This is a genomic window from Mycolicibacterium xanthum (genome assembly GCF_019710635.1).
GTDB lineage: Bacteria > Actinomycetota > Actinomycetes > Mycobacteriales > Mycobacteriaceae > Mycobacterium > Mycobacterium xanthum.
In genome coordinates, this window is record NZ_JAIFZS010000011.1 from 57,672 (window position 1) to 171,171 (window position 113,500).

The 113,500-nt window shown below is 68.6% G+C and carries 106 protein-coding genes and 2 pseudogenes (2 of these 108 only partly in view); 46 read left to right on the plus strand and 62 right to left on the minus strand.

The features are described 5' to 3' along the window. Both JDV09_RS06435 and JDV09_RS06440 read right to left on the minus strand, forming a co-directional pair. Positions 1 to 119 carry the 5' end (the start) of an aldehyde dehydrogenase gene (locus tag JDV09_RS06435; RefSeq protein ID WP_221368292.1) on the minus strand. The gene continues 1,354 nt to the left of window position 1, outside the view, so only the first 119 of its 1,473 coding nucleotides appear in the window; it begins with the start codon at positions 117 to 119; its stop codon lies off the left edge, out of view. Positions 120 to 229: 110 nt separating this feature from the next. Continuing rightward, a complete protein-coding gene (locus tag JDV09_RS06440) occupies positions 230 to 997 on the minus strand; it encodes a class I SAM-dependent methyltransferase (protein ID WP_221368293.1) in 768 nt (255 codons plus the stop codon). A gap of 139 nt (positions 998 to 1,136) precedes the next feature. Between JDV09_RS06440 and JDV09_RS06445 the strand changes: the two genes are divergently transcribed. From JDV09_RS06445 to JDV09_RS06460, 4 genes are all read left to right on the plus strand, one after another. After that, positions 1,137 to 2,300: a glycosyltransferase family 4 protein gene (locus JDV09_RS06445; RefSeq protein WP_221368294.1), complete on the plus strand. Its 1,164-nt coding sequence runs from the start codon at positions 1,137 to 1,139 to the stop codon at positions 2,298 to 2,300. Positions 2,301 to 2,401: 101 nt separating this feature from the next. After that, the gene (locus tag JDV09_RS06450; protein ID WP_221368295.1) at positions 2,402 to 2,626 is read left to right on the plus strand and encodes a hypothetical protein; all 225 of its coding nucleotides are present in this window, start codon (positions 2,402 to 2,404) and stop codon (positions 2,624 to 2,626) included. After that, entirely contained in the window at positions 2,623 to 3,480 is an 858-nt protein-coding gene (locus tag JDV09_RS06455; RefSeq protein WP_221368296.1) for an oxygenase MpaB family protein, read from the plus strand. The genes JDV09_RS06450 and JDV09_RS06455 overlap by 4 nt, the downstream gene beginning before the upstream one ends. A 9-nt stretch (positions 3,481 to 3,489) precedes the next feature. Continuing rightward, positions 3,490 to 3,750 (plus strand): hypothetical protein, encoded by a 261-nt coding sequence (locus JDV09_RS06460; protein WP_221368297.1) that lies wholly within the window; start codon positions 3,490 to 3,492, stop codon positions 3,748 to 3,750. Here the strand turns inward: JDV09_RS06460 and JDV09_RS06465 are convergent. Both JDV09_RS06465 and pgfA read right to left on the minus strand, forming a co-directional pair. Beyond that, entirely contained in the window at positions 3,717 to 5,453 is a 1,737-nt protein-coding gene (locus JDV09_RS06465) for an MmpA family trehalose lipid delivery protein (RefSeq protein WP_221368490.1), read from the minus strand. The genes JDV09_RS06460 and JDV09_RS06465 overlap by 34 nt on opposite strands. Positions 5,454 to 5,464: 11 nt before the next feature. Then, positions 5,465 to 6,673: a cell envelope lipid trafficking protein PgfA gene (pgfA, locus tag JDV09_RS06470; protein WP_221368298.1), complete on the minus strand. Its 1,209-nt coding sequence runs from the start codon at positions 6,671 to 6,673 to the stop codon at positions 5,465 to 5,467. A gap of 207 nt (positions 6,674 to 6,880) precedes the next feature. On the opposite strand from pgfA, the gene JDV09_RS06475 reads away from it, so the two are divergent. After that, positions 6,881 to 8,065: an acyltransferase family protein gene (locus JDV09_RS06475; RefSeq protein ID WP_308124031.1), complete on the plus strand. Its 1,185-nt coding sequence runs from the start codon at positions 6,881 to 6,883 to the stop codon at positions 8,063 to 8,065. 61 nt (positions 8,066 to 8,126) lie between these two features. Here the strand turns inward: JDV09_RS06475 and JDV09_RS06480 are convergent, their stop codons facing one another. Genes JDV09_RS06480 through JDV09_RS06490 form a run of 3 tightly spaced genes read right to left on the minus strand, consistent with a single transcriptional unit; the run spans position 8,127 to position 14,053 of the window. Continuing rightward, on the minus strand, positions 8,127 to 9,596 hold the full coding sequence (locus tag JDV09_RS06480; RefSeq protein WP_221368299.1) for an AMP-binding protein: 1,470 nt from the start codon (positions 9,594 to 9,596) through the stop codon (positions 8,127 to 8,129). Then, positions 9,535 to 13,863 (minus strand): alpha-(1->3)-arabinofuranosyltransferase, encoded by a 4,329-nt coding sequence (locus JDV09_RS06485; RefSeq protein WP_221368300.1) that lies wholly within the window; start codon positions 13,861 to 13,863, stop codon positions 9,535 to 9,537. The genes JDV09_RS06480 and JDV09_RS06485 overlap by 62 nt, the downstream gene beginning before the upstream one ends. A gap of 16 nt (positions 13,864 to 13,879) precedes the next feature. Further along, positions 13,880 to 14,053 (minus strand): DUF2613 domain-containing protein, encoded by a 174-nt coding sequence (locus tag JDV09_RS06490; protein ID WP_014813542.1) that lies wholly within the window; start codon positions 14,051 to 14,053, stop codon positions 13,880 to 13,882. Between the two features lie 81 nt (positions 14,054 to 14,134). Here JDV09_RS06490 and JDV09_RS06495 point away from each other — a divergent pair, with 81 nt between their 5' ends. Continuing rightward, entirely contained in the window at positions 14,135 to 15,328 is a 1,194-nt protein-coding gene (locus tag JDV09_RS06495; protein WP_221368301.1) for a glycoside hydrolase family 3 N-terminal domain-containing protein, read from the plus strand. Between the two features lie 64 nt (positions 15,329 to 15,392). Further along, entirely contained in the window at positions 15,393 to 16,037 is a 645-nt protein-coding gene (locus JDV09_RS06500) for a TetR/AcrR family transcriptional regulator (RefSeq protein WP_221368302.1), read from the plus strand. Between the two features lie 8 nt (positions 16,038 to 16,045). On the opposite strand, the gene JDV09_RS06505 is transcribed toward JDV09_RS06500, so the two are convergent. Both JDV09_RS06505 and JDV09_RS06510 read right to left on the minus strand, forming a co-directional pair. Then, positions 16,046 to 16,897 (minus strand): MaoC/PaaZ C-terminal domain-containing protein, encoded by an 852-nt coding sequence (locus JDV09_RS06505; protein ID WP_372452857.1) that lies wholly within the window; start codon positions 16,895 to 16,897, stop codon positions 16,046 to 16,048. 32 nt (positions 16,898 to 16,929) lie between these two features. Beyond that, the gene (locus JDV09_RS06510) at positions 16,930 to 18,291 is read right to left on the minus strand and encodes a 3-oxoacyl-ACP reductase (RefSeq protein WP_308124032.1); all 1,362 of its coding nucleotides are present in this window, start codon (positions 18,289 to 18,291) and stop codon (positions 16,930 to 16,932) included. Positions 18,292 to 18,405: 114 nt separating this feature from the next. On the opposite strand from JDV09_RS06510, the gene JDV09_RS06515 reads away from it, so the two are divergent. Beyond that, positions 18,406 to 19,773 carry an acetyl-CoA C-acetyltransferase gene (locus tag JDV09_RS06515; RefSeq protein ID WP_255604928.1) on the plus strand — a complete coding sequence of 456 codons (1,368 nt, stop codon included), beginning with the start codon at positions 18,406 to 18,408 and terminating at the stop codon, positions 19,771 to 19,773. Between the two features lie 204 nt (positions 19,774 to 19,977). Continuing rightward, positions 19,978 to 20,910 (plus strand): TIGR03564 family F420-dependent LLM class oxidoreductase, encoded by a 933-nt coding sequence (locus JDV09_RS06520; RefSeq protein ID WP_221368306.1) that lies wholly within the window; start codon positions 19,978 to 19,980, stop codon positions 20,908 to 20,910. 300 nt (positions 20,911 to 21,210) lie between these two features. Here JDV09_RS06520 and JDV09_RS06525 read toward each other — a convergent pair whose 3' ends face one another. Beyond that, positions 21,211 to 23,058, minus strand: coding sequence for an acyl-CoA dehydrogenase (locus JDV09_RS06525; RefSeq protein ID WP_221368307.1), 1,848 nt, complete (start codon positions 23,056 to 23,058; stop codon positions 21,211 to 21,213). Between the two features lie 330 nt (positions 23,059 to 23,388). Between JDV09_RS06525 and JDV09_RS06530 the strand changes: the two genes are divergently transcribed. Further along, a complete protein-coding gene (locus JDV09_RS06530; RefSeq protein ID WP_221368308.1) occupies positions 23,389 to 23,880 on the plus strand; it encodes a flavin reductase family protein in 492 nt (163 codons plus the stop codon). A 21-nt stretch (positions 23,881 to 23,901) separates the two neighbouring features. On the opposite strand, the gene JDV09_RS06535 is transcribed toward JDV09_RS06530, so the two are convergent. From JDV09_RS06535 to JDV09_RS06545, 3 genes are all read right to left on the minus strand, one after another. After that, positions 23,902 to 24,039, minus strand: coding sequence for a hypothetical protein (locus JDV09_RS06535; protein WP_221368516.1), 138 nt, complete (start codon positions 24,037 to 24,039; stop codon positions 23,902 to 23,904). A 91-nt stretch (positions 24,040 to 24,130) separates the two neighbouring features. After that, entirely contained in the window at positions 24,131 to 24,433 is a 303-nt protein-coding gene (locus tag JDV09_RS06540) for a rhodanese-like domain-containing protein (RefSeq protein WP_372452862.1), read from the minus strand. Positions 24,434 to 24,566: 133 nt separating this feature from the next. Further along, on the minus strand, positions 24,567 to 26,318 hold the full coding sequence (locus tag JDV09_RS06545) for an acyl-CoA dehydrogenase family protein (RefSeq protein ID WP_221368309.1): 1,752 nt from the start codon (positions 26,316 to 26,318) through the stop codon (positions 24,567 to 24,569). A gap of 62 nt (positions 26,319 to 26,380) precedes the next feature. Here JDV09_RS06545 and JDV09_RS06550 point away from each other — a divergent pair, with 62 nt between their 5' ends. Then, positions 26,381 to 26,665 (plus strand): Lrp/AsnC family transcriptional regulator, encoded by a 285-nt coding sequence (locus tag JDV09_RS06550; protein ID WP_308124034.1) that lies wholly within the window; start codon positions 26,381 to 26,383, stop codon positions 26,663 to 26,665. 78 nt (positions 26,666 to 26,743) lie between these two features. Here JDV09_RS06550 and JDV09_RS06555 read toward each other — a convergent pair whose 3' ends face one another. The 5 genes from JDV09_RS06555 to JDV09_RS06575 form a co-directional block, all read right to left on the minus strand. Beyond that, positions 26,744 to 27,193, minus strand: a complete 450-nt coding sequence (locus JDV09_RS06555; protein WP_221368310.1) for a hypothetical protein — start codon at positions 27,191 to 27,193, stop codon at positions 26,744 to 26,746. After that, on the minus strand, positions 27,190 to 27,942 hold the full coding sequence (locus tag JDV09_RS06560; protein WP_221368311.1) for a succinate dehydrogenase/fumarate reductase iron-sulfur subunit: 753 nt from the start codon (positions 27,940 to 27,942) through the stop codon (positions 27,190 to 27,192). Before JDV09_RS06560 ends, JDV09_RS06555 begins: the two co-directional genes overlap by 4 nt. Before the next feature lies 1 nt (position 27,943). Further along, positions 27,944 to 29,881 (minus strand): fumarate reductase/succinate dehydrogenase flavoprotein subunit, encoded by a 1,938-nt coding sequence (locus JDV09_RS06565; RefSeq protein WP_221368312.1) that lies wholly within the window; start codon positions 29,879 to 29,881, stop codon positions 27,944 to 27,946. A gap of 30 nt (positions 29,882 to 29,911) precedes the next feature. After that, positions 29,912 to 30,730, minus strand: a complete 819-nt coding sequence (sdhC, locus tag JDV09_RS06570; RefSeq protein ID WP_221368313.1) for a succinate dehydrogenase subunit SdhC — start codon at positions 30,728 to 30,730, stop codon at positions 29,912 to 29,914. 71 nt (positions 30,731 to 30,801) lie between these two features. Continuing rightward, entirely contained in the window at positions 30,802 to 31,098 is a 297-nt protein-coding gene (locus JDV09_RS06575) for an Rv0250c family protein (RefSeq protein ID WP_221368314.1), read from the minus strand. A 124-nt stretch (positions 31,099 to 31,222) separates the two neighbouring features. On the opposite strand from JDV09_RS06575, the pseudogene JDV09_RS26585 reads away from it, so the two are divergent. Continuing rightward, a pseudogene (locus JDV09_RS26585) lies at positions 31,223 to 31,412 on the plus strand (isocitrate lyase/phosphoenolpyruvate mutase family protein); the annotation flags it as partial. 180 nt (positions 31,413 to 31,592) lie between these two features. Here the strand turns inward: JDV09_RS26585 and JDV09_RS06585 are convergent. Next, positions 31,593 to 32,033: an Hsp20/alpha crystallin family protein gene (locus JDV09_RS06585; protein WP_221368315.1), complete on the minus strand. Its 441-nt coding sequence runs from the start codon at positions 32,031 to 32,033 to the stop codon at positions 31,593 to 31,595. Between the two features lie 198 nt (positions 32,034 to 32,231). Here JDV09_RS06585 and nirB point away from each other — a divergent pair, with 198 nt between their 5' ends. Continuing rightward, the gene (nirB, locus tag JDV09_RS06590) at positions 32,232 to 34,796 is read left to right on the plus strand and encodes a nitrite reductase large subunit NirB (RefSeq protein WP_221368316.1); all 2,565 of its coding nucleotides are present in this window, start codon (positions 32,232 to 32,234) and stop codon (positions 34,794 to 34,796) included. Next, positions 34,793 to 35,140: a nitrite reductase small subunit NirD gene (gene nirD, locus JDV09_RS06595; RefSeq protein ID WP_221368317.1), complete on the plus strand. Its 348-nt coding sequence runs from the start codon at positions 34,793 to 34,795 to the stop codon at positions 35,138 to 35,140. The genes nirB and nirD overlap by 4 nt, the downstream gene beginning before the upstream one ends. A gap of 78 nt (positions 35,141 to 35,218) precedes the next feature. Here the strand turns inward: nirD and JDV09_RS06600 are convergent, their stop codons facing one another. Further along, positions 35,219 to 35,869 (minus strand): TetR/AcrR family transcriptional regulator, encoded by a 651-nt coding sequence (locus tag JDV09_RS06600; RefSeq protein ID WP_308124035.1) that lies wholly within the window; start codon positions 35,867 to 35,869, stop codon positions 35,219 to 35,221. A 65-nt stretch (positions 35,870 to 35,934) separates the two neighbouring features. Between JDV09_RS06600 and JDV09_RS06605 the strand changes: the two genes are divergently transcribed. Continuing rightward, positions 35,935 to 37,212 (plus strand): sulfotransferase family protein, encoded by a 1,278-nt coding sequence (locus JDV09_RS06605; RefSeq protein WP_308124036.1) that lies wholly within the window; start codon positions 35,935 to 35,937, stop codon positions 37,210 to 37,212. Beyond that, a complete protein-coding gene (locus JDV09_RS06610) occupies positions 37,193 to 38,353 on the plus strand; it encodes a DUF1214 domain-containing protein (protein ID WP_221368318.1) in 1,161 nt (386 codons plus the stop codon). Before JDV09_RS06605 ends, JDV09_RS06610 begins: the two co-directional genes overlap by 20 nt. Before the next feature lie 31 nt (positions 38,354 to 38,384). On the opposite strand, the gene JDV09_RS06615 is transcribed toward JDV09_RS06610, so the two are convergent. Beyond that, positions 38,385 to 39,203 carry an oxygenase MpaB family protein gene (locus tag JDV09_RS06615; protein WP_255604929.1) on the minus strand — a complete coding sequence of 273 codons (819 nt, stop codon included), beginning with the start codon at positions 39,201 to 39,203 and terminating at the stop codon, positions 38,385 to 38,387. A gap of 177 nt (positions 39,204 to 39,380) precedes the next feature. On the opposite strand from JDV09_RS06615, the gene fdxA reads away from it, so the two are divergent. Further along, positions 39,381 to 39,734 carry a ferredoxin gene (fdxA, locus tag JDV09_RS06620; RefSeq protein WP_221368319.1) on the plus strand — a complete coding sequence of 118 codons (354 nt, stop codon included), beginning with the start codon at positions 39,381 to 39,383 and terminating at the stop codon, positions 39,732 to 39,734. On the opposite strand, the gene JDV09_RS06625 is transcribed toward fdxA, so the two are convergent. The 7 genes from JDV09_RS06625 to JDV09_RS06655 all read right to left on the minus strand — a co-directional run bounded on the left by JDV09_RS06625 (position 39,714) and on the right by JDV09_RS06655 (position 45,577). After that, positions 39,714 to 40,424, minus strand: a complete 711-nt coding sequence (locus JDV09_RS06625; RefSeq protein WP_221368320.1) for a sirohydrochlorin chelatase — start codon at positions 40,422 to 40,424, stop codon at positions 39,714 to 39,716. The genes fdxA and JDV09_RS06625 overlap by 21 nt on opposite strands. Continuing rightward, positions 40,421 to 41,563, minus strand: coding sequence for a uroporphyrinogen-III synthase (locus JDV09_RS06630; RefSeq protein ID WP_221368321.1), 1,143 nt, complete (start codon positions 41,561 to 41,563; stop codon positions 40,421 to 40,423). Before JDV09_RS06630 ends, JDV09_RS06625 begins: the two co-directional genes overlap by 4 nt. Positions 41,564 to 41,684: 121 nt before the next feature. Continuing rightward, positions 41,685 to 42,227, minus strand: coding sequence for a GNAT family N-acetyltransferase (locus tag JDV09_RS06635; protein WP_221368322.1), 543 nt, complete (start codon positions 42,225 to 42,227; stop codon positions 41,685 to 41,687). A gap of 125 nt (positions 42,228 to 42,352) precedes the next feature. Then, positions 42,353 to 43,255 (minus strand): 5-oxoprolinase/urea amidolyase family protein, encoded by a 903-nt coding sequence (locus JDV09_RS06640; RefSeq protein WP_221368323.1) that lies wholly within the window; start codon positions 43,253 to 43,255, stop codon positions 42,353 to 42,355. Continuing rightward, a complete protein-coding gene (locus JDV09_RS06645; protein WP_221368324.1) occupies positions 43,252 to 43,932 on the minus strand; it encodes a 5-oxoprolinase subunit B family protein in 681 nt (226 codons plus the stop codon). Before JDV09_RS06645 ends, JDV09_RS06640 begins: the two co-directional genes overlap by 4 nt. A gap of 85 nt (positions 43,933 to 44,017) precedes the next feature. After that, the gene (locus JDV09_RS06650) at positions 44,018 to 44,710 is read right to left on the minus strand and encodes a queuosine precursor transporter (protein ID WP_221368325.1); all 693 of its coding nucleotides are present in this window, start codon (positions 44,708 to 44,710) and stop codon (positions 44,018 to 44,020) included. Between the two features lie 12 nt (positions 44,711 to 44,722). Further along, positions 44,723 to 45,577 carry an ABC transporter substrate-binding protein gene (locus JDV09_RS06655; protein WP_308124037.1) on the minus strand — a complete coding sequence of 285 codons (855 nt, stop codon included), beginning with the start codon at positions 45,575 to 45,577 and terminating at the stop codon, positions 44,723 to 44,725. 19 nt (positions 45,578 to 45,596) lie between these two features. Here JDV09_RS06655 and JDV09_RS26590 point away from each other — a divergent pair, with 19 nt between their 5' ends. Further along, positions 45,597 to 45,722: a hypothetical protein gene (locus JDV09_RS26590; RefSeq protein ID WP_255605012.1), complete on the plus strand. Its 126-nt coding sequence runs from the start codon at positions 45,597 to 45,599 to the stop codon at positions 45,720 to 45,722. 19 nt (positions 45,723 to 45,741) lie between these two features. Here the strand turns inward: JDV09_RS26590 and JDV09_RS06660 are convergent, their stop codons facing one another. Both JDV09_RS06660 and lysE read right to left on the minus strand, forming a co-directional pair. Continuing rightward, a complete protein-coding gene (locus JDV09_RS06660) occupies positions 45,742 to 46,368 on the minus strand; it encodes a TetR family transcriptional regulator (RefSeq protein WP_255604930.1) in 627 nt (208 codons plus the stop codon). Positions 46,369 to 46,412: 44 nt separating this feature from the next. Next, the gene (lysE, locus tag JDV09_RS06665; RefSeq protein WP_255604969.1) at positions 46,413 to 46,976 is read right to left on the minus strand and encodes an L-lysine exporter; all 564 of its coding nucleotides are present in this window, start codon (positions 46,974 to 46,976) and stop codon (positions 46,413 to 46,415) included. A 555-nt stretch (positions 46,977 to 47,531) separates the two neighbouring features. Here lysE and JDV09_RS06670 point away from each other — a divergent pair. The 8 genes from JDV09_RS06670 to JDV09_RS06705 all read left to right on the plus strand — a co-directional run bounded on the left by JDV09_RS06670 (position 47,532) and on the right by JDV09_RS06705 (position 54,890). Continuing rightward, positions 47,532 to 48,362: a hypothetical protein gene (locus JDV09_RS06670; protein ID WP_221368327.1), complete on the plus strand. Its 831-nt coding sequence runs from the start codon at positions 47,532 to 47,534 to the stop codon at positions 48,360 to 48,362. A gap of 156 nt (positions 48,363 to 48,518) precedes the next feature. Next, positions 48,519 to 49,319: a DUF5718 family protein gene (locus JDV09_RS06675; protein WP_221368328.1), complete on the plus strand. Its 801-nt coding sequence runs from the start codon at positions 48,519 to 48,521 to the stop codon at positions 49,317 to 49,319. Positions 49,320 to 49,370: 51 nt separating this feature from the next. After that, entirely contained in the window at positions 49,371 to 50,381 is a 1,011-nt protein-coding gene (locus tag JDV09_RS06680; RefSeq protein ID WP_221368329.1) for an NAD-dependent epimerase/dehydratase family protein, read from the plus strand. A gap of 102 nt (positions 50,382 to 50,483) precedes the next feature. Beyond that, positions 50,484 to 51,353 carry a LysR family transcriptional regulator ArgP gene (locus JDV09_RS06685; protein ID WP_221368330.1) on the plus strand — a complete coding sequence of 290 codons (870 nt, stop codon included), beginning with the start codon at positions 50,484 to 50,486 and terminating at the stop codon, positions 51,351 to 51,353. Between the two features lie 24 nt (positions 51,354 to 51,377). Beyond that, the gene (gene cobF, locus JDV09_RS06690) at positions 51,378 to 52,142 is read left to right on the plus strand and encodes a precorrin-6A synthase (deacetylating) (protein ID WP_221368331.1); all 765 of its coding nucleotides are present in this window, start codon (positions 51,378 to 51,380) and stop codon (positions 52,140 to 52,142) included. After that, complete coding sequence (locus JDV09_RS06695) at positions 52,142 to 53,617, plus strand: cobyric acid synthase (protein ID WP_221368332.1); 1,476 nt, start codon at positions 52,142 to 52,144, stop codon at positions 53,615 to 53,617. The genes cobF and JDV09_RS06695 overlap by 1 nt, the downstream gene beginning before the upstream one ends. Then, a complete protein-coding gene (locus tag JDV09_RS06700) occupies positions 53,614 to 54,369 on the plus strand; it encodes a cobalt-precorrin-6A reductase (protein WP_221368333.1) in 756 nt (251 codons plus the stop codon). Before JDV09_RS06695 ends, JDV09_RS06700 begins: the two co-directional genes overlap by 4 nt. Continuing rightward, positions 54,366 to 54,890 (plus strand): bifunctional adenosylcobinamide kinase/adenosylcobinamide-phosphate guanylyltransferase, encoded by a 525-nt coding sequence (locus tag JDV09_RS06705; RefSeq protein WP_221368334.1) that lies wholly within the window; start codon positions 54,366 to 54,368, stop codon positions 54,888 to 54,890. The genes JDV09_RS06700 and JDV09_RS06705 overlap by 4 nt, the downstream gene beginning before the upstream one ends. A gap of 161 nt (positions 54,891 to 55,051) precedes the next feature. Here JDV09_RS06705 and cobM read toward each other — a convergent pair whose 3' ends face one another. The 3 genes from cobM to JDV09_RS06720 all read right to left on the minus strand — a co-directional run bounded on the left by cobM (position 55,052) and on the right by JDV09_RS06720 (position 57,264). Beyond that, positions 55,052 to 55,843 carry a precorrin-4 C(11)-methyltransferase gene (cobM, locus tag JDV09_RS06710; RefSeq protein WP_221368335.1) on the minus strand — a complete coding sequence of 264 codons (792 nt, stop codon included), beginning with the start codon at positions 55,841 to 55,843 and terminating at the stop codon, positions 55,052 to 55,054. Positions 55,844 to 55,873: 30 nt separating this feature from the next. Then, complete coding sequence (locus tag JDV09_RS06715; protein WP_221368336.1) at positions 55,874 to 56,026, minus strand: hypothetical protein; 153 nt, start codon at positions 56,024 to 56,026, stop codon at positions 55,874 to 55,876. Between the two features lie 245 nt (positions 56,027 to 56,271). After that, on the minus strand, positions 56,272 to 57,264 hold the full coding sequence (locus tag JDV09_RS06720) for a LacI family DNA-binding transcriptional regulator (protein WP_221368337.1): 993 nt from the start codon (positions 57,262 to 57,264) through the stop codon (positions 56,272 to 56,274). 156 nt (positions 57,265 to 57,420) lie between these two features. Between JDV09_RS06720 and JDV09_RS06725 the strand changes: the two genes are divergently transcribed. From JDV09_RS06725 to JDV09_RS06745, 5 genes are all read left to right on the plus strand, one after another. Next, the gene (locus JDV09_RS06725; protein ID WP_221368338.1) at positions 57,421 to 58,830 is read left to right on the plus strand and encodes a sugar porter family MFS transporter; all 1,410 of its coding nucleotides are present in this window, start codon (positions 57,421 to 57,423) and stop codon (positions 58,828 to 58,830) included. Next, positions 58,827 to 59,741, plus strand: coding sequence for a sugar phosphate isomerase/epimerase family protein (locus JDV09_RS06730; protein ID WP_221368339.1), 915 nt, complete (start codon positions 58,827 to 58,829; stop codon positions 59,739 to 59,741). Before JDV09_RS06725 ends, JDV09_RS06730 begins: the two co-directional genes overlap by 4 nt. Before the next feature lie 22 nt (positions 59,742 to 59,763). Then, positions 59,764 to 60,810: a Gfo/Idh/MocA family protein gene (locus JDV09_RS06735; RefSeq protein WP_221368340.1), complete on the plus strand. Its 1,047-nt coding sequence runs from the start codon at positions 59,764 to 59,766 to the stop codon at positions 60,808 to 60,810. Between the two features lie 3 nt (positions 60,811 to 60,813). Then, the gene (locus JDV09_RS06740; protein WP_221368341.1) at positions 60,814 to 61,686 is read left to right on the plus strand and encodes a sugar phosphate isomerase/epimerase family protein; all 873 of its coding nucleotides are present in this window, start codon (positions 60,814 to 60,816) and stop codon (positions 61,684 to 61,686) included. 96 nt (positions 61,687 to 61,782) lie between these two features. Beyond that, positions 61,783 to 62,808, plus strand: coding sequence for a sugar phosphate isomerase/epimerase family protein (locus JDV09_RS06745; protein ID WP_221368342.1), 1,026 nt, complete (start codon positions 61,783 to 61,785; stop codon positions 62,806 to 62,808). On the opposite strand, the gene JDV09_RS06750 is transcribed toward JDV09_RS06745, so the two are convergent. From JDV09_RS06750 to ligD, 5 genes are all read right to left on the minus strand, one after another. Continuing rightward, entirely contained in the window at positions 62,769 to 64,178 is a 1,410-nt protein-coding gene (locus tag JDV09_RS06750; RefSeq protein WP_221368343.1) for an NCS2 family permease, read from the minus strand. The two genes, JDV09_RS06745 and JDV09_RS06750, sit on opposite strands and share 40 nt — an antisense overlap. A gap of 118 nt (positions 64,179 to 64,296) precedes the next feature. Further along, a complete protein-coding gene (locus JDV09_RS06755) occupies positions 64,297 to 65,586 on the minus strand; it encodes an acyl-CoA dehydrogenase family protein (RefSeq protein WP_221368344.1) in 1,290 nt (429 codons plus the stop codon). Beyond that, complete coding sequence (locus JDV09_RS06760; protein WP_221368345.1) at positions 65,579 to 66,775, minus strand: acyl-CoA dehydrogenase family protein; 1,197 nt, start codon at positions 66,773 to 66,775, stop codon at positions 65,579 to 65,581. The genes JDV09_RS06755 and JDV09_RS06760 overlap by 8 nt, the downstream gene beginning before the upstream one ends. Positions 66,776 to 66,900: 125 nt before the next feature. Continuing rightward, entirely contained in the window at positions 66,901 to 67,308 is a 408-nt protein-coding gene (locus JDV09_RS06765; RefSeq protein WP_221368346.1) for an STAS domain-containing protein, read from the minus strand. Positions 67,309 to 67,480: 172 nt separating this feature from the next. Then, positions 67,481 to 68,728, minus strand: a complete 1,248-nt coding sequence (gene ligD / locus JDV09_RS06770) for a non-homologous end-joining DNA ligase (RefSeq protein ID WP_221368347.1) — start codon at positions 68,726 to 68,728, stop codon at positions 67,481 to 67,483. 55 nt (positions 68,729 to 68,783) lie between these two features. Here ligD and fadD2 point away from each other — a divergent pair, with 55 nt between their 5' ends. Beyond that, complete coding sequence (gene fadD2, locus JDV09_RS06775) at positions 68,784 to 70,514, plus strand: long-chain-fatty-acid--CoA ligase FadD2 (RefSeq protein ID WP_221368348.1); 1,731 nt, start codon at positions 68,784 to 68,786, stop codon at positions 70,512 to 70,514. A gap of 17 nt (positions 70,515 to 70,531) precedes the next feature. On the opposite strand, the gene JDV09_RS06780 is transcribed toward fadD2, so the two are convergent. From JDV09_RS06780 to JDV09_RS06795, 4 genes are read right to left on the minus strand one after another with little or no spacing between them, the layout of a single operon-like run. Continuing rightward, positions 70,532 to 70,852, minus strand: coding sequence for a hypothetical protein (locus JDV09_RS06780; protein WP_221368349.1), 321 nt, complete (start codon positions 70,850 to 70,852; stop codon positions 70,532 to 70,534). A 40-nt stretch (positions 70,853 to 70,892) separates the two neighbouring features. After that, on the minus strand, positions 70,893 to 73,085 hold the full coding sequence (locus JDV09_RS06785; RefSeq protein WP_221368350.1) for an acyl-CoA dehydrogenase family protein: 2,193 nt from the start codon (positions 73,083 to 73,085) through the stop codon (positions 70,893 to 70,895). Between the two features lie 48 nt (positions 73,086 to 73,133). Continuing rightward, positions 73,134 to 74,090 (minus strand): 2-hydroxyacid dehydrogenase, encoded by a 957-nt coding sequence (locus tag JDV09_RS06790; RefSeq protein ID WP_221368498.1) that lies wholly within the window; start codon positions 74,088 to 74,090, stop codon positions 73,134 to 73,136. Beyond that, positions 74,087 to 75,220 carry an alpha/beta hydrolase gene (locus tag JDV09_RS06795; protein WP_221368351.1) on the minus strand — a complete coding sequence of 378 codons (1,134 nt, stop codon included), beginning with the start codon at positions 75,218 to 75,220 and terminating at the stop codon, positions 74,087 to 74,089. Before JDV09_RS06795 ends, JDV09_RS06790 begins: the two co-directional genes overlap by 4 nt. A 219-nt stretch (positions 75,221 to 75,439) precedes the next feature. On the opposite strand from JDV09_RS06795, the pseudogene JDV09_RS06800 reads away from it, so the two are divergent. Beyond that, positions 75,440 to 76,020, plus strand: a pseudogene (locus tag JDV09_RS06800) (VOC family protein). Between the two features lie 3 nt (positions 76,021 to 76,023). Here the strand turns inward: JDV09_RS06800 and JDV09_RS06805 are convergent. Continuing rightward, entirely contained in the window at positions 76,024 to 76,644 is a 621-nt protein-coding gene (locus JDV09_RS06805) for a TetR/AcrR family transcriptional regulator (protein ID WP_221368352.1), read from the minus strand. 110 nt (positions 76,645 to 76,754) lie between these two features. Between JDV09_RS06805 and JDV09_RS06810 the strand changes: the two genes are divergently transcribed. Continuing rightward, positions 76,755 to 77,645: an oxygenase MpaB family protein gene (locus tag JDV09_RS06810; protein WP_372452859.1), complete on the plus strand. Its 891-nt coding sequence runs from the start codon at positions 76,755 to 76,757 to the stop codon at positions 77,643 to 77,645. Between the two features lie 43 nt (positions 77,646 to 77,688). Here JDV09_RS06810 and JDV09_RS06815 read toward each other — a convergent pair whose 3' ends face one another. Continuing rightward, entirely contained in the window at positions 77,689 to 78,882 is a 1,194-nt protein-coding gene (locus JDV09_RS06815) for an alpha/beta hydrolase family protein (RefSeq protein ID WP_308124038.1), read from the minus strand. A 54-nt stretch (positions 78,883 to 78,936) separates the two neighbouring features. Here JDV09_RS06815 and JDV09_RS06820 point away from each other — a divergent pair, with 54 nt between their 5' ends. The 3 genes from JDV09_RS06820 to JDV09_RS06830 all read left to right on the plus strand — a co-directional run bounded on the left by JDV09_RS06820 (position 78,937) and on the right by JDV09_RS06830 (position 80,829). Continuing rightward, positions 78,937 to 79,701 carry a trans-aconitate 2-methyltransferase gene (locus JDV09_RS06820; protein ID WP_221368353.1) on the plus strand — a complete coding sequence of 255 codons (765 nt, stop codon included), beginning with the start codon at positions 78,937 to 78,939 and terminating at the stop codon, positions 79,699 to 79,701. A gap of 150 nt (positions 79,702 to 79,851) precedes the next feature. Next, positions 79,852 to 80,163 (plus strand): DUF3303 domain-containing protein, encoded by a 312-nt coding sequence (locus JDV09_RS06825; RefSeq protein ID WP_221368354.1) that lies wholly within the window; start codon positions 79,852 to 79,854, stop codon positions 80,161 to 80,163. Between the two features lie 402 nt (positions 80,164 to 80,565). Next, a complete protein-coding gene (locus JDV09_RS06830) occupies positions 80,566 to 80,829 on the plus strand; it encodes a 2TM domain-containing protein (RefSeq protein WP_221368355.1) in 264 nt (87 codons plus the stop codon). Between the two features lie 307 nt (positions 80,830 to 81,136). Here JDV09_RS06830 and JDV09_RS06835 read toward each other — a convergent pair whose 3' ends face one another. Then, on the minus strand, positions 81,137 to 81,619 hold the full coding sequence (locus JDV09_RS06835) for a hypothetical protein (protein WP_221368356.1): 483 nt from the start codon (positions 81,617 to 81,619) through the stop codon (positions 81,137 to 81,139). Positions 81,620 to 81,654: 35 nt separating this feature from the next. Here JDV09_RS06835 and JDV09_RS06840 point away from each other — a divergent pair, with 35 nt between their 5' ends. Next, complete coding sequence (locus JDV09_RS06840; protein WP_308124039.1) at positions 81,655 to 82,326, plus strand: phosphatase PAP2 family protein; 672 nt, start codon at positions 81,655 to 81,657, stop codon at positions 82,324 to 82,326. On the opposite strand, the gene JDV09_RS06845 is transcribed toward JDV09_RS06840, so the two are convergent. Beyond that, positions 82,280 to 83,773: a bifunctional phosphatase PAP2/diacylglycerol kinase family protein gene (locus JDV09_RS06845; protein ID WP_221368357.1), complete on the minus strand. Its 1,494-nt coding sequence runs from the start codon at positions 83,771 to 83,773 to the stop codon at positions 82,280 to 82,282. The two genes, JDV09_RS06840 and JDV09_RS06845, sit on opposite strands and share 47 nt — an antisense overlap. A 96-nt stretch (positions 83,774 to 83,869) precedes the next feature. On the opposite strand from JDV09_RS06845, the gene JDV09_RS06850 reads away from it, so the two are divergent. Further along, entirely contained in the window at positions 83,870 to 84,538 is a 669-nt protein-coding gene (locus JDV09_RS06850) for a L,D-transpeptidase family protein (protein WP_221368358.1), read from the plus strand. Positions 84,539 to 84,540: 2 nt separating this feature from the next. On the opposite strand, the gene JDV09_RS06855 is transcribed toward JDV09_RS06850, so the two are convergent. After that, positions 84,541 to 84,999 (minus strand): nuclear transport factor 2 family protein, encoded by a 459-nt coding sequence (locus JDV09_RS06855; protein ID WP_221368359.1) that lies wholly within the window; start codon positions 84,997 to 84,999, stop codon positions 84,541 to 84,543. Between the two features lie 121 nt (positions 85,000 to 85,120). Here JDV09_RS06855 and JDV09_RS06860 point away from each other — a divergent pair, with 121 nt between their 5' ends. Continuing rightward, positions 85,121 to 86,857: an Hsp70 family protein gene (locus JDV09_RS06860; protein ID WP_221368360.1), complete on the plus strand. Its 1,737-nt coding sequence runs from the start codon at positions 85,121 to 85,123 to the stop codon at positions 86,855 to 86,857. 128 nt (positions 86,858 to 86,985) lie between these two features. Here JDV09_RS06860 and JDV09_RS06865 read toward each other — a convergent pair whose 3' ends face one another. From JDV09_RS06865 to JDV09_RS06895, 7 genes are all read right to left on the minus strand, one after another. Further along, positions 86,986 to 87,993: an ABC transporter ATP-binding protein gene (locus JDV09_RS06865; RefSeq protein WP_221368361.1), complete on the minus strand. Its 1,008-nt coding sequence runs from the start codon at positions 87,991 to 87,993 to the stop codon at positions 86,986 to 86,988. Then, positions 87,990 to 88,973, minus strand: coding sequence for an ABC transporter ATP-binding protein (locus JDV09_RS06870; RefSeq protein WP_221368362.1), 984 nt, complete (start codon positions 88,971 to 88,973; stop codon positions 87,990 to 87,992). Before JDV09_RS06870 ends, JDV09_RS06865 begins: the two co-directional genes overlap by 4 nt. Continuing rightward, on the minus strand, positions 88,970 to 89,932 hold the full coding sequence (locus JDV09_RS06875; RefSeq protein WP_221368363.1) for an ABC transporter permease: 963 nt from the start codon (positions 89,930 to 89,932) through the stop codon (positions 88,970 to 88,972). Before JDV09_RS06875 ends, JDV09_RS06870 begins: the two co-directional genes overlap by 4 nt. Next, positions 89,932 to 90,981: an ABC transporter permease gene (locus JDV09_RS06880; protein WP_221368364.1), complete on the minus strand. Its 1,050-nt coding sequence runs from the start codon at positions 90,979 to 90,981 to the stop codon at positions 89,932 to 89,934. The genes JDV09_RS06875 and JDV09_RS06880 overlap by 1 nt, the downstream gene beginning before the upstream one ends. A 26-nt stretch (positions 90,982 to 91,007) precedes the next feature. Continuing rightward, positions 91,008 to 92,660, minus strand: coding sequence for an ABC transporter substrate-binding protein (locus tag JDV09_RS06885; RefSeq protein WP_221368365.1), 1,653 nt, complete (start codon positions 92,658 to 92,660; stop codon positions 91,008 to 91,010). 263 nt (positions 92,661 to 92,923) lie between these two features. Next, entirely contained in the window at positions 92,924 to 93,709 is a 786-nt protein-coding gene (locus JDV09_RS06890; protein WP_221368366.1) for an SDR family NAD(P)-dependent oxidoreductase, read from the minus strand. A gap of 9 nt (positions 93,710 to 93,718) precedes the next feature. Further along, positions 93,719 to 94,948, minus strand: coding sequence for an FAD-dependent oxidoreductase (locus tag JDV09_RS06895; protein ID WP_221368367.1), 1,230 nt, complete (start codon positions 94,946 to 94,948; stop codon positions 93,719 to 93,721). 716 nt (positions 94,949 to 95,664) lie between these two features. On the opposite strand from JDV09_RS06895, the gene JDV09_RS06900 reads away from it, so the two are divergent. Then, positions 95,665 to 96,249 (plus strand): SpoIIE family protein phosphatase, encoded by a 585-nt coding sequence (locus JDV09_RS06900; protein WP_221368368.1) that lies wholly within the window; start codon positions 95,665 to 95,667, stop codon positions 96,247 to 96,249. On the opposite strand, the gene JDV09_RS06905 is transcribed toward JDV09_RS06900, so the two are convergent. Beyond that, positions 96,158 to 97,591 (minus strand): NAD(P)/FAD-dependent oxidoreductase, encoded by a 1,434-nt coding sequence (locus JDV09_RS06905; protein WP_221368369.1) that lies wholly within the window; start codon positions 97,589 to 97,591, stop codon positions 96,158 to 96,160. The two genes, JDV09_RS06900 and JDV09_RS06905, sit on opposite strands and share 92 nt — an antisense overlap. A gap of 92 nt (positions 97,592 to 97,683) precedes the next feature. Here JDV09_RS06905 and JDV09_RS06910 point away from each other — a divergent pair, with 92 nt between their 5' ends. Continuing rightward, on the plus strand, positions 97,684 to 98,400 hold the full coding sequence (locus tag JDV09_RS06910; RefSeq protein WP_221368370.1) for a TetR/AcrR family transcriptional regulator: 717 nt from the start codon (positions 97,684 to 97,686) through the stop codon (positions 98,398 to 98,400). 97 nt (positions 98,401 to 98,497) lie between these two features. Here JDV09_RS06910 and JDV09_RS06915 read toward each other — a convergent pair whose 3' ends face one another. After that, on the minus strand, positions 98,498 to 99,400 hold the full coding sequence (locus JDV09_RS06915; RefSeq protein ID WP_221368371.1) for a universal stress protein: 903 nt from the start codon (positions 99,398 to 99,400) through the stop codon (positions 98,498 to 98,500). Positions 99,401 to 99,917: 517 nt separating this feature from the next. On the opposite strand from JDV09_RS06915, the gene JDV09_RS06920 reads away from it, so the two are divergent. Both JDV09_RS06920 and JDV09_RS06925 read left to right on the plus strand, forming a co-directional pair. Beyond that, a complete protein-coding gene (locus JDV09_RS06920) occupies positions 99,918 to 100,544 on the plus strand; it encodes an MliC family protein (protein ID WP_255604977.1) in 627 nt (208 codons plus the stop codon). Positions 100,545 to 100,613: 69 nt separating this feature from the next. Next, a complete protein-coding gene (locus JDV09_RS06925; RefSeq protein ID WP_308124040.1) occupies positions 100,614 to 101,195 on the plus strand; it encodes an adenylate/guanylate cyclase domain-containing protein in 582 nt (193 codons plus the stop codon). Positions 101,196 to 101,214: 19 nt separating this feature from the next. On the opposite strand, the gene JDV09_RS06930 is transcribed toward JDV09_RS06925, so the two are convergent. Next, the gene (locus tag JDV09_RS06930; RefSeq protein ID WP_255604933.1) at positions 101,215 to 104,370 is read right to left on the minus strand and encodes an ATP-binding protein; all 3,156 of its coding nucleotides are present in this window, start codon (positions 104,368 to 104,370) and stop codon (positions 101,215 to 101,217) included. A gap of 359 nt (positions 104,371 to 104,729) precedes the next feature. Between JDV09_RS06930 and JDV09_RS06935 the strand changes: the two genes are divergently transcribed. Next, positions 104,730 to 105,596, plus strand: a complete 867-nt coding sequence (locus JDV09_RS06935) for a glycoside hydrolase family 16 protein (protein ID WP_221368502.1) — start codon at positions 104,730 to 104,732, stop codon at positions 105,594 to 105,596. 7 nt (positions 105,597 to 105,603) lie between these two features. Here the strand turns inward: JDV09_RS06935 and JDV09_RS06940 are convergent, their stop codons facing one another. From JDV09_RS06940 to JDV09_RS06960, 5 genes are all read right to left on the minus strand, one after another. Beyond that, a complete protein-coding gene (locus tag JDV09_RS06940) occupies positions 105,604 to 106,380 on the minus strand; it encodes a hypothetical protein (RefSeq protein WP_221368375.1) in 777 nt (258 codons plus the stop codon). A gap of 99 nt (positions 106,381 to 106,479) precedes the next feature. Further along, entirely contained in the window at positions 106,480 to 107,730 is a 1,251-nt protein-coding gene (locus tag JDV09_RS06945) for an MFS transporter (RefSeq protein ID WP_221368376.1), read from the minus strand. An 84-nt stretch (positions 107,731 to 107,814) separates the two neighbouring features. Next, positions 107,815 to 108,915, minus strand: a complete 1,101-nt coding sequence (locus JDV09_RS06950) for a ferritin-like domain-containing protein (protein ID WP_221368377.1) — start codon at positions 108,913 to 108,915, stop codon at positions 107,815 to 107,817. Between the two features lie 91 nt (positions 108,916 to 109,006). Then, positions 109,007 to 111,319 (minus strand): MMPL family transporter, encoded by a 2,313-nt coding sequence (locus tag JDV09_RS06955; RefSeq protein ID WP_372452860.1) that lies wholly within the window; start codon positions 111,317 to 111,319, stop codon positions 109,007 to 109,009. Positions 111,320 to 111,396: 77 nt separating this feature from the next. Next, on the minus strand, positions 111,397 to 112,866 hold the full coding sequence (locus JDV09_RS06960) for a hypothetical protein (RefSeq protein ID WP_443678025.1): 1,470 nt from the start codon (positions 112,864 to 112,866) through the stop codon (positions 111,397 to 111,399). A gap of 610 nt (positions 112,867 to 113,476) precedes the next feature. On the opposite strand from JDV09_RS06960, the gene JDV09_RS06965 reads away from it, so the two are divergent. After that, positions 113,477 to 113,500 carry the 5' portion of a peroxynitrite isomerase gene (locus JDV09_RS06965; RefSeq protein WP_221368379.1) on the plus strand. Its footprint extends 474 nt past the window's final position, so 24 of the gene's 498 nt are visible here — the first part of the coding sequence; the start codon lies at positions 113,477 to 113,479; its stop codon lies beyond the right edge, outside the window.

A 113,500-nucleotide genomic window follows, 5' to 3' on the forward strand; every position in this document is an offset into this window, starting at 1 on the left:
ACCAGTTCACCGGTGGCCGGCGAGTGCACCTCGATGACCTCGGCGGTGGCCGGCCGCACCCACTTGCCGCCGATGAACAACTTGTCCCAGCAGGTCTTGAACGCGGTGCCCTGCGTCATCGATTTGCTCCTCGCGTGCGCCCCATCGTTGTCGCTCCTCGCGTGCGCGGTGTCATGCCCGTCACACTACCCACCGATCGGGAAAACGAGAACCTGTTGCAGTCGGCCCATCAGAGCGGGCTGAGCACCAGCACCAGATTGCTCACCGTGAATTCCCGCAGCACCGGCACGCGCGTCAACCCCCAGGCCCATCGGGGGTGGTAGCGGGGAAATGCGGCCACCAGGGCCCCGGTTTGGTGCGCCCAGCGCAGGCCGTCGCGCGCATGCACAGCGAACAACGACGAACCGTAGTCGTTCTTGGGTCGACGGCCGTGTTTGCGGGCATAGCGATCGGCGGCGCGGCGGCCGCCCAGGTAATGCGTCGGGCCCATCTCGTGGCCTCCGAACGGGCCCAGCCAGACGGTGTAGGACAGCACCACCAGCCCGCCGGGGCGGGTGACGCGCAGCATCTCGTCGCCGAGGCGCCACGGCTCCCGGACGTGCTCGGCGACGTTGGAGGACAGGCAGACATCGACGCTGGCATCGGCGAACGGCAACCTCATGCCGGAGGCGCGGACGAACGCGCCGGCGCGGCGGTGCATGCGGGGCGCGGCGGCGTGCATCTCCCGAGGATCGGGCTCCACCCCGATGTAGCGCAGCCCCGCGTCGGTGAGCGCCGTCGCGAAGTAACCCGGCCCACCCCCGACGTCGAGCAACGTCAGGCCGTCGGGCGGCGCGCCGTTGGTCGCGCGCCACAGTTCGCTCACCAACGCGACGGTGTCGTCGGCCAGCGCCCCGTAGAACCGGTCCGGATCGCTCTGCTCGAACCGGAACGCGCCCAGCAGGCGCAGCGACCGCGACAGCGTGGCCCGCCGGGCGAACAGTTCGGTGGCGGGCACCCGGCCACCATAGGACCCGGCGGCCCCGTCCCGGAGCCCGCGCCCCGCCCATGCGCGGCCACTCCGGACGCGCGGCCACTCCGGACGCGCGGCTAGTCTGAACGACGATGTCCGACGGCCGCCGCTAGTCTGAACGGCGATGGACGACCGTTCCCCCACCCACGTGCGCTCCGTGCTGATCCTGTGCTGGCGCGACACCGGGCACCCGCAGGGCGGTGGCAGCGAGACCTATCTGCAGCGCATCGGCGCCCAGCTCGCCGGTTCCGGCGTCCGGGTCACGTTGCGCACCGCTCGCTACGAGGGCTCTGCCGCGCGGGAGATCGTCGACGGCGTGGCCATCCAGCGCCGCGGTGGCCGCTATTCGGTGTATGTCTGGGCGCTGCTGGCGATGGCCGCCGCCCGGATCGGGCTGGGCCCGCTGCGCCACGTGCGCCCCGATGTCGTCATCGACACCCAGAACGGGCTGCCGTTCATGTCCCGGGTGGTGTACGGCAGGCGGGTGGTCGTCCTTGTGCACCATTGCCACCGCGAGCAGTGGCCGGTGGCAGGGCGGGTGACCGGGAGAATCGGCTGGCTGGTCGAATCGTGGCTGTCGCCCCTCGTGCACCGGCGCAACCAGTACGTCACCGTGTCGCTGCCCAGTGCGCGCGACCTGACCCTGCTCGGCGTAAGCGCCGGGCACGTCGCGATCGTGCGAAACGGTGTCGACCCCGCTCCGCCGGAGACGGCCGACCGGTCATCGACCCCACGGGTCGTCGTGCTGTCCAGGCTGGTGCCGCACAAACGGATCGAGGACGCGCTCGACGCCGTCGCCCGGTTACGTGCGCGGATACCGGAGCTGCAGCTGGATGTGCTCGGCGGCGGCTGGTGGGAGCGGCCCCTTGTCGAGCACGCGCGTCGGCTCGGGATCTCCGATGCGGTCACGTTCCACGGTCACGTCGACGACGCCACCAAACACGCGGTGCTGCAGCGCAGTTGGGTGCACGTGCTGCCGTCGGCGAAGGAGGGCTGGGGCCTGGCCGTCATCGAGGCCGCCCAGCACGGTGTGCCCACGATCGGCTACCGCTGCTCGGGGGGGCTGACCGACTCCGTCGTCGACGGGGTGACCGGGCTGCTCGTCGACGACCTCGACGGGCTGGTCGACGGCCTGGACCGGACGCTGTCCGATGGCGTGCTGCGCGAACAGCTCGGCGCCAAGGCCCAGGTCCGCAGCGGCGAGTTCTCCTGGACGCAGAGCGCCGACGCGATGCGCGCGGTGCTCGAGACGGTCGGGCAGGGTCGTGTCGCCTCCGGAGTGCTCTGAGGACTCGACGTTTACAACGATGTCTCGTCGGGTGCCTGGACATGCGAACTTGATGTGCGGTATTGCGGACATCGCCGGTTATCGACGTTAACATAGTGGCCATGCTCAGCGTCGTGCGCCGGGTACTGGACTACGAGATGACCATCGCCGAATGGTTCGGCGTCGCGGTTCTGCTCGCGACGCCGTACCTGGTGATCGGCCTGATCTGGTCGCTGACCCACACCGATCGCCTCGCCGGTCTCGGCGGGCCGCAGCAGGTGGTGTACTTCCTCGGATCGATCGTCGCGTGGCCCGTGTTGCTGGTCCCCGGTCTGTGCCCGACATGACCGCCAACCGCATCATCATCACCCGCTACACCGCGCGCTGGGACGACGGGCCGGTACGGGCCGCCGATGCGATGGACTTTTGGTCGTTCGCCGCGGGTGCGGCCAACGTCGTGATGCAGCTGTCGCGCCCCGGTGTCGGGCACGGCGTCGTGGAGAGCAAGGTCGAATCGGGCAGCCTGATGAAGCACCCGTGGAAGCGGGCCCGCACCACCTTCCAGTACCTGGCCGTCGCGGTGATCGGATCCGACGACGACCGGGCCGCGTTCGGCCGGGCCGTCGACACGGTGCATCGCCAGGTGCGGTCGGGTCCGTCGAGTCCGGTGCGCTACAACGCCTTCGACCGCGACCTGCAGATGTGGGTGGCGGCGTGCCTGTTCGTCGGGCTGGAGGACACCTACCAGCTGCTACGCGGACGGATGACAGCGGAGCAGGCCGAGCAGTTCTATCTGTCGGCCCGGCCGCTGGGCACCACGTTGCAGGTGACCGACGACCAGTGGCCGCTCACCCGCGCCGAGTTCGACGACTATTGGGACGGTGCGTGCCGGCAGGTCGCGATGGACGACGTGGTGCGCGGCTATCTGATGGACCTGATCAAGCTGCGGATGATCAATCCGCTGCTGGCGCTGCCTTTTAGGCCGCTGCTGAAGTTCCTCACCGCCGGGTTTCTGGCCCCGGTGTTCCGCGATGCGCTCGGCCTGGGCTGGGGGTCGGCCCGGCAATGGTGCTTCGAGCGGTTGTTTCTGTCGGTGGCGTTCGTGAACCGCTTCCTGCCCGGCCTCATCCGGCAGGGCGGCAGTCATCTGCTGCTGGCCGATGTCCGGTTGCGGGTTCGCCGGCAGCGCAGGCTGGTTTGAGGGGTGACGATGACAGGTCTGCGCGCTGCCATCCGCCGAGCGCTGAGCCGGCGGGTCAGTGTGGCCGGCATGCTGGAGTTCGGGCTGTGGCTGCTGGTTCCCTACGTGGTCATCGGGCTGGTGTGGGCGTTCTTCCACGTCGAGCAGGTGGAACAGCTCGAGGAACTGCTGAACAGATATCTGCCGGCGGGTGCGGACATGGGCGCCTATCTCCTGGTCGGTGGGCTGTGGCCGGTCTATCTGGTGTCGCCGCTGCTCTGCGGGCTGTGAACCCGGCGCCGGCGTAGCCCCAGCAGCATCACGGCCAGACCGGCACCGAGCTGACCCAGCCACACCGCGTGCGCGGCGATCAGCAGCGTTCGGTGCGTCGACGGCGGCGTGTCCCCGCCGACCGCGTAGACCGCGATATCGGCGTCGCGGTAGGCCACCGGCAGCTCCGGTGGCCGGTCCTGGGGACCCTCGACGACGACCCAGCCCACGCCCGCTTCGGCGAGGCGGTCGCGGTCGACGCCGGACACCACCATCTGCTGGATCTCCCGGGCGCGGGTGCCCTCGCCGGGGATGAGCCGGCCCGCGATGACGAGATCGCCGGTGCTGAGCACGTCGGCGCTGACCCAGCGGGGCAGCGGGTCCAGCACGGGTGCGTCCCCGGCCCAGCCGAATCGCCGCATGCTGTCCACGGGGAGCACGGCCACCGGCCGCGGGTCGGCGTTGATGGTCGCTGCCGCGGCCTGCCAGCCGGGTGGATAGTGCACCGGCACCAGACGGCCACCCACCCCCCAGGCCAGGTCCGGCAGCGTCGCCACCAGCGCCGCACAGCACACCGCGGCGGTGGCCACCGCGGGCACCCGCGGGCGCAGCGCGATGACGGCCGCCGCGCCCGCCAGCGCGTAGGCCGGCATCGCCAGTGCCACCCACTTCTGCCCGTCCCGGACCACGCCCAGGCCCGGCGCCGCCCGCACCACCGCCTCCACCGCGGCCAGGCCCGGGCCGGTCGCCGCCAGCGCGGGAACCACGACGGCGACGGCCGCGAGCACCAACAGCGGCACCGCGGTGCGGCGCCGGATCAGGGTGGGCACCCCGGCCGCAACCACACCGAGCAGGACAACGGCCGAGGCGATGGCGAAAAGCGTTGTCCGCGAAGCCGGTACCGCCTCTGCGTTCCAGATGCCACCCAGGCTGGCCAGGCTGCCCAGCGTGCCGAGGCCAGGCTCGGCGCGCGCCGCGAACGACGCCGTCCCCAGGTCGCCGTGCTGTTCGGCCCAGCCCGTCGCCACGGCCGAGGCGACCAGCCACGGCAGCGCAGCGCCCAGCGCCGCGGCCAGGCTCAACGCGGCGCAGACCCACCGGGGTCGGCCGTCACCCGGAGCCAGTGCGCAGGCCAGCGCGGTGAGGGCGGCCAGTATCAGCCCGGTCGGTGTCAGCCCGGCCAGCGCCACCCAGAACAGCACCGCCCCGATGCCGCCGAAATGGCATTCCGGCAGGCGCCCTCTCGCACTTTCACTGCTGGAATGCCATTTCGGCGGACGGTGGGGCGTCGCTCCGCGCAACCTCAGCACCGCGGCCGCCACCCACGGCAGGCTGCCGTAGCCCACCAGCAGGCTCCAGTGGCCCTGCAGCAGGCGTTCGGCGACGTACGGATTCCACACCGCCACGGTCGCCGCGACGCATTGCCCCGCCACACCGGCGTCGGGCAGCACCGCGGCGACCAGCCGGGCCGCACCGTAACCGGCCGCCCACAGCCCGGCCACCAGCAGTGTCTTGACCACGACCCCGCCGTCGAGCAACGACGAGGCCAGCGCCACCGCGAAATCCTGCGGCAGCGCCCGCGGCGCGGCCTCGGACAGGCCCAGCGCAGCGTCGGACAGGTAGGACCGCGGCGTCGACACCGCATCCCGCAGCAGCAGGTACCCGGGCGCTCCCAGCGGCCCCGCGACGGCCAGGGTCAGCGCCAGCGCGTAGACCGGCGGAATGAACCGGGCGATCAGACCGGTTTGTCCGGCGGCAGATCCGAGGGCCGCTGCGCGGGCAGTTTCTCGGTCTTGGCCTCGGCGCCGGGTACCGGTTCGCCGTCGTCGTCGCGGTGCCCGAAGAACCGGCCGCCGGTGTCGTCGAGCCCCGGATCGGTCAGCATCGACTCCGTCCGCAGCGCGAAGGCGCCCAGCAGCGCGCCGCCGATCAGCGCGACCAGGCCGAGTGCGGTGAACGTGATCGGCAGGATGCGGCCCCACAGTGCGATCCGGTCGCGTTCGTCCTGGGCGGCCGCGACCTGGGACTCGACGGTCTCCTCGTTGCTGGTCACGGTGTAGTCGGCGAAGGTGATCTCGGGTTCGAGGGCCTCCCGAGCGTAGTAGTGGTACCCGCGGTCGGCCTGCTTGACGATGGTGCCCGACACCGGGTCGACCCAGAAGGTGCGCTGGGCGGCGTAGTAGCGGGTCATCGTGATCGGCTCTTCGGGATCCTCGGCTTCGATTCCCCACAGCCGGGCCGGCGCGGTCGCCTGGCTGTCGGCGTCGTCGTCGTAGAGCGAGGCGTACTTCACCGGGTCGACGAGCTTGCCGTCGGCGTCGAAGCCGACGTTCTGGGTGAACTTGTAGGTGGTCAGCCCGTTGACATCTTCCTCGCCGTCATAGTTGGCGTCGAACGCCTTCTGGGCGATCGGGTCGAAGAACGGGTAGGTCTTCTTCTCGGTGTCGAACGGGAACCGGTAGGTCAGCCCCTCATGCGGCAGCGCGATGTTGGTGGGCGGCTCCTCGTCCTCGATCGCGCGGGGCTTCTGCACCGCGCCACCCGGGTTGCTGTCGCTGGAGACGGCCATCGCGGTCTCGCGGTTGAGCGTCACGGTATCGACCATCGCCAGCAGCAGACCGTTGTCCTGCTGCTGGTCGGTACGCCGCAGCGAGCTGCCGACCTGCAGCGTCACCACGTCGGCATTGGCCGGCGACTCGACGCTGATCTGCTGCTGCTGCACCAGCGGGACGTCCTCGTTGACGACGAACCGGTCGGCGTTGAGCGACGCGGGATCGAACGCGGTGCCGGTGCCGTCGGAGACCAGCGTGGCATCGATGTCCAGGGGGACCTTGGAGATCTTGCCCTTGGTATAGGTGGACAGCAGCAACGCGGCAATGAGCAACGCGGCTCCGAGGCCCATGATTCCGCACGCGGCGATCCTCAGCGCGACTGCGCGGTTCAATACCGTGTCTCCCTTCGCGTACCGCCACGAACCCGGGCCCGGGCGCGTGGCGGCAAAACCCGTTCGACCCTAACAGCCGGAACCTGGGCCGTCGCTCACTACGAGCGCTTCGCGGAACCGCACCTCTCCCACCGGACCAGGCCGGTCGGTACCCGCTTGACTACCCGTTTTCACCGCGGCCGCGCACCGCGGGGCACACTGTTGGGCGTGACCGCACCGGTGACCGTCGCCGATGAGAACTCCGTCGGCGGGACGCGGGGGTTCCTGCCCGCCGTCGAAGGGCTGCGCGCCTGCGCTGCCATCGGGGTGGTGGTCACCCACGTGGCGTTCCAGACGGGCCACACCACCGGCGCCGTCGGTCGGCTGCTGGGCCGCTTCGACCTGGCTGTGGCGGTGTTCTTCGCGCTCTCCGGTTTCCTGCTGTGGCGGGGGCACGCCGCCGCGGCGCGCGGGCTGCGGTCGCGCCCGGCCACCGGGCACTACCTGCGGTCCCGCATCGTGCGCATCATGCCGGGATACCTGGTCGCGGTCGTCGTGATCCTGACGCTGCTGCCCGACGCCCAGGCCGACCTGACCGTCTGGCTGGCCAACCTGACGCTGACGCAGATCTATGTCCCGCTGACGCTGACCGCCGGGCTCACCCAGATGTGGAGCCTGTCGGTCGAGGTGAGCTTCTACCTCGCGTTGCCGCTGCTGGCCCTGCTGGCGCGCCGGCTCCCGGTCCGGGCCCGGACACCGGCGATCCTGGCCACGGCGCTGGCCAGCCTGTTCTGGGTGCACATCCCGTTCGACGGCGCGTCGGGGCACAACCTGTGGAACTGGCCGCCGGCCTTCTTCTCCTGGTTCGCCGCGGGCATGGTGCTCGCCGAGTTGACCGTGACACGGGTGGGCTGGGTGCACCGGCTGGCTCGCCACCGGATCCTGATGGCGCTGATCGCGGTGGCGGCGTTCGTCGTGGCCGCGTCCCCGCTGGCGGGCCGGGAGGGTCTGCACCCCGGTTCGATCGCCCAGGTCACCCTCAAGACGGTGATGGGCGCGGTCGTGGCCGGCGCGCTGCTGGCACCGCTGGTCCTGGACCGGCCCGGCACGTCGCACCGGTTCCTCGGCAGCGATTCGATGGTCACGCTCGGCCGCTGGTCCTACGGCCTGTTCGTGTGGCACCTGGCAGCACTGGCGATGGTGTTCCCGATGATCGGCGAGTTCGCGTTCAACGGGCACTTCACCGTGGTGCTGGTGCTCACGGTGGTGTTCGGCTTCGCGATCGCCGCGGTCAGCTACGCACTGGTCGAGTCGCCCTGCCGCAACGCGCTGCGCCGCTGGGAGAGAAGCAATTCCCCGACCCCATTGGACAGTTCGGTCACCGAGACGATCGAACCCGCCGTCGCGCGCTGACCGCCTCAGCCCGATTGCGCGGCCCGCCGCGCCTCAGCCCGATTGCGCGGCCCGCCGCGCCTCAGCCCGATTGCGCGGCCCGCCGCGCGATCACCTCGTCGCGGACCGCCGACCGGCGCGCCTTGCCCGCGTCATCACGCAACGGCCGGTCGGTGAACTCCACCGTGCGCGGCAGCTTGTGCGGTGCGATCCGGTCGGTCAGGAACGCGACCACCGCGTCGCCGTCGAGGCCCTGGGCCTCGACCGCCTGCACGATCACGTGCGGCACCTGCCCCAGATCGTCGTCGGGAACTCCGACCGCCAGGCTGGAAAGCACCTGCGGGTGCTCGGCCAGCGCCGCCTCGATCTCGGCGGGATAGACGTTGCGCCCGCCCACGGTGAACATGTCGACCCGGCGGTCGTTGAGGTACAGGAAGCCGTCGGAGTCGAAATAGCCCAGGTCGCCGAGCGAATCCCAGCCGTCGCGGGACCGGGCGGTGCTGCCGACATAGCGGTAGGTGGCCCGGCCGCCCTGGGCGGGCCGCATGTAGATCTCGCCCGGTACTCCCGGCGGGCACTCGACGCCGTCGTCGTCGAGCACCTTCATCTCCCCGGCCACCACCACGCCGACCGAGCCCGGGCGGGCCAGCCACTGGGCCCCGGAGATGAACGTCAGCGCCTGCAACTCCGTGCCGCCGTAGAGTTCCCACACCGCGTCGGGTCCGATCAGGTCGATCCAGGCGCGCTTCACCGCCGGCGGACACGGCGCGGCCAGGTGCCAGAACCGGCGGATCGAGGACAGGTCGTAGCGCTGCGGGTCGGCCCGGTACACCGGCAGCAGCCGCTGCATGATCGTCGGGACGGTGGTCAGGAACGTCACCCGGTGCTCGGTGACCAGACGCAGGAACTCGGCCGGCTCGAACCGCGGCATCACCACCAGGTGGTGGCCCTGCAGCAGGCCGATCGCGAACGTGGTGAAGCCGGTGTTGTGGCTCAACGGCACCGAGATGATCGTCACGTCGCCCTCCTGGGCGCCCAGCGGGTACCCGATCGCGGCGGGTACCCGGCTGTCGCCGCCGGCCTCGATCAGCTTCGGCCTGCCGGTGCTGCCGCCGGAGGCCATCGATTTCCACACCGGCGACACCGCCTCCGGCAGCGGGTCGTCGGTGAACTCCGCGCCCGCATCGACCGCCACATCGGGGGTCAGGCCGGTGGGATCGGCCCGGCCGACGAGCAGCGTCGGACGCCGCAGCCCGAGCAGCGCCGCCAGCTCCGCGTCGGGCAGCCGGGCCGACAGCGGCTGGGGGATCGCCCCGAGTTTCCAGCAGGCCAGCACCGCGTACACCCAGTCCAGGGAGTTCGGCAGCACGATCGTCACGTAGTCGCCGACCCCGACCCCGTGTGACGCGAACGCCCGCGCCAGCCGGTTGGTCGCGGCATCCAGTTCCGCCCGGCTGACCGTGACCCCGTCACAGGTGACCGCCGCGGCGTCAGGATCCCGGGCGGCCAGCGCCGATACCTGGGTTCCGATCGGCGGAACGGGATGCGTCATGGGCTCCATCCTGGTCGGCGGGTGCGCGCTGATGGCCGGATTCACCGGTGTGGTCGTCGGGAGCCGGAGCCCGGCCGGCGAAGGAGACGGTGGAGGTGGCCAGCGCCACCACCGAGACCAGCGCGAGCAGCTGCACCCAGGCCGAGTGCCCGACGTATCCGTCCACGGAACGCCACGGGTTCTGGCTGAGCACCGCTCCCGCCAGGATGAGGCCGCCCGCCACGGCGACCAAGGTGACTGTGTCGCAGAGCTTCTGGCGGAAGCGCAACCGATATCGCAGGATCAGCCAGGCACCGGCGAGCAGTGCCCCCGCCCATCCGGAGATCACCGTGGCGGCGCACAGGCTCGCCGCCGCCGGCACCGCCGGGCGGGGCCGCCACGGCCGGGCGGCGGGCGCCGGCGGACGGACCCGGCGGCCCGGAACGGCCGCCAGCAGGGCCAGCAGCGGCAGCAGCGCCATTCCGCCGATCAGGCCCACGCGGTAGCCGGTGTTGGAGTCGAAACTCAGCGTCACGGCACCCGAGGTGCCGGCGGGCAGCACCCAGCCCTGCTGCCAGCCGTTGACGGTGACGGCGCGCAGTTCGGCGCCGTCCGTGCCGCGCGCGGTCCACCCGGGGTTCACGCTCTCGGGAACCACCAGAATCCGTTCGGTCTCCGACGGCGGCACCTCGACGTCGCGTCGGTCGTTGCGCCACCCGCCGGTGGATACCGGCGCCGTGACCGCGGGGGTGATCTCGTGGGCCTGCGGCGCGTCGAGCGTGACGCCGTCGACGATCAGCGCCGGGCCGGGGCTGATCAGGAGTTCCTGCTGACCGGCGGGCAGCGTGATCGGCTCACCGCGGCAGGGTTGTGCCGGGATCGGGCGGTTGTCCAGCAGATCACCGACCGTCGTCGCCACCGACGTCTGGACGAACTGTCCGGCCACCGCGATGATCGGTCCGCGACCGCACGGCAGGGTGATGCTCCGGTCCCGGTTGGTGGCCGCGTCGGCGGCGTCGATCGAGGCCCCGAGTTCGTCGAGCGCGACGATCTCGGCCAGTCCCGGCGGTTTGAGCTGATCGAAACCCAGTGCGGTGCGGTCGATCACGTCGTCCCAATCGAGCAGGGACACGGTGATGGTGTCGGTGCGGCGGGGCTGCAGCTGCAGCGTCTGGGTGCGGTCGGACAGTCGGCGCACCTGCGGGCCGCCGCCGAGGTCCACGGCGATCATCCGTGGATGGGCCGGCAGCGCAGAGGAGCTCGGCGCGACGCGCAGCCCGGCCACCGTGCGCGGCGACGGCAGTTTCAGCACCAGGGTGGGCGGGGTGTGCGGCTGTACCACCCGCTGGGGTGCGGTCCACGAGGTGCCCGGATCGCCGTCGGTGGCGGCGTAGGCGGATCCCAGCACGTCGATCGGGTCGGCATCGCCCGCGGCGCGCACCGTGCCCGGTTCGGCGATCAGATCGGCCAGGTTGGGTCCCTGCCGGGCCCGGACCCAGACGGTGGGGGTCACCGGTGTGGGTTCGGGCACCGTCAGCGTCCGACTCAGGTTCACCGGCTCCTCGGAGGCCAGCGCCATCAGCGCCGCGCACCGGGTACCGGTCGGGCTCTCCGCACAGCCCGGGCGTCCGAGCAGTTCGGAGCCCAGGTCCCATTGTGCGACAGCCGAACCGGGCGGTGGCCCCGGCACCTCGACGGTGTGGCGCAGGTTGATCGGATGGGCGAAGCCGTTGGCGTCGTACTGGGTGACGCTGAAATCGGTGATGCCGAACTGGACGCCGGGTGACCCGTCGTCGGTGGCCACCGCGGTGATGCGGACCCACGGCGTCTCGCCGTAGGGCAAGGCGACGGTCACCGGCTGACCCGCCTCGTCGAACCGCACCGTGCTGGTGCCGTTGACGGTCGCCACCTCCAGCCGGCGCACCTGCGCGCCCACCGCGGTGGCGCTGGGGGTGATCGTGATGGTGGCGTTGGTGACCGGGTGGTCGAAATCCACCTGCAGCCACTGGCCGACCGCCGCCTGCAGCGCATTGGACACCCAGCTGGTCGACGCGTCGCCGTCGATGGCCGCCGCAGGCGACGATGCCGGAGAGACATTGGGCAGCGCCGTGGAATCCGCGGCCGAACTCGACACCGTGATCCGCCCGCCGTCCCACTGCCCGTACACCGTCTCGGCACCGTCGGCGGGATAGTCGGGCACCCGGTTGAAGGTGTGGCGGGCATCGTCGGGGGTGCGGATCGCCGACGTGTGGTCGTCGACCCTGCCGTAGTCGGTCTCCCGGGCCAGTGGCGTGTCGGTGACCGTGACCAGCGGCGCCGGCAGCCCGGCACGCTCGGCGTCCTGGGTCAGCAGCATCGGCCCCAGCGGTGGCTGCCCGGTCAGGCGGCGCCGCTCGTCGATCCGCAGCAGCGACTCCGGTCCGCCGTCCACCCGGGCCATCGAATCGGCGTCGGACAGATAGGGCGCCGCGGCCGCGTGCGCGCCGTCCACCCGGTAGATCTCCACCGCCGGATAGCGGGGGCGCAAGCCGCTGTCGGCGATGAACCCCTCCAGCGTGCCGGGGCCGACCGGGTCGCCGAACTCGGCCACCCTGGTCAGGCCCGGGGAACCGTCGATCGCGCGGTGCACCAGGATCGGACGGGCCGACCGTGCGGTGTCGGGGTCCAGGTCGTTGCGCACGACCACATACGAAATGCCTTGCCGGGCAAGCGTGTCCGCCAGGCCGTCGGACGGCCGGCCGGCCGCGAACAGGCGCTGCACCGAGTCCAGCGCACGGATCGTCTCCGGCGGCGTCAGCGGGATCGAGTCGCGCACCCCCCACGGGCTTTCGCCGAGCACCTGGAGCGGCTCGTCGTGGCTGTTGCCCCACACCTGGGTGGCGAACGGAGCGCCGGGGGCGACCAGCACCCGGCCCGCGGTGGGGGATCCGGTGTTGTGCTCGTCGAGCCACTGCGCGGTCTCGTGCCAGTAGCCGGGGATCGCGTCGAACGCGCCGGGCGGGGTCAGCCGGAAGGTCCAGGCGAGCGCGGTGGCCGCCGCCAGCGCCGAGAGCACCACGACGCCGACCGCGACGCGCTTGTCGTTCTCCGGATGAGCGAACGCGCCGCGCCACACCGCGCGTGGCGCGCTGCCGGGCAGCGGGATCCGGCCCAGCAGGTGGGCCAGTCCGAGCGCGACCGGCAGCCGCAGCAACGGCTCGAGTTTGTGCAGATTGCGCAGCGGGGTTCCGCCCGCGTCCAGGAATGCCTGCACCTGGTGGGCGATCGGCGAGCCCAGTGTGCCGGAGTATCCGGCCGCCAGCAGCACGATGCCGACCAGCAGCATCGTGATCAGCCGGCCCCGGGCCGGCATGCTGCGCAGCGCCAGCCCGGCCAGTCCGGCCGCGGCCACCAGCGTCGTCGCCAGCACCGCCACCGACCCGGTCACCAGCGGCGCACCCGCGGTCGCATTCGGCGCCACGTACGGGGTCCATGCGGCGGTCCCGCGCAGCATCTCGGTCAGCGACATCCACTGCGTCGTCACGCCGGAGGACTCGATGAAGTCCAGGAACGGTGGGCTGATCCGGCCCAGGTGCAGCAGCGCCACCACCCACCAGGTCACCGCCAGCGCGGTGCAGCCCAGCCACCAGGCGGTGAAGCGCCACCAGGTCCGATTGGGGCGATGGCAGAGCAGCCACACCACCGCGCACAGGCACGCCGACAGCGTCGCGACCGCGTTCACGGCGCCCATCAGCGCGATCGCCAGCGCCGAGCGCGCCGCCAGCAGCCGGATCCGGGAGGTTTCCGGGGAGGTGCCGGCCGACCCCCGCAAAGCGAGGATCATCGGCAGCAGCACCCACGGCGCGAGCATCATCGGCCACGTCTCCGACGAGATCGCGCCGAGCGTGGTCAGCACCCGCGGCGACAGCGCGAACGCGACCGCACCCAGCACCCGCGACGTCGGGGTGCCGATCCGCAGCGCCTCGGCGAGCCGAAGCAGGCCCCAGAAACCGACGGTGAGCAGCAGCGCCCACCACAGCCGCTGGGTCGCCCAGCCGGGCAGGCCGAGCAGGTCCCCGGCCAGGAAGAAGGCGCCGTGTGGGAACAGATATCCGTAGGCCTGGTTCTGGGCCTGACCGAACGGCAGGTCGCTGTTCCACAGCGTGAACGCGCGCGACAGGAAGCGCAGCGGGTTGGCGGTGAGGTCGAGCTTGGTGTCGGGGGAGATCTGTCCGGGTGACTGGGCGAACGTCAGGACCAGTGCCGCCGCGGCGGCCACCCACAGCCAGCGCCGCCGCAGCGGCGCCACCGTATCGGCGCTCGCGTCAGCTCCGGTCGCCGTACTCGACCCTGTTGAGCACCGATGACGCCGGATCGCCCGCCTGCAGCGGGGGCTTCGTGTCCTGCTGCACCATCAACGTCACCCCGAACACGGCCGCCGCACCCAACAACAACCCGACCACGATGCTGGCCGCGGCGGGCACGAGAAACCGATCCATGCGCGCCAAACTAGCACGCCAGGGAGTTTGGTCGGCCGTGCCGTGGATCGCGGCCGGCCAGTACCGCTAGGGTCGGGACGCATGGCCATGCGATCGACCGTGCCCGGCGCCCTGATCGGGGTGCTGGCGGCATCCTCGTTGCTGCTGGGCTGCACCTCTGGTGCTGATCAGGCGCCTTCCCCCGGACCCGCTTCCACGGTGTCGATGGCGGCCGGGCCCGTCCCGAACCTGGGCCCGCCGCCTGCTGCGCCGCCGCCTCCCGCGGCCCCGGTATGCGGCGATCCAGCCGCCATGAACACCCGCGACAAGCTGGCCCAGCTGCTGATGGTCGGGGTGACCGGCGCCGCCGACGCGCGGGCGGTGGTCGAGAACCAGCACGTCGGCGGCATCATGATCGGCAGCTGGACCAACCTGTCGATGCTGCCGGGGGGCCTGGCCGACATCGCGGCCACCGCGGGCCCGCTGCGGCTGGCGGTCAGCGTCGACGAGGAGGGCGGCCGGGTGTCCCGGCTGGCCGGCCTGATCGGCAGCCAGCCGTCACCGAGGGCGCTGGCGCAGACCAGCACCCCCGAACAGGTCCGCCAGATCGCCTTCGACCGCGGCAACCAGATGCGGGCCCTGGGGGTGACGATCGACTTCGCCCCGGTCGTCGACGTGACCTCGGACGCGGACGGCGTCATCGGTGACCGGTCGTTCGGCTCGGACCCCACGACCGTCACCGATTTCGCCGGTGCCTACGCCCAGGGGCTGCGTGACGCCGGGGTGCTGCCCGTGCTCAAGCACTTCCCGGGGCACGGCCACGGGTCGGGCGACTCGCATGCCGGCAGCGTCGTCACCCCGCCGCTGGACCAGCTGAAGGCCGACGATCTGGTGCCCTACCGCACGCTGACCCCCCAGGCGCCGGTCGCCGTGATGGTCGGTCACATGCAGGTGCCCGGCCTGACCGGCAGCGAACCGGCCAGCCTCAGCCCGGCCGCGTATGCGCTGCTGCGCTCCGGCGACTACGGCGGCCCGCCGTTCAACGGTCCGATCTTCACCGACGACCTGTCCAGCATGCGGGCGGTCAGCGACCGCTTCGGGGTGGCCGACGCGGTGCTGCGTGCCCTGCAGGCGGGTGCCGACGTGGCCCTGTGGGTGACCACCGCCGAGGTTCCCGCGGTGCTGGACCGGCTCGAACAGGCGGTGGCGGCCGGCGAGCTGTCGATGGCCGGCGTCGACGCGTCGGTCCAGCGGATGGCCGCGATGAAGGGCCCGTCCCCGAGCTGCGGCGGCTGATCGGTTCCCCGGTGCTTACCCTGGGGTAGGGAACAGTTCGCCTCTCGGTCAGGAAGGCTCGCTCATGGCAGGTGGAACCAAGCGGTTGCCGCGTGCCGTTCGCGAGCAGCAGATGCTCGACGCCGCGGTGCAGATCTTCTCGGTGAACGGCTACCACGAGACGTCGATGGACGCGATCGCCGCCGAGGCGCAGATCAGCAAGCCGATGCTGTACCTGTACTACGGCTCCAAGGAGGAGTTGTTCGGTGCCTGCCTGAACCGTGAGCTGGCCCGGTTCGTCGACGAGGTGCGCAACCAGATCGACTTCGACGAGGCGCCCAAGGAGTTGCTGAGAAACGCGGTTCTGGCGTTCCTGAAGTACATCGACGCCCATCGCGCGTCGTGGATGGTGCTCTACACCCAGGCGACCAGCTCGCAGGCCTTTGCCCACACCGTGCGGGAAGGTCGCGAACAGATCATCGAGCTGGTCGGGGGCCTGCTACGTGCCGGCACCCGGCATCCCGAGCCGGACACCGACTTCGACATGATGGCCGTCGCCCTGGTCGGCGCCGGGGAGGCGGTCGCGTCGCGGGTGAGCACCGGTGACGCCGACGTCGACGATGCCGCCAAGCTGATGATCGACCTGTTCTGGCTGGGCCTGAAGGGCCGGCCCGCCGAACAGTCGGGTGGCGCCGCCGAGGTCGACGCATCCGTCGGCGCGCCGACCTGACGCCGGTTTCACAACCCGCTGACCGTGCCGGTCAGGTGCGGGTAGCCCTTGGTCAGGTGGCGCAGCGTCAGCTCCCAGCCGTCGGCGCTCCGGTCGATGTAGAGTCCGGCCCTGGCCGGCAGCACCACCGGCTTGGCGAACCGCACCGAGTAGGCCACCGCGTCGGGTAGTTGTCCCTCGATGTTGGCCAGCACGGCCGCGGCGCTGAACATTCCGTGGGCGATCACCGTCGGGAACCCGAACAGCTTGGCGGCCAGCGCGTTGGTGTGGATCGGGTTGTGGTCCCCGCCGACCGACGCGTAGTGCCGGATCTGGCCGGGCGTGATCCGCAGCACCGCGTTGGGCGGCGGCAGCTTCGGCTGCTTCTGCGGTTCCGGCTTGGGCTCGCCGGACAGGCTGGTGCGCTGCTGATGCAGGAACGTGGTCACCTGATGCCACGCCGTGTCGTTGCCGACGCTGACGTCGGTGACGATGTCGACCAGCAGACCCTTGCGGTGCTCACGCAGGTTCTCGGCGTGCACCGCGACACCGACGGTGTCGGTGACCGCGATCGGCCGGTACCGGGTGATGTGGTTCTCCACGTGCACCGAACCCATTGCGGCGAACGGGAAGTCGAAGCTGGTCACCAGTGACATCACGGTCGGGAAGGTCAGTGCGAACGGGTATGTCAGCGGCAGCGTGTCACCGAAACGCAGACCGGTCACGTTCGCGTAGGCGGCGACGTTGTCGGCGTCGATGGGCAGTTCGCCGACGGTCAGCGTGCGGTCGGGCAGGCTGTCGCCGCGCGGGACGAAGGGCAGCGCGCCCGCAGCGGCCCACAGCAGGTTCTTCAGCCCGGAGGGCTGTTGATCGCTCATCATCTGTTGGTTCGCTCGCAAGCTTCGTTCACGGCCTACGCGCCCAGCATGGCCTGGCCGCACACCCGGATGGTGTTGCCGGTGACGGCGTTGGAACCCGGGCTGGCGAAGTACGCGATGGCCTCGGCGACGTCGACGGGCTGCCCACCCTGGAACAACGAGTTCAGTCGCCGGCCGACCTCGCGGGTGGCCAACGGGATGGCGTCGGTCATCTTGGTCTCGATGAACCCGGGGGCGATCGCGTTGATGGTGATGTTCTGCTCGGCGAACTGCGGGGCCAGCGCATCGGTGAGGCCGATCATCCCGGCCTTGGTGGTGGCGTAGTTGGTCTGGCCGCGGTTGCCGGCGATGCCGGCCATCGAGGACAGCCCGATGATCCGCCCGCCGTCGCCGATCGTGCCGTTGCCGACCAGGCCCTCGGCCAGCGCCAGCGGGGCCAGCAGGTTCACCGCGATCACCGCGTCCCAGCGGGCCTCGTCCATGTTGGCCAGCAGCTTGTCGCGGGTGATGCCGGCGTTGTTGACCAGGATGTCCAGCCGGCCCCCGTGGTGCTCGCGTACGTGGGCGGTGATGCGGTCCACCGCGTCGGGCGCCGTGACGTCCAGCGTCAGCGCGGTGCCACCGACCTTGGAAGCCACTTCGGACAGCGCCTCGGCAGCCCCCGCTCCATTGTCCAAGTCCACTGCCACCACCGCGGCGCCGTCGCGAGCGAACACCTCGGCGATCGTGGCGCCGATACCGCGCGCGGCCCCGGTGACGACGGCGACCCTGCCGTCGAGAGGCTTGTCCCAGTCGGCGGGCGGGGTGGCGTCGGCGGGTCCCACCCGGAACACCTGTCCGTCGACGTAGGCCGACTTCGCCGACAGGACGAACCGCAGCGTCGACTCCAGCCCGGTCGCGGCGGGCTTGGCGTCCGGCGACAGGTAGACCAGTGCGACGGTCGACCCGTGCCGCAGCTCCTTGCCCAGCGAGCGGGTGAACCCCTCGAGCGCGCGTTGGGCGGTGCGCTCGTGGACGCCCGTGGTTTCCTCCGGGGTGCTGCCGATGACGACGACGCGTCCGCAGTGGCCCAGGTTGCGCAGCAGCGGGGTGAAGAACTCGTAGAGGCCCTTCAGGCCCGCCGGTCCGGTGATGCCGGTGGCGTCGAAGACCAGCCCGCCGAACGAGTCGGCCCAGCGCCCGCCCAGGTTGTTGCCGACCACCTCGTAGTCCTCGGCCAGCGCAGCGCGGAGCGGCTCGACCACCCGGCCCGCCCCGCCGATCAGCAGCGAGCCGGCCAGCGGCGGCTGCCCCGGCCGATAGCGGCGCAGCAGCTCGGGCTGCGGCACCCCGAGCTGCCTGGCCAGGAAACCGCCCGGGCCTGAGTTGACGACTTGGGAGAGGAGATCGGAAGCCACGGCGCTGCCTTTCGGAAGATCTGTGTGCATGGGACTGTCGGGGAGGGGTACCCCCACCTCGGGTGTCTGTCGCGTCCATCACGAACTTACTCCAGAGTAAGAACGGTGGGTAGTATGACGTCAGACACTTCGAAGACAACCCCAACCTCGCGACGCCGGGAGGCAGACGTGGCCGACACCAAGACAACCCGCCGAGTGGCGATCCTCGGAGGTAACCGGATCCCGTTCGCACGCGCCGACGGCGCGTACGCGCACGCCTCGAACACCGACATGTTCACCGCCGTGCTGGACGGCCTGGCCGATCGGTTCGGTCTGGTGGGCGACAAGCTCGACGCGGTGATCGGTGGCGCCGTGCTCAAGCACAGCCGGGACTTCAACCTGATGCGCGAGTGCGTGCTGGGCAGCTCGCTGTCGCCGTACACGCCGGCCTTCGATCTGCAGCAGGCCTGCGGCACCGGGCTGCAGTCGGCGATCTCGGCGGCCGACGGCATCGCGATGGGGCGCTACGAAGTCGCTGCCGCCGGCGGCGTGGACACCGCCTCCGACCCGCCGATCGCGTTCGGCGACGGCCTGCGCCGGGTGCTGCTGGGTCTGCGTCGCGCCGACTCGACCATCGACCGGCTCAAGCTGGTCGGCAAGCTGCCCGCCTCGATCGGTGTGGAGATCCCGGTCAACAGCGAGCCGCGCACCGGCATGTCGATGGGCGAGCATGCCGCGGTGACCGCCAAGCAGATGGGCATCAAGCGCGTCGACCAGGACGAGCTGGCCGCGGCCAGCCACCGCAACATGGCCGCCGCCTACGACCGCGGGTTCTTCGACGATCTGGTCAGCCCTTTCCTCGGGCTCTACCGCGACGACAACATGCGCGCCGACTCGTCGACCGAGAAGCTGGCCAAGCTCAAGCCGGTGTTCGGCGTGCGCAACGGTGACGCCACCATGACCGCCGGCAACTCGACACCGCTGACCGACGGCGCCTCGGTGGCGCTGCTGTCGTCCGAGCAGTGGGCGGCCGAGCGCGCGATCCCGGTGCTGGCCTACTTCGTCGACGGCCAGACCGCGGCGGTCGACTACGTCAACGGGCGCGACGGCCTGCTGATGGCGCCGACCTATGCGGTGCCGCGGCTGCTGGCCCGCAACGGGCTGACCCTGCAGGACTTCGACTACTACGAGATCCACGAGGCGTTCGCCTCGGTGGTGCTGGCCACCCTGGCGGCCTGGGAGTCCGAGGAGTACTGCAAGGAGCGGCTGGGCCTGGACAGTGCGCTGGGCTCCATCGACCGCTCCAAGCTCAACGTCAACGGCTCGTCGCTGGCCGCCGGGCATCCGTTCGCCGCCACCGGCGGGCGCATCATCGCCCAGCTGGCCAAGCAGCTGGCCGAGAAGAAGGCCCAAGCTGATGGGGCGACGGGGCGCCCATTGCGCGGCCTCATCTCGGTCTGCGCCGCCGGCGGGCAGGGTGTGACCGCGATCCTGGAGGCCTGACCAGGGGGCCGATGGCAAATGGGCCGCGACCGTGACCTGTGCAATTTCCAGGTCGGGTGGTGAGATCCGAGGCTGACGGCAAATCGGGAAAAAGTTTCGCGGGAGCTGTAACGCCCGCCGGTGGGGCGTCGATACATGGGATAGCTCCGTGTTGCCGTCTGACCCCCCGACCCGACGGCAACACGGGGCTCTTAGATTTCACCTATGCAGATCAGCATGTTCGGACAGCTCAGCGGCGCCGGAAACGGCTCGCCGATCGACGCGACCGTCGCCAACCTCGCGCAGCTGCGCGACGAAGGCTTCCCCCGGGTCTGGATGAGCCAGATGCCCTACGAGCCCGACCTGCTCACGATCCTGGCGATCGCGTTGCGCGAGGTCGACACCATCGAGGCCGCCAGCGGGGTGGTGCCCATCCAGAACCAGCACCCGATGCACATGGCGCAGCAGGCGCTGACCGTCAGCCAGGCGTCCGGAGGCCGGTTCACGTTGGGGCTGGGAATGACCCACGCAGCCGTGACCGAGGGCATGTGGGGCATCCCGTGGGACAAGCCGGTGCGCCGGCTGGGCGAGTACCTCGACGGCCTGCTCCCGCTGCTGGCCGGCGAGCCCGCGAACGCCGTCGGGGAGACGGTGACCACCCGGGGTGCGCTGGTGATCCCCGACGCGCCGCGCCCGGACGTCTACATCGCGGCGCTGGGACCGCAGATGCTGCGCCTGGCGGGCCGGCGCACCGCGGGCACCTGCACCTGGATGACCGGGCCGACAACGCTGCGCGACCACGTCAGCCCTACCCTGCGGCAGGCGGCGGCCGACGCCGGGCGCCCGGACGGCGCCGTACGCGTGGTGGCGGCACTGCCGGTCGCGGTCACCGACGACGTCGACGCGGTTCGGCGGCAGGCCGCCGAGAACTTCGCGGTCTACGGCACGCTGCCGTCCTATCGCGCGATGCTCGACCGGGAGGGCTACGTCGGGCCGGAGGACGCCGCGATCATCGGCGACGAGGACACCGTCGCGGGCCGACTCGATGAGCTGGCCGCCGCCGGGGTCGACGAATTCGTCGGCGCGGCTTTCGACCCCTCCGACGAGGGCCGGGCGCGCACCCGCGCGCTGCTTCGATCGAAGGATTCCGGCGCCTGAAATTTCCCGAGAATTTCCCTGTTGTCCGCGCTCGCCGGGGCGTAGCATCGATCGCACGACGGGTTCGGGAGTGACCGACCAAAGAGCCGTGCAAGGGATGAAAGCCGGCCGCGCACCACGAAAAGAGTCGCGCCCACTGTCCTCCCGAACCCGCCCTATTTTTTTCCGCGAGCAGACGCGAGTAGGCCCCTGAAACCCGACGTTTCGGGGGCTTTCGCGTCTGCTAACGCAGCGTCCGCAATGCAAGACGCCCCCGGGAAGAGTCCGGGGGCGTCTCGGGTCCGAAGCGTTCCAGGGGGACTAGAAGCTTGCTTCGTCCAGTTCCATGACCTCGTTGTCGAGGTTTTCCACGATGGACCGGGTGCTGGTCAGCAGCGGCAGGAAGTTCTTCGCGAAGAACGACGCCACCGCAACCTTGCCCTCGTAGAAGGCGCGGTCCTCGGCCCCCATGTTGTGGCTGGCACCGGCGTCGAGCTTGTCGATCGCCACGGCCGCCTGCTGCGCAAGCAGCCAGCCGAGCACCAGGTCGCCGACGCTCATCAGGAAGCGGACCGAGCCGAGGCCGACCTTGTAGATGCTGGCCGGATCCTCCTGCGCAGCCATCAGGTAGCCGGTCAGCGCGGCTGCCATGCCCTGCACGTCCTGCAGCGCGGTCGCCAGCAGCGCTCGCTCGGCCTTGAGCCGGCCGTTGCCCGACTCGTTCTTGACGAACTGGTCGATCAGGCCGGCCACGTGGGCCAGCGCCACACCCTTGTCGCGGACGATCTTGCGGAAGAAGAAGTCCTGCGCCTGGATGGCGGTCGTGCCCTCGTAGAGCGAGTCGATCTTGGCGTCGCGGATGTACTGCTCGATCGGGTAGTCCTGCAGGAAGCCGGAACCCCCGAAGGTCTGCAGGCTCTCGGTGAGCTTGGCGTACGCCTGCTCGGAGCCCACGCCCTTGACGATCGGCAGCATCAGGTCGTTGACCTTCACCGCGAGGTCGGCGTCGATGCCGTGCACCGCCTTGGCCACCTCGGCGTCCTGGTGGGTCGCGGTGAACAGGTACAGCGCGCGCAGACCCTCGGCGTAGGCCTTCTGGGTAATCAGCGAACGACGCACGTCCGGGTGGTGCGTGACGGTCACGCGCGGCGCGGTCTTGTCGGTCATCTGGGTCAGGTCGGCGCCCTGCACGCGGGACTTGGCGTACTCCAGCGCGTTGAGGTAGCCGGTCGACAGCGTGGCGATCGCCTTGGTGCCGACCATCATGCGGGCCTGCTCGATGACGTCGAACATCTGCGCGATGCCGTCGTGCACCTCGCCGACCAGCCAGCCCTTGGCGGGCACACCGTGCTGGCCGAGCGACAGCTCGCAGGTCGCGGAGACCTTCAGGCCCATCTTGTGCTCGACGTTGGTGACGAACACGCCGTTGCGCTCGCCGGGCTCACCGGTCTCGGTGTCGAAGAGGAACTTCGGCACGAAGAACAGCGACAGCCCCTTGGTGCCCGGACCGGCGCCCTCGGGACGGGCCAGCACCAGGTGCATGATGTTCTCGAAGAGGTCGTCGGAGTCGGCCGAGGTGATGAAGCGCTTCACACCGTCGATGTGCCAGGAGCCGTCCTCCTGCTTGACCGCCTTGGTGCGGCCGGCGCCCACGTCGGAGCCGGCGTCCGGCTCGGTGAGCACCATCGTGGAACCCCAGCCCCGCTCGGCGGCCAGAACCGCCCACTTCTTCTGTTCCTCGGTCGCGAGGTTGTAGAAGATGCTGGAGAACCCGGCGCCCATCGCGTACATGTACACCGCGGGGTTCGCGCCGAGGATGTGCTCCTGCAGCGCCCACGTCAGCGCGCTCGGCATCGGGGTGCCACCCAGCTCCTCTTCGATGCCCAGCTTGTCCCAGCCACCGTCGATGACCGCGCGGACCGACTTCTTGAAGGCCTCGGGCAACGTCACGGTGTGGGTCTTGGGATCGAAGACCGGCGGGTTGCGGTCACCCTCTTCGAAGGACTCGGCGACCGGGCCCTCGGCGAGGCGAGCCATCTCGGCCAGCATCTCGGTCGCGGTCTCCGCATCGAAGTCTGCATAGGCACCCGTACCGAGAGCCTTGTCGACGCCGAACACCTCGAACAGGTTGAATACCTGGTCACGGACATTGCTCTTGTAATGGCTCACGTTTCCTCCTCATTGAGAACGCCACCTGTGGTTGGGTACTCATCGGATAAGTTACCCACCAGTAACTGCCATTAACTATACCGGCTGGTAACTTGGGCGCAAGACCAACATAGGAAATTTCGGCCGACTAACCAACCGAGTGGTTGGCCGAGTGTGGGATTTGGCCTGTTTTCAGCCTCTGATCTGCAGGTTTACCTGGATGTGATTGTGCTCACCCGAACCCTGTGCAGGGTGGCTGGATGCCGTCGAACAGGGTGGTCGCGGTGGGGGACGGGCAATATCGGGCCTGGACGCCGCTGTGGTGCACCGTTACGTGTGAAGATGGTGGCGATGAGCGGAGCGAGTGCACACCCGAGCCCAACGTCCCTGCGGGAGGCGTTCGGTCATTTCCCGACCGGGGTGATCGCGATCGCCGCAGAGGTGGACGGCACCCGGGTCGGCCTGGCGGCCAGCACCTTCGTCCCGGTCTCCCTCGATCCGCCCCTGGTGTCGTTCTGCGTGCAGAACACGTCGACCACGTGGCCCGTGCTGGCGAAGGCGCCGTCGCTGGGCATCAGCGTGCTCGGCGAATCGCACGACGAGGCCGCGCGCACGCTGGCGGCCAAGACCGGCGACCGCTTCGCGGGGCTGGAGACGTCGTCGAGCGAGCGGGGTGCGGTGTTCGTCCACGGCACCAGCGTGTGGTTGGAGAGCGTCGTCGAACAGCTGGTCCCCGCGGGGGATCACACCATCGTCGTGCTACGCGTCAGCGAGATCACGATTCACCAGGACGTCTCGCCGATCGTGTTCCACCGCAGTACGTTCCGTCGGCTCGGCGGCTGACGGAACGGCGGGGTGCCCGGTCTAGGGACGGGCGCCGAGTTCGTCTCGGTAGTTGCTGATCCGCTCGTCCAGCTCGGCGGCGTCGTCGGCCCGGCCCTCCCGGCGAGCCAACTCTGCACGGGCGCTCAGCTCGCGGATCGCGGTGCGGATATCGTTCACGCTCTGGGGCTCTCGAAGCGACATCGTGCTGCCTTTCTGCGTTGATTGGCTGCTGTCTGTGAGGGTACCCCTGCGCGGGGTGTCTACACGGCTACCTGGGCAGCGGATCCGGTGCCACCGCGGTGAGCGCGTCCACCGGATGCCGGGTGCGTCCGTGCGGGCCGACGATCGAGAACCCCTCCCGCGCCCGGTATTCGAACCCGCCGATGAGCTCGCGGACGTGCCGGTAGCCGAGCTCGCTGAGGGTCGGTGCGGCCTTGGTGGCGCCGTTGCCGCCCGGCCCCCAGCAGTACACGACGATGTCGGCACCCCGGTCGGGCAGCTCGGCGCCGGCCGACCGGGCCGCGGCCAGGTCGGCGGGTCGATCTCGAAGGCCGGTTTCGCCCGGAAGAATGCACGCGCATCGGTCATGGCTTCATCGAAGCCCGCCGCGACCGGCAGCGGAACACCCATCCGACGGTGATTCCCCGCCGGGCCCACGGAATCGGCGGTGGATCCGGCGATCTACCGGATGGTCGGCGGCGTAGTCAGGGCCGCATCTGGTAGGCGCCGTCGTAGCTGCGCACGTGCTGCCACACCCGGTCGAACCGGGCCGCGTCGACGTCCGGCTTACGCACCGCCGACAGGGCCCACTCCTGTTGCGCCGGTGTCGAGCCGGGCTTGCCGTGCAACGCGACGGCGTAGCCGGAGAAGTCGCGGATCGCCACGTCGAAGATCTGGTCGACGAGGTCCGGGAAGTCGGTGTCCAGCCCGGTCAGGTTCGCCTGTTCGAGAATCAACTGGCCGTACACCACGAGGGTGAACAGGTGCCCGACGACGAGGATGAAGTCGAGGTCGCGTTGCTGGTCGGCGTCGGGGGCAGCGGTGGCGAGGAGCTCCTTCAGTGCCTTGACCTGCTGGTAGAACACCGCCACGTTCGGGATGTGGGTGTACTGCTCGTAGACCGGCGCCCAGTCGGCGAACCGGACCTTCGACGCGCCCCGGGCCGGGCCCTGCGACCAGAAGAACACGTCGTCGGCCGGGTCGTCGCGGGTGGGAACCTGCGGGTAGTCGGCCGGGTCGAACATGAAGTTCGGCATGAACTTCAGGATCTGCGCGACGTTGACGTGCACCGTGCCCTCGAGCCGGGGCAGCGCGCCGATCAGGCGTGCGACCTCGCAGAAGTAGGTGTTCTTCTCGAAGCCCTTGGCGGCGAGCACGTCCCAGAGCAGGGTGACCACCTTCTCGCCTTCGGAGGTGACCTTCGACTTGGTCACCGGGTTGAACAGCAGGTAGCGGCGATCCTCGGGTCCGGCGCTGCGGAAGTAGTCGATGGCGCGGTCGCTGAACAGCTTCATCGCGATCAGCCGGGCGTAGGCCTCGACGAAACTCGCCCGCACGTGCGGGAAGTCGGTGACGGGATTCCCGTACAGGATGCGATTGTTGGCGTGTGTGATCGCCTCGTAGAACGCGTGCTCGCACATCCCGATCGATCCGCTGCACAGGTTGAACTTCCCGACGTTGACGGTGTTCAGCGCCGCCGAGAACGCGTCGGGCCCAGTGCACAGGAGGTCCTCCTCGTAGACCGGGTAGTCGTCGAGCGCGAAGTTGCTGACGAACATCTGGCCGTGCACGACGTTGCCGATCAGCTGGTAGTCCGGGTGGCCGCTGTCGGCCGCGAACCACACGTAGCCTTCCGGCCCTTCGATGTCGGAGCGACGTCCGAAAACCGACACCATGCCCGCCACGTTGCCGTTGCCGATGTAGTACTTCTGCCCGGACGCCCGGAACACCACACCTTCGGTGTCGCCCGGCGCGGCGGGGGTGAGCACCATGTCGGTGTTGTAGATGTCGGCGCCGTGTTCGCGTTCGGACAGCGCGAACGCCATCACCCCGCCGGCCTCGAGTTGCGCGGCGGCCTTCTCCTTGGCCTTGACGTTGTCGCTCTGCCAGATCGGTCCGAGCCCGAGGATGGTGACCTGTTCGGCATACCAGTACGCCAGCCCGTAGAACCCGAGGATCTCGCTCAGCACCGCGTTGCGCGAGGTGTCCCAGCGTTTGTCGGCATCCCCGTCGGCGAACTCCGACGGGGTGAGGAACGTGGCGAACAGCCGCTCACGCTTCACGTGGTCGAGGAAGTCGTCAACCCACGCCGCATCCAGATCGTCGCGCAGCAACCGGGCCTTGCCGCGTTCCTCGAACCAGTCGATCAACCCCTTGAGCAGGCGGCGGGACTGGGGGTCGAGCCGCTTGGGGTCGAATCTGTTCGGGTCGAGCAGCAGTCCGTCAGGAGTCGGCATGGCCCCGAATCTAACGCGGGTGGCGCGCACCGGACCGCGGTATCGGTGGGATCACCGGGTACGTGGCGACCGTCGATCCCGCAGCGCTGGGCTACACCATCACGGCGTTCGTCCGGCTGGCGTATCCGTCGGGGAACTACAAGCCGCTGCACGACCTGCTGGACGTGACCCCTGAGATCGTCGAGGCGCACCACGTGACCGGCAACGACTGCTTCATCATGAAGGTGCCGGCCCGCTCGATGCCCGATCTGGAGCGGCTCACCGGGCGCATCGCGGCGCTGGGCACCATCACGACGAACGTCGTCTACTCCAGCCCGCTGACCGGTCGCCGGCTCGCCCCGGCCTGAGCGAATCCGGCGCGCGAACCCACGCACAACCAGCCTGACAAAGAGGGTGGGCGTCGCATTGCGCGCCCGATCCCCGGTTCAGGCCGCGTGCACGTCACGCAGGCCGACCGCGTTGCGCAGCCCCGAGCAGTTCACGCAGCCGACGCAGCCGGTGCAGCCCGCACAGTCGACGCAGCCCACGCACACCTTGCAGCCCCGGCACGCGACACAGCCCAGACAGGCCAGGCAGCCCGCGCAGGCCACCGAGAGCACGGTCAGCACGCAGCCGGCGATCGCGGCGCTGCCCGCGGTGGCGATCGAGCGTACGACCGCGGCACTGCCGGCGGTGGCGACGGACCCGGCGACGCCCGCGCTGCCCGCGGTGGCGATCGAGCCGGCCACCCCTGCGCTGCCCGCGGTGGCGATCGAACCGGCCACCCCGGCGCTGCCCGACGTGGCGATCGAACCGGCCACCCCGACGCTGTCCGAGACGCTCACCGACCCGACCACGCCGCGATCGGTGCAACCGGCCCCGGGGGGTTCGCTCATCGGCGGAAAAGCTTGTTGCCCAGCCACACGATGGGGTCGTACTTGCGGTCGGCCGCGCGTTCCTTCATCGGGATCAGCGCGTTGTCGGTGATCTTGATGTGCTCGGGGCACACCTCGGTGCAGCACTTGGTGATGTTGCAGAAGCCCAGACCGTTCTCCTCCTGGGCCTGCTCGGGGCGGCGGTTGAGGGTGTCCAGCGGATGCATGTCCAGCTCGGCCTGGCGCATCAGGTAGCGCGGGCCGGCGAACGCCTTCTTGTTCTCCTCGTGGTCACGGTTGACGTGGCACACGTTCTGGCACAGGTAGCACTCGATGCACTTGCGGAACTCCTGGGACCGGTTCACGTCCTCCTGGGCCATCCGGTACTCACCGGGTTGCAGATCCTTCGGCGGCGTGAAAGACGGGATCTCCCTGGCCTTCTCGTAGTTGAACGACACATCGGTGACCAGGTCGCGCATGACCGGGAAGGTGCGCAGCGGGGTCACGGTGATGACCTCGTCCTCGTCGAACGTCGACATCCTGGTCATGCACAGCAGCCGCGGCCGGCCGTTGATCTCCGCCGAGCACGATCCGCACTTGCCGGCCTTGCAGTTCCACCGCACCGCCAGATCGGGCGTCTGGGTGGCCTGCAACCGGTGGATGATGTCGAGCACCACCTCGCCTTCGTTGACCTCGACCGTGTAGTTCTGCAGACCGCCCCCGGCCGGGTCGCCGCGCCAGACCCGCATGTTCGCGTTGTAGGTCGCCATCTCAGCCCTTCCGTTCGGGATGCTCGGCCAGTTCGGCTTCGGTGTAGTACTTCTCCAGCTCGGACAGCTCGAAGGTGGCCAGCAGGTCGGGACGCATCGGCGCCTGCGGCTCCGAGGTGACCGTCACGTCGGGTACCACCTCGGTATCCGACGTGCGGCACACCAGCAGCTTGTTGCGCCAGTTGGCGTCCATCTGCGGGAAGTCGTCGCGGGTGTGCCCGCCGCGGCTCTCGGTGCGCTGCAGCGCGGCCCTGGCCACGCATTCGCTGACCAGCAGCATGTTGCGCATGTCGATGGCCAGGTGCCAGCCCGGATTGAAGATGCGGCCACCCTCGACGGAGACGTTCTGGTAGCGACGCTTGAGCTCGTCGATCTTGACCAGGACCTCTTCGAGCTCGGCCTGCTTGCGGATGATGCCGGCCAGGTCGTTCATCGACTGCTGCAGCTCGGCATGCAGCGTGTACGGGTTCTCCGGGTTCGGCTTGGGTTCGAACGGAGACAGCGCGAGCGCGGTGGCGCTCTCGAGTGCCGCGTCGGACACCGCCGGCCGTGCCGACAGCGACCGGACGTAGTCGGCCGCGCCGAGACCCGCCCGCCGGCCGAACACCAGCAGGTCGGACAGCGAGTTGCCACCCAATCGGTTGGAGCCGTGCATACCGCCCGCACACTCGCCCGCGGCGAACAGCCCCGGTGTGGCTGCGCCGCCGCTGTCCGGGTCGACCTCGATGCCGCCCATCACGTAGTGGCAGGTCGGCCCGACCTCCATCTCGTCCTTGGTGATGTCGACCTCGGCCAGCTCCATGAACTGGTGGTACATCGACGGCAGCCGGCGCTTGATCTCCTCGGGCGTCATCCGGGTGGCGATGTCGAGGTAGACCCCGCCGTGGGGGGTACCTCGGCCCGCCTTGACCTCCTCGTTGATGGCGCGGGCGACCTCGTCGCGGGGCAGCAGGTCAGGGGTGCGCCGGGCCGAGTCGTTGTCCTTGAGCCACTGGTCGGCCTCCTCCTCGGATTCGGCGTACTGCCCCTTGAACACGTCGGGGATGTAGTCGAACATGAACCGTTTGCCCTCGGAGTTCTTCAGCACTCCGCCGTCGCCGCGGACCCCCTCGGTGACCAGGATGCCCTTGACCGACAGCGGCCAGACCATGCCGGTCGGGTGGAACTGGATGAACTCCATGTTGATCAGGCCGGACCCGGCGCGCAGCGCCAGCGCGTGGCCGTCGCCGGTGTACTCCCACGAATTCGACGACACCTTGAACGACTTGCCGATGCCGCCGGTGGCCAGCACGATCGCCGGCGCCTCGAACAGCACGAACTTGCCGGTCTCGCGGTAGTAGCCGAACGCGCCGGCGATCCGATCACCGTCCTTGATCAGGTCGGTGATCGAAGTTTCGTGGAAGACCTTGATGCGCGCCTCGTAGTCGCCGAGCTCGCGCTTGTCCTCCTGCTGCAGCGAGACGATCTTCTGCTGCAGCGTCCGGATGATCTCCAGCCCGGTGCGGTCGCCGACGTGGGCCAGCCGCGGATAGGTGTGCCCGCCGAAGTTGCGCTGGCTGATCTTGCCGTCCTTGGTGCGGTCGAACAGCGCGCCGTAGGTCTCCAGCTCCCACACCCGGTCGGGGGCCTCCTGCGCGTGCAGCTCGGCCATCCGCCAGTTGTTCAGGAACTTGCCGCCGCGCATGGTGTCACCGAAGTGCACCTGCCAGGAGTCCTTGGTGTTGACGTTGCGCATCGCCGCGGCGCAGCCGCCCTCGGCCATCACCGTGTGGGCCTTGCCGAACAGCGACTTGGTCACCACCGCGACGCGAAGGCCCCGCTCACGGGCCTCGATCACCGCGCGCAGCCCGGCACCGCCGGCACCGATCACGACGACGTCGTACTCGTGCCGTTCCAATTGCGATGAGCCGCTCGCGCGAAGAGCGTCCAATTCAGCCATCAATCCTCACTTGCCAATCGTATTAAGTTGTCAGCCAACGAATCTGAGATCGGGGAACCACCCCGCCGCCAACGCCATCACGTAGAAGTCGGTGAACATCAGCGTGCCCAGCGTGATCCAGGCGTACATCTTGTGCCGGGTGTTCAGCTTGCTGATCTGTGTCCACATCCAGTACCGGACAGGGTGTTTGGAGAAGTGCTTGAGCCGCCCGCCGGCGACGTGGCGGCACGAGTGGCAGGACACCGTGTAGGTCCACAGCAGGATCACGTTGACCAGCAGGATGATGTTTCCCAGCCCGAACCCGAAGCCGGTGGGGCTGTGGAACGCGATGATCGCGTCGTAGGTGTTGATCACCGAGATGATCGCCGCGATGTAGAAGAAGTATCGGTGGGTGTTCTGGATGATCAGCGGCAACCGCGTCTCGCCGGTGTATTTGGCGTGCGGTTCGGCCACCGCGCACGCCGTCGGCGACTGCCACACCGACCGGTAGTAGGCGCCGCGGTAGTAGTAGCAGGTCAGCCGGAACAGCAGCAGGAACGGCAACGACAGCGCCGCGTAGGGCAGCCACCACACGTCGGGCAGGAACTGGCCGAAGTGGCTGGCCTCCGGGGTGCACCCGGTGCTCACGCACGGCGAGTAGAACGGCGTCAGGTAGTGGTAGTCGGGTACGTAGTACCACTTCTGCATGAACGCCCGGACGGTGGCGTAGATGACGAACGCCGCGAAGCCCAGGTCCACGATCAGTGGTGATTTCCACCAGGCGTCGGTGCGCAGCGTGCGCTGCGCGATCTGGGCTCGGCCAGGCGAGAAGACGCCGGTCGCCTTGCGGTCGGCGGTGGGTGCGCTCACAGGTCCCTCTCGAATCCCTCTGGATGTTTCCTATTTCCCCGAGCTCGACGTGCCACGCGGGCACGCTGAGCTCAGCGCGTCCCGCCGAGTCCCTCGTCGTCGACGTCGCGCCAGAAGTCGGTGTCGTATTGCGTGTCGGGGATCGCGATCCGCTCCGCGACGTGGGGGTGCGGGATCACGCCACGGGCGAGTTCGAGCTCTTCCGCGTCGATGTCGAGCCGGTCGATGTCGTTGAGGATGCGCTCGGCGTCGTTGACGATGCGGCGGGTGGCGGGGCTGTCCCCGAAACGCGACGCCAGCGATGTGACGCACCGCCGGAGGTTTCCGATGAGATCGTGAAGCTCGGCGAGATCGGTGGTGCTGGACAAGTGACCTCCTTGGGCTGAAGGGTGTCGTGAGTCACACTACGACACTTGATGCTAACCACATCGCCGAAGTGATGGTGAGACAGATCACGTTGAGGGCCGGAGGACGTCGGTGCCGTAGGAGCCACTGAAGGTCCGGGCGGACACCCTGCTGGCGTTGCACCAGCCGGGGAACCCGGTGATCCTGCCGACGGTGTGGGACGCCTGGGTCGGCGCGGCCGGCCGCCGACGCCGGGTTCGCGGCGCTGACGGTCGGTAGCCATCCGGTGGCCGATTCGGTCGGCGAGCCCGACAACGAGGGCATGACCTTCGACGATCGATCGCTGCGCCGGACCAGGCCGATCCGGGTTCCCACGGTCCGCTGGGGGTGGCGCGGATCAGTTTCGGGCCGCTGTGGCAGGCCGCGCTCGCGGAGCGGGCCAGCGAGATCCCAGCCCGCTGGGCATAGCCGAAAACCGTTGGGAACCAATGGCTCCCAACGGTTCTGACGTATCGCGTTACTTGCTGTCGATCGAGATGCGCTGAGCCTGGGCGCCCTTGTGGGCGCCGGCGACGCGTACGGTCAACACACCCGCGTCGTACTCGGCCGACACGGCGTCGCCGGTGAGGTGCGACGGCAACGCGAAGGAACGCTCGAACGACCCGTAGCGGATCTCGCTGACCGTGCGCCCGCCGGACTCCTCGGAACGCTCGTCGCGGCGCTCGCCGCGGATCACCAGACGGTTCTTGTCGATCTCGACGGTGACGTCCTTGTTCACGTCGACGCCCGGCAGATCCACCCGGATCACCGCGTCGTCCCCGTCCCTGATCACCTCGACGGCGGGGTTGACGTCGCCGGCCCAGTCGCCGACGTTGGCGGGGCCGAAGAAGTCGCGCACCCAACGCTCGGTGTGTGCCGGGCTCCAGCCCTGCCGGGGCCACAGTGTCACATTGCTCATGTCATCTCCTAAGGTCGTGACCGGCTCGTCAACCGGGTCGCTGTCTGGATAACATGAGCGCACCACGCTCATGTTCCGGAATCGCCTTCGCTGTCGGCGAACAGGCTCACAACAGCCCCCCGGCCGCGGTGAGCACACCGTGATGGGTCCGTCACACGAGGCGACAATTCGGCAATGTGCGCTGCTTAACCTGCCGTTATGGCTGCACATTCTCACGTCGTGGTCGTCGGGCACGGGATGGTCGGTCACCGCTTCGTCGAGGCTCTCCGCTCCCGTGACCCGGCGGGCGGGTGGCGGGTGACCGTCCTCGCCGAGGAGTCCGACGCCGCCTACGACCGCGTCGGGCTCACCGGGTACACCGAGCACTGGGACCGGAGCCGGCTCGCGCTGCCCGGCAACGACTACCCCGGCGACGCGCTGGTGCAGGTGCGCCTGGGCAGCGCGGTCACCGATGTGGACCCGGCCGGCAAGACGGTGACGACCGCGGACGGAGCCCGCGTCCACTACGACGCGCTGGTGCTGGCGACCGGGTCGTATGCCTTCGTGCCGCCGGTGCCCGGCCACGACCTGCCCAACTGTCACGTCTACCGCACCCTCGACGACCTGGACGCGATCCGGGCGGACGCGGTGCGCGCGCTCGCTGCCGGCGCCGGGACGGCGGGCGTGGTGATCGGCGGCGGGCTGCTCGGCCTGGAGGCGGCCAACGCGTTGCGGGGCTTCGGGATGACCGCGCACGTCGTCGAGATGGCCCCGCGGCTGATGGCCCAGCAGCTCGACGAGGCCGGCGGCGCGCTGCTGGCGCGGATGATCGGTGACCTGGGCATCGAGGTCCACACGGGGGTCGGCACCAGGCAGATCGACGCGGCCGGAGATGGCGGAGCCGGATCGGCGCGGGTCACCCTCGGCGACGGCACCACGATCGACGCGGGGGTGGTGATCTTCGCCGCCGGCGTGCGTCCCCGCGACCAGATCGCCCGCGATGCGGGTCTGGCGATCGCCGAGCACGGCGGCGTGCTGACCGACACCGGTTGTGCCGTGGTGGATCTGCCGGGCTCGGGCATCTACGCGATCGGCGAGGTGGCCGCCATCGAGGGCCGTTGCCACGGCCTGGTGGGGCCGGGCTACACCAGCGCGGAGGTGGTCGCCGACCGGCTGCTCGGCGGCGCGGCGGAGTTCGGCACCGCCGACATGTCCACCAAGCTCAAGCTGCTCGGCGTCGACGTCGCCAGCTTCGGCGACGCGATGGGCCTCACCCCGGACTGCCTCGAGGTGGTCGTCAACGACGCGGTCGGCCAGACCTACGCCAAACTGGTGCTCTCCGACGATGCCAGGACGCTGCTGGGCGGCATCCTGGTCGGTGACGCGTCGGCCTACGGCGTGCTGCGGCCAATGGTCGGCGAGACCCTGCCCGGCGATCCGCTGGCCCTGATCGCGCCCGCCGGATCGCAGGGCGGATCGACCGCCCTGGGTGTCGGAGCACTTCCGCCGGCGGCCCAGATCTGCTCCTGCAACAACGTCGCCAAGGCGGATCTCACCGAGGCGATCGCCTCGGGCTGCCACGACGTTCCCGCGCTGAAGAAGTGCACGAAGGCGGGCACCTCCTGCGGCTCGTGTGTGCCGTTGCTCAAGCAGCTTCTCGAGGCCGAGGGCGTCGAGCAGTCCAAGGCCCTGTGCGAGCACTTCGGCCAGTCGCGTGCCGAGCTGTTCGAGATCGTCACCGCCACCGAGATCCGCACCTTCTCCGGGCTGATCGAGCGGTTCGGCACCGGGAAGGGTTGCGACATCTGCAAGCCCGTGGTCGCCTCGATCCTCGCGTCGACGAGCTCGGACCACATCCTGGACGGCGAGGCCGCGTCGCTGCAGGACTCCAACGACCACTTCCTGGCCAACATCCAGAAGAACGGCAGCTATTCGGTGGTGCCGCGGTCGCCGGGCGGTGAGATCACCCCGGAGCAGCTGATCCTGATCGGTGAGATCGCCAGGGATTTCGACCTGTACACCAAGATCACCGGTGGGCAGCGCATCGACATGTTCGGTGCGCGCGTCGATCAGCTGCCCGAGATCTGGCGCCGGCTGGTCGAGGGCGGCATGGAGTCCGGCCACGCGTACGGCAAGGCGCTGCGCACGGTCAAGAGCTGCGTGGGAAGCACCTGGTGCCGGTACGGGCAGCAGGATTCCGTGGACATGGCCGTCACGATCGAGAAGCGCTACCGGGGTCTGCGTGCCCCGCACAAGATCAAGATGGCGGTCTCGGGCTGCGCGCGCGAATGCGCCGAGGCGCAGAGCAAGGACGTCGGCGTGATCGCCACCGAGAACGGGTGGAATCTCTACGTCTGCGGCAACGGCGGGATGACCCCTCGGCATGCCCAGCTGCTGGCCGGCGACCTCGATGACGAGACGCTGATCCGATATATCGACCGGTTCCTGATGTTCTACATCCGCACCGCCGACCGGCTGCAGCGCACAGCGCCGTGGCTGGAGGCCATGGAATTACCGGACAAGACCGGCCTGGAGCACGTCCGCGACGTCGTCTGCGACGACTCGCTGGGACTGGCCGAGGAGTTCGAGGCGGCGATGGCGCGGCACGTCGCCGGCTACGCATGCGAGTGGAAGGGCGTCCTCGAGGACCCGGACAAACTCTCGCGGTTCGTGTCGTTCGTCAACGCCCCGGAGATTCCCGATCCCACGGTGACGTTCACCGAACGTGGCGGGCGGCGGGTGCCAACCGATATCGGGGTTCCGAGGGTGGGAGGGCAATCATGACGCTGCTCGACGACGTCACCGTCTGGACGGCGGCGTGTCGCTATGACCGGCTACTGCCGAACCGGGGGGTCGGCGTGCTGCTGCCCGACGGTGGCCAGGCCGCCCTGTTCCGCCTCGACGACGGTTCGCTGTATGCGGTCGGCAACATCGACCCGTTCTCGGGTGCCGCGGTGATGTCACGCGGCATCGTCGGCGACCGGGCCGGCCGCCCGACCGTGCAGTCACCGATCAAGAAGCAGGCCTTCGCCCTCGACGACGGTGTGTGCCTGGACGATCCGCAGTACTCGTTGCCGGTGTACGCGACCCGGATCACCGCCGAGGGTGACGTCCAGGTCGGCTGTTGACCGACCGGCACGCGAACGTGCATTCCCCGTAGCCCGTCAGCGCCGTCGGCTACGGGGAATGCACATGCGCGACAGCGGTCATCGTGCGAGTCCCCTGGCGATCAGGGCGGTGGACTGGTCGATCCACGCATCATCGACGGTCCGCTCATTCGCCAACGCCATCAACACGGTGCCGCCGATCATGTCGACCAATACCCGTGCGTCGATGCCTTCCTGCGCGCGTCCCTCAGCGGCGGCCTCGTCGAGGAAGTGCTGCAACAGCAGGTATGTGCTGTCCTGCTGCCGCCCGAGCAGTCGCGCGGATAGCCCAGGCTCAGAGGGTAATTCGGCCATCAGCCCCGACCACGCCGAGTGCACTGCCGGTGCACTGAACAGCGCGACGGACGCCTGGATCAGTGTACGGACCGCGGACTCGACATCGCCTGTCAGCGGCAACTCCGTGCTGGGTGGCGTCGGAAATGCCGCCTCATACACGAGTTCGATCTTGGTCGGCCATCGCCGATATACCGCCGGTGGCGTCGATCCCGCCCGCGCCGCAACGAGCGGAATCGTCAGGCGGCCGTAGCCGATTTCCTCGAGCAACTCGACGGTCGCGCGCAGGACCGCGTCGTCGATCCGCCTGTCGCGCGGACGGCCCCGGGACCGCGCCCTGCCGTGTCGGTGCTGCTCGGATCCGCTGATTGACTGCATTACGTTCAGATCGTAACGTATATCAGACCACAACGGCACCGATCCACGCTGAACGCACCGAATCCAGTGCCGATGTCGGGCAACGATGCCCACACGTTGAAGAAGTGATCGCCACGGCCATCGAAGCACCCCCGAGACCACTGCCGATCCGCGCGCTGAACCTGGGCTATCGCGCTGCGCGCCGTGTGGGTGCCCATCCGATGCCGTTACGAAAGTACGCGCTGATGGACCGAGCCAGCCGAGAGGCCGGCGGTCTGACGGACTTCGGCGATCCACGGTTCGAAGAGGGTCTCGGCCGACTCATCGAATCCCTGGAAAGCGAGGACCGTCTCAACGGTATCGGCCGGGTCATCGCGTCCTCGCACATCACCAATCTGCTCCGCCGGCGACTGCTCTTCACCGAGCACCTTCGACTGCATCCGGAGATCCGCGACGAGGTGATCGAGAAGCCGGTGTTCCTCATCGGCGCCCCGCGCACCGGCACCACCATCACGCACCACCTGCTCAGCCAAGACGACCGTTTCCGTTACCCGCTCACCTGGGAATGCGATGAACTGCATCCACCGCTGGATCCTGCGACGATGCAGACAGATCCGCGGATTGAGCGCAGCCAGAAGCTGATCGACCGGAGCCTTTCGCTGGCCCCCGATCTGGATGCCGCACATCCGATCGGAGCCTGGGAGGCGCAGGAATGTGCACTGCTGCACGCCTACGCCTTTCACAGCGAGACCTTCCACGTGATGTTCAACTGCCAGGGATATGACCGGTGGCTGACCGAACAGGACCGCACCTGGGTGTACCAGGAGCAACGACTTTTGCTGCAGTACATGCAGAGCGGCGGCCTGCGTCCGCGCGAGAGCTGGCTGCTGAAGACACCGCCGCACATGAACAACATCGACAAGATCCTCGCCGTCTTTCCCGACGCTCGGATGGTGACCACGTATCGGGAGCCGACCGAGGTCGTCGCGTCCAGCTGCAAGCTCAGCGGAACGGTTTTCGCGATGGTGGAGGACGACATCGACTGGCACGACCACGGCCGGTACATGCGCTGGCGCACCAGCGCCATGTTGCGGCGCAACGTCGAGCTGCGTCAGCAGTTCGCAGACCGGGCGGACCAATTCATCGACTTTCCGATGACTCGGATGGTGCGCGAACCGTTGGAGTGCGTTGCCGAGATATATGCGCACTTCGGGATCGAGCTGACCGCGCGAACCCGGCGGAAGATGACCGAATTCATGGGGAGGCGCGGTTTGTCGTCGCGCAAACCCAATGTCTACAACGCAGCCGACTACGGACTCGACGTCGACGAGATATGGCCTGACTACCAGTACTACCGGGACTTCTACGGAATCGAGGACACCCGTGACCGATCACCTCGCTGACGAGATCCGTTCGGCCTGGGCGCGATTCCGGGAGCTGAATGATCAGCTGCTCGAACTCGCCCTCGCCCAAGGGGCCGGCGACGAGGGCGCGACGGCGGGGCTGCTGCGCAGGATGATCGGGCATATCCAGTACATGGGCCTGCAATTGCACAGCGACCCTGCGCGGCCGACGTTGATCAACGCTCAGTATTCGCCATGGAACTGGGGCCACTCCAATCCCGACACGCTCTACCTGTCGGCCCGCATCGACGACGAACACGAGTACCGGGTCTACGGCAGCGTCGGTTCGGTCGCGCAAACCACCTTCGGTGTGTACGCAGGCAAGGACGACCAGGCCGAGTCGGTGAAGGTGCTCTCGGATGAGTTGACGCTCGGAGACGACGGCTCATTCGAGATCTACTTCGGCCGGGAAAGGAGGGGTGACACCAACTGGTACCCGCTTCCGCCCGGGGCCGATTCATTCTGCTGCTACCAGACGTTCGGTGACTGGGACGCTCAGAGTAAGGGCAGGATCGGCATCGAGGCTGTCGATCCTGACCCCCCGGCTGATGTCATGTCGCTCGAGCAGTCGATCACTGCCTTCGACGCGCACCTCGCTGCCTCGCGTGACCTGTTCACCATGTGGATCAAGGACATTCCCGAGCGAGTGTTCGGCGCATTGCCGAAAAACTTTGTGATCCCACCGATGCAGCCGCCATCCGCCATGGCCGGAGCGTGGTTCGTACCGATCGCCTGGGAACTGGCCGACGACGAGGCCGCCGTCATCCAGTACGACGTTCCACCCGGCGCTCCCTACGTCGGCATCTGTCTGACCAATGTCTGGAGCGAGATGATCGACATCGCGACGCGTCAGACCAGCCTCAATCTCGCGCAATCCCAGGTCGATGACGGCCGTGTGCGAATCTTGCTCGCGACGAGGGATTTTGGTGTGCGTAACTGGCTCGATGCGAGGGGCTACCGAAGGGGAGTCGTCACATGGCGGGCGAGTACACCCGGGCAACCGTCAACGCCCACGTTCACAGTCATCCACACCAGCGAGATCGGCGACTACTTCGACGCCGCTCACCGTGTGACCGAAGACGAGCGGGCCGAGGCTATTCGGGCGCGTCAACGTCACTTCGCGGCCCGCGACACCCCCTGATGGTTCCTCCGGGTTCGGCCGTTGCGTACGGCTAGATCAGCGGCAGGCCGTTGCGGCGCCGCCTGCGCAGGTCGGCGAGGGCCAGCTCGGGGATCGGCCGGCGCAGCCGCGGCGGCAGCCGCAGGATGCGGCGGCCGATGCCGGCCATCCGTGCCTCGAACTCGCGCTGATCCTCGGCGGTCCATTGCAGGCCCATCATCGACCGCACCGGTTCGTGCAGAAATCCGGTGGTGTAAAAGCGATGCCGGTCCAGCCCGATGCGGCCGGCAACACCCCATTGCTCGCGGCCGAGCAGGCGTTCGAGGTGGTTGCGTACCGGCGGGTCGATGTGCAGCGCGGAAAGCCCCTGCTGCCAGTACTCCTCGAACGCGGCCCGGTCGGCGGGCCACTGCTCGTCGCGCACCTGCAGCGTGGTACCCAGCGTTGCGCACTGACGATAGATGTCGTCGGGCAGCCATGACCCGGGCCGGCCGGTACACAGCCCCCAGCTGTCCTCGTAGAGCCGGTACAGACAGGCCGCCACCCACCGCTGAGCGGTGCCGTCGAAGGCGTTGTAGGACACCGGGCTCGACTCGGTGGACCGGACGTGGCGGTGCGATCCGCCGACGGCTGCGCGATAGGCGTTCTTCTCGTCGTCGGTGCCCAGCATCGCCACTGCGAGGTAGGTCGCCGTGGTGCGGGCACGGTGCAACGGATGCTTCATCACGTTGCCACTGTCAACCCTGCTCTCCAGCACGCCGTATCCGACCGGGGGCAGCGCCAGCTGCATGATCACGCTGGCGGTGGCGCCGCGCCGGTTCGGCATCATCAGCAGTTCGGCGGCGCAGGCGGGTGATCGCGGGGCGGTCATGCCGTCTGTCCGAGATCCGGTGGGCACGGCCGTTCCCCTCCTGTAGTCGTTTGACTGCAACCTCGGAAATGACTGTAGTCGAGTGACTACAGTGTGTGCAAGCGCACCCGAACCGTTACCCAAGAGGGGACTTTCGGCCCACGACGTCGCCTTGGGTCCCCCCATACCGTCGTAACCATGACCTACGTGATTGGCAGCGCATGCGTGGACATCGTGGACAAGTCGTGCATGCAGGAGTGCCCCGCCGACTGCATCTACGAGGGCGAACGGGCGATGTACATCAACCCCAACGAGTGCGTGGACTGTGGCGCGTGCCGCCTCGCGTGCCGGGTCGAGGCCATCTATTACGAGGCCGACCTGCCCGATGAGGAAGCCGGGTTCCTCGAGGACAACGCAGCGTTCTTCACCATGGTGCTGCCGGGGCGCGATGCTCCGCTCGGCGATCCCGGTGGCGCGCTGAAGCTGGGCCGGGTGGGTGCCGACACCCCGCTGGTGGCGGCGCTGCCGCCGTCAACGACCCCGCATCCCTGACCGCGCGGCCGGCGCGCCGGCCATCGCGTGGGCGCGCCGGAATCTGCCGGCGATCAGCCGGGCCACTCCCGGATGGGTGCCCAGCGGATCGGTGACCAGGTCGGCCCCGCTGTCCCGCAGCCGATCCTGGAACAGGCCCTCCGACAACAGGTATGACGCCACGACGACTCGCCGCCCCCGGCGCCTGGCGGCGGCGACCGCATCGGCCACCGTGGGCGCACCCGTGGCGGCGAACGCCAACTCGACACGCGCCCCGACCATCGCCGAGAGCCAGGTGGCCGTCGTGTGCAGGTCACGCATCGCGGCCGGATCCGACGTGCCCGCGGCGGCGAGGATCACCGAATCTGCCGGCCGCCAGCCGGATTCGAGCAGCCGATCGATCATGACCCGGATCAGCTGCGGATCGGGGCCCAGCGCGCGGGTCACCGTGACATCGTGATGGCCGCTGGCCGTCACGTGTGCGGGGATGTCCCGGCTGACGTGATAGCCGCGGGCCAGGAAGGCCGGCACCAGCACCGTCGGCCGGTCCGGTAGTTCGCACAGCAATTCGCTCGGGGTGGGCCCGAGCACGTCGACGAATGTCACGTGCACCGGCGCGTCGAGTGCCGCCGAGACGCGATCGGCGAGGTCGCCGATGAGCGCCACCCCGCGCTGCTTTCGGGTGCCGTGCGCGACCAGCAGGAAGGTCATGAGGCGAACGCCTCGTCCACCGGCAACCGGTATCCCCGCTTCACCACGGTCGCCACCATCTTCTTGTCGCCCAGTGCGGTGCGCAGCCGCAGCACGGCGGTCTCCACGGCGTGGGTGTCGGTACCCGCACCCGGCAGTGCGCGCAGCAGATCGGCCCGCGAGACCACCGTCCCGGGGCGGTGGGCCAGCGCCCGGATGGTCGCCATACCGGCCGGCGACATCACCTTGACCTCGCCGTCGACCAGCACGCAGTTGCCGCGGATCTCGAGCAGCCGCCCGGCCACCCGGAGCGTGCGGGCGCGCAGCAGCGGCAGTTCGTCGGTGATGTGGCGCGCCAGCGCGCCCAGCCGCATCCGCTCCGGGGCCGATGTCGGCACCCCCAACCGGACCAGCGGGCGTGCGGTCACCGGGCCGACGCACATCGCGTGCACGTCGTTGCGCAGCGCGGACAGCACCGCGGCCTCGATGCCGAGTTCGGCGGCGCGCATCAGCACCGAGGCGACGGCGGGTGCGGAGGTGAAGCTCACCGCGTCGAAGCCCTCCTCGGCGATACCGGCGACCAGCTGGTCGAAGGCGCCGTGCCGGGGAGCGGGGTGCCAGCGGTAGACCAGGATCGGCACCACCTCGGCACCCGCGGCGCGCAGCTCGTCGAGGAACTCCGGAAACGGATCCCATTCCGCGGTCGCGCCGTGCAGCTGCACCGCGATGCGCGCTCCGGAGATGCCACCGTCGATCAGGTAGTGCAGCAGCTCGCGCGACGATTCCGACTCGGGCGACCACTCCTCGGGCAGCCCCGCCGCGCGCAATGCGCCGGTCGCCTTGGGCCCGCGCGAGACGATGCGCGCCTTGGCCAGCGATTCGGTGAGCTCGGTCGAGATCCCCCAGCCGTCGGCCGCGGCGATCCACCCGCGGAAACCGATCCCGGTGGTGGCGATGACGATGTCCGGGGGCGAGTCGATCAACGTCTGGGTGTGGAGGCGCAGTTCGTCGTCGTCGGGCAGCGGGACCATCTCGATCGCCGCGGCGCTGGTGACGGTGGCGCCACGACGTCGCAGCAGCGTGCTGAGTTCGTCGGCACGCCGCGCTGACGTCACCGCGACCCGGAAACCGGTGAGCGGTGACCAGTCCGGCTCACTCATGGCTACTGTCTATTCACCACATGTGTCGCCGTGATTAAGCGGTCATTGCCTGGTCATGTCGCGCCCCGCCGGGCAGTGAACTTCCGCTCACCACAGCGGATGTCCCGCTGTGAGGTCCGGTTCACCAGACGTCGCCGTCGCGCCAGTCGCAGGTCAGCGCGCTGCCGGTGTCCAGATCGACGTCCGGCGGCAGCACGCCCGGCAGCACCATCACGGTTCCGTCGTCGTCGGGGGTGGGGGTCACCCCGTGGGGCGCCAGCACCGAGGTGGGTCCGGTCCAGGTGCGCCAGCCCCGCGCCGCATACAGCGGCCGGCCGAGCTCGGTGGCACTCAGTGCGCCCAGGTGATAGCCACCCCGGACGACTTGTTCGACGGCGTCCATCAGCGTGCTGCCCAGGCCCTGTCCGCGCTGGTCCTCGCGTACGGCCACGCCCTCGACGTACCCGCAGCGCAGCACGGCGTCGCGGTAGAGCAGGCGGCGCAGGACGACCGCTGCGTGCCCGATCAGCGCGCCGTGCTGACAGATGACCGCGTGCATTCCGCCCAGCGCGTGCTCCCAGTCGACGTCGGTGTAGCCGCCGCCGAACGCCTCGGTGACCATCCGGCGGGCACCCTCGCGGGTCTCGTCGTCGAGGTCGGAGGTGTGGACGAGGCGTGCACGCACACCCCGGTTCTACCAGCGCCGGGCGGGCGGCGCTGTGGTACCGCCGCGTGAAGGCGACTTCACGTTGGTGCACGAGCGTGCTGGCAACTTCACTCTCGCGGGGTGGGCGGAGTGGGCGGGGTGGGTCAGTGGTCGGCGGGCTCCCACGGCCGCCGGGGACGGGACCAGTGCAGGCGGACCGTCTGACCGGGCCGGGCCTGCGCGATCCGGTCGACGTCGTCGTCGGCCACCACGCCGACGACCGGATAACCCCCGGTGACGGGGTGATCGGGGCCGAGGATCACCGGGAATCCGTTCGGCGGCACCTGGATCGCACCGCGGGTGGCCCCCTCGCTGGGCAGCTGGCGGTCCGGCCACCGGTACTCCAGCGGCATCCCGACCAGCCTCATTCCGACCCGGTCGCTGCGGTTGGTCACCTGCCAGTTGGTGCGCACCAGGATGTCGGGATCGACGAACCAGTCGTCCCGGGGCCCGGGCACCACCCTCAGGTCGAGCACCGCGTCATCGAGCCGGGCGACCGGCGCCTGGTCGAGTTCGGGGAATTCGTCGGTGTGGATGCCGACCGGCAGGGCATCGCCGCGCCGCAGCGGCAGCGGGCCGATCGCCGACATCACGTCGTAGCTGCGCGACCCCAGCACGGGCTGCACATCGAATCCGCCGCGCACCGCCAGGTAGGACCGCAGGCCGCAACGCGGAGCGCCCAGCGAGATCACCTCGCCGTCACGGGCATGGTGGATGCTGTTGGTGCCGAACGGAACTCCGTTCCCGGCCGGGTTGGTGTCGGCCCCGGTCACGGCGATCGCCACCCCTTCCCGGCCGCCGCCGTGCACCCGCGCGGTGAACCCGCCCATCGTCACCTCGACGGTCGCGCGGTCGTCCGGGTTGGCGACCAGCCGGTTGGCCAGGGTGTGCGCCCGGCGGTCCGCCGCCCCCGAGCGGGTCACCCCCAGGTGCGACAGCCCCGGCCGGCCGAGGTCCTCCACCAGTGCCAGCGGGCCGGTCTGCAGCACCTCCAGCGTCACGTTCATGGCCGCACCCCGCCGTCGGTCGCCTGGAACTGCACCCACAGCCCGGGCGTCAACAGTGACGGGATCTCGCGTTCGATGTCCCACAGCGGCGCGGCGGTGCGTCCGATCAGCTGCCACCCGCCGGGCGACTCGCGTGGGTAGACCCCGCTGAACTCGCCGGCCAGGCCGACCGAGCCGACCGGCACCTTGGTGCGGGGATCGGGCCGTCGCGGCACCGCCAGGCGTTCGTGGCCACCCGCCAGGTAGGCAAACCCCGGTGCGAAGCCACTGAACGTCACCCGCCAGGGCCGTCCGGTGTGCGCGGCGACCACCTCGCCGGAGGTCATGCCGGTGAGCCGGGCCACCTCGTCGAGGTCCTCGCCGTCGTAACTGACGTCGATGACGACGTCGGCGCGGCCGTTCGCCGGCGCCGCAGGGCGGTCCTGGCTGACCCGGACCCGGGCCAGCCGCTGCCGGGTGGGGGCCAGGTAGCGCGACTGCGCCAGTTTGACCAGGACCGTGCGGGCGGCGGGGACGATGTCCTCCACCCCCGGCAGGTCGGCGGCCCGCAGGGCGTCGGTCCATGCCAGCACCTCGACGGTGTCGGCGAACTCGAGGAGCAGCGCCCGATCGCCGTAGTCCCGGATCCCCGCGCCACCGGTGTACATCGTGTCCATCACATCCGCTGTCACGCTCATCTGCCCAAGCTACCGCCGAGTAGCTTTTGTGGGCCCGTACTCCGGAAAGCTCTCGGAGCCTTGCCAGAGCAGCCTTAACGATGGCTCAGAACACGGGGTGATACGTGGGCTCGCGCCGCTTGATGAACGCGATGACGCGGTAGGTCACCGGCAGCATGACGACCTCGATGGCGGTCTTGTACAGCCAGCCCAGCGCGGTGTAGACGGCGAAATCACCGAAGGTGTTGATCCCGATCGCGCTGGCCGCGATCGCGCAGAACACCACGGTGTCGCCGAGCTGCCCGACGAACGTCGACCCGATCAGGCGGGCCCACAGGTGCTTTTCCTTGGTGCGCTCCTTGATCGCCACCACCGCCCACGCGTTCAGCGTCTGACCGACGATGAAGCCGGCCAGCCCCGCGACGATCAACTGGGTGTACGCGCCGACGACGTTCTCGAAGTGCTCCTGGTTGGCGTAGAAGTCCGCGGCCGGAAGGTAGATGGTGATCCAGAAGGCAAGCGCGGCAAGGGCATTCATCGCAAACCCGGTGAAGATCGCGCGCCGGGCCGCTTTGAAGCCGTACACCTCGGACAGCACGTCGCCGATCACATAGGTCAGCGGGAACACGATGAACCCGCCGTCGGTGATGATCGGCCCGAAGGCCACCCCCTTGGTGGCGGTGACGTTGGAGATGATCACCAGCGCGGTGAACACCGCGACGAGGACCGGGTAGTAGGCCGACCCGACCCGGGCGAACGCGGCGTGCTGCTCGTGATCGGTGGTCTGCTCGCTGGTCACCGCATCATTAGATCAGCCGAGGGCGGTCTTGATCATGGTCGGCAACCGGGCCGCGACCACCGGCCACGACAGCACCGACGCGTAGGCGATGGCTGCGGCGAGTTCCCTGCCGGTGAACACGTTGCGCCCGGCCCGCCGGGCCACCACCGGGTCGGCGAGCAGCGCGGCCTGCTCGTCATCGCTCTCGGTGGCCCAGATCAGCACGTCGGCGTCCCCGAGCACCGCGGCCATCCGGTCGCGCGCGATCAGCGGCCCGTCGGTGTCGGCGACGGTGAGCCCCATCTCGGTGAGGAACTCGCGACGCCAGGTCGGCCCCAGCACCGCGGCACCGTCGGGCTGCAGGGTTCCGCCGAGCAGCAGCACCCTGGTGTCCGCGAACTCCGGATGGGATTCCCTGATCGTGCCGAACGCAGCGTCGATGCCGGCGATCTGGCTCTGCATGTCCTCGTGGTGGAACACGGCCTCGCCGATGGCTCCGGCCTGATCGCGCCACGGTTCGAAGAACGCGTCCTGCCCGGACTGCGGGATCGTCGGCGCGATGGCCGACAGCTCGGTATAGGTGTCCTGGTCCAGGCCGGCGTTCGTGGCGACGATGAGGTCGGGACGCAGCGCGGCGATGCGCGCGACCTGAACACCGTCGGTCAGGTCGAGCACCTCCGGCTTGGCGTCGCCGAGCTGCTTACGTGCCCACGGCCACACGCCGAAGGGTTCACCGCCGAACCAGTCGGTCACCGCGACCGGGACCACACCGAGGCCCAGCAGGTCGTCGGCGCCGGTCAGGCCCGCACTGACCACCCGGGTGGGTGGTGCGGGAACGCGGGTCTCGCCGAAGGCATGTGCGACCGTGACCGAGCCGTCATCGGCCACCGTTCCGGGAGGTTCGTCCGTGCTGCAGGCCGAGACGAACACCGCTCCGGCGGTCGCCGTCAAGAAGCTGCGCCGGGACCACATCGTCGACAAGGGTTACAGCGTGGACGGCGCGAAGGGCGTTCTGACCATGTCAGGAGGGTAGTGCGCAGGACGTGGCCGCGTCATTCCTCGTCGTCGGTCGGGGCATCCACCCGCGGGCGCAGCGGAAGCCCGGCGTCGAGGAAGTCCAGTCCCGCGAAGATGGTCTCCGGTTTCATCGGGGTGCCGTGCAGCGCGGCCATCATCACCCCGGTCATCGCACCGGCGGTGATCCGCAGATTCGGGTCGTCGAGCGGCCGGTCGAGACGCTGTGCCAGCGCTTCGGTGATCAGCTCGATGACATGGATGTACTCGCTGTAGAGCCCGCCCGCGGCCTCGGGCAGCGTGTACAGCAGCTGCTGGCGGCTCATCTCCTCGGCCCATTCGGGTCCGGCGAAGCCGCCGAACACCTGCTCGAGCGCATGCTTGTACGCGGCGAACGGGGACAACTCGGGCGGCGCGGCGAGGAAGAGTTCGATGATCGGGCCCATCAACTGATCGGGTATCAGCAGGGCGGCCTTGTTGGGGAAGTACCGGAAGAACGTGCGGGGCGAGACGTCGGCCTGCTCGGCGATCTGCTCGACCGTGGTATCGGCGTAGCCGTGCTCGGCGAACAAGCGGTACGCGGTCAGCCGGATGTCCTCACGCGTCCGGCGCTTCTTGCGTTCCCGAAGCCCCATCGCCTTGCCGGGATCGTCGTCCTGGGACATGCCCCCGATTGTCCCGCAGTTTGTGCCAGAGCGGCGCGCGGGGTTCATCCGAGCGCCAGCGCCGCCCCGAGTCCGAGCATCATCGCGGCGATCACGCCGTCGAGCAGTCGCCAGGTCCGCGGCGCGGCGAAGAATCCGCGCAGCCGCCTGGCCCCGAATCCCAGTCCGGTGAACCACACCGCGCTCGCAGCGACCGCACCCACCCCGAACAACCAGCGGCCGTCCCGGTGCTCGTTGGCCAGGGCCCCCAGCAGGATGACGGTGTCCAGGTAGACGTGCGGGTTGAGGAACGTCAGCGCCAGGCAGGTGGCCAGCACTCCGGCCAGTCGTGCGGGCGCGGCCTCGGTAGGGGTGAGGGTGGTCGGTGTGAAGGCCCGCCGCGCCGCGAGCAGGCCGTAGCCGATGAGGAACAGCACGCCGCCGTACCGGGCCACCGTCACCAGGTCGGGGTGGGCGGCGATGAGTGCTCCGAAGCCCGCGATGCCGGCGAAGATCAGCACCAGATCGGACACGGTGCACAGGGTGACCACGGCGAGCACGTGCTCGCCCCGGATGCCCTGACGCAGGACGAAGGCGTTCTGGGCGCCGATGGCGGCGATCAGCGCCATGGTGGTGGCGAAGCCGCTGAGCACGACGACGGAACTGGTCACGCCGACCAACCTAGGGAGTGTGATGAGCATCAGTACAGCTAAAGAATCTTCAGCTACATAAGAAGTACTAATGTAGATCCAGCCTCGTGGAGGCCGCGGGCCATCTCCCGGACGGCCTGCCGTACCCGCAGTGGGGTCCGAGCCGCGACGGGTAATCGACAGTCGCTAGGTCAGTGGTAGTGCCATCCGGACAAAGATCCTGTGAAAATTGGGACCAAAGTCCTTGAAATCCACTCCACATTTCTGAAACCCTTCCCTCAACGCAGTAGCGGGGAGAAACTGTTTACTTCGGCCGCGCAGCCATGCAGACCAAACGTCAACGGGGCGTGGACGTGCTCACACCGGCCCAGCTGGTGGTGGGGTGTTTGTCAAACGCCGCACGGAAGAGGATCTGCCTTGTCTTATGAAATAGTCGATGACCGTGGTAGCCGTTCTTATCTGACGGGTGGGCCGGACCGTGAGCACATCGTGCCCAGTGACGGGAAACCGGCCTATTACCGAGAACGCCTTGAGGTGAAGATCGCCGGCAGAACGATCAGGGACGTGTTCCTCTACGAACCTGACACCGAAGAGGTTCCGCTGGTCTCGGAGATGGCTACGGTCAAATTCGGCGGGCTGTGGACGACGGGCAATCTCTACATGGGGGAAGCGGCCGCGACCGCACAGTCCGGGCGACGGTTCGTCACCTTCGCGACGCACCGGCACCTGCCGTTGCGGGTTCAGCTGCTCGATGCCAGACACCGGCGAAGCCCTTATCTGCGCACCGCGCAGAACGGTCGTGCGGTCATCAAGGCGACGATCAGGCGCACCGGTGTCGAGAAGGTGCAGGCGAGCGGCCACTCGTACGGCGGAATGACCCTGCCCGAAATGGCGGCATTCTGCGGCGAGTACGTCGAAAGCATGATTCTGCAGGACCCGTCCGGAATAGCGCAGCACGACGTGCGCCTCGGTGATCTGTGGAACGAGGAGTTGAAGCGGGCCTCCGCCCACTTCAGGGCGCTCGAGAATCCCCCCCCGGACATGATGAAGAACGTCATCCGGCACATCACCGACAATCCGCTGCTCGCGATCCGCGAGGTGGTGGGCCTGCGGAATCCGGACATCCGGCCGAATCTGGCAGCGGCGAGAGAAAAGGGTGTCAACGTCGGCCTGCTCGTCCTCGGCAGGTCCGCGATCTTCAATGCCCGAACGAACAGAAGCATCGCCGAAACGGAAGGGCTGTTCCATCTGATCGATGAGGTGCCGGACGCCTACCACATCGATCCGAACCTGCGACCCGGGCCGGTCGTCGAGGCCCAGAACAGAATGTTCGATGCACTGAGGCGCTTGAGAAAGGCCGCCTGACCTATCGCGCTGTGATCACCCGGGCGCCCGTTGAGCCGTCGTCGGTGGCCGGCCATCTGGTCCGGTTCGGCGAGCGTGACGAACTCAGTCTGCAGAGGCGCCGGCGCGGGCAACCCGGCTGATCACGGGATGGTGCACCCCGTACTCTGGCCAACCGTGATCGATATCGCCCTGAGCGAGATGCGCAACTGGTTCGGTTTCGGGGTGGCGGGCAATTTCGCCGGGCACCTCGAGCAGGCCGGCGAGGCCGTCGACTTCGTGAACGTGGCCACCGAGGGCACCGCACCGAAGGGGATCTTTCCGTGGTACGCCCCGGGCTCGGACACCTTCCTCGGTGAATTCCCGCTGTCCAACGATGCGATCCAGCTTCCCGGTGAGAGCGATGGGCCGCTGAACCTGCAGATCGAGCCCGAGGTGGGGCTGGTCTGCCGGGTGGTGTGGCAGGGCGACACCGTCGTTACCTTGCAGCCGTTCGCGCTCGGGGCGTTCAACGACTGTTCGATCCGCCGCCCGGGCGCGCCGAAGATCAGCTACAAGAAGAACTGGGGGCCGGCCTCCAAAGGCGTCGCCCCCACGTTCTTCGAGATCAGTGACCTGACCCCGGACGGCCCGACCGCGACACTGCGCCTGGTCTGTTTCCTGCGCAGTGGTGGCAAGCAGCACGCCTACGGCGTCGACAGTCCGCTGATCGGTTACTCGTACTACGGCGAGGTGCTGCTGGACTGGATCGTCGAGCGCCTGGCCAACCAGAAGGGATCGCCGGACACCCCACTCGAGGATGTCGGAGCCCTGATGGTCGCCAGCGGGCACCCGGAGCACGTCCTCATCGGCATCGGCGCCACCCGGTACACCCCGCTGGGGGAGTCGACCTTCCTCACGGCGGGTGACCAGGCCGTCGTCCGCGTCTACGACACCGTGTCGGAGGAAGCCTCCGAGTTGACCCAACTGGTCACGTAGCCGCCCGATCCGTCGGTGTCGCGGTATCCCGTTCGGTTACCATGGCCGCCGATGGCCGATGACGATGATATGAGCGGGCAGCGTGCCCTGGTGCTGGGGGCCAGCGGCAACGTCGGGGCGTGCGTGACACGGCACCTGGTCGACGCGGGTGCCGACGTCCGGGTGCTGTTGCGAAAGTCGAGTTCCACGAAGGGAATCGACGGCTACGACGTGGATCGCCGCTACGGCGACCCGTTCGATGCGGCGACGGTGGCGGCGGCGATGGCCGATCGCGACGTGGTCTACTACTGCATCGTCGACACCAGGGCGGAACTGCGCGATCCCGGGCCGCTGTTCGCGACCAACGTCGAGGGCCTGCGCAAGGTCCTGGACGTCGCCGTCGACATGCCGCTGCAGCGGTTCGTCTTCCTCAGCACCATCGGGACCATCGCGGTGAACCGGGGCGGCGACAGTGTGGACGAGGACACGCCGTTCAACTGGGCGGACCGGTCCGGCGGCTACATCGAGTCCCGGCGTGCGGCCGAGGCGCTGGTGTTGCGCTACGCCGCCGAGCGGGGTCTCCCCGCGGTGGTGGCCAACGTGTCCAACCCGTATGGGCCGCCGGATTGGCAGCCCCGGCAGGGGGTGTTCGTGCAGATGGCCGCCCTCGGGAAGATGCCGTTCTACATCCGTGGGGTCGGGTTCGAGGTGGTCGGGATCGACGACGCTGCCGATGCGATGCTGCGGGCCAGCCGCCGGGGCCGGGTCGGCGAGCGCTACATCGTCTCCGATCGGTTCATGACACATCAGGAGCTGGTGACCACGGCTGCGACGGCCGGCGGCGCCCGCCCGCCACGGTTCGGCATGCCGATGGCCGTGATGTACGCCGTCGGTTGGCTCAGCGACGCGGCCTCCGCGGTCCTGCGCCGCAACCTCCCGCTCAGCAGGCAGGGCGCGTTCTTGCTGGAGCACGCGTCGCCGGCCAGCCATGCCAAGGCCACCCGGGAACTCGGCTGGCATCCCCGTCCGACCGAGGAGTCCATCCGGCGTGCCGCCGAGAACTATGTGAGCAGAGCCGGTTAGCCGCGGCGCACCGGGATCGAGCCGCGGCCGGGTTCAGCATCGAAGCCTTCGCCCTGGTTAAGCATTGCTGATGATCTGACAGTCCGGATTAACATCAATGATGTGGCTGACCAACTCGACGCCGGCCAGCTCGCGGCGCTGTCGGCCGCCGTGGAGTTCGGCAGTTTCGACGCCGCCGCCGCGCACCTGCACGTCACCCCGTCGGCGATCAGCCAGCGGATCAAGGCGCTCGAGCAACGGGTCGGGCAAGTGCTGGTGCTGCGGGAGAAGCCCTGTGTCGCCACGCCCGCCGGTGTGCCGCTGCTGCGGCTGGCCGCCCAACTGACTCTGCTGGAATCCGAGGCGCTGGCCGAGATGCGCGGCGGGGCAGAGGATCTACCCCGGGTCGCGGTGGCGGTGAACGCGGACTCGATGGCGACGTGGTTCACCGGGGTGTTCGCCCGTCTTCCCGGGGTGCTGTTCGACATCAGCATCGAGGACCAGGATCACTCCGCCCGGCTGTTGCGGGAGGGCGTCGTGATGGGTGCGGTGACCACCGAACGCGCGCCGGTCGGCGGGTGCCGGGTGCAGCCGCTGGGTGTGATGCGGTATCACCCAGTGGCCAGCGCCGACTACGTGCGTCGATACCTGCCCGACGGATTCACCGCCGAGGCCGCGGCCGCGGGGCCGTCACTGGCCTGGAACCGGGCCGATGCACTTCAGGATCAGCTGCTACGCAAGGCTTTCCGTCGGTCGGTTAGTCGACCCGTGCACTACATCCCGACGGCGGAGGGGTTCGGCGCCGCGGTGCGGGCCGGCCTCGGCTGGGGGATGTATCCGCAGCAGCTCATCGACACGTCCTTCGTGCCGGTCACCGACCATCACCTCGACGTCCCGCTCTACTGGCAGTGCTGGAAGCTGGACAGCCCGACCGTCACCGCGGTCACCGATGCGGTCCGGGCCGCGGCGGCGGGGCTGCCTGGCGGTCGCTGACCGGAGCCGGGCAGAATCGCGGGGATGGGCGCGTCGGTGAGGATCCGGATCCTCGGCATCGGTATGGGCCTGCAGCACATCACCCCGGAGGTGGCCGCGGCACTGCGGACGGCCGATTACGTGCTGGCGGCCGAGAAGTCCGACGACGACCGCTTGCTGGCGCTGCGGCGCGAGATCGTCGACGCGCATCCCGGTCCGGACGGGCCGTTGGAGATCGTGGCGGTGCCCGACCCCAGCCGGGACCGGTCCGACGGGCTGACCGCCGACGGCTATCGGGCAGCCGTCGCAGACTGGCACGACGCGCGCGCCGCCCGCTACGCCGACCTGCTGCGCCGGCGCGGCGGCACGGCCATCTTCCTGGTCTGGGGGGACCCGTCGCTGTACGACTCGACGATCCGCATCGTCGAGAAGGTCCGTGCCCTCGGCGTCGACGTCGAGTTCGATGTGCTGCCGGGCATCAGCGCACCGCAGCTGCTGGCGGCCCGTCATCGCATCGTGCTGCACGAGGTGGGCCGCCCGGTGCACGTCACCACCGGCCGGCGGCTGCAGGAGGCGGTGTCGGCCGGCCTGGACAACATCGTCGCGATGCTCAACCCGGCACCCGATCGACTGGACTTCACCGGTCTGCAGGACTGGACCATCTGGTGGGGCGCCAACCTCGGGGCACCCGGGGAGCAGCTGATCACCGGCCGGGTCGGCGACGTGCTACCCGCAATCGCCGACGCGAGGGTCGTCGCCGAAGCGCGGGACGGCTGGGTGATGGACCTGTTCCTGGTGCGGAAGACCTGATGGCGGGCCTACTGGTGGCCGGGACCACCAGCGACGCGGGCAAGAGCGTGGTCACCACCGGACTGTGCCGTGCGCTGGCGCGCCGCGGGGTCAAGGTCGCGCCCTACAAGGCCCAGAACATGTCCAACAACTCGATGGTGTGCGCCGGGCCCGGCGGCGCCGGGGTCGAGATCGGCCGGGCCCAGTGGGTGCAGGCGCTGGCGGCCCGCGCAACGCCCGAGGCCGCGATGAACCCGGTGCTGCTCAAGCCCGGCAGCGACCAGCGCAGCCACGTCGTGCTGATGGGCCGGCCATGGGGCGAGGTCTCCTCGTCGGACTGGCTGCACGGTCGCCGCGCACTGGCGGCCGCCGCGCACGCCGCCTACGACGACCTGGCCGCCCGCTACGACGTCGTCATCGCCGAGGGGGCCGGCAGCCCCACCGAGATCAACCTGCGTGCGGGGGATTACGTCAATCTCGGGCTCGCCCGGCATGCCGGCCTGCCCACCATCGTGGTGGGCGACATCGACCGCGGCGGGGTGTTCGCCGCGTTCTTCGGCACCGTCGCGCTGCTGTCGGCCGAGGACCAGGCGCTGATCGCCGGTTTCGTGGTGAACAAGTTCCGCGGTGACCCGGCGCTGCTCGCGCCAGGGCTGCGCGACCTGGAACGGGTCACCGGTCGCCGCGTCTACGGCACCCTGCCCTGGCGTGCCGATGTCTGGCTCGACTCCGAGGACGCCCTGGAACTACCGGGCCGGCGCTCGCCGCGGTCGGCCGCCCGCCGGGTCGCGGTGGTGCGACTGCCCCGCATCAGTAACTTCACCGATGTCGACGCGCTCGGGCTGGAACCTGACCTCGACGTCGTATTCGCCTCCAACGCAACCGGTCTGGCCGATGCAGATCTGATCGTGTTGCCGGGCACCCGCGCCACCATCGCCGACCTGGCCTGGCTGCGGTCCCGAGGAATGGACCGGGCGGTGGCCGCACACGCCGCGGCGGGCAAACCGGTGCTGGGCATCTGCGGAGGGTTCCAGATGCTGGGCCGGGTGATCCGCGATCCCGAGCGGGTGGAGGGCGCCACACCGCGGGTCGAGGGTCTCGGACTGCTCGACGTCGAGACGGATTTCGCTGTGGCCAAGACGCTTCGGTTGCCCGAGGGCGACTGGCTGGGGGTGCCTGCCGCCGGGTACGAGATCCACCACGGCCGGATCACCAGGGGCGCCGGTGTCGAGGAGTTCCTCGGCGGCGGGCGGCGCGGCCGGGTGTACGGCACGATGTGGCACGGCGCCTTCGAAAACGATGGGCTGCGTGCCCGATTCCTGACCGAGACGCTGGGCATCGACGCGTCCGGGGTGTCGTTCCCCAGCGCCCGCGAAGCGCGACTGGACCTGCTCGCCGACCTCGTCGAGGAACACCTCGACGTCGACACGATGCTGGAACTCGCGCACCGCGGGGCGCCGCGCGATCTGCCGTTCCTTCCCCCGGGGGCGCCGTGACACCACGGATTCTGCTGCTCGGCGGAACCGCCGAGGCGCGCTCGCTGGCCGACCGATTGCTCGCCGACGGGATCGAGGTCACGTCGTCGTTGGCCGGACGGGTGGCCGATCCGCGGCTGCCGGCCGGCGACGTGCGGATCGGGGGGTTCGGAGGGGTGGACGGGCTGCGCGCCGCGCTGGCGGATTTCACCGCGGTGGTCGACGCCACGCACCCGTTCGCCAAGACGATCTCCGCCAACGCCGTGACCGCCTGCACGACCGGCGACATCCGCCGCCCGCTGTTGCGGCTGGAACGTCCGGGCTGGGCCGAACGCGGGGACGACTCGTGGCACTGGGTGGACTCCCACGAGGCGGCCGCGGCGACCGCCGCGAGGCTGGGTCGCCGTCCGTTCCTGACCGTCGGTCGTCAGGAGCTTGCCCGGTTCGTCCCCGACCTCGGCGGGCACGCCGTGCTGGCCCGGGTGGTGCAGGCGCCAGACGTCGAATTGCCGCCGAGCTGGCGCCTGATCACCAGCCGCGGACCGTACGCGCTGCCCGGGGAGTTGGCGCTGATCCGCGAGCATGGCGCCGACGTACTGATCACGAAGGACTCCGGCGGCGAGCACACCTGGCCGAAGATGGCGGCGGCCGCCGAGTTGGGCCTGGCTGTCGTCATCGTGCGCCGGCCGCCCCGTGCCGCCGGTGTGCCCGCCGTCCACGATGTCGGCGAAGCGCTGGCCTGGGTGCGGGCCGTCACTACGATGGCCGGGTGAGAATCCTGGTCACCGGCGGTGCGCGGTCCGGCAAGTCCCGGCACGCCGAAGGACTGCTCAGCGGTGCCGACCGGGTCACCTACATCGCCCCCGGCCGTCACGCCGACGGCAGCGACCCCGACTGGGACGCCCGGGTCGCCGCGCACCGGGCCCGGCGTCCGGCGCACTGGCAGACCGTGGAGACCGCCGACCTGAGCGCGGCGATCACCGCCGCCGACGGACCGGTGCTGGTGGACTGCCTGAGCACCTGGCTGGTCGCCCTGATCGACGACGGCCGGTGCTGGGACGCGGCCGCACCTGAAGTCGACCGGATGATCGGTGACCACATCGACGCGCTGTGCACGGCGGTGCAGGAGGTGCCGGAGGCGGTGCTGGTCACCAACGAGGTCGGGCTGGGCGTGGTGCCCGCCCACCGGTCCGGTGTGCTGTTTCGCGACCTGCTCGGCATGGTCAATCAGCGCGTCGCCGAGAGCTGCGACGAAGTTCACCTGGTGATCTCGGGCCGGGTGCTCAAGCTCTGACTCGGCGGGGCCGGCCGCTCTTCATCGATGGCTCCTCGCCCACGGGCTGGTCGCGGCGCAAGCGCTCATCGGTGTCTTCCGCTCTTCATCGATGGCTCCTCGCCCACGGGCTCGTCGCGGCGCAAGCGCTCATCGGTGTCTTCCGCTCTTCGCGCAAGCGCTCATCGCCCACCCTCCTGGCGCTTGGCCGAGCGATCCCGCGCCGGGTCATAGAGGTAACTCTGCCCGGCCTCGGGGTGTGGGCGGCCGGCCAGTGCCCGACCCACCAGGATCACCGCGGCCTGCCGAAGGCCGGCGCCCTCGACGGAGTCCGCGATGTCGGCGACCGTGCCGCGCAGCACCATCTCCTGGGGCTGGGAGGCGCGGTACACCACGACCACCGGACAGTCGGACCCGTAGTCGGGCGTCACCTCGGCCATCAGTTCCCGGATCCGGGTGATGGCCAGGTGCAGCACCAGCGTAGACCGGGTCGACGCGAAGGTTTTCAACGACTCCGTGCCCGGCATCGCGGTCGATCGCTGCTGGGTGCGGGTGAGGACCACCGACTGAGCCACCAGTGGCACGGTCAGCTCACGGCCGACGCGGGCGGCTGCCGCGGCGTAGGCCGGCACACCCGGGGTCACCGTCCACGGCACCCCGGCGGCGTCGAGCCTGCGGGTCTGCTCGGACAGCGCGGAGTAGACCGACGGATCGCCCGAGACCAACCGCACCACGCGGCGTCCCGTCCGATGGCCTTCGACCAGGCTATCGACGATGGCGTCGAGGTCGAGGTGTTCGGTGTCGATCAGCTCCGCCGACGGCGAGCAGTGGCCGAGCACCTCGGGGTCGAGGTAGGAGCCCGGGTAGAGCACCAGATCGGCGTCGGCGAGCAGCCGGGCGGCGCGTACGGTCAACAGATCCGCGGCACCCGGGCCCGCACCGACGAACTGCACCGCTCGAGGATCGTCGTTCATCGAACGGAAGTTTAGATAGCACGAGGTTGGCTATGGGTAGCCTGGTTCGTCCTCGGGATTGCGGCCTGTGTCTACCCAGTCCCCGTGCTCCCTGCGCACGGCTCGACTCATCACCGACATCGCCACCGTGCAGAGCACCAGCGTCGACCCGGCCAGCACGATCATTGCCTCGATTGTGCTCATCCCACCCCCGGACCGTCGATGTTGCATCGATGGTCGGCTCCCGGGTCCGGACAAGCATGCGTAGTCCACTACCCGAATCTGCCCTAGCGGCGGTCCCCGAGGCCGCGCGCAACGGTTGGCTGAGGTGGTCAGGCTCTGCTCAGTGCGGGCGGGTTGGCAGCCGACGGGTCGGGGTTGGCAGCGGCATGAGTGCCTCCCCGGTCCGTATACGGTAAGGGTTACAGTACCCGTTGTACGGAGGGGGGTCAGTCGCGTGGCGGGCCGGTCGTCCCGCGGATCACCAGCGTGGGCTCCAGAACCACGTCCGCGGCTCGGGAGGCCCCTTCGACGAGCATATTCACCGCCAGTTCCACTGACCGGCAAGCTATTTCGGGAGCATCCTGGTGGATCGTCGTGAGGTCGATGCGCGGGTTCTCCGACAGTGCGCTGTCGTCGTAGCCGATCAGCGACACGTCGCCCGGGACGTCCACTCCCGCCCGCGTGAACACGTCCAGGATGCCCAGCGCGCACCGGTCGTTGCCGGCCAGGACTGCGGTGGGCAGGGTCGACGCGGCCAGCATGGTGCGTGCCGCCGCGGCTCCCGCGTCCTCGTTGTGTGCGCCCGGGATCACGGTGATTTCATCGCCGAGTCCGTGGGAACGCATGGCGGACTTGTAGGCCCTGCTCCGGTCGGCCGAACCGGATTCCTCTCCGCCGTCGACGTGATGGATCGTGCGGTGGCCGAGTTCGACCAGGTAGTCGACAGCCTGCCGGATCCCCTTGGCGTCGTTCGTCCGCACCGTGGCCAGGGCCGGGCCCGTACCCACGCCGGGCAGCCGCCGGCAGGCCACCACCACCGGAGCCCGTCCGGCGAGTTCCCGGAGGAACTCGTTGGTGGAGTTGGTGCCGAGCAGGATCAGGGCGCCGCAGCGGTGGCTCAACAGCGAGTCGACGACGGTGGCCTCGGTGCGGTCGGGCAGGTTCGCCGACAACAGCACCTCGTACCCCAGCTTCTCGGCGGCCGGGTAGATCGCCGTGACCAGGTCGGCCTGGAAGAGCTGACGGACGTCGGTCATCACGCCCAGGGTGCGGCTTCGCCCCTGGGCCAGCAGCCGGGCCGCCGAGTCCGGCCGGTAGCCGAGTTCCTCGGCGATGGCCAGCACCCGCTGGCGGGTCTCCTGACTGGCCCCGGGTTTGCCGTCGAGGATGAAGGACACCAGGGTGCGCGACACGCCGGCGCGCTGCGCGACGTCGGCCATCGTCGGACGGTGCGACGCCGCGGCGGGCCGAGGTCGGCGGGGTGTGTTCACGTGGGCGATCCTTCGGGAAAGTGACGGTTGACACAGTCGGGGTCGGCCTCCATAGTAGTACTTACGCGCGTTACTAACGCGCGTTAGCACGAAACGAGGTTCTCGATGTCCGTTGCATCACCGCCCACCCATACGGGCCATTTTCTGACCAGGCTGACCATCATCGCCACCCTCGGCGGCCTGCTGTTCGGCTACGACACGGGCGTGATCTCGGGCGCCCTGCTGTATATGAAGGACGATCTGAATCTGTCGGCCTTCGGCGAAGCCACCGTCGTCAGCTCGCTGCTGTTCCCCGGCGCCGCCTTCGGCGCGCTGTTCGGCGGACGGGTCGCCGACCGCATCGGCCGCAAGCGCACGCTGCTGGTGTGCGCGGGCCTGTTCCTGGTCGGCGCACTGGGCTGCGCGGTTGCGCCGAACGTCCAGATCATGGTCGCCGCCCGCATCGTGCTCGGCCTCGGTGTCGGGGCGGCCGCCGTCACCTGCCCGCTCTACCTGGCCGAGATGGCGCCCGCCGACCGGCGCGGTCGCATGGTCACCATCAACGAATTGATGATCGTGACGGGCCAGATGCTCGCGTTCGCGACCAATGCCCTGCTCGACCGGCTGATCCATGATCCGCACGTATGGCGCACGATGCTCGCCGTCGCGGCCATCCCGGCGGTCGCTCTGCTCGTCGGCATGCTGATCCTGCCTGACTCGCCACGCTGGTATGCCCTCAAAGGCCGGCTGCCCGAGGCCCGAAACGTGTTGGCGCTGAGCAGGACACCGCGTGAGGCTGAGGTGGAGTACGCGATGGTCGTCGAACACACGAGCCACATGCTCAAGACGACGACGACGCCGTTTTCGGTGATCCGCGATGTGCCGTGGATCAGGCGTATCGTGCTGATCGGCTGCGGCCTGGCTATCGTGCAGCAGGCCACCGGAATCAACACGGTGAACTACTACGCGCCGACGATCCTGGAACAGAGCGGGTTGGACGTCAGCGCAGCCCTGGTCGCCACGATCGCGGTCGGCGTCACGTCGGTGGTCACCACGATCATCGGCATCATCCTGCTCGGCTACATCGGGCGTCGCACCATGCTGCTGATCGGATTCGCCGGTGTGGCCGCGTCACAGGCCGCGCTGGCCGCGACGTTCCTGCTGCCCGCGTCCACCACCCGCAGCTACGTGATCCTGGCGTGCATGGTGCTGTTCGTAGGATTCGTGCAGATGTTCATCGGCACCTGTGTTTGGCTGCTCCTCTCCGAGATCTTCCCACTGTCGATACGTGGATTCGCCATGGGCGTAGCCGTTTTCATCCTGTGGTGCACCAACGCTGTCATCTCGTTCCTGTTCCCGCTGTTGAACAACGCGCTCGGGTCGACCGGTACGTTCGCACTGTTCGTCGTCGTCAACATGGCGTCGTTCCTCTTCGTCCTCCGCCTGGTCCCCGAGACCAAGGGCACCTCTCTCGAAGAGCTCGAGGAACATCTCGAAGCCCTCGGTACCGCGGCACGTGAAAGGACCGCAGCATGAGCGCCGATTCGAAGATCCTGGTGGGCTCCGCACCGGATTCCTGGGGCGTGTGGTTCCCCGACGATCCGAAACAGACACCCTGCACCCGGTTCCTCGACGAGGTGGCGGCCGCCGGATACCGGTGGATCGAGCTGGGCCCCTACGGATATCTGCCGACCGATCCGCATGAGCTGTCCGACGAGCTCGCCCAGCGTGGCCTGAAACTCTCCGCCGGGACGGTTTTCGAGCACCTGCACCAGGATGATTCCTGGAACGCGGTGTGGAAGCAGGTCGAGGACGTCGCCCGGCTCACCGCTGCGGTCGGCGGCAAGCACGTCGTCGTGATCCCGGAGATGTGGCGGGACCCGGCCACCGGTGCGGTGCTCGAGGACCGCAACCTGACCGAGGACCAGTGGCGCAAGAAGACCCAGGGCATGAACGACCTCGGCAAGGCGATGTTCGAAACCTACGGTGTGCGTGCGCAATACCATCCGCACGCCGATTCGCACGTGGACACCGAGGACAACGTGTACCGCTTCCTAGACGGCACCGACAGCCGCCATGTGAACCTGTGTCTGGACACCGGCCACATCTCCTACTGCGGTGGCGACAACATCGCGATCATCCGGCGCGCGCCCGAACGCATCGGCTACCTCCATCTCAAGCAGGTCGACCCCGACGTGCGCGCCAAGGTCGAGGCCGAGGACCTGCCGTTCGGAGAGGCGGTCCGGCTCGGTGCGATGACCGAACCGCCGCTGGGCATCCCGGACATGCCGACGCTTCTGGCCGAGATCGAGCGGCTGGACATCGACGTCTTCGCGATCGTCGAGCAGGACATGTACCCGTGCGAGACGGACGCACCCCTACCGATCGCCAAGCGCACCCGCAGCTATCTCGGCTCCTGCGGCGTGCCCGCGGTCACCTTCGGCTAGATCTACGAAAAGGACAAGAACCATGTCAGAAAACGAATTGCGGATCGCGGTCCTCGGAGTGGGCCTGATCGGTGCTCAACACGTCGATCGGATCACCAGCCGGATCACCGGTGCGCGGGTGGCGGTGGTCAACGACTATGTCACCGACAAGGCCGAGCAGGTCGCCGCCGGTCTCCCCGGTTGCCGGGCCGTCGCCGATCCACTCGACGCGATCGCCGATCCCGATGTCGACGCGGTGGTGCTGGCCACGCCCGGGTCGACCCACGAGAAGCAACTATTGGCCTGCCTGGAGAACCGCAAGCCCGTCCTCTGTGAGAAGCCGTTGACGACCGACGTAGAGACCTCACTGGAGATCGTCAGGCGGGAAGCAGAATTGGGTGTCAAGCTCATCCAGGTCGGGTTCATGCGCCGGTTCGACCCTGAATACGCTCAGCTGAAGGCGCTGCTGGACGGCGGCGAACTCGGCGCACCACTGGTGATGCACTGTGCGCACCGCAATCCCGCCGTCCCTCATGGGTTCGGTAGCGAGATGGTGGTACGCGACTCCCTGGTGCACGAAGTCGACGTCACCCGCTTCCTGCTCGGCGAAGAGATCGTCAGCATCCAGATCCTGACCCCGGCAGCGAATCCGGCGGCGCCGGAGGGTCTGGCGGACCCGCAGATCGCGATCCTGCGGACCGCCGGCGGCAGGCACGTGGACGTCGAACTGTTCGTCACCACCGGCGTGGCCTACGAGGTGCGCACCGAGGTCGTCGGCGAACTCGGCAGCGCCATGATCGGCCTCGACGTGGGCCTGGTGCGCAAGTCGGCGCCCGGCCGCTGGGGTGGTGCGATCACCCCGAGCTTCAAAGAACGGTTCGGGCAGGCCTTCAACACCGAGGTGCAGACCTGGGTCGATGCGGTCCGGGCCGGCCTGGCAGACCCGGCCACCGGAACATTCATCGCCGGCCCGGGGGCCTGGGACGGGTACGCCGCAGCCGCGGTGTGCGAAGCCGGTGTGCAGTCACTGCGCAGCGGTGCCCCGGCCGCTGTGTCGATGGTCGCCCGTGACTCCATCGAAGGGGCGTGAAACATGAAGATCGCACTGGATCCGACGCCGTTTCATCACGACTACGGGTTGCTGGAGTTTCCGCGGGTGGTTGCGGAGCTGGGCTATGAGTATCTGCAGTTGACGCCGCATCGGGATTTCATTCCGTTCTTCAACCATCCGCGTGCCGATGACGCGTTGGTGGCCAAGTTCGCCAAGGCATGTGCCGACGCCGGGGTGGGGATTGCGTCGGTGTTGCCGGTGCTGCGGTGGTCGGGCCCGGACGAGGATGCCCGCGAAGCCGCCGTGCGTAATTGGAAGCGGGTCATCGAGATCACCGTGGATCTGGGGGTCAACGTGATCAACACCGAGTTCTCCGGTCGGCCGGAGAAGCCCGAGGAGTCCGAGCGGGCGTTCTTCCGGTCGATGGAGGAACTGGTTCCCATCTTCGAGCGGGAGGGCATCGACGTTCGCATCGATCCGCACCCGGACGACTTCGTCGAGGACGGTTTGGAGGCGTTGCGCATCATCCGGGGGGTGAACTCACCCAACATCGGCATGGTGTACGTCGCCTGCCACACCTACCACATGGGTGCCAACATGGCCGAGATCATCGCCACGGCAGGCGACAAGCTGCGGTTGGTGCACGTGGCCGACACGATGGACCACCACGCCTCGCACGGCTTGCGCTACATCACCAATCCGCCCGGCAACGCGGCGCGGGTGCACCAGCACCTCAAGATCGGTGACGGGGACATCGACTGGGACGAGTTCTTCGGCGGGCTGGCGGGCATCGGCTTCTACGACCGTGACGACACCGTGATGGTGTCCTCGGTGTTCGCCGAAGACGAGAACGCCCACGAGGTGTCGCGCTACCAACTGGCCACGATGACCGACTACGTCAACAAGTACCGCTAACCCCCACCCCCCGCCGAAATGGCATTCCGGCAGCGAAATGTCGAGAAGAGTCCTGCCGGAATGCCATTTCGGCGCCGATTTGAGAGGAGGCATGCCGTGAAACTCGGTGTGTACACCGCGATCCTGCACGACAAGCCACTACGTGAGGCCCTGGAGATCATCGCGTCGCTGGGCCTGACCGGAGCAGAGATCAATGCGGGCGGATTCCTGCCCACTCCGCATCTACCGGTCGACGACCTGCTGTCGGGAGCCGTGTCGCCGCATGGGTACCTGTCGGTCTTCGACGGCACCGGAGTGTCGATCGCCGGGCTGAACTGCAACGGCAATCCGTTGCACCCCGATCCCGACGTCGGTCCCGAGGATGCCGAGGATCTGCGCAAGGCGATCCGCGTGGCCGGCCTGCTCGGCGTAGACCGCGTGGTGACGATGTCGGGCCTACCGGAGGCACATCCGGGCGGCCAGTGGCCGGCATGGCACGTCAACACCTGGGACTCAGGCTATCTCGACTCGCTGGACTATCAGTGGGATGAGGTTGCGTTGCCGTTCTGGGCCGAGATCGACACCCTCGCCCGCGAGAACAACGTGAAGGTCGCGATCGAGATGCATCCGCAGAACCTGGTGTTCAACCCGCCGACCCTCAAGCGCCTGGTCGACCGGATCGGCGCCACCCACGTCGGTGCCGAGATGGACCCGTCGCACCTGTTCTGGCAGGGTATCGACCCGGTGGCGGCGATCGAGTGGCTGGGACCGCTGGTCTTCCACGCGGCGGCCAAGGACACCCGGATCAACGACAACTGCCGTATCTACGGCGTCCTCGACGAGAGGTTCACTCGAATCCCGTTGGACCAGAACCCGACCGGGCTCGGCGGCCGGCACGTGGTGAACAAGTGGCCCGAGGATTCGGCGTGGGATTTCGTCGCGGTCGGCCGCGGCCACGACGTCGATTTCTGGACCCGCTTCCTACGGGCGCTCGAGGGCGTGGACCCAGGGATGTGGGTCAACATCGAGCATGAGGACGTTGCCTTCGGCCCACTGGAGGGGCTGCAGGTCGCCGCGGAGACCCTCAAAGCCGCCAACTCGGCTCAACCGATGATTGATTCCAGTGGTGCCCGGGCGAAATAGACCGCGAAGCCGGCGGCGACCACCCACAGCAGCGGGCTGATCTCGCGGAATCTTCCTGCTGCGGTGCGCAAGACGACCCATGCGATGAAGCCGACGCCGATGCCGTTGGCGATCGAGTAGCTGAACGGCATCACCGCGACCGTGAGCACCACCGGCAGCGCCACCGAGAACTCGGACAGGTCGATGTGGCGCAGGTGTGCCGTCATCATCGCACCGACCACCACCAGTGCGGCCGCCGCCACCTCGGTCGGCACGACCGACGCCAACGGGGTGACGAACATCGCGGCCAGGAATAGCGCACCGGTCACCAGGTTGGCCAGGCCGGTCCGGGCACCCTCCTCGATGCCGGCGCCGGACTCGATGAACACGGTGTTCGACGACGACGAGGTCGCGCCGCCCACCACCGCGCCCACGCCCTCGACGACGAGGGCGGACCGCAGCCGCGGAAAGTTGCCCTGATCGTCGCAGAGGCCGGCCTCCCGTGACAGTCCGGTCAGCGTGCCCATGGCATCGAAGAAGTTCGCGAAAACCAGTGTGAACACCAGCATCACCGCGGAAAGCACACCGATGCGACCGAAGCTGTCCAGGCTGACCGCGCCGACCAGCGACAGGTCGGGCAGCGCGAACGGCGATCCGGACAGCGTGGGCACCGACAGGCCCCAGCCGCCCGGTCGTTCCGCGGCCGGACCGAGCTTCCACACCGCCTCGATGACCCCGGCGATGACCGTCCCGGTCACCAGGCCGATGAGGATGCCGCCACGCACCCGGCGCGCCACCAGGACACCGGTCAACAGCAGGGTGATCACGAAGACGACGGTGGGGACGGTGTCGATCGAGCCGAGCCCGTCGCGGCCCAGGCCGACCGGCGGAGAGCCGACGCCGGTCGACCCGATGAACCCGGCGTCGACCAGCCCGATGAACAGGATGAACATGCCGATGCCCGCGGTGATCGCCAGCTTGAGCTGTATCGGCACCGCGTCGAACACCAACCGGCGCAGACCGGTGGCCGCGAGGGTGACGATGATCAGCCCGTTGATCACCACCAGGCCCATCGCCTCGGCCCACGTCAGCGACCCGACCACGGTGGTGGCCAGGAACGAGTTGATGCCCAGGCCCGCGGCGAACGCGAACGGCAGTCGGGCGACGACACCGAACAGGATCGTCATCGCACCGGCGGCCAACGACGTCGTCGCCGACACCTGCGCGAAGTCCAGGGTTTCGCCGGTGACATCGGCCGCGCCGGACAGGATGATCGGGTTGAGCACCACGATGTAGGCCATCGCGATGAACGTGACCACGCCGCCGCGGATCTCGGCGCCGATCGTGGAGCCGCGCGCCGAGATCTCGAAGAAACGATCCAAGGGCTTCACGGTCAGGTCAGACGCGCCGAGCGGATAGTGGCGTCGCGCAGATCACTCCGACCGCGTCCAAAGCGGTACCGAGACCGCGCGAGATACGTTGCTTCACTGGAGCTCACGTCCTCTCCTGTCAGGTGGGCATTCCGGTGGCGACCCGGGGCGCGTTCTTCTCCCGCGCACAGTCCAGCACCAACTCGGCCACCCGGGCGCGGTGCTGTTCGGCGCTGCCCAGCAGCGCCGCGTCGGTGTAGGCCCGCTTGTAGTAGAGGTGTGCCTGGTGTTCCCAGGTGAAGCCGATACCGCCGTGCACCTGGATGGTGTCGGTAGCCACCTTGGTGAACGCCGAGGAGCAGGTCGCCTGGGCGATGCTCACGGCGAGGGCAGGGTCGTCGGTTCCATCGGTGAGGGACCAGATCGCATGGTAAGCAGTCGATTTTGCGTGCTCGACGGCGACGAGGTCGTCGGCGAGGCGGTGCTTGACGGCCTGGAACGAGCCGATCGGCCTGCCGAACTGCAGACGGCTTCGGGCGTAGTCGACCGATATGTCGAGCAGATGCTGGGCGGCGCCGACCTGCTCGACGGCCAACAGCGCCGAGCCGACGCGCAGCGCGTGCTCGATGACCCGGGCGGCCTCGTCGGGATCCGCGATCAGCCGTGCCGGTGCATCGAACAGCCCGATCGTGGCCTGTCGCCGGGTGAGATCCAGGGTGCTCAGCGGGATGCGCTGGACTCCCGGTCCGTCGGCGTCGACCGCGTACAGCCCGACACCATCCGGCCCGTTTGCGGCGACCAGCAGCACATCGGCGGCCCCGGCGTCGACGACCCGTTCGACAGTTCCTGTCAGGGCCCAACCGTTTTCGGTCGGCGCGGCCCGCACCGACACGGTCGCGGGATCGAATGCGCCGGCGCGGTCGGGAACGGCGAAGGCGGCGGTGGCCTCGCCGTCGACCAAGGGTGTCAGTAGGTCGTCGCCCCGTCTCGCCGCGACCAACGCCGGGATCGCCAGGTACACGGTGCCGAACAGCGGTCCACACGCCACCGCCGCACCCAGTACCTCGACGGCCACGGCCTGATCGACGAGGCTGCCGCCGGCGCCGCCCCGGACCTCGGGCACCGACAGGCCCAGTACACCGAGTTCCGTGCCCAGCCGGGCCCACACCTTCGGGTCGAACGGAGGGTCGGATTCCATCCAGGCCCGCACGGCACCCTCGTCGATGTGTTCGGTACAGAACGCGCGCACCGCGGTGCGCAACTGGTTCTGTTCGTCGCTGAAGACGAACTCAGCGCCGCCGGTGGGCTGATCCGCAAGCTTCTCAGCGTTGCTGTCGGGCTGATCCGCAAGCTTCTCAGCATTGCTGTCGGGCTGATCCGCAAGCTTCTCAGCATTGCTGTCGGGCTGATCCGCAAGCTTCTCAGCCACGGGGGATCTCCTTCCAAGGCATCCCGGCGTCCGCTCGAAGATCACCCGGCAGCCCGAGTACCCGCTCTCCGAGGATGTTGCGCATCACTTCCGATGTTCCGCCCTCGATGGTGTTGGCACGACTGCGCAGGAACCGCTGCTGGATCGACCCGCGCCAGTCCTTGGCGGCGTCCCCACCCTTGCGTGTGCCGTAGCCGTCGTAGAGAACGCCCTCCGGGCCGAGTAGGTCCATGCAGAACTCGTAGACGTGCTGGTTGAGTTCGGCCCCGACGAGTTTGCCGATCGATCCCTCCGGACCGGGCCCGCCGACCGTCGCCGAGGCCCTGGAACGCTCGGAGGTCAGCCGCTGCGCCTCGGCGCGCAGCCACAAAGTGGTGAGCCGGTCGCGCAGCACGGGGGTGTGCAGATCGGGACGCGACGACCAGAGCGTGACCGCATCGGCGATGGTGCCCGCGCCGCGACGGCTGCCACTGGCGCCCAACGCGCTGCGTTCGTTCATCAGCGTCGTCATCGCCACCCGCCAGCCGTCGCCAACCCCGCCGAGGCGGAAGGTGTCGGGGATCCGGGCGTCGGTCATGTAGACCTCGTTGAACTCCGCGTGCCCGGTCAGTTGGCGCAGCGGCCGGGTCTGCACGCCGGGGGCGTGCATGTCGAGCACGAAGTAGGTCAGCCCCTTGTGTTTGGGGAGGTCGGGGTCGGTGCGGGCCAGCAGCAGTCCCCATTTCGCGCGGTGCGCCAGACTGGTCCACACCTTCTGTCCATTGACCACCCAGCTCTCGCCGTCGCGGACCGCCGACGTGGAAAGGCCGGCGAGGTCGGATCCGGCGCCGGGCTCCGAGAACAGCTGACACCAGATGTCCTCGGTGGTCGCCAGCGGCCGCAGCAGCTGTCGGCGGACCTCGTCTGACTGGGCGTGCTCGCGCACGGTCGGCGCGGCCATGCCGTAGCCCATCGGGTTGAGCGCCAACGGGACCGGACCGCCGGCGCCCTGCAGGATTCGGTCCGCGACCGCCTGCAGTCCACGTGAGACTCCCAGCCCACCGAAGCCCTCGGGAAAGTGAACCCAGGACAATCCCGCGTCGAAGCAGGCTCCGAGGAACTCGGGAATCGGGACCGAGTGCGGATCGTGATCCGCCACCACCCGGTTGGCGGCGTCGACTACCCGGTCGGCATCGGCTGCAGTGCCCATACGAGCACCCTAGCCAGTGCGCCGGAGATCAGTGTGCAGTCAGCGCGAGGCGCTCGGGATGGGACTTGTGACGACGTTGAAGGAGGAACCGGAGCCACCGGACATCGAGTAACACAGTGATCCTTTTACGCGGTCTTGGTCAGCAGGGGAAGCAGTTGGCGCCGGGCGACCATCGCGTCGGCGAAGTGGTTGAGCGCCTCGGGGATCGAGCCTGCCCCGGCGAACTCGATGCCACAGTCGCGCAGTGTCTGCTCGACTGCGCGGCTCGCGATCAGCGACCACTCCACACCCGCGGAGGCGCAGACATCGTCGACGGCGAACAGCAGCGAGACGGCGTCGGCGCCGAAGGACGTGACTCCACTCAGATCGAGGATGAAGGGCTTCTCGGCGAGGATGAAGCGTTCGGTGTATTGACGGGCACGCTCGGCATTGTCACTGTCGAGCCGGCCGCTGATCGTCACCACGGTGGCGAGTTGGCGGCAGTGTGCGTGGATGCCTGCGCCGCCGCATTCGATCGTCGGATTGCCGTACATTGCCGCCCTCCCTCGATTCCGTTCTGACCCGGCCCGCCTCAGTGCCTGACAAGTGCCAAGGTAGTGAGGCAAGTTAAGGCCGTGGGGAGTAACTACTAATACTTCGCTAAGAAGTGTTTTCGGTGCGTCCAGCAAACTTGTCGGTAACTTGGTGCGCGGTCCTGTGGGCCGGTCAGTCCCGGCGCCACCGCTGCGAACCTGTGTAGTTCTCCCACGGGTTGTAGTCGGCCAGCAGTGGCTCCTGGGGCGGGCGCTCCTCCTCGGCGACGTGCTGGAGATTGATTCTGATCCGGTACCAGATCGAACTCGGTCCGCGCATCCCGTCCACCAGAATATCTGCGGGCTGCAGCTTTTCGGCCGCTCCCGGATGACTGTCCTGCCATTGCCGCAGTGCGGCCATCGCCTCGTCCCTGGTCTTGGTGCGCGCGATCTCGATCAGCGGCATCGCCGAAATCCGGGTGCCAGTGCGGCCGTCGGCGGGGCGGCGCGCGCCCCTGGGCGCCTTCTCCGCAGGGCCGAGCCGGTCGGCGAGGGCGAGCAGCGAATCGAGGTCACCCGGGGTGTCGTCGATGCCCTCCCACGGGTCGCCGACCTCCTCGACCCGTCGTGGAACGGTCGCGACGGTGAACTCCTCGGGCCGGCAGCCGGCGACCTCAGCCCAGAACAGCGGTGTGGAGACCCTCGCGTCGGGCGTGGCGCGCACCGAGTACGCCGACGCCACGGTGCGGTCCTTGGCGTTCTGGTTGAAGTCGACGAAGACGCCGTGGCGCTCCTCCTTCCACCACCTCGCGGTGGCCGACTCCGGCGCCCTGCGCTCGACCTCGCGTGCCACCGCCTCGGCCGCCGTCCGGACCGACCGAAACGGCCAGCGCCGGTGTATGCGGGCGTAGATGTGGAAGCCCCGCGACCCGGAGGTCTTCGGCCAGGCCACCAGCCCGTGGTCCTCGAGCACCTCGCGCGCGACGAGGGCGACGTCGAGGATCTGGCGCCAGCCGACGCCGGGCATGGGATCCAGATCGACGCGAAGCTCGTCGGGGTGGTCGAGATCGTCGGCGCGCACCGGGTGCGGATTGAGGTCCACACACCCCAGGTTCACCGCCCAGATCAGGCCCGCCGCATCGTGCAGCACCGCTTCTTTCGCCGAGGTGCCCGACGCGTACTTCAGCTCGGCGACCGTCACGAAATCCGGGCGCTTGTCCGGCGCCCGCTTCTGGAAGATCGCCTCCTGCCCGATGCCCTTGACGAAGCGTTTCAGGATCATCGGCCGGTCGGCGACCCCGCGCAGTGCTCCGTCGGCCACCGCGGCGTAGTACCGCATCAGATCCAGCTTGGTCAGGCCGATGTCACCGAACACCACCTTGTCCGGGTTGGTGATGCGCACCTGCTGTCCGCCGATCTCCAGATGGTCGGGAGCGGCCATGTCCTCATCGTAGGTTCTTCGCAGAAGTGAGAGCCACGTCACATATTGTTGGCCCATGTCCAAGCTCACCGAACTTCCGTTGTTGGCGGTCACGAAGGCGCAGCAGACCTTGGGTAAGGCCGCCGGAAAGTACTGGGAGCGTGGTTCAGCCGAGCTGCACTACGCCCGCAAGATGTTCGAGGCAGGTGCGCTCAAGTTGGAGCCGCCACAGGACATCGCCGCGTTCGTCGCCGATATGCGCCGGTGGGGCGAGATCGGGATGATCTCGGCGCTCAACGCCCGGCGGTACCCCGACTTCCTCGCGGTCATCGACGACGACGGCGAGATGACCTTCAAGCAGCTCGACGACGCCGCCAACGCCACCGCCAACGGTCTGCTGGCCAAGGGAGTCAAGGGCGGTGACGGGGTGGCCGTGCTGGCCCGCAACCACCGGTGGTTCCTGGTCGCGATCTTCGGCGCCGCCAAGGTCGGGGCCCGCATCATCCTGCTCAACAGCGAGTTCTCCAGCCCGCAGATCAAGGAGGTCTCCGAGCGGGAGGGCGCCAAGATCATCATCTACGACGACGAGTACACCGTCGCCGTCACGCAGGCCGACCCGGAACTCGGGAAGTTGCGGGCACTGGGCATCAACCCCGACCGTGCCGAATTGTCGGCTGTCGCCGACGGCGAAGAAGCGTCAGGCAGCACCGACGAAACCCTCGAGCAGCTGATCGCCCGCACCAACGCAACGCCTCCGCCCAGGGCGGGCAAGCACTCGTCGATCATCATCCTGACCAGCGGGACGACCGGTACCCCCAAGGGCGCCAACCGCAGCGCCCCGCCCTCGCTGGCCCCGATCGGGGGTGTGCTGTCCTCGGTACCGTTCAAGGCCAACGAGGTGACCTCGCTGCCCGCGCCGATGTTCCACGCGCTGGGTTTCCTGCACGCCACGATCGCGATGATGCTCGGCTCGACGTTGGTGCTGCGCCGGCGGTTCAAGCCGGCCACCGTGCTCGCCGACATCGAGAAGCACAGGGCCACCGCGATCGTGGTGGTGCCGGTGATGTTGTCCCGGATGCTCGACGAGCTGGACAAGACCACCCCGAAGCCGGATCTGTCGTCGCTGCGCATCGTGTTCGTGTCGGGGTCGCAACTGGGCGCCGAACTGGCCACCAGGGCCATGAGGGAGCTCGGCCCGGTCATCTACAACCTGTACGGGTCCACCGAGGTTGCCTTCGCGACCATCGCTGGGCCCCAGCATCTTTCGATCAACCCGGCGACGGTCGGGCCGGTCGTCAAGGGCATGAAGGTGCGGATCCTCGACGACAACGGCAACGACGTGCCGCGCGGCGATGTCGGCCGGATCTTCGTCGGCAACTTCTTCCCGTTCGAGGGTTACACCGGTGGCGGCGGTAAGCAGATCATCGACGGGTTGCTGTCCTCGGGTGACGTCGGCTACTTCGACGACAACGGCCTGCTCTATGTCAGCGGCCGCGACGACGAGATGATCGTCTCCGGTGGGGAGAACGTCTTCCCGGCCGAGGTCGAGGACCTCGTCAGCGGGCATCCCGAGGTCGTCGAGGCCACTGCGCTCGGTGTGGAGGACGAGGACTGGGGCGCGCGGTTGCGGTGCTTCGTGGTCAAGGCCGAGGGCGCCACGATCGACGAAGAGGCCATCAAGACCTACGTGAAGGAGAACCTGGCCCGCTACAAAGTGCCGCGCGAGGTGATCTTCCTCGACGAGCTGCCGCGCAACCCCACCGGCAAGGTCCTGAAACGTGAACTGCGGGAGATGAAGATCGACTGACCGAGCCCAGCCCTGGGCTACCCCGACATTACGGCCGATCCCGGAACCGACAGCGTCACCAGCATCAGCAGCAGCAGGAACCAGCCGGCACCCTGCCAGGCAACCCAGCCGCGCTCGGCCTTCCACTCGCGGTAGGTGCGGATGAACGCGCCGACGCCGCCGACGAGCAGGAACGTCGGCACCAGCGCGGCCGCGTACACCGAATCCCGCGGCCCGAAGGCATAGAACGCGAACGCCACCGCGGCCAGCGCGACGACGGTGAGGGTGTAGAGGAGCGCCGCCCGCAGGTCGGGCGGTCTGCTGAACCGCTTCTCGGCGTAGGTTCGGTCGTCGGTCATCAGTTCTGGGTTCCCGGTATCGCCGCCGGTGAACCCCATTCTACGGATCGCGGGGCAGCCCGAGCAGACGCTCGGCGATGATGTTCAGCTGCACTTCGGAGGTGCCGCCGTAGATCGTGGTGGCCCGGCTGGCCAGCAGGTACTCCGCCCACCGGCCGGTGGCCTGCTCCGGATCGCCGATGACGGCGTCGGTGCCGAACGAAGCGACCGCGAACTCCGCATAGCCCTGCCCGGTGCGCATCGACAGCAGCTTGGAGATCGCCGCGGCCGGCATCGGATCCCCGCCGGCCAGCGTCAGCAGCGTGGAGCGCATGTTGAGCACCTTGGCGGCATGGCCCTCGGCGATCAACACCCCGGCATGGTTCTGCTCGATCTGGTCGAAGTGGCCCTCGGCCAGGAAGTCGACGAACTTGTCCAGACTGGGCAGGAACGGCGGCTCGCTGCTGCCGATGGACACCCGCTCGTTGGTCAGCGTGTTGCGGCTGACCTCCCAGCCCCGGTTGACCTCACCGAGCACCATCTCGTCGGGCACGAACACGTCGTCGATGAACACCGTGTTGAACATCGTGTTGCCGGTCAGTTCGCGCAGCGGCTTGACCTCGACGCCCTGGCTGCGCATGTCGAGCAGGAAGTAGGTGATGCCATTGTGTTTCGGAGCGTTCGGGTCCGTTCTCGCCAGCAGCGCGCCCCATTCGGAGTACTGGGCACCGGTGGTCCAGATCTTCTGCCCGGTGATCCGCCAGCCGCCGTCGACCTTGGTGGCCTTGGTGGACAGGCTGGCCAGGTCGGAGCCCGCCCCGGGCTCGGAGAACAGCTGGCACCAGATCATCTCGCCACGGAAGGTCGGTGGCAGGAAGCGTTCCTTCTGCTCGTCGGTGCCGAATGCGACGATCGACGGGATGATCCAGGCGGCGATGCCCATGGCCGGGCGGCGCACCTTCCCGCCGGCGAACTCCTGGGCGATGAGGATCTGCTCGACTGGGTTGGCCGCCCGCCCCCACGGCGCCGGCAGGTGCGGCTGCACCCAACCGCCCTCGGCGATCGCGGCGTTGCGCTCCTCGCGCGGAATCGCTTTCAGCGCAGCCACTTCGGCGCGGATCTCGGAGCGCAGCTGCTCGGTCTCGGGGTCCAGGTCGATGTCGAGCGTGCGCATCCCCCTGGTGGTGGCGATGTCGACCACGTGCTGCGGGTAGTCGGCGGCCCTGCCGAAGCACGCCACCAGCATCAGCGCGCGCCGGTAGTACACGTTGGTGTCGTGCTCCCAGGTGAACCCGATGCCGCCGTGCACCTGGATGCAGTCCTGGGTGCAGTGCTGCGCCGCGGCGGGCGCCAGCGTGGCGGCCACCGCCGCGGCGAACTCGAACGCCGACTCGCCCACCGTGCCCGCACGCTCCTCGTCGATCGCGCGGGCCGCGTCCCAGACCGCGGCGGTGGCACGCTCGGTCTCGGCGATCATGCCCGCGCACTTGTGCTTGATGGCCTGGAACTGGCCGATCGGGCGGCCGAACTGCTCGCGGATCTTGGCGTAGGCCGCCGCGGTGTCGGTGGCCCAGCGCGCCACCCCGATCGCCTCGGCGGACAGCAGCGTGGACATCAGGGCCCTGGCCAGGCCGCGGCTGAGGTTGCCCAGCACGCGGTCGTCACCGACCTCGACGGCGTTGGCCCGCACGTGGGCCACCGGGCGCAACGGGTCCACGCTGGCCACCGGCTCGATCTCCAGCGTGTCGGCGTCGAGGATCACCCACTCCTCGCCCGACTCGATGGCGACCGGAAGCACCAGGATCGACGCCTGCGCCGCGGCGGGCACCGCGCGGACCTCTCCGCGGATGATCAGCACGTCGCCGTGGCGGGTCGCGGTCAGCCCCGAGTCGATCGCGTACGCGGCGATGACCTCACCGGAGGCCAGCCCGCCGAGCACGGCGGCATCGGGGTCGTCGGCCGAGATCAGTGCGCTGGCGATGGCCGACGGGACGAACGGGCCGGGGACCGCGCCGTAACCGAACTCGGCCAGCACGATGGCCAACTCGAGGATGCCGAAGCCCTGCCCCCCGACGGACTCGGCCAGGTGCACGCCCGGTAGGCCCTGATCGGCGGCGGCCCTCCAGTACGGCGGCGGGTTGGGGACCGGGTTCTCCAGTGCCTCGTGCAGGACCTCCGACGGCGCGACGCGCGCGACCAGGGATCGCACCGAATCGGCCAGGTGGTTGTGCTCTTCAGTGATCGCGATGGGCATCGCTGCACCCCTCCGTCGGGCTGGCTAACCGGTTGGTTGGGGCCGACATTACTCCCGCGTCCGGTTCACCACGTTGGCCAGGTCCCGCCCGTCCCGCAGCCGCTCGCAGTTGTCCACCGCGACCTCCAGATAGCGCCGCATGGTATCGGCGGTGTACCAGGTGACGTGCGGGGTGAGCACCACGTTGTCGAGGTGTAACAAAGGGTTGTCCGCCGGTACCGGCTCGACCGCGAAGACGTCCAGTCCGGCGGCCGCCAGGTGCCCGGAGCGCAACGCGTCGACCAGTGCGGCCTCGTCGACGATCGGGCCGCGCGAGGTGTTCACCAGCACCGCGCCGGGTTTCATCGCGGCCAGGGCGTCGCGGCTCAGCATCCCGGTGCTGGCAGCGGTGAGCGGCAGGTGCAGCGACACGATGTCGCACGCGGCCAGCAGGTCGGGCAGCGTGCGCCAGCGGGGGTCGCCGTCGTCGGCGGTGCTGGTGTGCACGACTCGCTCGGGTGGCGTGCCCATCGCGACCACGATTCGTTCGACCCGTTTGGCGATGTTGCCGTAACCGATCAAACCGACGGTGCAGCCACCGATGTCGCGGACCGTCTCGCCCAGCGTCGGGTCGGACGGCCAGCCGGCACCCGCACGGGTGACCCGGTCGAGGTGCGGCAGCCGGCGCAGTGCGGCGAGCATCAGCAGCACGGTCCCCTCGGCCACCGACGGCGCGTTCGCACCGGGCATGTTGGCCACCGCGATACCGCGGGCGGTCGCGGTGTCGACGTCGATGGTGTTCACCCCGGCCCCGAGCTTGTGCACCAGCCGCAGCCGGGTGGCCGCGGTGAGGTCGTCGCCGGTGATCGGCCGCAGCACGTGCCAGATCACCTCGGCCTCGGGAAGCTCCCGGTAGAACGTCGCGTCGTCGTTCTCGGTGCAGTACCGGATGTCCAGCCAATCGATATGTGGCGAAAGGAATTCCGTGACCTTGGCACCCGGGGTGAAGTGGGCGAGAACTCTCACCAGCGCCGGGCGATCCACTTGGCGATGGTATCGGCCTTCTCGGTGCGGGCCCCGGGTGTGGTGAAGTAGTGGTCGGTGTCGATCGAGCACTGGGACTTGTCGGCACTGGCCAGCGCGTCGTGGATGCGTTGCGCGTCGGACGGGAAGACGCCGGTGTCCTGCTCGGCGTTGATGACCAGCGCGGGACACGTGATGCGGGCCAAATGCGGCTCGGCCCGGGTCTGTGCATGCCGCAGGCTCCACATCCCGATCCAGTTGCGCAGCGTGCACGCCGCGGCGATCCCGTGGGTGGACCGATTGGCCTTCTCCGGTACCCCGGCGTAACACATGTTGGCGGGCCGCCGGGTGGGCTCCAGGGTGGGGTCGACCATCCTCGGATCGGCCCAGGTGCGCATCACGGTGAAGGGGCGGTCGGTGAAGCCCGCGGCGCGCACCCGGGCGAGTTCGGCCTGCGCCCAGTCGGTGATGGCCTCGTTGCGGGCCACCTGCGCCGCGCGGTAGCGGCGCACGAATGCCTGGTCGTAGGGCGGGCCGTTGTCCCCGGCGAACAGTTCGAGCTCCAAATCGGTTGCTACCGGGTCGTTCTCGTCCACCACGGCGCCGTCCATCCACGCGGTCAGCACGTCGGGGCGCCCGGGGTGCGCCGCGGTGGCCACGTAGCCGTCGGCGGGCTGCAGGTCCGCGAGACCGGCAGCCGGCCGCATGCCCGGTAGCGGGGTGACGTGCGACTCCACGGCGTTGGCCTGATACGCGGCCATCAGCGATCCGCCACCCGAATTACCCAGCAGAAGAACGGTTTCGATGCCCTGCACGTCGCGCAGCCAGCGCACCCCGACACCGATGTCGACCAGCGCGTGGTCGAGCAGGAAGCTGCTCTCGAAGCCGCGGAACCGGGTGTTCCAGCCGAGAAACCCGACGCCGCGGGTGGCCATGTACTCGGCGAGATAGTGCTCGGAGAAATCGATCTGGTAGTGCGCGGCGATCATCGCCACCCGGGGCTTACGCCCGACGCCGCGATAGTAGAGGCCTTGACAGGGATGCCCGCCCGAACCGGCCCGGTGCGCGGTGGTGGAGTCGAGTCCGACGAACTCCCTGGTCACCCCTGGCGTTGCCGATGGTGTTGGGGTCATGGTCGACCAGCCTCCCGGAGGCAGAGCGTGCGGTGGAAGAACTGCGCGAGTGCCCGGGTCTGCCTGCCGCGCTGCGTGGGCAGGTGCTCGCGCGGGCGCACGCTCACGGGTGTTGCCCTCCATCGTCGGGTCGTTGAACCGGAACTGAACCCGATGTTAGATTCAGTTTCGGTCTGTGACCAGGGTCACATCTACTGATCCGGATCCGGGAGGTGACAGATGATCAAGCCCCACAACACCAACTCCGAATTCGACCTCGGCGGAATCAACCATGTGGCCCTGGTCTGCTCGGACATGGCCAGGACCGTCGATTTCTACAGCAATGTGCTGGGCATGCCGCTGATCAAGTCCCTGGATCTACTCGGTGGGATGGGCCGGCACTTCTTCTTCGACGCCGGCAACGGCGACTGTGTGGCGTTCTTCTGGTTCGCCGATGCGCCCGACCGGGTGCCCGGCATCTCGTCCCCGGAGGCGATCCCCGGCATCAGTGACATCGTCAGCGCGGTGAGCACGATGAACCATCTGTCGTTTCATGTGCCTGCGGAGAGGTTCGACGAGTATCGGCAGCGACTCAAGGCCAGGGCGTGCGGGTAGGGCCGGTCCTCAACCATGACGAGAGCCCGGCCCGGGTCGCACCGACGGTGCACTCCGGTGTGTACGTCCGGTCGTTCTATTTCCTCGACCCCGACGGAATCACGATCGAGTTCGCATGCTGGATAAAGAAATTCGGTGAGGGCGACGCGACGACGACACCGAGGACGGCGGCCGACCGGCGGGTGACCGCACCCGTGAACGGCTAATTGCTAATCGAGGTATAGCCGCGGATCGCTGAGCTTGTCGATCATCGCGGCGAGCCGGGCGGAGAGCTCGGCAGGTGTGAAGGTCAGGTCTCCGGACAGCCAGGCGCTCAACGTCTGGGCCACCCCGCCGACCACGAAGTGGCCGGCGGCTTTCACCGGCTCGTTGTCGTCGACCTGCATCGCGGCGCCTGCATGCTGGCCGGACAGCATCGCGAACAGCGCACCCGACTCGGCACGTTTGCGCACCACCACCGGGTTGGCGAGCCGGTCGCTGAACAGCAGTCGGCCGACCCGGGCGTCCCCGGAGATCGTGCGCACGATGTTGGCCATGCCCTGCCGGCTCTGCTCGCGGGCGGGTGCGGCGGCGACTGCGGCCTGCGTGGTGGCGGCGATGGCGGACACCACCCAGTCGAACACCGCGTCGACGAAGGCGTCCTTGTCCGAGAAGTTCTCGTAGAAGTAGCGCGCCGCCAAGCCGGACCGCGCACAGATGGCGCGCACGGTGAGATCGGCCGGCGTCGGATCTGCGCCGAGCAGGTCCAATCCGGCCTCCAGCAGCCGTCGTCGGCGCTGCGCAACGCGCTCCGGGGCGCCGACGCCGCGGTACGGGCGGATCTGAGCCATCGTCGCATTTTGACACCTGGATCGGTTTCGGAGCAATATCAGGAAACGGGCGTTCGCATCTTTGTCGGCGACGCGATGGAGAGGAGTGGACGATCACGGTCAGCGAGCCGGTGGAGACAAACCCGCCGCAGGTCGAACCCACGGTTGCCGAATCCCGGATTCCCGTGCGCAAGCGCCGGTGGCGGCCCGCCAGGGCCGAACCGGGAATGCTCGGGCTGGGGCTGCTGGCCGGTCCTGCCAACGTGATCATGCAACTCGGCCGTCCCGGTGTCGGATACGGCGTGCTGGAGAGCCGGGTACAGAGCGGCCGGGTGGACAAACACCCGGTCAAGCGGGCCCGCACCACCTTCACCTACCTCGCTGTGTCCACCGACGGGACCGAGCAGCAGAAGGCCGCGTTCCGCCGTGCAGTCAACCGCGCGCACGCCCAGGTGTTTTCCACCGAGGACAGCCCGGTCGAGTACAACGCGTTCGACAAGAGCCTTCAGCTCTGGGTCGGCGCGTGCCTCTACAAGGGCACCGTGGACGTGCAGCGGGTGTTCGGCGGTGAGCTCGACGAGGCCACGGCGGACCGGCTCTATGCGCAGGGGCGTGCGCTGGCCACCATGCTGCAGGTGCCCGAGGAGATGTGGCCCGCCGACCGGGCCGCCTTCGACAGGTACTGGCAGGAGTCGCTGGACCAGGTGCACATCGACGACACCGTGCGCGAGTACCTGTATCCGATCGCAGTGTCCCGGGTGCGGGGAAACCGGGTGCCCCCACGGATCGCCCGCCGCACCGAGGGACTGGCCCAGCTGATCACCACCGGCTTTCTGCCCCAACGCTTCCGGGACGAGATGCGGCTGCCCTGGGGGCCCGAGGAGCAGCGTCGCTTCGATCGGTTGACGAAGGTGTTGCGCGGCGTGACCAAGGTGTCACCACGGTTCGTCCGGGAGTTCCCGTTCAACGTGCTGCTCAAGGATCTCGACTGGCGCATCCGGACCGGCCGCCCGCTCGTCTAGGGGGCTCCTCACTTGACGGTCAGCACCGGTATGGGGTGCCGCGTCAGTCGAACATGAACTCGCTCAGGAAGCGGGTCATCCGCCGTAGATAGTCCGGTTGGCTCACGTGCAGCACGTGATTGCCGGGGAACCAGTGGAAAGCGCAGTGGTCCCAGTGCCGCCAGAGCAGCTCGGCCTGCTCGGGCGGGGCCAGGCGGTCGCCGAGGCCGGCGATGATCAGGCGCCGCCCCTTGGCCGGTATCGGCCGGTAGTTGAGCGGAGAGGAGTACATCGTCGCGGCATCGACGAGTTCGCGCTCCGTCCCTGCGAGCCGGTCGCGGAGTGCGACCACCTTGTTGGCGGGGAACCACTCGTCGACGGTGCGTTCCGGGGTGACGACCGGTACGTTGGGGATGACAGCCTGGATCCGGTCGTCCACGCTGGCGATCAGCGCCGAGGTATACCCGCCCAGTGACATGCCCGTCAGCGCAATGCGATCCACGCCGATGAACTCGAGATAGTCCACCAGGGAACGGAAGTCGTGGACGGCCTGCGCCATCGCCTCGGCGAAGCCGGAGAAGCCGTGCGCGAAATATCCGTATCCACTGAACGGCGAGTACTTCTCGGCGCGGCGACCGTGGAACGGCAGCGTGTAGAGCAGCACGTCGTAACCGGACCGGTAGAACCACGGCAGCGAGAAGAACAGCCCGTTGAACAGGTAGGGCGAGCCCATGAAGCCGTGGATCACGCACAGCGTCGGCCGCGGGCCGTTCTCGTGGCGCCAGTGCTGGGCACGCACGACGTTGTTGCGCCGGTAGCAGGCGCACTGCTCGCGCAGCGCCGGGTTCACCGCCGAGAAGCTGCTGTTGAAGCGCAGGTTGCGGACGTGTCCGCGCGCCACCAGTTCGGCGATCGCGTTCGCCGGCCGTGACGAGACCCGGGGCGGTTCGGTAGGGGCGGGAAACGACAGAGCAGGGTCCCGTTCGGCCGCCAGTCCGGCGTAGAAGTCGAGGTGGTCGCGCTCGACTCGGGACTGCGGGCTGCGCAGAGCCCCGGCCAGCGTCGGAACCATCGTGGCGGCCAACAGCGACGCGATGGAGGTCCGTAATGCCAGGTCGGCCACTGCGGAGGTGTCCACGATCAGCCGCTGTTGCCTGGTCAGGTCTGCACGGCGGGGCAGGCCACGTGCGGTCGCGTCAGCCCCGGGGACGTCGGGAACCGGGAGGTGCGCCTCTGCCAGTGAGCTGTTCGAGTCCACGACTTGAATGCTAACGCGGACCAACTCGTCGTTCGGCGGTGTCAGACTGACGGTATGTGGAGTCCCGACGCCTACCTGGCCTTTGCCGACCACCGCGGTAGGCCGTTCGTCGATCTGCTGGCACGGGTGGATGCGCACGACCCACGCCGGGTGGTCGATCTCGGCTGCGGTCCCGGAAACCTCACCGAGACGCTGCCGTCTCGCTGGCCCGGCGCGGTCGTCGAGGCCTGGGACTCGTCGCCGGAGATGGTGCACGCCGCCCGGGAGCGCGGCGTCGACGCGCATGTCGGAGATGTGCGGGACTGGGTGCCCGCAGCCGACACCGACGTCGTGATCAGCAACGCGGTACTGCAGTGGGTGCCCGAACACCGTGAGCTGGTGTCGCGGTGGGCGGCGCAACTGGCGCCGGGATCGTGGATCGCCTTCCAGGTGCCGGACAACTTCGACGCGCCGTCGCACCGGGTGGTGCGTGACCTCGCCCGGCGTCCACAGTGGTCAGATGCGCTGGGGGACTATCCATTCCATGGCGAGGACATGGTGGATCCCCCGCTGGGATATGCCGGCGGCCTCACCGATGCGGGGTGCACGGTGGACGCCTGGGAGACCATGTACGTCCACCCGCTCACCGGCGCGAACCCGGTGCTGGAGTGGATCACCGGCACGGCGCTGCGGCCGGTGCGGGACGCGCTCGACGACGCTGCCTGGGACCAGTTCCGTTCGGAGCTGATCCCACTGCTCGACGCAGAGTATCCGCGTCGGGCCGATGGGATCACGTTCTTCCCGTTCCGCCGGATCTTCGTGGTGGCCCGGGTGCGGTGACTCACCGGGTCAGGGGCGAGCTGTTCACGATCGTGCCGACCGCTCAGGGGGTTACCAATCGTCCCGATCAGGAGGAGAATCGAGTCGTGGGGAATCCAGCGATTATTCCCACGCGAATTGACAGTTCACGGCCTTATTTAGGAGGACGAAATGAAGTACGTCTTGGCCTGGACGAACCGGCTCACCGGCTCTGCAACAGACAATGAAGCGTCAGTCCGGCGCGGCTTGGAACTGTTTTCCAAGTGGCAGCCGCCAGCGAGCTCGACGTTCCACCAGTTCGTGGGACGGCTCGATGGCACCGGCGGGTTTGCCGTCGTGGAGACTGACAACCCGGCAGACCTGCTGGACGGGGCCGGTAAGTTCGGCACCAACAACGAGTTCCAGCTCTATCCGGTCGTCGACATAGCTGACTGGGTCCAGGTGCTGGGGCAGGGTGTGGACTTCAGGGAGTCGATCAGCTGAACCGCGCCACACCGAAGGGGCCGCTCCCAGTGGGCGGCCCTTTGCTGTGCCAGTGGCCGGTACTTCGCTCAAAGCGTTCCGCACCCAGCGGCTGTCACCGCCGGCCAAGTCCTACGAAGCGGCGACCGCGAAGAGACGCCACTCGCCGGGCACGCGAACATTGCGGAAGTCTACGCCGAACAGCGGGTGGAGCGGATCTGCGCCGACAGCGTTCGTGCTGCTCACAAGCGTTCATTGACGTGTTCTTCAGCCAGTCGGTGCCGGTCCCGCGCTCATGACTTTCTGGACCGGAGCAGCCGCCCGAAGCGCGGACATCCGTGCAGAATGCCTGACCGAACACGGTCTGATTTCGTGGCCCGTATTCTCGGTGACGGTCGAGACCACCAGGTCGAAAGAGACGAGATGACCGACGAAGAACGACACCGGGCGATAGGACGAATTCACGCGAAGCGCGGGTTCTGGGTACACCTGGCCGCCTACATCGTCGTCAACGCCGTGCTGATCGTGATCTGGTACGCCAGCTCCGGCGGATATTTCTGGCCGGCGTGGCCCGCGCTGGGCTGGGGAATCGGCCTCGTCTTGCATGGTCTCGGGGTGTTCGTCGGGACGAGACCGATAACCGAGAAGCAGATCCAGCGCGAGATCGATCGGGGTCGCCAGTCGTGACGAGAAGGGTTTTCGTCCTTCCCGTTGCCGCCGGTCTCAACGTTGTATGAGGCGTCCGCTCCGCAATCGCAGTCTCCGCCGACTCGTCGAACTACGGCTCAAGACGCTGACCAGGAGACGCCCCAGCAACACCGGAGGCCGTCGACGAAGACATGGTGTTGGCGGGGGAGCTTCCGTGGGCGTCCGCGAGCCGAAAACACCAGCCGCTCAGGTCATCCCAAGTCGGGGGCAGGCAACACGCGGTTATTCGAACTGAACTTGCCACTGTGGGTGCCGTCGCCGCGCGAAGAAGCGCCCCACGACCCGGTCACGGGTGATAGGGCACACCCACCGCCCGGAACACGAACTCCGGCGGCACGTCGAAGGCGAGCGAGGTCCGGGGCAGTCGCGCCAGGACACCCTCGGGAATGTCGGTCTTGTAGCGCAGCGCCAACTCGCCCGAGCAGCGCGGATCGACCTTGGCCACATCGGCGTCGATGGTCAACCCGTGGGTCGACAGCTCAGCCGTCACCGCCCCGGTCTGCGGGGCATCCCAGCGCACATCGATGGTGCGCCCGGCCAGTTTGGGGACCGACGAGAGCGTGCCCAGCACACGCTGATCGGTCAGCGCAAGAGCGCCGACGTAGCTCGCGATGCTGCCGGCCGAGCGCAGGCCGGGCACGGTGCCGTGAAATCGCCGCGTCACCGCGACGTATTCGGCGAGGTAGAGGATTCCCTCCGCCTCGACCTCGGCGCGTAGGGCGCTGGGAAGCTTGCCGACACGGAAAAGTTTCCGGACAAAGACGGCCATGCACGCACGGTAGCTCAGCTGGTAGACGTGGACTGGTGAAGGCGCGTACGGGCTGGCTGATCGGCACCGCCGTGGCCGCCATCGCCGTGTACACGCTGATGTGGGCGGGCTGTGCCTGGCACTGGACGTGGCAGGCCGAGCTGGATGCGTCGATGCTGGAGCCGCTGCACCGCGTCGGCGCCGCCCACCCGGGCTGGGTGACCGGGTGGAACGTCTTCTGCACCGTGCTCGGTCCGGCGGCGTTCCGGTTGGCCACCCTGGTGGTCATCATCGGCGCGCTGGTCCGCCGCAACGTGCGGGTGGCGCTGTTCCTGATCGCCAGCGTGGAGCTCAGCGCCGTGATCACCGAGATCGCCAAGGCATCGGTGGACCGGCCCCGGCCGGCAACCGCACTGGTGACCGCTTACGGCTCGTCCTTCCCGTCCGGGCACGCGCTCGGCGTCACCGTTTCGGTGCTGGCTCTGCTGGCCGTCGTGTTTCCGGTGCTGCGTCCGGGGGGCCGGGTCTGGGCGGTGGCGGTGGGCGTCACCGTGATCGTGCTCATCGGTCTGAGCAGGGTGGTGCTCAACGTGCACCATCCCTCCGACGTGATCGCCGGGTGGGCGCTCGGATACGCCTATGCGGCGCTGTGCCTGCTGGTGGTGCCGCCGCTGCGGCCGGTTACGCAATCGGACGAAACACCGGCAGTAGCCGATAGCGCGCGCTGAAGCTGGCCTCGGTCACCTCGGTACCGACCTCCCCGTCGAGCGCCAGCAGCGTCGGCCCGTCGACGGACCGGAACGAGAACTCCGGTACCCGCAGCTCGTGGTAGAGCGGGCTGCGTTCCAGCCGGCCGATAGCCAGAGCGGTCAGGATCCGCAGCCGGCTCAGGCGGCGGCCGGTCTCGAGGATCCGCACGTCGATCAACCCGTCGTCCATCCTGGTCCGGCGCGACGGCGCGAAACCCGTCGGCAGGTATGTGGAGTTGCCGAGGAAGAACAGCGACGTCTGCAGGATCTTGTTGTCGTAGCAGATGCGCACCGACTTCTCGCGCCGCAGCGTGTGGAACATGGCGTAGATCCCGGCCAGTGGCTTGCCGACCCGGTGTTCGAGCTTCTCCCGGGTCTGCACGAACTTGGGGTATGCGCCGATGCTGGCGGTGTTGATCACCATGTGGTGTTCGTTGAGGCAGACCAGGTCGACCATGGCCACGCTGCCGTCCTGGATCGCGGCGAGCGTCTTGGCGGTGGTGTCGCATCCGACGTCCTTGGCGAAATGGTTGAACGTGCCGGCAGGGAAGACCGCCAGCGGAACGCCCGCTTCGACCGCGGCGGCAGCGGCCGCCGCAACGGTGCCGTCACCGCCGCCCACGGCCAGCACCTCCGCGCTCCGCGCCGCCGAGCGCAGGGTCTCGACGACGTCGTCGTCTCCGGACAGCTCGACGATCTCGGCGCGGGGCAGCGATTCGCGAACCTCGTCGATTACCCGTGCGCCGGTCCCGCCGCCCGAGGCCGGGTTGACGACCAGGGCCACCCCCGCGCCGTCCGGGCGGGTCGGGGTGTCCACCCGCAGCGGATCGGCGGCGGGCGCCTGCGCCTCGACGATCGGCGGCACCACCCGCGCGCCCAGCACCGCGACACCCGCCCCGATACCGAAGCCGGCCAGCACGTCGCCCGGATAGTGCGCTCCGACCGCGATGCGGGACATCCCGACCAGCCCGGCCAGCAGCGCCAGGCCAAGGCCGACCGGCGGGTTCTCCAGCCCGACGCCGACCGCGAAGGCGGCACCACTGGCGGAGTGGCCGGAGGGTAGCGAGTTCGACGTCGGGAACCGGCGGGTCTGCCTCGACAGCGGCACGATCCCGCGGTTGGGCCGCTCGCGCCGCCAGATCCGCTTGGCCACCTGATTGGTCAGCAGACTGGTCACCGCAAGCGTGGCCACACCCCGGGTGGCGCCCCGCTTGACCGACGGGCTGCCGAACGCCATCAGTCCCGCGGCGATCGCGAACCACAGCTTGGAATGGTCGGCCGCCCTGGTCAGCCGGGGCATCACCGCGTCGATCAGCGGGCTGGGCGCCTCGGCGACCGCCTCGAACACCTCGCGGTCCAGTGTGCCGAGTCCCTCGCCGATCTGGCGGATTCCGCGGCCCCGACGTCGTAGCGAAAGAACCTCCATGCCATCCAACCTATCCGGCGGCCGGTCGCCCGCATCGGGACCGGATCGTGTCCGAACGGTGACGTCGCAAGGATCTCGGGCCACCACGATGAACGGATGCGACCCCTGATCGTGGCGTGCGCGTCGGTGCTGTGTGCCCTGATCGCCGTCGTCGCAGCACCGCCCGCACTGGGCCGGTACTCGCCGTGGTTCGCGCCGTCGGTCGGCGGCGCGACCCAGGTGCTGGCGGTGACCGGTGTCGGCGGTTCGGACGCCAAGATGGATGTCTGGCAGCGGAGCGCCGCGGGCTGGCAACCGGTCGACGGAGGCATCGGCATTCCGGCCAAGATCGGCGCAAAAGGTATGTCGCCCAACCATTTCGACGGTTCGATGATGACGCCCGAAGGGGTTTACACACTCGATTTCGCGTTCGGGACCGAGCCCGACCCGGGCGGCGGTCTGCGATACGTACAGGTGGGACCGGACCACTGGTGGGACGGCGACATGAAGAGTCCGACGTACAACACCATGCAGGTGTGCAAGAAGGCCCAGTGCCCGTTTGACACCGCCCCGAGCTCCGGTACCGAGAACCTCGACATCCCGCAGTACGCGCACGCCGTGGTGATGGGCGTGAACAAGGCCCGCATTCCGGGCAAGGGCGGTGCGTTCTTCGTGCACAGCACCGACGGCGGGCCCACCGCGGGCTGCGTGGCCATCGACGATGCCACCCTGGTCAAGGTCATGCGCTGGCTGCGACCGGGAGCGGTGATCGCGGTCACCGAATAGCGTCAGATGTTCAGCGCGCGCCCCGGTTTGACCTTGAAGTTCAACGCCTCCAGCGACATCGACGCGTCGTAGGTGCGGTCATAGCCGGTCTCGCAGATCTTCCAGCCGTCGGCGGTCCGCCGGTACCGGTCGTGGTAGAACCCCGCACCGATCAGCATGAAGTTGAAATCGGGCGCGATCACCCGGTCCTGCAGATACCAGGTGCCGCTGGCCGTGTCGCCGTCGACGGTGATCTCGGGGTGGTTCACCCGGTGCTCGGTGATGATCTCGGGTCCCAGCGAATTGCGCATGAACGCAACCAACTCGTCGCGGCTGGTGAAATGGTGTTCCTCGCCGATGGACTCGCCGTAGCGGCCGACGACGTCCTCGGTGAGGGTGTCGGCGAAGTCGTCCCAGTGCTTGGTGTCCAGCGCGCGCAGATAGCGGTACTTGACCTGCTTGATGTCGTCGATGTCAGCCATGGCCGCCATTGCAGCACACCGGGCGTGGCATGCGGGATCGTTGCCGGAATCTGTTGACCGATCCGTCGGCTGGTGTCGGTCCAAAACCGCGACGGCGCAACAGGCTATCGTGACCGGGGTCATGAGCGATCCCCTGGGGCTGTCCGTCGGGACCACCAACATCGTCGCCGCGGGTGTCGGGCAACAGCCGGTCATCCGCCGTGCCGTGCTGACCGTGTCCGGGGTGCAGCTGACCGGATTCGTCGAACGGGTAGGCGATCCGGTGCCACTGGTGGCCGCCGACGGTGTCAGCTATCCCGCCGAACGGCTGGTCGTCGAGGCGCTGGAGTCGATCGCCGGCGTGGCGCTGACCGCGCCGCCCGCCGACGTGGCGATCGCCGTGCCCTCGTACTGGGCCCCGGCGGCATTGTCTGCCCTCGACGGCGCGTTGCGCGCCAGCCCGACCCTGGCGCCCGGCGGGTTGGCGCCGCGCCTGATCCCCGACGCGGTGGCCGCGCTGACCGCGCTGAACACCAACCCCGGCTTCGACCGGTCCGGTCCACTGGCCGTCCTCGACTTCGGCGGCAGCGGCACCAGCATCACCCTGGTGGACGGGGCATCGGCGTTCACCCGGATCGGGGAGACCGAACGGTTCGCCGAGTTCGCCGGTGATCAGGTGGACCAGGCGCTGATGGGCTACGTGCTCGACAATGTGGGCGGGCAGGATCGGGAACCCGCGCACACCGCCGCGGTCGGCTCGCTGGCCCTGTTGCGCGAGGAGTGCCGGGCCGCCAAGGAGCGGCTCTCGGCCGATACCGCCACCACGCTGCCCGTCCAACTGCCCGATCAACGCACCCAGTTGCGGGTGACTCGGCCCGAGCTGGAGGAGCTGATCGCGCGGCCGCTCGACGGTGTGCTCGAGGCGCTGGAGAACACGTTGCTGCGCAACGAAATCAGTTGGAGCGCCCTGTCGGCGGTGGTGCTGGTCGGCGGCGGCGCCAGTATCCCGCTGATCGCCCAGCAGCTCTCGGCACGCTCGCGTGCCCCGGTGGTCAAGACGCCCCAACCCGCTCTCGATGCCGCCGTCGGTGCCGCGATGATCTCCGCGTACGGCCGCTCCGCCGACACCGCCACCTGGGTCGCCCCTCCGGGCGTCGTGCCGCCCCCGGGCGCCGGCGACCAGACGTCGTCCACGCTGCGCGCGCTGGCCTGGTCGCAGGACGACGACGCAGTCGATGACGTCGTCCCCTACGTGGGCGCCGACACGTACCCGCCGCCCGACCTGGAGTTCGACGAACCGGTGGCGCCGCAGGAGGAGGTCAAACCCTGGCAACGCCTGCCGGTGCCGTTGGCCGGGCTGCTGGCGGTGGTGGCACTTGTCGTGGTGGGTGGCGTCGCGATCGCGTTGACCAGTGTCGGCTTCAGCGACGAGCCCGCGCCGGGCATCCGAACGTCGGCGGTCATGAGCAGCGCGGCCACCCCATCGGCGGACGCCCAGGAGACGGTCACGGTGACCAACGCGCCGCCGCCGGCGGCGACCACGCCCGCACCCGCGGCACCCGTTCCGACGACCGCCGCCGTCACGACCACGCATTCGACCACGACCACCACCACGAGCCGGACCACCACGACGACGACCACCACGACGACCACCACGACGACCACGACGACCACGACCACGACGACGACCCCGACGACCACCACTACACCGCCGCCGACCACCACGACACCGCCGCCGACCACCACCACCGCGCCGGCGCCGCCGACCACCACCGAGGCCAAGTCGAATCCCGCGCCGACGCCGCCGATCACGACGACATTGCTGACGGTCCCATTCGTCCCGGTGCCGATCCCGATCCCGGTTCCGGACGGTCCGTAGCACCGGGGAGACGCCGGTGCGGTCGCGAATTCGGGAATTCCGCAAACCCCCGGCGGTATCAGCGGCCTAATGTTTGCAGCGTCGGGCCGATCGACTGGGGAGGGGACAGCCGATCGGGCCGATTCTCGTCATGCCGGACTGTCGGCGCCGATGTTGCGCGGATGGTGGCACGCAGCGGCGTGCCCGGTGCCGTAGGGGAGCAGGTCGGGCTCGTCGGTCGCGCAGATCCCGGTGCTCCACGGGCACCGGGTGTGAAACCTGCACCCCGGCGGCGGGTCGGACGGGCTGGGCACGTCACCCTCCAGGACCAGCCGTTCGCGCTCGGCGTTGAGTCGGGGATCGGGGATCGGCACCGCCGACAGCAGCGCGTTGGAATAGGGATGGATCGGTCGGTTGTAGAGCCCGTCGGTCCCGGAGCTTTCGACCACCTTGCCCAGGTACATCACCGCCACCCGGTCCGACACGTGGCGCACCACCCCGAGATCGTGCGCCACGAACAGGTACGACAATCCGAGCTCGTCCTGCAGGTCCTCCAGCAGGTTCACGATCTGTGCCTGCACCGACACGTCCAGCGCCGACACCGGTTCGTCGGCCACGATCAGCTTGGGCTGCAGCGCCAGCGCGCGGGCGATACCGATCCGCTGGCGCTGCCCCCCGGAGAACTCGTGGGGGAATCGGTTGATGTGCTCGGGCCGCAGGCCCACCCGGTCCAGCAGCTGCTGTACCCGGTGCCGCACGTCGGCGCCGCCGGCCAGCCCGTGCAGCTCGAGCGGGTCACCGATGATCTGGCCGACCCGCTTGCGCGGGTTCAGCGACGCGAACGGGTCCTGGAAGATCATCTGCATCTCGCGTCGCAGTGGCCGCAACTCGCGCCGTGACCGGCCGACGAGTTCCTGTCCGCGGAACCTGACGGATCCGGAGGACGGCGGGATCAGCTGCAGGATCGCCCGGCACAGCGTGGACTTGCCGCAGCCGGATTCCCCGACCAGTCCCAGGGTCTCACCCTCGTGCAGGGTCAGGCTGACCCCATCGACCGCCCGGACCCGGCCGACCTCGCGCTCGACCAGCACGCCCGACTTGATCGGGAAGTGTTTGACCAGGTCGGTGACCTCGAGCAGCGGTTCCGTCGACGTCATGTCCGTACCCGTGCCTTCTGGTCGTCGTCCAGCCAGCACCGGTCGCGGTGCGCGCCGGGCCCGGTCAGCACGGGCGGTTCGGCGCACCGGTCGAACCGGAAATCGCACCGAGCGGCGAACCGGCATCCCGACGGGGGGTGCAGCAACGACGGGGGCTGCCCCGCGATCTGTACCAGTCGATCGGCGCGCGGCAGGTCCAGTCGGGCCAGCGAACCGAGCAGGCCCCAGGTGTAGGGATGGTGGGATGCGTAGAAGATGTCGTCGAGCGTGCCGTCCTCGACGATCTGGCCGGCGTACATCACCAGCACCCGGTCGGCGATCTCGGCGACGACACCCAGATCGTGGGTGATCAGCACCACCGCGAGGTCGCGTTCGCGGTTGAGGTCGGCCATCAGTTGCAGGATCTGCGCCTGCACCGTGACGTCCAGCGCAGTCGTCGGTTCGTCGGCGATCAGCACCGACGGCTCCAGCGCCAGCGCCATCGCGATCATCACCCGCTGGCGCATGCCCCCGGAGAACTCGTGCGGGTAGCTGCGCACCCGCGCCTCCGGGTGGGGGATGCCTACCGACTCCAGCAGCTCGACCGCGCGGGCCCGGGCCTGCTTCGCCGACACGTCCCGATGCGCCCGGATCATCTCGGCGATCTGGTCGCCGACCCGGTACACCGGGTTCAGCGAGGACATCGGGTCCTGGAAGACCATGGCGATCTCGGCGCCCCGGACGTGCCGCAGCTCGTCCTCGGGCAGCGTCGTCAGCTCACGGCCGCGGTAGCGGACCGATCCCGCGACCGTGGTGTTCGGCGCGCGCGTCAGGCCGGTGAGGGTCTGCGCGGTGACGCTCTTTCCGCAGCCCGATTCGCCGACGATGGCGAGCACCTCGCCGGGGGACAGCGAGAACGAGACACCGTCGACCGCATGCACCACGCCGTCATCGGTGGCGAAGTCGACGTGCAGATCCTCGACGTCGAGCAGCTGGCTCATACCGGCGCGGCCTCTCCGAGGCGGATGCGTGGATCCAGTGCGGCATACGCCAGATCGACCAGCGTGTTGAACAGCACGATGAAGAACGCGCCGAACATCGTCACCGCCATCAACGGCGGAAGGTCCAGGCTGCGGATCGCCTCACCGGCATAGAGGCCGACGCCGTCGAGGTTGTACACCGTCTCGGTGAGAATGGCGCCGCCGCCGACCACCATCCCGAAGTCCAGGCCGAACAGCGTGACGATCGGAATCATCGAGTTGCGCAGCACATGCCGGATGCGTACCTGGCGTTCGCTGAGCCCCTTGGCCTTGGCGGTACGGACATAGTCCTCGTTCATCGCGTCGAGCATGTTCGAGCGCAGCACCCGGCTGTAGAACCCGACGAACAGCACCGCCAGCGTGAACCAGGGCAGCACAAGGTGATACGCCCACTCGATGGGATCCTCGGTGAGCGGGACATAGCCACCGGTGGGAAACAGTTGCACCTTGAACGTGAGGAAGTAGAGCAGCGTGGCGGCCAGCCAGAACACCGGCATCGAGATGCCGACCAGCGCGAGTACGGTCAGGGCCCGGTCGGCGAAGCGGCCCGCGTGCACGGCCGACAGATAGCCGAACAGCACCGCCAGCGACATCCAGATCACCGCGGCCCCGACGCACAGCGAGAACGTCGCCGGCAGGCCTTCCCAGATCTGTTCGACCACATTTCGATTGCTGGCGTACGAGGTCAGTTGCCCGGTGAAGATCTCCTTCATCATGGTGAGGTACTGGACCGGCAGCGGCTGGTCCAGGCCGAGGTCGGCGTTGACCCGCGCGATCAATTCCGGGTTGGCGTTCTTGCCGGCGATCCGCGCCGCGGGATCGGAGTTGGGAATGACGTTGAAGATCAGGAACACGATGACCGAGATCGCGAACAGCACCGCGACCATGCCGACCAGTCGCCGGACGATGAACCGCGCCATCAGTTCTGCACCACCGCAGCGGTGGTGGCACGCCTGCGGAGCAACCGGCGGCGTCCACCGGCGGTCCGGATCTTGGCCTTCGGATCCAGTGCGTCCCGCAGTCCGTCGCCGAAAACGTTGAGCGACAACACGGTCACGACGATCATCAGACCCGGGACGATGGTCAGGTGCGGCGCCGTGTAGATCATCTGGTAGCCGTCGGCGATCATGGTTCCCCACGACGCATTGGGCGGTCGCACGCCGGCGCCGAGGAAGGACAGCGCCGACTCGAGCAGCATGTTGTTGGCGATGTTCAGGGTGAAGAACACGATGACCGTGGACACCACGTTGGGCAGCAATTCGGCGAACATGATCCGGCCGGGTCCCATGCCCTGGGCCACCGCCGCCTCGACGAACTCCTTCTCCCGCAACGCCATGATCTCGCCGCGCAGCGGGCGGGCCATGTACGGAACGTAGACGACGCCGATGATCAGGATCGGAATCCAGATCGAATCACCGGCGATGACAAGGGGACCCAGCTTCAACCCGCCGATCGCCAGCGCGGTGCCCAGCGCGATACCCAGCAGCAGTACCGGGAACGCCCAGATGATGTCCAGAATCCGGGACAGCACCGCGTCGACCCAGCCGCGGTAGTAGCCGGCCAGCAGCGCGATGATGACCGCGAGCACCGTGGTGACCACCGCGGCCGCCACGCCGATGTAGATCGACGTCCGACCTCCGTACATCAACCGCAGCATCACGTCGCGGCCGTTCTGATCGGCCCCGAGGAGATACCGGCCGTGCAGACCGGGTCCCAGCGGCGTGCCGTCCGGTGATACGACGTCGGTCTCGACACCGTCGATCAGGATTGTGTCGGTGATGTGGTTGTCGTTCGGCCCGGTGTGCGCGACGTGCTCGGCCCACAGCGGAGCCGATAGGCAGAACAGCACGATCAGAACGAACAGGACGCCGAAACCGAAGGCGATCTTGTTGTGCCGCAGCCGAATCCAGGCGAGGTGCCAGGGGTTGCGGCCCTGGAAACGCGGTTCGGTCTCGAGGGGTGCGACCATGTCCGGTTGATCCGCTGCCGTGTCGCCTACTTCAGCGCGAACGACGTGAAGTCCTGGTTGAACAGCAGGTGGTGATAGGACTTGTCGAAGTCCATCCGGTCGGACAGGAACGTGGTGAACTGCTCGTTGCCGTAGGGCGCCCAGACGGCCTGCTCCATATAGGACTTGTCCAGGTCGGCGTAGCCCTGCTCGACGCCCTCGTCGGTGAGTTGCTCGGTCAGCAGTTCATCCATCCTGGCGTTGTTCTCCGGGATGTTCACCCGGGACAGGTTGTTGCCGTTGGTGGGCAGGATGCTGTCGCCGTGCAGCAGCGGGCGGAAGAAGTCGTCCGGATGCGGGAAGTCCTGGAACCAGTCGGCGAACCCGGTGTCCACGTCTGGGGTGGACTGGTTGCCGATCGTCGTCCAGTAGACGTCTCCGGCGATCACCTTGAGGGTGGCGTTGAAGCCCAACTGGGTGAGCAGGTCGTGGTAGTACTCGCCGATCCGCTTGCGGTCCGGCTCGTCATCGGTCCACACCGTGATGTCCCGGTCGGCCGGGTTGGCCTCGGCGATCAGCGCCCTGGCCTTGTCCATGTCGGGCCCGGGGTAGAGCGTGTACTCCTGATGGCCGGGCATGCCGGGGGGCAGGATCTGCTGTGTCGGGTGCAACCGTCCGCCGAAGATCCGGTTCAGCGCCTCGGGGTCGATGGCGTAGTTGATCGCCTGGCGGACCTTGACGTCGTTGAACGGAGCCTGCTCGGTGTTGAGGAAGAAGTAGTACGTGTTGATCGAATCCTCCATCCGGAACCGGTCCGAATAGCGTGACCGCAGCTCCTGCAACCGGTCCGCGGGCGGCGGGTCCATCATGAAATCGACCTTGTTCTGCAGGATGTCGGTGACCTGCGCGCTCTGGTTCTTGTTCTCCACCAGGGTGATCTTGTCGACGTTCGCGTCGGCCACCTCCTCCGCGCCCGCGTCCTTGACGGTCTGGAACTGCGGATTGCGCTCCAACGTGAGGGTGCGCGGCGCATCCACCGAGCTGATCATGAACGGACCGCTGGCCGGTGGCGGATCGTTGGTGGCATCGGAGTCCAACGGTGTGCCGGGCGGCACCGGCGCGGCGAACATCAGCCCGAGCAGGTTCTCGAACGTGCCGTTGGGCTCGGTCAGCTGAATGGTGATGTCGCCGGTCTCGTCGTCGGTGGTGATGCCGGTGATGGTGTCGGCCGATCCGTCGGCGTACTCCTTGGCCCCGACGATCACGTCGTAGAACACCGAACCGCCGGAGTCGGCCTTGAACAGCCGCTGGATGGCATAGGTGAAGTCGGAGGCCTTGATGTCGGTGCCGTCCGAATACTTCATGCCCGGCCGCAGCCTGAGCTTGTAGGTCAGGCCGTCCGGGGAGACCTCGGGCATCGCCTCGGCCAGGCCGGGAACCACCTCGGTGCCCTCCTCACCCTTCTTGTGACGGTAGGTGAGCAGTGGGGTGTACACGTTCCACAGCACCTCCCAGCCCTCCAGCGTGTACGACAGCTGCGGGTCGACGTAGTCGGGGAACGACGTCGCCGCGACGGTGATCTCGCCGTCGCCGGCCCCTCCGGAGCCGTTGTCGCTGCCGCATGCGGCCAGACCGAACGCGGCCACCGGGACGACGATGGCCGCGGCCAGCGCGTTGCGGGCTCTACGCAGTGTGTTCATCGTGATTCCCCTGGTCGGATCGGCTGCGGATGTCCAGTACAGCTGTACGCTTGTGTGCGGGCTGTTATGCATCTTTGAGGAAAATTCGCGATCGGCAGGTCGAGATTCACAGGAATCCCTGCGATGCACGCGCACGACGAGAAATGTCCCCGATTCCCCCTGCGGCCCGGTCCACGTACCGTGCAGCAGTCCCGGTGGACGCAAAGACCCAACGGAGTCAACATGTTTCGCCGGGTTCTCGCCGACGGGATCGGCCGCGAAAGCTAGAACTTGAGGTATCCGCCGTCGATGCGCAGGACGTCGGCGGTGTGGTAACTGCTGGCCGGACTGGCCAGGTATACCGCTACGCCGGCGAGATCGCCCGGACCGCCCCATCGACGCGCCGGCACCCGGGGCAGCACGCGCGCGCTGAATCGCTCGTCGGCCAGGCCGGCGGAGGTCATGTCGGTGTCGAACCAGCCGGGTGCGATCGTGTTGGCGCGGATGCCGTGTCGGGCGAGTTCCACCGCCAGTGTGTCCATCAGCGATGTGACGCCGGCCTTGGACGCCGCGTAGGCCGCCTGGCGAGGCATGCCCTGGAAAGCGCCGAGACTGGAGACTCCGACCAGGCTGCCGCCGCGGCCGGCGTCGACCATCTGGCGGGCGGCCTCGCGCAGGGTCAGAAACACCCCGTCGAGGTCGACCCCGGTCACCGAGCGGAACTCGGCCAGCGACGTGTCCAGCAGCGGGGTGAACCGGCCACGCACGCCGGCATTGGCGAAACACGAATCCAGCGAACCGAACTCGCGGTGAATCCGGGCCATGGCGTCGGTGACCGCCTGTTCGTCGGTGACGTCGCACGGCAACGCCAACACGGGTCGGCCGTACTCGCGCAGCTGTTCGGCCGCGGTGTGCAGCCGGTCGGCCGAGCGACCGAATATCACCACCGAAGCGCCCGCCCGGGCCAGGCCGTGGGCCATGCCGAGACCGATTCCAGACCCTCCGCCGGACACCACGCTGACATGTCCGATGAGGTCGAACGGGTCAGCCGGCGGGGCGGTGTCGGTCACCGGATGACCCTACGCGGGCGGTCTCCGCGCGAACGCCGGCGCCCGCTCGGGGAGCGCGCCGACGCCCACCAGATAGCCCGGGACCGCCGAGAGCCACGGCATCAGCTCGAACATCCGGATCAGCGCAGCGGGCGGGGTGGCATCGTGACCTTTGACGATCGGTCCGAGCAGGCGCTTGTCGATCTGACGTTGCAGGCCTTGGGTGACCGCGGTGGGCAGGATCCTGCGCCGCCGCACCCGGGCCAGATCCCGGCTGCCGACGGTGCCCGCACGCAGCGGTTCGGCGAGCAGGCGCGCCGCCGCCACCCCGTCCTGCACCGCCATGTTGATGCCGACGCCGCCCGCCGGTGACATCGCATGGGCGGCGTCACCGATGCACAACACCCCGTCGGCGTGCCAGCGATGAAGTCGGTTCAACCGGACGTCGAGGTGTTTGACGTCGTCCAGGGTGGTCACGGTGTCGACGAGGTCGCCGGCTTCCGGGAGCAGTTGCAGGACGTCGGCGCGAAATGCGGCCAGGCCACGGGCGCGCAGCTGTTCGTCGGAGCCCTTGGGGATCAGCAGGGCGATCTGCAGGTAGCCCTCCCGTGGGATGGCGATCAGCGCCCGGCCGGGCGAGACCCGGGGGAACAGCGTGAAGACCGGTACATCGTCGGGCCGGGGCAGCCGGAACCACCACGCATCGAAGCTGACCGGCCACTCCCGAACCTTCAGGCCGGCCTCGCGACGGACGACCGACCACCGCCCGTCACAGCCCACCGTCAGATCGGCGCGCAGCTCGCCCGGACCGTCGGGGCCGTCGTAGCGGACCCCGGCAACCTGGGTGCCCTCCCGGATCAACCCGGTTACCTCGGTGCGCATCTTCAGGCTGAACGTCGGCTCGGCGGTACCGGCGTCGGCCAGCAGGTTGAGCAGGTCCCACTGCGGGACCATCGCGACGTACGGATGCGCCAGCCACAGACGCCCGAAGTCGACGACCGTCACCGAGTGTCCCGGTCGGACATCGAAGGCGGCCTTGCGGACATGGCTCTGCGGCAGCGACTGGAAGGCCGACCATAGGCCGAGTTCGTCGAGCAGACGCAAGGTGGTGGGGTGCACGGTGTCACCGCGGAAGTCGCGAAGGAAGTCGGCGTGCTTCTCCAGCACCGTCACCTCGACGCCTGCTCGGGCCAGCAGCAGTCCGAGCACCATCCCGGCCGGGCCCCCGCCGACGACCGCGCAGGTGGTCTTCTCGGTCACGTCGCACACGTTAGTGGGTGCGGCCCGGTGCCGAGCGGCCAACGTATATCTCACAGACTGTTTGCCAGCGCATGACCTCGTCGACCGTGTCGACGTGCCGTTGCCGGTCCGTCAGGCAGGGTGCATCGGCCACCGCACGCGCACCGGGGCCTGGCTCACGAAGCCTTGGGAGATGGCGCCCCACTGCTCACTGCGGCAAGCGCGCGGGAGGCGCCTCGCGTCGGGCATCGGGTGATGCGTCAGGCACCGAGTGATGATGTGGCACCGTTTGCCGTCACGGGTGCCCGACGGCGGTGCCGTTGTTGTTGATGTCCAGTCTGACGAGCCGGTTCATCAGGTAGTGCTGTCCCGTCCGCTGGTTGCTCGAACCTCGGGATGCGGTACTCGTATTCCTCGTCGCGATGCTGGGGCCGGGTCCTGAACATCAGCATGGTTACGCTCGAAACGGATCTCGAAACGGATGAGGACTCCCGGCCGCTGGCGCTGCAGTTCCAGGATGTCACCGAGGCGACGCGGGCCCGTCGGTTGGAGGAGGAGGAGCTCGAGCGCGCGGCCGAGGTGCAGCGCGCGTTGCTCCCGTGGCGGCTGCCCAGCGCGCCGGGGTGGCAGGCGGCGGCGTTGTCGGTACCGGCCAAACAGGTCGGCGGTGACTTCTATGATCTGCGCCTGAACACCACGTATGCGGTGGTGAGCCTCGGTGACGTGATGGGCAAGGGATGGCGGCGGGAATGCTCGCCGCGGCGACGCGGGCCGCGCTGCGTACCCATCCGCTCGAGATCGGCTCGGCCAAAGTCATCGCCGGTATCGCCGGCGCGCTGGACGGCGATCTGGAACGCGGCAGCGCCTTCGTCACGCTGGCCTACGTCCAGCTGAACCTGGTGACGGGGGCGTACCGGCTCGCCGATGCCGGACATGGCCTGCACTTCATCATCCGGGACTGCGGAGCGGCCGTCGAGCACGTCTCGTCGAAGGACATGCCGATCGGGATGTGCGGTGATTGGCACGACATGTGCGGGGTGCTCGAGCCCGGGGACGCGGCGCTGCTGGTCAGCGACGGCGTCATGGATTTGTGGGGCGGGACGGTCGAGTCGCTCTACGAGGCCGTCGAGCGGTGCGTGCGCCAGTACTGCGGAGATGCGCACGCAACCATCGAGGCGCTGTGCCTGGGTGCGGCGGATGCGGCCGACATCGACGACGTGACAGCGGTGATCATGGGCCGTGAACCGGCGCGGGTGCCGCAGGCCGCTGCATCGGCTCAGGGGACTCCCGCAGCCGTCGGCGACCCGTCGGACGTGGGCTAGACGCGCGCGCCGACGCCGCGCGCCGTTTCGCGAACAGGACCTGTTCGACGATCCGCGCAGCCTCGCGCCGGACATCCCGGCCCACGGTGCGGGCGAGCTCGCCGCGGCCCACACCGGGATCACGCGCGGCCGCCGCGGCCCAGCGCACCAGGCGGGCGGGGGTGAAGACCCGCTGTGGGGATGTCTTCCGGTTGAACACGTCGGCCAGTTCGGTGAACCCGTCCGGGCGTGCGGCGAACCAGTGGTAGGCGGCGTTTTCGATCGGCGAGATCGTGTCGGCCCGACCGAGCAGGTTCGCCCACTGATACATCGCCAGGCACTGGGCATCGCGGTCCCGTTCCCAGGCGGCCAGCGCGGAGTCGAGGCGTGCGGGGTCGTCGAGGACCGCGGCCGCGGCCTCGCCCAGCAGTCGGCCGAACCGCAGCGCGTCGCGGATTCCCTGCGCGGTGACCGGGTCTTTGAAGTGCCCGGCATCCCCGGCCAGCGCCCAGCCCGGACCCTGGGAATGGCGGAAGTAGCTGGGATGCGAGTAGGACATTCGGATGTCGGTGACGCGCGTACACCCCGCCAGGCGCTCGGCGAAGGGCGCGATCCGCTGCACCGTCGCGTCGAATGCCGCGGTCGCGTCGGCGCGGAACTCGTCGGTGCGGTAGCGCGGCGGCATCAGGAGAACGACGGATTGTCCACCGTCACAGGGGAATACGGTCACCAGGTCGTCGTCGTCGCGCCACTGCATGGCCAGGTCGCGCAGCTCGCCGCGCGGGTCGTCGTAGTAGGCGAACGCCATGATGCGTTGGTTGTCCCAGCGGTGATGATCGCGGGCGCCGACCAGCTTGGCGACGGTCGATCGGCGACCGTCGGCGCCGACGACGAGCTTGGCGGTGATGGCGTCGACGGTGCCGTCCCGGTGCCGGATCCGCACCCCGCAGACCCGGCCCGATGCCTCGCGCATCAGGCCGGTGACCCGGACGTGTTCGCGAACCTCGGCGCCGGCCGCGCGGGCGGTCTCGACGAGTGCGAGATCGAGGCCCGGCCGGCGTACGCACGCACCGGCGGCGAATCCCTCCACCCGACTGGACGGTCCGATGACCTCGACGTCGGGGGATCCGAGTCCCGCGCGGGTGTGCAGCGGGGCACCCAGGGCCGCCACCCGCTCCCGGGCGCCCAGCCGGTCCAGTTCAGCCCAGTGATGGGTGAAGAACAAGTGGGTGGACAACGTGTCGGATGGGAAAGCCGCGCTGTCGACCGCGATGACCTTCCTGTTTCGGCGGGCCAACGTGATTGCTGCGGCCGTCCCGGCACACCTGCTCCCGACGACGACGACATCGGTCTGCTCTGGCATGGCACCCAGGATGACAGCTCGGCGCCTGTTTTAGAAGAGGTTTCAATAAATGAATCATATTGCAAAAAGGACGTGTGACATATTCTGGCCGGATGACCGCCGCTGACGTGCAGCCCGCGCCGACGCCGGCCGCGGCGCGTGGTGAGCGACGCCGGGCGCGTACCCGGGCCGCAATCTTGGACGCTGCGGAAGTGGTGTTCGCCCGGGACGGCTATGACGGCGCCCGGATCGAGGAGATCGCCGAGGCCGCAGACGTCTCGGTCGGATCGATCTACACCCATTTCGATGGCAAGCGGGGGTTGTACCTCCAGTTGGTGGATCGTGCGCTGACACTGTTCGCGGACTACATGCGGCGGGTGGACGACCCGACCCTCGGACCGTTGCAGCGCGTGTTGGCCGGTGGTGACGCTTATCTCCGGTTCCACCTCGACCACCCGGGCGCGTTTCACTTCCTGGCCTACCGCAGCCCCGGTACGCGGCCGTTGTCGGGGGATGACGAGACCGAGGCACGCATCCGTGGGCAGGTGGGTGCGCTGCTGCAGAACTTCGCCGCTGAGATCGACGGTGCCGTCGCCGCCGGTGAGGCCCGCCCCGTCGACTCATTGCGGTTGACGCATTACCTGTGGGGATCGTGGAACGGCGTGATCGCGCTGCGTGAGCAGCCCGACGGGTTGCGGATCTCCGATGAGGAGATCGCGCAGATCCTCGAACTGGCCCGCTGGATGTTGCGTGAAGCCCTTGCGGCACCGGCGCTGCGTGACGCCGACGGCGCAGTCGGCGACCGGGTGCCGCTCCCACACATCCGGTAGCCCGGCACCCGGTTCCGGCGGCTCAGCCGCGGTGTCCGATTGGCGGCTCAGCCGCGGTGTCCGATTGGCGGCTCAGCCGCGGTGTCCGATTGGCGGCTCAGCCGCCGCGCGCCACGATGACCGGCACCTTGGTGCCGTGGATCACCTTGGTGCTCACCGAGCCGAGCAGCATCCCGGTGAACCCTCCGCGGCCATGGCTGCCGACAACCACCAGCTGTGCCTTCTCCGCCTCCTCCAGGATCTGGTGGGCGGGCCGGTCGCAGGCCACCACCCGGCGCACCTCGACGTCCGGGTAGCGCTCCGACCAACCGGCCAGCCGCTCGCCGAGCACCTCCTCGCCGAGTCCCTGCATCGTCTCGTAGGTGATGCCCGGGTACTCGATGGCCGCGGTGTCGCTCCAGGCGTGCACGGACACGAGGACGACGCCGCGGCGTGAGGCTTCATCGAACGCGATCGCGGTAGCTGCCTCCGATGCCGGCGACCCGTCGACACCGACGACGACGGGTGCGTCCGCGAGTCCGTCCAACGGGGTGTCGTCGTGGATCACCGCGACCGGGCACCGAGCGTGGTGCACCATTGCCGAACTGACCGAACCCAGCACCGCGCGACTCATCGCGCCGACCCCGCGGCAGCCCACCACGAGCAGGTCGGCATCCTCGGACATCTCCATCAGCGTGGAAATGATTCCGCCGAAGAACATCTCGCTGGTGATGCTGACGGTGCCCGGCAGATCGGTCGCGAGCTTCTCGGCGGTCTCGATGGCGCCCTTCAGCAGCTTCTCGCCCTCTTCGCGCTGCCAGTCGGTAAAGCCCGGCGTCGCCGGTGTACCCGGCCAGGACAGCACCATCGGGGGCGGCACGACGTGCACCAGAGTCAGTGGTGTCGCCCGCAGTGCGGCCTCGCGCACCGCCCAGGTCAGCGCGTCATCGGCGGGCGAGGAACCGTCCACCGCGACCACGATCCCATGGTTGTGAGACGTGTGTTCCGATTGGGCAGTCATCATCCCTGCTCCTTCTGCCCGGAGTTTCCCTACGACCTCAAGCTACGGCCGGAGAAGCAGCGCTGTCAGGGCCTTTGGTCCCGACTCGGCGGCCGGAGGACACGACGACGTCAGCCCTGCAGGCAATCGGCCAGGCACTCGTAGAAGTCGGACTCGGTCGAGCATGGCGGCACACATTCGTCGGCGGGGGAGGCCGCGGCCGGCGCCGCAAAGACGAGGGCGGCCGTGAGGACCGCCGATGAAGCTGTGAGCCTGCGCAGCATGAGAACCTCCGACGCGTCGGGACGCCTCGATTCTAGGCCGATCGCGGCCGGCTCAGCTGCGCGGGCCTGTCGTGGGTGTGCGGTCGGGCCGGTTGTGCTTTGCTGGCCGGATGGAATGGGCGACGGTCTTTGTCGGCCGGGCGTGGTCGGCGCTGCTTCCGGGTGCTGGCCGTCGTCACCGTGGCGGCGCTGTGGTCCGGGGTTCGGAGGCGTGCACGATGAAACGGTTGATGTGGTGCTTGGCCGTGGTTTTGATGCTCGCCGGTTGCGGTAGCGGCGACCGGCAGGAGGCCGCCACCGAGAGTGCTGCCACCGACACCGCGCCGTCGACCACCCAGAGACCGCCGTCGACCTCGCCGGCCGCGACACCGGCGACCGTCGACTGTGCGAAACCGGGGAACGACGTCGAGAAGCTGGTCTGCACCGACCCGGACCTGGCGGCGCTGGACCGCCGGGTCGACGAGTTGTTCCGCCAGGCGCTGAACGAATCCGGTGCGGATGCGGCACAACTGGAGGCCGAGCAGCGGGGTTGGAAGTCCGGTCGAGACGACTGCTGGAAGTCCCAGGACATCGCGCGTTGTGTGCTCGAGGAGTACCAGACCCGCGCAGTCGAACTGCAGATCGGCCTCCCGGGTGCCGCCGCCTCGCCCACGGTCGAATACCGCTGCACCGACTCCGGCCAGCCGGTGTCGGCGGTCTTCTACAACGACATCGACCCCAGATCCATGGTTCTCACGGTCGGAAGGGATCGGGCGATTCTGTTCGCGCAGCCGACCGGCAGCGGCATCCACTACTCCAGGGAGGGTGCCGATTACGCCGAGCACCAGGGTGAGGTGACGATCGACTTCTACGGCACCAAGCTGACGTGTACGCCGGCGTAGGTCCGTGCGTCGTCGTCGGTCATCGCCTGATCAGCCTCGGACAACTGCGTGGAGTGCGACGATGGCAAGGTGACCGACGGATCGGCTGATCCCGGCGAGATTCGGCGTGTGAGCCTGTTCTTCGCGGATCTCGTCGATTCGACGGCGCTGTCCACCAGGGTCGAGCCCGAGACATATCGGTTGGTGGTGGGGCGCTACCGCGAGCAGGTGAGTGCCATCGTCGCCGCCCACGACGGCTACGTCGACTCCACGAAGGGCGACGGCATGCTGGCGGTCTTCGGTGGTCCGGTCGAGCCCGAAGACGACGTCGTACGTGCGGTGAAGGCGGGGTTGGAGATCACGCGGGCGGTGTCCAGGCTCGGCGACCAGACAGCTCGTCGATTCGGTTTCGGCGTCGATGTGCGGGTCGGGGTCCACCACGGGCCGGTGTACCTCGATCGCGTCCACGGCGACATCTACGGGGCAACCGTTTCCGTTGCGACCCGGATATCCGGACTCGCAACGCCTGGCGCCGTTGTGGTGTCGGATGCGGTAGAGGCTGTTATCCGTGATGATTTCGACGTCCAGGAAGGTGCCTCGGCGACAGTCGACAGCGTGCGCGAGTCGATCACCTACTACCGAGTCCTGCGTGAATCAGAGACCGATGCCTAGAAATCTCCGGCCTGGGGGACTAGTTCAGGGCCGAGCGCGCAACCAGTACCTCCTTGAGCGGGGTGTCGTCGTCGAATCGGCCGACCACATCGACCAGTGCGGTACGGGCGGTCTCTCCGTTCAGGTGGAAGGCGTCGAGCGCTGCGCGGAGCTCGTACAGGTCGGCACCCTGCCGACGGGCGACGTCGACGGCGGCGGCCAGATCGGCGTTCCGGACCTCGGGGTCCGTCCGGGTATGAGCACGAAGGCGTAGCAGTTCGGCCTCGTAGAAACGCATGTCAGCCTCGCGTCCCAGGGCTATTGCCGCATCCAGCTGGGCACCTGCCTCTTCGACACGATCGACAGCGATCAACAACCGTGCGAGAGCTCCGTCGAACAACGTGACGAATATCGTCAGGCCTGCGCCACGGACGGTTTTGACCAGTTCGGTCGCACGGGCGACGTGAATCGCTTGCATGTCGGGGTCGGCCGGGTCACCGCGGGTTGAAGCCATGGCATCGACGATCGCTTGTTGTGCCGCACCCCAGAGCGCCCAGACTTCGAAGCTGTGCTGCTCGGCTTGCTCGACCTGCTCGGCTGCCAGCATCGCGGCGCGGTCGAATTGGCTTGCTTCCATGCGTATCCAGAACTCGAAGAAGCGGGCGAAAGCCAAGCTGAACGGGCCCTGCGGGAAGCTGAGTTCGTCGCCGCGGCGCGCGGCCAGCCGCACCTGGGCTTCGGCGCCGCTGAGGTCGCCGTGTGCGATCCGGTCCAGTCCGTGAACTCCGTGCGCCATCGTCAGCGGGTCGGTCGGGTTGAACCACAGTGCCTCGAGGGTGTGCCGTCCCGTCCGGGAGTAACGTTCGGTTGCTGCTTCCATCTGCGCACGTGCGGAGGAGAATTCACCGTTCAGCCACCCGGCGATGCCTAAGCTGGCGTCGGCGATCGGCCGGAAATATTCCCGCTCCCCGGTCATCCCGGCGCGCAGCGTTGCGATGAGCTGGGTCGATCGAGGAAGATTCCCGACGGCGAAGTAGTAGCCGGCCAGCGCCAGCAGTGTCCCGACCACGATGTCGTCGCGCAGGTCCGCCGCGCTGAGCCGCAGGCACTCCTCGAAGTCAACCGCCGTGGTGTGGTTGAGCGGTCCGCTGGTGGCGCTTGCGAGGAATCCCCGCTCCAGACGGACCTCCATCTCCTGTAGATCGCGGGCGCGGCCCTGGGCGAGTTCGTCCACCTGGGTGAGCGCCCGGGCCAGGTAGCCGGTCGCTTCTACGAGGGCACCGCGGCGTCGCGCATCGGTTGATGCCTGCCGGTATGCGGACACCGCGTCCCCGGGCCGGGCGGCCTGCTCGTAGTGCGTGGCCACCAACTGCCAGTCCGGCGCGCCGCGCGCGCCGCGCACCAGAGCGTCGGCGACCTTGGCATGCAGGCCGCGACACACGCTCGGCGGTGCCAGCTCGGCGGCGACCTCACGGAGCAGTTCATGGCGGAACCGCCAGCCGGTGCTGCCCCAAGGTTCCAGTACGCCTGCATCCTTGAGTTCGGCCAGTGCGGCGTCGACCACGTCCTCGTCGAGACCGATAACGGAGCCCAACAGCCCCCTGTCGAGCTCGCGCCCGATGAGGGCGGCAGCCTCGGCGATCGGTACCACGTTGGCGCTCGCCCGCAGCCGCGCGAGTAGGGGCTCGTACAGCCCCTCCGGTACCCCGGGCTGAGCGAGCCCGCAGACGACCTGCTCGATGTAGAACGGCACCCCGTCGCAGCGTGCAGCGATGGCCGCCCGGGCCTCGGCCGACAGATCCGGATCGAGAAGACCGATGAGCTTGTCGGCCTCCCGCTGCGGTAACGGGCCGAGATCGAGTACCGTCACCGGCCAGTCGGCGGGTAGCCATTCGCCGGGCCGCCCCGTTGCCACCACGAGTAGCCCGTCCAGATCGGACAGCAACAGTGCCCGGAGGATTTCGAGGGTGGACGGATCAAACCAGTGGATGTCCTCGGCAACGACGAGACCGGGGCGCTCGCCAACACAGGCCACCAAGTAGTCCTGAATCGCCTGTGCGATCAACTGATAGAGCCGCCGACCCTCGGCTGCGACGGGTTGGTATCCGTGCTCCGGGCCGATATTCAAGACGGGGGCCAGCAGTGGCACCATGCTCGTGGGGTCGCATTGCCCCGCGGTCACCTCGGCGCGGAGCAGTCGGAGCTGGTCGCCGGCGGTGGTGTGCCTCGTGATGCCGCAGCGTTGCTCCAACAGGGAACGCACGGGGTAGAGGCCGGCCTTGGTATGCATCACCGCACCCGTGAGTGTCAGGACTGCGGCTCCTGATTTCTCGGCGAGTTCCGCTACGGCGGCGGCAAGCCGGGACTTGCCCATGCCCGGCTCGCCGCGGATCACCACACCTTGCGTGGTCGGCGTGCCGGATTGTGCGCGCGCCCAACTGTCTTGCAGACAGCCCAATTCAGCGTCACGTCCGACCAGGGGTGCGGGCTTCACCGCGGTTGGTTCCGATCGTTCGCTCAGGACACGGTGGTGGGCGATCGATCCCGCTACCCCCTTGACGGGTGCAGGTGTGCAGGGGTCCAGGTCGAATGCGCTTCGTATCAACGGAGCAACCGCATCCGAGACCACGAGGGTCCCGGGTTTGGCCAGGCCCGCCACTCGCGCGGCAAAGTTGGCTCCGAGGCCGAATACGTCGTCCTGGGCGGGGTCGAGATAGACGAAGCCGCGGTGAACCCCCGCTCGGGCCGCAATCCCGATTCCGAATCGGCTCCTGAACTGTTGGCTGAGGTGGGTAACGCCTCGCATGATGTCCAACCCCGCCATTACGGCTCTGCGGAGGTCGTCCTCGTGGACCGTCGGATGGCCGAACAGCGCGAGCAGTCCCTCGCCCCCCGGTGAGCCGATATGGCCGTCGAAACGCTTCACGACGTCGAGCACCAGATCGCGGTAGCCGCCCACCATCACCCCGTAGGTGTCGATCCCAGCCCGCGCGGACAGCTCTGCGGAGTCCACCAGGGTGACGTACAAGATCGTCATCCGACGGATCTCGCCACCTTCGCTCGGTGCGGTCAGCAGGTCCTCGGCATCGGCGTTTCCGCGGTCGACTGCCAGCACCCGGTCGGCCAGCGCGGTGGCCGTGACCCTGTCGCCTCGGTTGATCGCCGCCATCGCCTGATCCAGCAGATCGTCGATCATCAGTGAACCGGCGATCCGGCCCCCCGGCCTTCTCTCCCGCACACCGGTATTGTCCCACCCTGGCACCAACCGGCCAATGCCGAATCCTGGCGCCCTCTGCTGCGGCCCCGGGTCCATGGTTCCCACGGTCGGAAGCGATCGGGCGATCCTGTTCGCGCAGCCGACGGGTAGCGGCATCCACTCGACTTCTACGGCACCAAGCTCACGTGTACGCCGGCGTAGGTCGCCGGTTCTGCGGGATCCGGCGGCTATGCCCGGACTTCAGAACTCGGCACGACCACGAAGTCGCCTGATGCGAGTAGCCCGTCAGTTAGCCTGATTCGGGTAGCCCTGTCGGTTAGGGTGCTGCTGTGGACAGGATCGATCGCCGCACCGCGATGTTGATGATGGGGTTGGGGGTCGCCGCGGTCACGGGTCCGGTCGCGGCGGCGCAAGCGCAACCGGTACCAGGGGATTTCCCCCCCGGTCCGCCTGCTCCGCCGCCGACCGCCGACATCGGTCCGGTGATGCTGTTCCAGGATGAATTCAACGGTCCCGCAGGTGCGCCTCCCGATCCCGCCCAGTGGTTCATCGTGCCGGCGCGCGAGACGATCAGGAATCCCGTCGAATGGGACCAGCCCTACAACATGGGCCGATACGTCACCGACCAGGAGCACGTCTTCCAGGACGGGGCGGGCAATCTCGTCATTCGGGCCACCCGCGGTCCGGGAGCCAATATCCAGGAGAAGTACGCCGGTGCGAAGATCATGGGACTCTGGCGTGGTGGGGTGGGAACCACCTGGGAGGCTCGGGTCAAGCTGGACTGTCTGACCGATGGCGCCTGGCCGGCGTTCTGGCTTGTCAACGAAAACCCGGTGCGCGGCGGTGAAGTCGACCTGGTGGAGTGGTACGGCAACCGCGACTGGCCATCGGGAACCACAGTGCACGCACGGCTCGATGGCACGTCGTTCGCCACCAATCGCCACCCGATCGACAACGCTTGGCACACTTGGCGAATGACGTGGTTGCCGACCGGGATGTACTTCTGGAAGGACTACCAACCAGGCATGGCGCCCTTCTTCGAGGTGCCTGCCAACTCCATCGCGGATTGGCCGTTCAACGACCCCGGCTACACGATGGTCCCGGTCTTCAACATCGCAGTCGGCGGCTCGGGTGGACGTGAACCCGCTGCCGGAACCTATCCGGCCGAAATGCGGATCGACTGGATCCGAGTCTTCGCGAGCTGATGAGCGCTCAGCGCGCGCAAGCGATTACCGGTTCGCGCGTCACCGGAATGCGATTCGAACCGGCCCGTTTGCCGAGTTGTCGTCTCAGCAGGTGGGCGAGATTCCTCACCCCCATCGGGCATACCGCGATCAAACCGTCGCCGCGGCCGTAGCCGGGGTTGCACTCCATGTAGAACTCGATGTCGGGATCTTGCAGGTCGGCGGCCGACACGCCGGCCTCGTGCGCTTTGATGCGGCGAACCTGTTTGCGCACCGTTCCGTGCATCTCGTCGAAGCTGTCCCCGTAGTAGGTGCGGCCGAGCGTGGCGATCACCTCGCGCCCCTCGTCGGAGGTGACCTGCGTTCGGGACGGGTAGTACTCGCGCAGGTTGCGCGCCATCGCGAGATACGGACGGAAAGTGAGGCAGTCGGCCCAGAAATAGACCCGGTGGAACCGAGGAGAGATCAGCGGGGAGAGTACGCGGCGGATGACCACCCGCTGGATCAGACCGACCGACCGCCACTCGGGCATCACATACGTCAGCCCCATGTAGAAGGTCGCCACCCGACCTCCGGTCGACAGCTCCACCACGCGGTGGCGCAGCCCGCAAAATCCGATCAGCGTGCGATCGCCGCGGAGCGTGAACAGCGCGACTTCGTCAAGGGTCGCCAGCTTGTCCCGGAACTCGACGTGGTCGATGTTGTGGTGGGGCGCATAGAGCGCCCACATCCGGGCCAGCGTCGCCTCGTCGAGGGCGTGGGCGGGCCGGATCGAGATCGCCGTGCGGGTGATGGCAAGCAACATGGCAAAGGTCCTTTCATCAAGTGCCGTAACAATTTCAGCGTGTGATATCAGGTTCGTGCACCGCGGTGATCGCCAGCGGAGACGAAGATGAGAACGCCCTCATGAGGCTTGGACCAGGCCACGGCAGAGTGGTGTGGTGGTGCTGCGCTTCGGAAGGCGGCGTGCCACGGCCGCGGCGGCCAGCAGGGCGGCCAGCGACCCGACGGCCACGCCGGAGCGGGGCCCGGCGACATCGCAGATCCAGCCGACGATCGGGCCGCCGATCGGCAGCCCCCCGAGGACCACCATCGCCGACAGAGCCATCACCCGACCGCGCATCGCCGGGTCACAGCGCTGCTGCAACAACGCGATCGCAGCGGTGACGAACAGCGTGGCGGTGGCACCGGCGGCGGCGCAGGCGAACACCGCGACCGCCAGGTTCGGCGACAGTGCGATCATGCCGTTGGCCACCGCGAACGCGATGACGGCGACGGTGAGGAACCACACGTCGATCTCGTCGCGACGGGCCACCGACAGGGCGCCGGCGACCGATCCCACACCGACAGCGGTGTACAGCAGCGTGTAGGTGCCGACGCCGCCGGCAAAGGTCTGCTCTGCCAACAGCGGGATGACCACCTGATGGTTGAAACCGAAGGTGGCGACGACGGCCGTCAGCATCAGCGCGATCCGAAGCTCGGGGACGCGCCAGGCGTATCGGAGACCGGCGCGCACCGCTCCGCGTTCCGGCACCGCCTCGGTGGTGCGCAGGGCACTGCGACGCATCAGCATGAGCATGCCCAGCGCGATCAGATAGCCGACCGCGATGGCGACGAAGCACCAGCCGATCCCTGCCGAGGCGATCAGGGCGCCCGCGCTGACCGGGCCCAGGACGCGGCCGGCGGCGGTGATCGCGCCGTTGAGGCTCACCGCGCGCGGGATCAGGTCCTCCTCGACGATCTCGGCTAAAAATGCACGGCGGAGCGGGTTTTCGACGGCGTGCAAGAGCCCGAACGTGAGGGCAACGCCGTAGAGAAGCGCCACGCTGGCCGTGCCGGTGAGTATCAGGGCGCCCAGCGCCACGGCCTGCCCGGCGACCAGAAGCTGTGTGGCGATGAGCAGACGGTGCTTGTCGACGCGGTCGGCCAGGGCTCCGGTCCACGGTCCCGCCACGAGCAGCGGTCCGAACGTCGCGGCGGCGATCCAGCCCAGCGCGGTGCCGCTGCCGGTCAGTTCGGCGGCAAGCCAGGCCAGCGACACAAACTGAAGCCAGGTGCCGGACTGGGACGCGCCCTGGCTGGCGAGGAAGAGCCTGAAGTTGCGGCGGCGCCGGCAGCGCACCACATGCGGGTGATCCTCAGGTGCCGTGGCCATACCACCGAGGATGCAAGCCCCGGATGGACCGGTCATGAGCGAGAGATGAGCGGCCTCTCACAATCGCCGTGACCGGACCTTCGGTCAGTTCGCGCCGGCGGCGATCACCTGATCCACCTCGAGGGCCCGGTCGGCCATCTCGGCGTGCGCCTTGTCCAGCGCCTCGGCCTGATCCTCGTCGGCCTTCATCAGTGTCTCGATGTCGAAGCCGGCCATGTCGAGGACCCCCATGTCCCGGAAGGCCCGCTGCACCTTGGGGCCCCACAAGCCGATGTCCTTGACGATCGGCACGATGCGGCTGAACAGGTGTGAGCGGAACTGGATCATCAACGGCGACGTGTCGACCCATTCGGCGCACGCCTTGACGTCCAGGTCGAGGGTCTCGAAAACCTCCTCGCCGCGGAACCGGTCGCGCATCAGGTAGCAGGCGTCCACGACGAACTCTTCCCGGTCGTCGCGCTCGGCGTCGGTCAACGTGGAGTAGTAGTCCTTCAGTGAGATTCGGCCGAAGGCGACATGGCGGGCCTCGTCCTGCATGACGTAGGCCAGCAACTGCTTGGCCAGTGAGTCCGGCGCCGCCAGGTCACGCATCGTGCCGAAGGCGGCCAGTGCGAGTCCCTCGATCAGAACCTGCATGCCCAGGTAGGGCATGTCCCAGCGGGAGTCGGTCAGGGTGTCCTGCAACAGTGCGGTCAAGTTGGTGTTGATCGGGTAGACCATGCCGATCTTTTCCTGGAGGAATCGGGAGAACGCTTCGACGTGCCGGGCCTCGTCCATGGTCTGGGTGGCGGCGTAGAACTTCGCATCCAGATCGGGGACCACCTCGACGATCTTGGCCGCGCACACCATCGCCCCCTGCTCGCCGTGCAGGAACTGCGAGATGTTCCAGGCCTGGTTGTGCTGGCGCATCTCGGCGCGGCGCGATTCGTCGGCGGACTCCCAGGCCGGGCTGCCGAACAGCGGATGGAACTCGTCGGGAATCCCGATCGGGTTCATCGGGTCGACGTCCAGGCTCCAGTCGATACGCGACTGGGCGTCCCACTGCTTGTCCTTTCCCTTTTGGTACAGAGAAAGGAGGCGGGCGCGGCCCTCGTCGTACTCCCAGGTGAAGCGCGCGTCGCCGGCGCTGGGGACCTCCCAGGAGTACGGCTCGGGAACCTGCGTGTACTTGTCTCTGGTGGTCATGTGCGGCCGCCTCTCCCCGGTGCGCCGGGATCTTGTGACTGCTATCACAGTGCGCCGTCGTCGGCGGTGGCGTCAATCCCCGACCGGCGGCTCACGCGCCCTCCGGTGCCAGTGGGCCGCTCAAGGCGGGAATGTCAGCCGACTCCTCGACACCGATGTGCCGATGCAGCCAGGCCAGCGGCGCCGGTTCCCACCAGGCTGCCCGGCCGAGCAGTCGCAGGACCGTCGGCAGCAGAATCATCCGGACCACCGTTGCGTCGACCAGGACGGCCAGCGGCAGCCCGAACCCGAAGATCTTCATCACCGAGACCTGCGCCGACAGCAACGCTGCGAGCGTCACCGCCATCAACACCGCGGCCGCGGTCACCACCCGGCCGGTGCGGGCCAACCCGACGGCGACGGCCTCGCGGGAATCGGACCCGGTGCGGGCCGAGGCCGTCCAGTGCTCGCGGATCCGTGCGATCACAAAGAGCTGGTAGTCCATGGACAAGCCGAATGCCATGCAGAACAGCAGCATCAGCACACTGGGGGCGAGCGTCCCGGTGGCCGTCGTGCCGAACCCGCCCAGGTGGCCGTCCTGGAAGATCCACACCACCGCCCCGAACATGGCGGCAAGCGACAACACATTGAGCACCAGCGTGGCGAGCGCCAGCACGATGCTGCCGGTGAAAACGAACATCAACACCACCGTGATGACGGCGATCACGGAAAGCACCAGCGGCAGGGTGGATGTCACCGCCGCAGCACAGTCGCGGCTGACCTGCGCCCAACCGGTGAACTGCGCGGAGCGTCCACCGGGTGTGCTGACGGCGTGCAGTTGATCGAGTTGTGCGGCCGACGATTCCGAGTACAGCGGGGCACGTGAGTTCACCGTCAGGAAGACGCTGTCGGGCGACAAGGCCGTCGCGGCCACCGGAGGGCCGGTTCGGACGCCGTTCGTGTACGCCCCGCCGGGCGCGGACACCGACGCGACGCCCGGCACCCGCGACAGCCGCGCTGCGTAGCCGTCGACTTCCGGGACCGTCAAATCGAGCGCGTTCGGGACGACCACGATCACGTCGTTGTAGGAGTCGGTCGTGAAATTCGCGCGGATGTCATCGCCGACCTGTCGTGCCGACATCGATGTGGGCAGCATCCGGTCATCGGGGAATCCCCATCTGATTCCGGCGATCGGGGTGCCGAGGAGCACCAGCGCCGCGGTGACCGCAAGACCGATCGGCACAGCGTGCCGCATGACCCCGGTGGCCCACCGATACCAGAACGCACGGTGCACCGGGGGCGGCACGGGCTCGGGGCGCCGAAGCGCCCTGCGGGCCAGCCGGCGCACGTCGAAGGCGTCCAGACGTGCCCCCAGCAGGACCAGCGCCGCCGGCGTGACCACCAGTGCGGCGGCCGCCGCGAGCGCCACCACCGCGACGCCCCCGTAGGCGAACGACTTCAGGAAGTAGATCGGGAACAGCACCATGGTGCCCATGCCGAGCGCGACGGTGACCGCCGAGAAGACCACCGTCCGGCCGGCGGTCGCCATGGTCCGCATCAGGGCTTCCTCCCGACCGGCGCCGGTGGCCAACTCGTCGCGGAACCGGCTCACGATCAGCAGCGTGTAGTCGATGGCCAGCGCCAAACCCAGCGCCAGGATCACGTTCAGGGCGAAGACCGACACATCGGTCACCATGGCGAACGCGCGCACCACCGCCAACGATCCGACGATCGCCAGCACGCCGACCGCCAACGGAAGGGCGGCGGTGAGCAGACCGCCGAACACCCACACCAGAACGACGAAGCTCAGCGGAACCGAGATCAACTCCATCACCAGAAGGTCCCGCTGGGCCTGCTCGACCGACTGCATCGACGACGTCGCCTCGCCACCGAGCTTCACCGCCACGCCGTCGGGTTCGGTGAGCAGAGAGGCGATTTCATCGGCATGGCGGTACGTCGTGCTCTCGTCGCCGGCGATCCCGGCGACGATCAGCCCGGTCTTGCCGTCCCGGCTGACCAGCCCGTCGGAAACCGAGGACGGTGTCGACCAGGCCGACTGCACGCCCCTGACGTAGGGCAACCCGGCCAGCGTCCGCTCGATCTCGGCAGCCGCGCGCTGTGCGACCGGGCTGCGCACCCCCGGATCCGACGTCACCGCGATGACCACGGGCGTCGCCCCGATGCCGAACTCGTCGGAGAGCACCTGCGCGGCGTGTGACGACTCCGCCGCGGGATCCTTGAACCCGCCGCTGGACAATTTCCCGACCACGGGTGCGCCGAAGATTCCGGCCGCAACCAGTAGCAGCACCGCCACGACGAGAATGCGTCGCGGCGCCACCCATGCCATCCTGCCGATGCTCTGCAGTGGCTGACTCCCCCACGCGCCGTTCATCGTCGGCGCGACGACCCATGTTCTGATGGACATGACTGCATCGTGTCGGGTGACGGCGCAGATGACGTGAGTAGTCGGCTACCTGTCTTTGGCTGCGCGGGCAGGGCGTCTCACGGTTGGTAGAGACTCCCGGCGTCCGAGGCCGCCTTCAGCAGTTGGGGAATCGTCAGGACTCCGTATCCGGTGTTCACGGGTCCGCTCGGCCTGCCCAACCACGGCACCACGCCGGGGTCGGGGATGACGTCCAGGTGATGGGCCTGCACACCGGGCAGGTGGTACTGCAGAAAGTTCCCGAGGACGTCGACCAGGAAGAGGACGCTGCCGATCAGGCCCTTGCCCCACAGCGCCGAGGCGTTCCGCAGCGGTGTCATGGCGGCGGGATCGCCGATCATCACGATCGCACCGTAGTGTGGCTTGCTGCCACCTCCGGGCACATAGGGCGACATGAACGGTTGCAGGCCCGGCAGATCGGTGGACAGGTATGCCGCGGCGTCTCCGTAGGTCGCGATGTTGACGAACATCGAGTCGGCACCGTTTCCGGGGACGACGGTGTTCATACCCGGGCTCTCGAACCCGATACCGCCCAGGCCGGTCTGCTGTGCGACGTACTGGGCCTCCCAGCCGCCGAGTGAGTGACCCGTGACGAAGATGTCGTCGGAGCCGTAACCCTGTTCGGCCGCCTCGGCCTGTACCCGCTGGGCGAAGCGCAGCGCGTCGTGGAAGGCCCAGGGCGTGGTCGTGGTGAAAACGATCTGCAGGTCGGTGAGGAGTTGAGTGATGGCGATGAGCGGGTTGAACAGTAGATGCGTTCCGCCGGTGGTGCCCTGGTAGGCGATGATGATCTGCCGCTCCGGAGTGACCCAGGCCTTGGCCACCTCGCCGGTGAAGATGTTCACCGAGGACATCTGGAATCCGTTGTCGGTGAACGGCACCAGTCCACCCGGCGTCGTCCCGAGCCCGTATGCGGCCGTGGATGCGTTCAGGAACTGGGCAACCGTCGGTGTCGGGGCCGTCGTGTCGCCGGTGTAGGTCAGGGTGGGAACGACCGGTGGGGCGGTCACCGTTCGGTCCAATCCCAGCAGTCGCTCGAACTCACGGAACGCGGCGAACAGCAGGTCGTTGATCGGCGCCAGGCTGATCGGGCTCTGCGGGCCGTTCGCCGACGTGGTGATGTCGAATATCTGCAGCACCGCGTTGACCAGGTGACCGGGCAGTTGCAGCAGCTTGGCCAGCGGCGACAACGGTTCCGGCGGGTTGGGGGCCGTGGTATCGACGGTGGTCGGATTCGAGACGATGGCGAGTGCCGTTGTCGCGGTGTGAGTCTGCGCGGCGACCAGGGTCCCGGTGGCGGGTTCGTGCCGTGTGTTCGAGACGTCGATGGTGAGGAGTCCTGCAGCGGGGGTGAGCGCCTCGACCGGCGCGCTGTCGGCCTCGCGCGCGGCGGGGTGGGACGTCACGTCCGGGTCGTTCACGATGTGCACGTCGTGGCCGGGCTCCGCGTCCGCTTCCCCGGTGTCCGGCTCGCTGCGGGAATCCTCTTCCGCAACAGGGCTTTCCGTCGCGACAGAGTCGTCGGACATCGAATCCGACTCGGGTCGGGTTACCGGGACGTCCTGCAGGGCCGTCCCGGGTTGGTCGTCATCGGTGACTTCGGCGACGGGCTCTACGGTGTCGGAGGGTTCGTCGGCCTCGGTCTCGCCGATTTCGGCATCGGCATCGGCATCGGCATCGGCATCTGACTCCGCCTCGGCCTCGAGGTCGGGATCGGCCTCGAGGTCGGGATCGACCCCGTTGGCGCCCGCTTTCTCGGACTCGCCCTGACCGTTCGCGCCGAAGGTCGTCGACAGTGCATCGGCCGTTGTGGCGTCTGCGCCGTCAACCGAGGTCTCGGCGTGGGCGGTCTCGCTGGATGTCGATTCGGTGGCGGTTGGATCGGCCCACGCCAGGCCCTGCCCCGGCGCGACGGCAAGCCCCGCACAGACCGCCATCGCGGCAGCGAGATAGCGCAACGACCGGACGTTTCGCCGCTGTTCGACCTGCTCGACATCAGCCATCGCGGACGCCTCCCCCTCTGGTGCTCAAACCGCTGACAACAGGCGATGTCATGTGACTGTAGTCATCAAGAAGCGAGTTGAAGCCGGTTTCGGCTACCTGTCCAGCGCGACCCATGGTCGACGTACTCTGACGTTCGTGGCTGCCCTCACTCCCGAACTA

Coding starts and splice junctions, on each gene's coding strand:
- JDV09_RS06445 (WP_221368294.1), top strand. CDS start 1,137: ATGGACGACCGTTCCCCCACCCACGTGCGCTCCGTGCTGATCCTGTGC.
- JDV09_RS06450 (WP_221368295.1), top strand. CDS start 2,402: ATGCTCAGCGTCGTGCGCCGGGTACTGGACTACGAGATGACCATCGCC.
- JDV09_RS06455 (WP_221368296.1), top strand. CDS start 2,623: ATGACCGCCAACCGCATCATCATCACCCGCTACACCGCGCGCTGGGAC.
- JDV09_RS06460 (WP_221368297.1), top strand. CDS start 3,490: ATGACAGGTCTGCGCGCTGCCATCCGCCGAGCGCTGAGCCGGCGGGTC.
- JDV09_RS06480 (WP_221368299.1), bottom strand. CDS start 9,596: ATGACGCATCCCGTTCCGCCGATCGGAACCCAGGTATCGGCGCTGGCC.
- JDV09_RS06490 (WP_014813542.1), bottom strand. CDS start 14,053: ATGGATCGGTTTCTCGTGCCCGCCGCGGCCAGCATCGTGGTCGGGTTG.
- JDV09_RS06495 (WP_221368301.1), top strand. CDS start 14,135: ATGGCCATGCGATCGACCGTGCCCGGCGCCCTGATCGGGGTGCTGGCG.
- JDV09_RS06500 (WP_221368302.1), top strand. CDS start 15,393: ATGGCAGGTGGAACCAAGCGGTTGCCGCGTGCCGTTCGCGAGCAGCAG.
- JDV09_RS06505 (WP_372452857.1), bottom strand. CDS start 16,897: ATGATGAGCGATCAACAGCCCTCCGGGCTGAAGAACCTGCTGTGGGCC.
- JDV09_RS06515 (WP_255604928.1), top strand. CDS start 18,406: ATGACGTCAGACACTTCGAAGACAACCCCAACCTCGCGACGCCGGGAG.
- JDV09_RS06520 (WP_221368306.1), top strand. CDS start 19,978: ATGCAGATCAGCATGTTCGGACAGCTCAGCGGCGCCGGAAACGGCTCG.
- JDV09_RS06530 (WP_221368308.1), top strand. CDS start 23,389: ATGAGCGGAGCGAGTGCACACCCGAGCCCAACGTCCCTGCGGGAGGCG.
- JDV09_RS06545 (WP_221368309.1), bottom strand. CDS start 26,318: ATGCCGACTCCTGACGGACTGCTGCTCGACCCGAACAGATTCGACCCC.
- JDV09_RS06555 (WP_221368310.1), bottom strand. CDS start 27,193: ATGAGCGAACCCCCCGGGGCCGGTTGCACCGATCGCGGCGTGGTCGGG.
- JDV09_RS06560 (WP_221368311.1), bottom strand. CDS start 27,942: ATGGCGACCTACAACGCGAACATGCGGGTCTGGCGCGGCGACCCGGCC.
- JDV09_RS06565 (WP_221368312.1), bottom strand. CDS start 29,881: ATGGCTGAATTGGACGCTCTTCGCGCGAGCGGCTCATCGCAATTGGAA.
- JDV09_RS06585 (WP_221368315.1), bottom strand. CDS start 32,033: ATGAGCAATGTGACACTGTGGCCCCGGCAGGGCTGGAGCCCGGCACAC.
- nirB (WP_221368316.1), top strand. CDS start 32,232: ATGGCTGCACATTCTCACGTCGTGGTCGTCGGGCACGGGATGGTCGGT.
- nirD (WP_221368317.1), top strand. CDS start 34,793: ATGACGCTGCTCGACGACGTCACCGTCTGGACGGCGGCGTGTCGCTAT.
- JDV09_RS06615 (WP_255604929.1), bottom strand. CDS start 39,203: ATGACCGCCCCGCGATCACCCGCCTGCGCCGCCGAACTGCTGATGATG.
- fdxA (WP_221368319.1), top strand. CDS start 39,381: ATGACCTACGTGATTGGCAGCGCATGCGTGGACATCGTGGACAAGTCG.
- JDV09_RS06625 (WP_221368320.1), bottom strand. CDS start 40,424: ATGACCTTCCTGCTGGTCGCGCACGGCACCCGAAAGCAGCGCGGGGTG.
- JDV09_RS06630 (WP_221368321.1), bottom strand. CDS start 41,563: ATGAGTGAGCCGGACTGGTCACCGCTCACCGGTTTCCGGGTCGCGGTG.
- JDV09_RS06640 (WP_221368323.1), bottom strand. CDS start 43,255: ATGAACGTGACGCTGGAGGTGCTGCAGACCGGCCCGCTGGCACTGGTG.
- JDV09_RS06645 (WP_221368324.1), bottom strand. CDS start 43,932: ATGAGCGTGACAGCGGATGTGATGGACACGATGTACACCGGTGGCGCG.
- JDV09_RS06660 (WP_255604930.1), bottom strand. CDS start 46,368: ATGTCCCAGGACGACGATCCCGGCAAGGCGATGGGGCTTCGGGAACGC.
- lysE (WP_255604969.1), bottom strand. CDS start 46,976: ATGGCGCTGATCGCCGCCATCGGCGCCCAGAACGCCTTCGTCCTGCGT.
- JDV09_RS06680 (WP_221368329.1), top strand. CDS start 49,371: ATGGCCGATGACGATGATATGAGCGGGCAGCGTGCCCTGGTGCTGGGG.
- cobF (WP_221368331.1), top strand. CDS start 51,378: ATGGGCGCGTCGGTGAGGATCCGGATCCTCGGCATCGGTATGGGCCTG.
- JDV09_RS06695 (WP_221368332.1), top strand. CDS start 52,142: ATGGCGGGCCTACTGGTGGCCGGGACCACCAGCGACGCGGGCAAGAGC.
- cobM (WP_221368335.1), bottom strand. CDS start 55,843: ATGAACGACGATCCTCGAGCGGTGCAGTTCGTCGGTGCGGGCCCGGGT.
- JDV09_RS06715 (WP_221368336.1), bottom strand. CDS start 56,026: ATGAGCACAATCGAGGCAATGATCGTGCTGGCCGGGTCGACGCTGGTG.
- JDV09_RS06720 (WP_221368337.1), bottom strand. CDS start 57,264: ATGGCCGACGTCGCGCAGCGCGCCGGCGTGTCGCGCACCCTGGTGTCC.
- JDV09_RS06725 (WP_221368338.1), top strand. CDS start 57,421: ATGTCCGTTGCATCACCGCCCACCCATACGGGCCATTTTCTGACCAGG.
- JDV09_RS06730 (WP_221368339.1), top strand. CDS start 58,827: ATGAGCGCCGATTCGAAGATCCTGGTGGGCTCCGCACCGGATTCCTGG.
- JDV09_RS06735 (WP_221368340.1), top strand. CDS start 59,764: ATGTCAGAAAACGAATTGCGGATCGCGGTCCTCGGAGTGGGCCTGATC.
- JDV09_RS06740 (WP_221368341.1), top strand. CDS start 60,814: ATGAAGATCGCACTGGATCCGACGCCGTTTCATCACGACTACGGGTTG.
- JDV09_RS06760 (WP_221368345.1), bottom strand. CDS start 66,775: ATGGGCACTGCAGCCGATGCCGACCGGGTAGTCGACGCCGCCAACCGG.
- JDV09_RS06765 (WP_221368346.1), bottom strand. CDS start 67,308: ATGTACGGCAATCCGACGATCGAATGCGGCGGCGCAGGCATCCACGCA.
- ligD (WP_221368347.1), bottom strand. CDS start 68,728: ATGGCCGCTCCCGACCATCTGGAGATCGGCGGACAGCAGGTGCGCATC.
- fadD2 (WP_221368348.1), top strand. CDS start 68,784: ATGTCCAAGCTCACCGAACTTCCGTTGTTGGCGGTCACGAAGGCGCAG.
- JDV09_RS06780 (WP_221368349.1), bottom strand. CDS start 70,852: ATGACCGACGACCGAACCTACGCCGAGAAGCGGTTCAGCAGACCGCCC.
- JDV09_RS06785 (WP_221368350.1), bottom strand. CDS start 73,085: ATGCCCATCGCGATCACTGAAGAGCACAACCACCTGGCCGATTCGGTG.
- JDV09_RS06795 (WP_221368351.1), bottom strand. CDS start 75,220: ATGACCCCAACACCATCGGCAACGCCAGGGGTGACCAGGGAGTTCGTC.
- JDV09_RS06805 (WP_221368352.1), bottom strand. CDS start 76,644: ATGGCTCAGATCCGCCCGTACCGCGGCGTCGGCGCCCCGGAGCGCGTT.
- JDV09_RS06820 (WP_221368353.1), top strand. CDS start 78,937: ATGTGGAGTCCCGACGCCTACCTGGCCTTTGCCGACCACCGCGGTAGG.
- JDV09_RS06825 (WP_221368354.1), top strand. CDS start 79,852: ATGAAGTACGTCTTGGCCTGGACGAACCGGCTCACCGGCTCTGCAACA.
- JDV09_RS06830 (WP_221368355.1), top strand. CDS start 80,566: ATGACCGACGAAGAACGACACCGGGCGATAGGACGAATTCACGCGAAG.
- JDV09_RS06835 (WP_221368356.1), bottom strand. CDS start 81,619: ATGGCCGTCTTTGTCCGGAAACTTTTCCGTGTCGGCAAGCTTCCCAGC.
- JDV09_RS06845 (WP_221368357.1), bottom strand. CDS start 83,773: ATGGAGGTTCTTTCGCTACGACGTCGGGGCCGCGGAATCCGCCAGATC.
- JDV09_RS06850 (WP_221368358.1), top strand. CDS start 83,870: ATGCGACCCCTGATCGTGGCGTGCGCGTCGGTGCTGTGTGCCCTGATC.
- JDV09_RS06855 (WP_221368359.1), bottom strand. CDS start 84,999: ATGGCTGACATCGACGACATCAAGCAGGTCAAGTACCGCTATCTGCGC.
- JDV09_RS06860 (WP_221368360.1), top strand. CDS start 85,121: ATGAGCGATCCCCTGGGGCTGTCCGTCGGGACCACCAACATCGTCGCC.
- JDV09_RS06865 (WP_221368361.1), bottom strand. CDS start 87,993: ATGACGTCGACGGAACCGCTGCTCGAGGTCACCGACCTGGTCAAACAC.
- JDV09_RS06870 (WP_221368362.1), bottom strand. CDS start 88,973: ATGAGCCAGCTGCTCGACGTCGAGGATCTGCACGTCGACTTCGCCACC.
- JDV09_RS06875 (WP_221368363.1), bottom strand. CDS start 89,932: ATGGCGCGGTTCATCGTCCGGCGACTGGTCGGCATGGTCGCGGTGCTG.
- JDV09_RS06880 (WP_221368364.1), bottom strand. CDS start 90,981: ATGGTCGCACCCCTCGAGACCGAACCGCGTTTCCAGGGCCGCAACCCC.
- JDV09_RS06885 (WP_221368365.1), bottom strand. CDS start 92,660: ATGAACACACTGCGTAGAGCCCGCAACGCGCTGGCCGCGGCCATCGTC.
- JDV09_RS06900 (WP_221368368.1), top strand. CDS start 95,665: ATGGCGGCGGGAATGCTCGCCGCGGCGACGCGGGCCGCGCTGCGTACC.
- JDV09_RS06905 (WP_221368369.1), bottom strand. CDS start 97,591: ATGCCAGAGCAGACCGATGTCGTCGTCGTCGGGAGCAGGTGTGCCGGG.
- JDV09_RS06910 (WP_221368370.1), top strand. CDS start 97,684: ATGACCGCCGCTGACGTGCAGCCCGCGCCGACGCCGGCCGCGGCGCGT.
- JDV09_RS06915 (WP_221368371.1), bottom strand. CDS start 99,400: ATGACTGCCCAATCGGAACACACGTCTCACAACCATGGGATCGTGGTC.
- JDV09_RS06920 (WP_255604977.1), top strand. CDS start 99,918: ATGCTCGCCGGTTGCGGTAGCGGCGACCGGCAGGAGGCCGCCACCGAG.
- JDV09_RS06930 (WP_255604933.1), bottom strand. CDS start 104,370: ATGATCGACGATCTGCTGGATCAGGCGATGGCGGCGATCAACCGAGGC.
- JDV09_RS06940 (WP_221368375.1), bottom strand. CDS start 106,380: ATGTTGCTTGCCATCACCCGCACGGCGATCTCGATCCGGCCCGCCCAC.
- JDV09_RS06945 (WP_221368376.1), bottom strand. CDS start 107,730: ATGGCCACGGCACCTGAGGATCACCCGCATGTGGTGCGCTGCCGGCGC.
- JDV09_RS06950 (WP_221368377.1), bottom strand. CDS start 108,915: ATGACCACCAGAGACAAGTACACGCAGGTTCCCGAGCCGTACTCCTGG.
- JDV09_RS06955 (WP_372452860.1), bottom strand. CDS start 111,319: ATGTCCATCAGAACATGGGTCGTCGCGCCGACGATGAACGGCGCGTGG.
- JDV09_RS06960 (WP_443678025.1), bottom strand. CDS start 112,866: ATGTCCGACGACTCTGTCGCGACGGAAAGCCCTGTTGCGGAAGAGGAT.